The organism is Pseudomonas sp. D47 (assembly GCF_045447305.1).
Classification (GTDB): domain Bacteria; phylum Pseudomonadota; class Gammaproteobacteria; order Pseudomonadales; family Pseudomonadaceae; genus Aquipseudomonas.
The window spans coordinates 1-114036 of sequence record NZ_JBJGXU010000007.1 but is presented as its reverse complement, the minus strand read 5'-3'; the positions used below and the strand labels follow the sequence as shown (position 1 = coordinate 114036).

The following is a 114036-nucleotide window of genomic DNA, read 5'->3' as shown; positions in this document are numbered from 1 at the left end:
GTTGCCGTTGGTTACCGCGAGCATGACCTTGGATTACTTGGGGGCGGTGCAGGTCGGGGAATGGATCGTGGTGCGGTTGGAGCATCACAAGCGAGGGCGGCAGATGGCCTTTGCCACGGTGAGCTTGCAGGTGGGGGAGAAGGTGGTGGCGCGGGCGAATGCGGTGTTTGCGGTGCCTCGTACGGACTGATAATGCCGGTCATTGTGGGAGCAGCAAGCCAGCTCTCACAGTTGGACTGTGGTTTTTCAGGGGTACCGCGTAAAAAGAAAAGGCCCGATTTTTCGTGGAATCGGGCCTTTTCTCATGTTGCTCTTTGAATCAGCTGCGTTCGAGGGCGAGGGCTACACCCTGGCCGCCACCGATGCACAGTGTCGCCAGGCCTTTCTTGGCATCGCGCTTGATCATTTCATGCAGCAGGGTCACCAACACGCGGCAACCTGACGCGCCGATAGGGTGGCCGATGGCGATGGCACCGCCGTTGACGTTGACTTTGTCGGCGTCCCATTCCAGTTCTTTGCCCACCGCCAGCGATTGCGCTGCAAAGGCTTCGTTGGCTTCGATCAGGTCCAGGTCGCCCAGGTTCCAGCCGGCTTTGTCCAGGCAGCGGCGGGTGGCCGACACCGGGCCAATGCCCATGATCGCTGGGTCGACGCCGGCATTGGCGTAACTGGCGATACGCGCCAGAACACGCAGGCCGAGGGCCTTGGCCTTGTCGGCGCTCATCAGCAACACTGCGGCGGCGCCGTCGTTGAGGCTGGAAGCGTTGCCGGCGGTGACGCTGCCGTCTTTCTTGAATGCAGGTTTGAGCTTGGCCAGGGACTCGGCGGTGGTGCCGGCGCGCGGTTGTTCATCCACGGCGAAGGCCACCGGGTCGCCCTTGCGCTGAGGGATCAGGATCGGGGTAATTTCATCAACAAACCGGCCGGCTTCAATCGCCGCAGTGGCTTTCTGCTGGGAGGCGGCGGCGAAAGTGTCCTGGGCTTCACGGCTGATGCCGTACTTGTCCACCAGGTTCTCGGCGGTGATGCCCATGTGGTAGTCGTTGAACGCGTCCCACAGGCCGTCGGTGATCATACTGTCGATCATTTTGGCGTGGCCCATGCGCAAACCGGTGCGCGCGGCGGGCAATACGTACGGCGCCAGGCTCATGTTCTCCATGCCGCCAGCGATGATCACCTCAGCGTCGCCGCAACGGATCGCTTGGGCGCCCAGGTGCAGGGCCTTGAGGCCCGAGCCGCAAACTTTGTTGAGGGTCAAGGCCGGCACGGCGTGGGGCAGGCCGGCGAGAATCGATGCCTGGCGTGCAGGGTTCTGGCCGCTGCCAGCGGTGAGTACCTGGCCGAGGATGACTTCATCCACCTGTGCCGGGTCCAGGCCGGTTTGCTCCAGCAGGCGACGGATTACGGCGGCGCCCAATTGCGGCGCCGGAATGTTCGCCAACGAACCCTGGAAGCTGCCCACGGCGGTGCGGGTGGCAGCAACAATCACGACGTCTTGCATGGAATCTGTCCTCACTGGAAGTGCATTTCTGGAACGTGGTCCGGGACGATCAGTTTACCGGCGGTCTTGCTCACAATCTCTTCAACGCTGACGCCAGGTGCGCGTTCCTTGAGGACAAAAGCGCCATTTTCGATTTCAAGGTAAGCCAGGTCCGTCAATACACGCTTGATGCACTTGGCGCCGGTCAGCGGCAGGCTGCATTGGCTGAGCAACTTGGACTCACCGTCCTTGGACGCGTGGGTCATGATCACGATGATGTTTTCTGCACCGGCCACCAGGTCCATGGCGCCGCCCATGCCTTTGACCAATTTGCCAGGGATCATCCACGAGGCGATGTTGCCGTGTACGTCCACCTCAAACGCGCCGAGCACCGTGAGGTCAACGTGGCCGCCGCGAATCATCGCGAAAGACTCGGCGGAGGAAAAGATCGAGGCGCCAATGCGCGCAGTCACGGTCTGCTTGCCGGCGTTGATCATGTCGGCATCGATGGTGTCTTCAGTCGGAAACGGGCCCATGCCGAGCAGGCCGTTTTCCGATTGCAGCATCACTTCCATGCCTTCGGGAATGTAGTTGGCCACCAGGGTTGGAATGCCGATGCCCAGGTTGACGTAGAAACCGTCCTGCATTTCGCGGGCGACGCGTTGAGCCATTTGTTCGCGGGTAAGAGCCATTGTTTGTCTCCTTATTATTTGGGCTGGCGGATTATTTGCGGACAGTGCGCTGTTCGATGCGCTTCTCGAAGGTGCCGCAGATGATCCGGTCGACGTAGATGCCTGGGGTGTGGATCTGCGCCGGGTCCAGCTCGCCCGGTTCGACGATTTCCTCAACTTCGACCACGGTGATCTTGCCGGCGGTGGCCGCCAGCGGGTTGAAGTTCTGGGCGGTGTGGCGATAAATGACGTTGCCGAAATGGTCGGCTTTCCAGCCTTTGACGATGGCGAAGTCACCGGTGATGGACTCTTCCATCAGGTACGGGCGGCCATTGAATTCACGGGTTTCCTTGCCTTCGGCAACGGGGGTGCCGACGCCGGTGGCGGTGAAGAACGCCGGGATACCTGCGCCGCCTGCGCGCATTTTTTCCGCCAGGGTGCCTTGGGGCGTCAGTACCACTTCGATTTCGCCGCTGAGCAATTGCTTCTCGAACAAGGCGTTTTCACCGACGTAGGACGCGATTACTTTGCTGATCTGTTTTTGTTTCAGCAGCACGCCGAGGCCGAAACCGTCGACGCCGCAATTGTTGGAGACGACGGTCAGATCGCGGGTGCCTTTGCGCTTGATCTCGGCGATGAGGTTTTCCGGAATGCCGCACAGGCCAAAACCACCGGAAAGCACGGTCATGCCGTCTTCCAGGCCAGCCAGCGCTTCTTCATAGGACGCCACGCGTTTATCGAAACCTGCCATATGCACCTCTTTTATTGTTTGTGGGCCAGCCAATGACCTGAGTGTTGCGCCGACGGATTGATTTGTTAAGTTGTTTTTTAAGGTTGATTGATTTAGAAAACAGCATAGTCGACCCGCCGTCCGGAGCAGCCTCATGACAGTTAAACAGATGCGTGCCTTTCTCGCCGTGGCCCAGAGCCTGAGTTTTGCCGCCGCCTGCGAGCGCCTGCACCTTTCCCAATCGGCGCTGAGCCTGACCATCAAGGGGCTGGAGGAGGGCTTGGGCGGTCGTTTGTTCAGCCGCAATACGCGTAACGTTGCGCTGACGCCTGAAGGTGAGTCGTTGCTGCCCCTGGCGCGTCGCTTGATTGCGGATTGGGACAACGCCGAGGATGAACTACGCCAGCGTTTTACCTTGCAGCGCGGCCGGGTGACGGTGGCGGCGATGCCGTCGTTTGCGGGCAATTTACTGCCGCCGATCCTGAAGATATTTCGCGCACGTTACCCTCAGGTGAATGTGACGGTGCATGACCTGATCAACGAGCAGGTGCTGGAGATGGTCCGCGACCGTCAGGTGGAGCTGGGCGTGGCGTTCGAACCGTCCGAAGGTTCGTCATTGGCCTTCACGCCGTTGTACCTGGACCGGTTTATTGCGGTGGTGCCGGGGGATTTACCGTTGGCCCAGCGTGCCGAAATCGACTGGAAAACCTTGCTGGAACAGCCGTTCATTACCTTGCAGCGGCCTTCCACGGTAAGGGTAATGCTGGAGGAGCATCTGGGCGCGTTGCAGATGAAATTGCCGGTGGCGTTGGAAAGCCATCAACTGGCAACGGTGGGCAAGATGGTTGCCAATGGCCTGGGCGTCAGCGCGGTACCGGCATTGTGTGCACGGCAGATGGAGGAGGCGGGCGCCCATTGCATCACGTTGAGTGATCCGGTGATTGAGCGGCCGATTGGAGTGCTGACCAAACCTGGCCATGAGCTGTCGGCGGCGGCGCAGGTGTTGTTTGATATCTTTCGGGATGAAGCGGGGAAGGGCAGATTTCCAACCTTTTAAGCGCACCGCAAAACAACGGTGGGAGCTGGTAAACCAGCTCCCACCGTGAGTAAGTTGTACTTAGTAGTAACGGTCGATGACTTTAACTTGCGAGTTGTCTTTGAAAGACGACCAGGCATTGTTAAGTGTGTCGAATACTTGCTCGATAAAGTTCTGGTCGGCGGCTGCCTTCTTGCCGACATAACCTTGGCCGCGGCGGTACATCTTCAGGCGCGCCGCCAGTTCACGGTTGTTTTTATCGAACTCTTCCTCAAGGGTATGGGGCGCCACGCAGTCGATATGGACTTGACCCGATTTTTCGACCCACAAGATATGGTCGTCGAGTGTGTCTTTCTGCGCTGCGAACATCTCAGCCAATTCATCGATAGTGGGTTGGTTGTTCAGATTCATGTGTAAGCCCCTTGACCAGTTGGCGATCTATCAGTTGATTCCGTTAAAACTGCTTAGTTGTCTCCGGCGTGGAAAACCGGGCGTCAGTGAGGGTCTGCCGAATACGGGCAGGGTCTTGAACCTGATGCATGTAGTCTTGCTGATGAACTGCTACGCAATGGTTTCATAACGAAGACAAGCAGCGTTTGAGCTCCTTGTACCGATCCTTACAGGCCGGTCAGCTTCATCAATCTGCCTTGTGGGCAGTGCACATCCGGAAAAAACAGCTCGGCGGTCAGACGAGCTTGTTCAAAACGCTTGTTACCAACGCTCCCGATCCGGGAGACGTCTCGATAATGCAAGGACAAAAAGGTTACGTCAACGATTATGTAGTGATTTTTTTAGAGTACTACATAAATCGTAGTGGGGACGGGAGAATGCAGGAAAACGTGACTTGGGCGTCATTTTTTGTGCGGTTGGTCGAAGGGCCGGGGCGGTCGATTCAGCGATGGATTCCCTGTGGGAGCTGGCTTGCCTGCGATGGCCATAGGTATCGACACAACTTTTTTACGGGTTGAGTACTGTGGTTGACGCGGGGCCGCTGGGTACATATCCGTTATTTGGATCACGGCTGCTATGGGGGGCGCCCTTACGGCGGGTCACTTTTGGAAAAGAGCCCGGAATGCCGGCCCAGCCAAAAGTAACCAAAAGGGCTCTTGCCCCACCACTCGGCACCTCACCTAGGCTCGGTGTGCCCGCACGCAGGCTTGGTTAACGGGGCGCCTCAGATCAAGCTCAAAAGCAGATCAAAAGCAAAGCTGAGGCGGCCTGACAGCCAGCCTGATCTCTGAAGCTGAACTCAATCAAATGTGGGATCGGGCTTGCCCGCGAAGGTGTCGGCTCAGCAAACATTGATGTTGACTGACCCACCGCTTTCGCGGGGATGTGGCGGCCTTTCAACGTTGTGTCGATACCTATGCTGCGATGGCGGTGTATCAGTCAGCAAATGCTTGCCTGACACACCGCCATCGCAGGCAAGCCAGCTCCCATATTTTTGATTTGCGGCGTTCTTACAGTCCCAGTCGCTCGACCAGCAACGGCAACAGCCGCTCGCATGAGGCCTCGATCTTCACCTGCAACAGCTCATCCCCGCGCGTTTTGCCCAGGTTGATGGCAATGACCGGTTTGCCTTGCTCCACCATCGCCTTGCACAGGCGAAAAGCCGAATAGGCCATCAGCGAGGAGCCCACCACCAGTAAACCCTCAGCGTTCTGCACCGCAGCCATGGCCTTGGCCGCCGTCGCCTGGGCGACGTTTTCACCAAAAAACACCACGTCCGGTTTCAACCGTTGGCCGTTGCAGTGCGGGCAGTACGGGACTTGGAAGCGCTCCTCAAACGCGCGATCAAGCAGCGTATCGCCATCGGGTGCCTGCACGGCATCGACGCCGGCCAGGTACGGGTTCTGGTCTTCCATCACCCGTTGGATCACATCGCGCTCGCTGCGCTGCTGACAATCGAGGCACAGCACCCGGTGCAGGCTGCCGTGCAGTTCGATCACATCATGGCTGCCGGCCTGGTCATGCAAGGTATCGACGTTCTGCGTGATCAGCCCACTGATGCGCTCGCGTTGCTGCAGCGTTGCCAGCGCCAGATGCGCCTTGTTCGGCTGTGCAATGCGCACCCGTGGCCAACCCAGCATCGCCCTTGCCCAGTAACGACGCCGCGCGTGTGGGGTGGCCAGGAACTCCTGGTACATCATCGGCGCCTTGCCCCGGCGCACGCCTTCGCTGTCGCGATAATCCGGGATGCCCGAGGATGTGCTGATCCCCGCACCGGTCAAGACCAAAAAGCGCCGTTCAGCCATCGCCCGGTGCAGGGTGTCGAGGTGGTCCTCTTGGTGTTCCAGCGTGTCGAGCATGGGTTCCCCTATTCGCCGCGGATGTACTGCTCCAGTTGCTTGATCAGGTCAGCCTGTTCGGCAATGGCTTCTTTCACCAAGTCACCAATGGACAGCAGGCCGATCAGCTTGCCATCTTCGACCACGGGCAAGTGGCGCAGGTGACCGTCCGTCATGATGTTCATGCACTTTTCGACACTCTGGTGCTTGTCGACCGTGATGACCGGCGAACTCATGATTTCACTCACGGCCGTTGTCGCGGAAGAGCGGCCCTTGAGGATCAGCTTGCGCGCGTAGTCGCGCTCACTGATCACCCCCACGACCTTACCTTCGTCCACAACCGGCAAGGCCCCGACGTTTTTGGCTGCCATCTGGATCAATGCCTCCATCACCGTCTGGTGCGACTTGATGGTGTGGACCTCCTGGTTTTTCTGGTCTTTGGCTTTGAGCACTTGTGCGACGGTTTTCATGGCGGCCACTCCGGTGTTGTTGTTAGGTAGTCAGCAGGTCCTCTACAGAATCCTAGACGGCCCACGCCGGAACAAGGCCCAAAGCGGCATTAAACCCGTCGAAAAACGTCATTCTCTGGATTTATTCAACGTTTACCCGGCGTTTGTCGGTTTTTTTGCCCGCTTGGGCGTGCCAGTCGCCTTGCGGGGTGCGGCCTTGCGTTTGTTTTTCCACGGCGTGGCGCCTCGGACAGCGGGGCTGGCCGGGCCGGTGATGGTCATGCGCATGCCATTGCAGCGCGCCACTTGTTTACTCATCCACGCCGCCTGCTTGGCGACGAACTCCTCCAGGCTCATTTCACCGCTCTGCACCATGTCCAGCGCCTGTTCCCAGATCGCGGTGGTACCCGGGTCGGCGATGGCGCGTGGCACTGCGTCGATCAGGCTGAACGCCGCCGCAGTAGCTGACAGCGCCTTGCCGTTCTTCACCAGATAACCCCTGTCCAACAGGCCTTGGATGATACCGGCGCGCGTCGCTTCGGTACCGATGCCGGTGGTGTCCTTGAGTTTTTGCTTGAGCAGCGGGTCTTCCACCAGTTTGGCGACGTTTTTCATCGCCTTGATCAAGTCGCCTTCGGTGAACGGCTTAGGCGGCTGCGTCCACAGGTCCTTGAGGTTGACCTTGGCCACCGTGTAATCCTGGCCCTGAATCAGCGTCGGCAAGGCTTGCGGCGCGGGTGCCTCGCGCCCCTTTGCCGGTGCCAGCGCTTCGGGCAAGGCGCGTTTCCAGCCTGGTTCGATGATGACTTTGCCCACCGCACGCAAGGCTTGGCCGGCGCAGTCGAAATCCGCCTGGGTGCGATCGTATTCATGGTTGGGCAGGAACTGCGCCAGGTAGCGCGCGCGAATCAGGGTGTAGACCGCGCGATGTTTGCCGGTGAGCTGCCCGACGTCCTTGCCAGCGCCTGTAGGAATGATGCCGTGGTGCGCGCTGACTTTGGCGTCGTTCCACGCCCGCGAACGGCGCTGGGCATCAATATGCGGCATCAGCTCGTTCACCGCCGCATCCGCGCGGCCCAGCGCGGCGAGGATTTTCGGCGCGTCACTGTGCTGGCTTAACGGCAGGTAGCCGCAATCGCTGCGCGGGTAGGTGATGACCTTGTGGGTTTCATAGAGCGATTGGGCGATATCCAGGGTTTCTTGGGCGCCGAGCCCGAGTTTCTTGGAGCAGATTTCCTGCAGGGTGCCGAGGTCGAAGGGCAGGGGCGCCACCTCGCGCATGCGTTCGGTACGCAGCTTCACCAGCCGCGCGGTGGCAGCGTTGCGCATGGCGTCGGCAGCGTCGCGAGCCAGCTGCGGGTTAAGGCAGCGGCCCTGGTCGTCACAGGCATCCTCCATGGCGCGCCATTGGGCGGTGAAGGTCATACGCTCATGGCGCAGGTCCACATCGATGGCCCAGTAAGCCACCGGCACAAAGTCGGCGATGCTGCGGTCGCGGTCCACCACCAGGCGCAAGGTTGGGGTTTGCACCCGACCCACCGGCAGCACGCCTTGATAGCCGGATTGGCGCCCGAGCAGGGTGAACAGGCGGCTCATGTTCATGCCGATCAGCCAGTCGGCGCGGGAACGGCCCAGGGCCGAGTGGTACAGGCTGAAAGTTTCGGCGCCCGGTTTGAGCGCGGCCAGGGCCTTGCGGATGGACGCGTCATCCAGCGCCGACAGCCACAGCCGCTGGATCGGGCCGCGATAACGGCAATGCTCCACCAGCTCACGGGCGATCATCTCGCCCTCACGGTCGGCGTCGGTGGCGATCACCAGTTCCTGGGCTTCGCCCAGCAAACGCTTGACCGCCTTGAACTGGCTGGCGGTCTTGGGCTTGACCTGCATCTTCCATTTTTCCGGAACGATGGGCAGGTCGGCCAGCACCCAGCGTTTGTATTTGGCGTCGTACGCATCGGGCGGGGCGGTTTCCAGCAGGTGGCCGATGCACCAGGTGACTGTGACGCCATTACCCACCCAGCAACCGTCGCCGCGCCGGCTGGCGCCGAGCACGGCCGCGATATCTTTGGCCTGGGAGGGTTTTTCACAGAGGTACAGCCGCATGGTCATCACATCAGATCAGGTTGATGCCTTGCAGGATGCTGAGTCAGAAGGATTTGAGCAACCATTATCTGTATGGATGTACAGCTTTAAGTTTCAAGCTACAAGCTGCAAGTAGAGGCCGATCAGCTCCTACTTGCCGCTTGCAGCTTGCCCCTTGAAGCTGACTCAGTTGTTATCGATGTCCACATGCCGAGTTTCTTTGAGGCAGAACAACCCCACGATCAAACTCACCCCGGTCACCACCACCGGGTACCACAGGCCATAGAAAATATCGCCGGTGTACACCACCAAGGCAAACGACACAGTCGGCAGGAACCCGCCAAACCAACCGTTACCGATGTGGTAAGGCAGCGACATCGAGGTGTAGCGGATGCGCGTCGGGAACAGTTCCACCATCAGTGCCGCCAGTGGGCCGTAGCACATGGCGGCGATCAGGATCAGCACCACGATCAGTACCACCACCATCACCTTGTTGACCTGAGCCACATCCGCCGAAGTCGGGTAGCCGGCCAATGTCACTGCGCCGCGCAGGGCCGCTTCGTCGAAACCGTCGATGCGCACATCACCCACGCTCACCTGCACTGGGCTGCCCGCTGGCGCGGCGCTGCTGCTGTACGGCAGGCCTTGCTTGACCAGGAAGGTCTTGACCTTGTCGCAGGGGCTGTCAAACCGCGCCTTGCCCACCGGGTCGAACTGGAAGGTGCACGTGGCCGGGTCCGCCAGTACAGTTATCGGTGCCTGACGGCTGGCCTGGTCCATCGCCGGGTTGGTGTAGTGCGCCAGGCCCTTGAAGATCGGGAAGTACAGCGCGGTCGCCAGCAGCAGGCCGAGCATCAGCACCGGCTTGCGACCGACCTTGTCCGACAGCCAGCCAAACAGAATAAAGAACGGCGCGCCGATCACCACGCTGATGATCAACAGCATGTTGGCCAGGGCCGGGTCCATCCTCAGGAATTGGGTGAGGAAGAACAGCACATAGAACTGCGCCGCGTAGAAAGTCACCGCTTGCCCACCGTTGATGCTGAACAGCGCAATCAGCACCACCTTGAGGTTTTCCCATTTGCCGAAAGACTCGCGGATCGGCGACTTGCTGGCCTTGCCTTCCTCTTTCATTTTCAAGAAAGCCGGCGACTCATGCAGGCTCATGCGGATCCAGGTGGAAATGCCCAGCAGCACGATGGAAAACAGGAACGGAATGCGCCAGCCCCAGACTTCGAACTGGTCGCCGGTGAAGTAACGGCAGGCCAGCACCACCAGCAACGACAGCAACAGGCCGAGGGTGGCGGTGGATTGAATCCAGCTGGTGTGCAAGCCGCGTTTGCCGGCCGGCGCGTGTTCGGCCACGTAGGTGGCGGCGCCGCCGTATTCACCGCCCAACGCCAGGCCTTGCAGCATACGCAGCACGATCAGGATGACCGGCGCGGCAATGCCAATGCTGGCGTAGGTCGGCAACAGCCCGACACAGAACGTGGCCACGCCCATCAGGATGATGGTGACGAGAAAAGTGTACTTGCGCCCGATCATGTCGCCCAGGCGGCCGAACACCAGCGCGCCGAACGGGCGCACCACAAAGCCGGCCGCAAAGGCCATCAGGGCAAAGATAAACGCCGTGGTATCGTTGACCCCAGCAAAGAATTGCTTGCTGATCACCGCCGCCAGGGCGCCGTAGAGGAAAAAGTCATACCACTCGAACACCGTCCCCAGGGACGAGGCGAAGATGACTTTTCTTGATTCGCTGCCGGTGCTCGCGCTGACGGCCGAGCCCAGGGGTTGAGCATGTTCTGACATCGGGTAACCCTCACAGTGATTATTTATTGTTGTTCCACTGTCGGCGCCGGGTGCGGCGCCGCTATTCAGATTGCATGAACCGTTTCTTTCTGCGGGGCGAGGCTCCTTGTGTTCGGCGAAAGGATCAACTGCGCGGCTTTCTCCGCAATCATCAGTGTCGGTGAGCAGGTGTTGCCGGACGTGATGCGTGGCATCACCGAGGCATCGGCGATACGCAGGCCCGGCACGCCATGCACGCGCAGTTGGGCATCGACCACCGCGTCTTTGTCGCTGCCCATGCGGCAGGTGCCCACCGGATGGAAGATCGTCGTGCCGATACGCGCGGCGGCTTCGTGCAGTTGCTCTTCGGTTTGCAGTGAATCGCCCGGCAGGTATTCCACCGGTTTGAATTGGCTCAAGGCGGGTGCGGCCACGATGCGCCGAGTCAGGCGGATCGCATCGGCAGCGACTCGCAGATCTTCCGGATGGCTGAGGTAGTTGGGCCGAATCAACGGTGCATCCGCCGGGTTGGCGGAGCGAATATCGATACGGCCACGGCTTTGTGGGCGCAGGTCGCAGACCGAAGCGGTAAACGCCGGGAACGCGTGCAAAGGTTCGCCAAAGCGCTCCAGGGACAACGGCTGCACATGGTATTCAAGGTTGGCCGAGGTCTGTTCCGGGCCGGAGCGGGCAAACGCGCCGAGCTGGCTGGGCGCCATCGACAGCGGGCCGCTGCGGTCATACAGGTAGCGCAGGCCCATGCCCATCTTGCCCCACACGGTGCCCGCGATCTGGTTCAGGGTGCGCGCGTTTTCCAGTTTGTAGATCAGCCGCAATTGCAGGTGATCCTGCAGGTTGCCGCCCACGCCCGGCAGTTCGTGCAGCACGTCGATGCCCAACGGCTTGAGCACGTTGGAGGGGCCGATCCCTGAGCGTTGGAGGATGCCCGGCGAGCCCACGGAACCGGCGCACAGCACGATTTCCTTGCGCGCTTTCCAGCTCATCTGTTGGCCGTTTTGACGCCCGAGCACGGTGCAGGCGCGGCCGTTTTCCAGCGCCACGCGGTCCACTTCGACGTCGGTCAGCACGGTCAGGTTGGGCCGCTGGCGGATCGGCTTGAGAAACGCCTTGGCCGCGTTCCAACGCACTCCGGCCTTCTGGTTGACTTGGAAGTAGCCGCAGCCTTCGTTATCGCCCCTGTTGAAGTCGCTGATCGGCGCGATACCGCTTTGCGCCGCCGCGTCGCGAAAGGCATCCAGGATCGGCCAGTGCAGGCGCTGTTGCTCAACGCGCCACTCGCCGCCATCGCTGTGAAATTCCGAGCTGCCGGCAAAATGGTTTTCGCTCTGCTTGAACAACGGCAGCACATCGTTCCAGGCCCAGCCCGGGTTGCCCTGGGCCGCCCAACCGTCGTAATCCTGGGCCTGGCCGCGCATATAGATCATGCCGTTGATCGACGAACAGCCGCCCAGCACCTTGCCGCGTGGGTAACTCAGCGCACGGCCTTGCAGGCCTTCCTGGGCTTCGGTCTTGAAGCACCAGTCGGTGCGCGGGTTACCGATGCAGAACAGGTAGCCGACGGGGATATGGATCCAGGGGTAATTGTCGCGGCCACCGGCTTCGAGTAGCAGCACGCGATGGGCGGGGTTGGCGGACAGTCGATTGGCCAGCAAGCAGCCTGCGGGGCCGGCGCCTACTACCACGTAATCGTATTCAGCAGCTGCAATGGGCATCTGAGGTCTCGCTTGTTTTTCTTATTGGCCCCATCCTAGTTGTTAGTTTTCGTCTTAAAAATGTTAGTTTTTACCCAGCTGCTGTGCGTTTTTAAACAGCGCGGCTCAGGCTCTCGCATTGGAGGCGACATGTTCGACTGGAATGACCTGCGGTTTTTTCTCGAGTTGCAACGCAGCGGCCGCTTGATCACCGCCGCGCAGCGCCTGAAGACCACCCACGCCACTGTGGCCAGGCATATCGAGGCCATCGAGAAGAGCCTCGGCACTGCGCTGTTCGTGCAGCACGCTCAGGGCTATGAGCTGACGCCCTCTGGCGAAGCCCTGCTCAAGCACGCCGAAGCCATGGAAAACGTCGCGCTGCTGGCTGAAGACGAACTCACCCATTCCGCTGCGCCGCTGGGCAAGATTCGCCTCGGTGTGGCCGAAGGTTTGGGTGTGATGTTCCTCGCCGGTCGCATGGGCGGGTTGTTCGACCGTTACCCGGGCTTGGAAGTGGAACTGGTGGCTGTGCCGCGCTTTGTCAGCATCCTCAACCGCGAAGCGGAAATCAGCATCCACCTGGAACGGCCCAGCGTCGATCAGTTGGTCACGCGCAAACTCACCGATTACCGCCTGGCGCTCTACGCCAGCCGCGCCTATCTGGAGCGCAACCCGCCCATCGAGAAACGTGAAGACCTCGCCGTGCATGCGTGGATCGATTATGTGGATGACTTGCTGTTCAGCCAGGAATTGAAGTTCCTTAGCAGCTTCTGCCGCAACCCCAAGGTGGTGTTTCACAGCACTAGCGTGATTGCCCAGCACCAGGCGGCGCGTTCGGGTTTGGGCATCGCTGTGTTGCCGTGCTTTATGGCGGCGGGTGACCCGGATTTGGTGGCATTGCTGCCGGGGGAGGGGATTGAGCGTAGCTACTGGATCAGCTCGCGCCGGGAGCTGCACAAGTCGGTGCGGTTGCGGGTGTTGTGGGATTACGTGGTGGAGTTGTGCGCGCGCGAGCAGGGGTTGCTGCTGGGCGAGTCTCACTGAGTAGGCCGGATCAAAAATGTGGGAGCGGGCTTGCTCCCACAATTTTGACCGAGTTCAACTGCCAGCGCCGCAGTGCTCTGCTTTTCTGTAGGAGCTGGCTTGCCTGCGATGGCATCAACGGTGTGTCACTGATAGACCGAGGTGCCTGTATCGCAGGCAAGCCAGCTCCCACATGGGCTCTGCGTTTACAGGACCTTACCTTAAAGCTTTACCACCTGATGCACCTGCTCGGCACACGCCCGGGCTTCGTCAATCATCTTGCCAAACGCCGCACTGGCGAGTTCAGCATGGGTCAGCCAGCGCTTCTTCTGGCTTAGGCGATAGTGATAGCGCAGCCCGTCATCGGTAAGTTTTCCGTCCAGGTCCAGGTCATACCACGGTGAGCGCACCTGGCAGCCTTGGATCGCCTTGTCCATCTTCCCGCCGGTCAGCGTGAGGGTGAAGTCGATGGTTTCGGGATTGCCCAGGTACAGGTCCGCCTGCTGCCCGTGGCGGCGGTAGTTGATGAAACCGTCCCATCGGCCTTTCAACGACTGGTCGGTATAGACGTAGTTGTTCCCCAGTTTTTCCAGGGCGCGCTGGTCGTTCATTTTTGCGCTGATGGTGTAGCCGTCGTGCATCACAAACGTGGTGGGTTGGCGGGTGACGTGGCAGTCGCTGATTTCGTTACCGAAGTTGGCGCAGATATCTTGGTCGGTGGCGGTGCTGCCTTGTTGGCGGTCGGCGACGCTCAGTTGCATCATTGGGAAGCGGCTGAAGGTGATGCTGGCCTGTGTAGCGCCATTGCCTTGTTTGTCGTAATGCACCTGCTTGTTCATGCGCTGGGTGATTTCGGGCCGTTCCAGTGGGATGTGTTCTTCACGTACCTGGCTTTGGGGGTCATTGACCAGCACCCAGCGGTCCTGGATGTCGGGCAAGGTCTGGCCGGGGGCGAAGACTGGGTTGGTCGGGTCGAGCCACCAGACCTCGCCACCGACTTCGGCGCGCACAATCGCGTGATTCGGCGCGTTGGTGCCGGGGATCAACAATGCATCGACCCTCTCGCCGCGACTGACCCAGGCTGTTTCGGCCTTGATGCCGCTGGCCTTGAGCATCGCGGTCAGCAAGATCGCCAGGTCTTTGCAGTCGCCATAACCATGCTGCTCGATTTCGTCCAGGTTAAACGGCACATAGCCGCGCTCGGTGGCGCGCCAGTCGCCTAGGTAGCGGTAGTGATCGTTGATGTGCTGCATCATCGCGGCGACCTGTTCCGTCGGCGCCAGGCTGCGTGCGGCGACCACTGCGGCGGCTGCTTGCGCAGGCAGGTTGGCAGCGAGGATCTGGTTGTAGCGCTGGGCAAAATCACCGAAATACGCCTGGCGATCGAGGGCGCTGCCCACTTCCAGACGCGGGATGCGCAACAGCGTGGCGTTGGAGGCTTCGTTGGTGTAGTTGAGGTAGGCCGGGGCTTTTTGCACCACGTCGAGGGTCTTGCCGTTGGCCGACGCGGTTACCGTGAAATCGTCGAACAGTTCGCTGCGCCACTGGATCGGCCGTTCGGCGGTAAAGCGTGCCTTGACGTGGTCGCGACGGACGACGCTGGGGCCAAACGAGAGGGCATAGTGAAACTGAGTCATCAGCGGCTTGGCGGCGCGATGTTCGCGCACGGTGTACCGAATCTGTGTGCCCACGCGCAGGTTCGGGAAGGCCAGGGAGGTCTGCTTGTCGCGGCGAAAGCCCTGGTCGGGATTGGGCGCCGTGCGCGTGTCGATTTGCTTGGCGTCCAGGTTTACCGGCTTGGCACCGGGCTGGGTGGACTGCGCGCTGATCACTTCAAAGGTATCGCCTTCGGAGTAATCGAAATCGATGCGTGAGAGCATTTCGCGGCCGGTGGGCGCGAGGATTGTGTAGTGATAGGTGGTGGTGCAGTCGGTGCTTGCGTCCCGGTTGAAGTGGCAGTGCAGCTCAGTGTCGCTGGCCAGCGGGGCTTCGGCCATGGGTTGCAAAGCAGCGGATGCGCAATGGGTAGCAAGCCCAAGACTGATGGCAATCAAAGGGCGGTAAGACGAAAAGCGGTACATTCGGGCCTCGCAGGATGCATTGAAATAACCGTCCGGCGGGTAGTAGAAGCGCCGGACGTTATGGATCATAACGACTAAGGACAGGGTTGCTTTAGAAGTTAATTTGTCCAAATGCACCGAGCTAGAGGCATTCTCCTAAGTTTTTGCGCTCAAATTCGCAGTTCGAACTCGGCGCTGGCGAGCTTCTCGCCGTTGACCAACACATGCACCCAATGCGTGCCGGGGTAGTGCTTGCGGGTGGTCAGTTCACGAATGTGTTGTTCGCGGCGAATGCTCTGATGCTCGCCCGCGCCGAGGGTAAATGCCTTGAGTTTGAACACTTTGGCCGCGCTATGACCGGCGCTTTTTACGTAGTCGACGGCGTAGTCCACCACCAGTTTTTGCGCGGTGGCAGCGGTGGATTCGAGGCTGAACGAGAGGCTGATGCGCTCGCCCAGGTTGATCACCGCCGGGGTGACGGCCAGGTGATGAATCTTCACCTCGGCCTTGGCCCCGGCGCCCATGAGCGTCAACGCGCGGGTGTTGCCTTGTTTGATCAGGCTGCGCAGCGCATGGCGGGCAATCCACGCAGTGTGCGGGTTATCCAGGTGCCAGCCTTCGATCAGGCTGAGCACCCAGCCTGGGTCATCCTTGGTGATGTCGTTGAGGTGGTTGGCCACCGACTTGCGTACGTACAGGCTGCTGTCAGCCTTGAGGTTATTCAGGATCGACGCGCACAGCGCGGGGTTGGCCTGCACTTGGGCCAGGCGAAAGGACCACGGCAGGCGAGGGCGCGAGCCTTCACTGGCCAGGCGGCGCACGTGATCGTTGGCATCCAGCGACCATTCCTGCATCACCGCCAAGGTGCGCTCGAAGTCGTGCAGCAAGAAGTGGCGGATGGCAAATTCGGCAGAGCCAAACGTGGTGAAGTACTTGAGCGCGGCCATGGAGCGCTTGAAGTCACCCAGGCCGTAACTCGCCACGTAGTGCGGCAGGAACAGATAGACAAAGGCGCTGTTCAGGCGCGGCGCCAGGGCGTAAAGCAGCTTGAGGGTTTGCGCGTAGCCCAGTGGGATCACCGCATGCAGGCTTTCGCTGACCCGCGCCATGCGCTGCATCACCGACAACTCGGCAAGCCCCACCTTCGCGTGCTTGAGAAAGCCCTTGGCATCGAACGCCGGGTATACCGCCGACATCTCGACGGCGATGTGTTGCAGGCGTTCGACGTTGAAGATTTCCTTGAGGGCTGGGGCGCTCTGCTCGGTCATGGGTGGGGCTCGGTCATCGGTGGTTCCAGGGGTTAGAGAAACCAGCGGTATTCCCGCGCGTTGATCTCTTGTTGAAAGGCCAGGTGGTCCTGGCGTTTGTTCTCGCAATACACGTCGACAAATTCTGCGCCCAGCTTATCGCGCAATATCGGTTGATGTTGCATGGCGCGCACGGCCTCGAGCATTTCCACGGGGAAATCGGTGCCGCTGAGGCGGTCTTCGTTCAGGGGGGCGATAGGTTCTTGCTTGGCTTCAAGGCCATGCTCAAGCCCTGCCAGAATCGCCGCCAGTACCAGATACGGATTGGCATCGGCACTGGCCAGGCGGTGCTCGATGCGCAGGTTGCGCGGGTCGGACTCAGGGATGCGCACGCACGCATCGCGGTCTTCAAAGCCCCAGCTGGCGCGGGTTGCGGCGTTGACCGTGCCACCCAGACGGCGGAAGGCGTTGTGGTTGGGCGAGAAGATCGGCATGCAATGCGCCAGCAATTCCAGGCAGCCGGCCACCGCGTGGCGCAGCGGTTGCTGCTGGTGCGCGGCGAGCAAATTATTACCCGCCGCGTCGTAGAGGCTGACATGCACATGCATGCCGCTGCCGGGGTATTGCAGGTAGGGTTTGGCCATGAAGCTGGCGCGGTAACCGTGCTTGAGTGCAACGCCACGGGTGCTGCGGCAGAACAGGGCGGCCCAGTCGGCGGCGCGCAGGCCGTCTTCGAGGTGGCCGAAGTTGATTTCGAACTGGCCGGGACCGATTTCGGCAGTGATCACCGTGATGTCGATGCCCTGGTCCTTGGCGGTTTGTGCCATGTCGTCGAGCACCTCGCTGAAGCGCGACAACCGTTCGATGTGCAGGTTGGGTTGGTCGTCGGCGTCATCGCTCAGCGGGTCGCGGGCGAATTGCGGCAGGCCGTTGTCGAGCTTCTTATCGAACAGGTAAAACTCCAGCTCAAAGGCCACCACCGGATGAATGCCTTTGTGCTGCAAGCGCTCCAGCACCTTGGCCAGCACTTCGCGAGGTTCGAATTCGATCGGCGCTTCGGTGCCATCCGAGGTGATCAACATCTGCCCCAGCGGCTGCGACTCCCAGCTCACAGGCTTGAGCGTGCCCGGCACCAAGCGCCGGTTGGCATCCGGGTCGCCGTCGTGAAAGCAATAGTCACCAATCTTGAACAGCCCACCCTGCGCCCCGAGCAGCACGGCGTTTTGCGGCAGCTTCAGCGGGCTGCCGGCGGCGACCTTTTCGAGCATGTCCACCGGGTAGCGCTTGCCGTAGAAATGCCCGGGAATGTCCAGGGCGATCAGGTCGACGTAACGCACGTCGGGGTGGTTCTGGCGAAAGGTCCGTACTTCGGCCAGCAACGTGGAAGACTGGTTTTTCACGGGGGTTGCTCCTAGTTGTAAACCCACAGTACGCGGGCGGGCAGATCAGTCAGGTTGGCGTAGCGGCAATGCGCGAAACTGGCCAGGTGGAAGCTGTCGCCAGGGCCGAGGGTGACCGAATCCGGCTCGCCTTCCACCCACAGCGTCAACTCGCCCTCCAGCACAAAACCGGCCTGCTCGGCGCGGTCGCTCATGGTGTGTTCACCACTGTTGGCACCGGGCGCGAGCAAGCTGTCGAGCATCGAAAAGGCGCCGTTCATGCTGGGCGAGACGAGGATGTCGGTGATGCCATTGGCGTAATACACCGTGCGCCGTTCGTTGGGGCGGGTGACCCAATCCACCGCCTTGGGTTTGGGCAGGCTGTAGAAGTAGGTGGTGGGCACATCGAGGGCGTGGCTGATGGCGGTCAGGTCGGCCACGGTGGGGCGCGACAGGCCGCGTTCGACCTGGGACAGGAAACCCACCGAGCGCTCGATTTTTTGCGCGAGTTGCGCCAGGGTGAGTCTCTTGTGCTTGCGCAGGTCGTGGATCAGCACGGCCAGGGCGTCAAGTTCTTGTTGTTGGTTCATGAAATTTATATCAAGAAATTTCATGAAAAATTACAGGATTAATTTCATGGGGGCAATGGGCATGCAGTTGGAGCAGCATTTATTCGCCTTGGAACAGGCGCTGCAGCAATGCACCACCCGCTCGGATACGGAGCGATTGGCGCAGTTGCTGGCACACGATTTCGTTGAGTTTGGCGCCAGTGGCAATGTCTGGGGCAGCAAGGCCGAGGTGATTGCCGGGTTGAAGGACGAGGTGTTTTCGGCACGGCGCATGACTGAGTTCGCCGTGAAGTTGCTCGGGCAGGGACTGGCGCTGGTGACTTATCGCTGCCATCGCGAAGGCGTAGGGGACTCGTTGCGCAGTTCAGTGTGGCGCGAGGAGGAGGGGCAGTGGCGGATGGTGTTCCACCAAGGCACACCAGCGGCAGCTCCCTCGCCACAGGGGGGGCGATGAAAATCTTGAAAGGAGTTGGCTGAATGATTCCGTGCGCCCGCGGTCGGAACCTGGGTACGCACCATTCATTGAAGGAGCACCCATGAAGTCTAAAACCCTAGCCGCTTGCCTGCTGATCACCGCCGGCCTGTCCACCGCCAGCTTTGTCGTGCAGGCCGGTGATACCCCGCAAGAAACCGTGCCGCCTTCAAGCATCAACGCCCGTGATTTGAAAGAAGGCGACCGTGCCCCGGATATGCTGATGCGCAAGGAGTCGGCGGTCAGCGATTGGAAAAAGCGCGGTTTGAAGCAGCCTGAAGCAGACAGCCAATGGGCCCGTGTGGGTGACAAGTTTGTGCTGCTCAAGACCACCAACGGCACCATTCTCGAGATCACCCCCGTCAAGAAATGACCGGTCTTTTTTCCTGGCGCTTGCGTTAAGGTAACGCGCAACACTGGTCGCGTTACCTTCAAAGAGCGAGAGCAGGATGCTTGCCACAATAAGAAGTTACCCTCGCACCGTGAACCTGTTGCTGTGCGCCACGTTGCTGCTGACGCTGGCCAAGGCGATTACCTTTCCGTACCTGGTGATTTACCTCACCCGTCACTTCAACCTCGACATTACCCAAGTTGGCCTGGTGATCGGCAGTTCATTGATCGTCGGCTCATTGCTCAGCGTGTACGGCGGTTTCCTGGTCGACCGCGTCAACAGTTACCGGCTGCTGCTCGGCTTGAGTGCGCTGTTTGTACTGGGGTTTGTCGGCACGCTAGTGGCCGATGATATCTGGCTGTTCTACAGCTGCCTGATCCTGATCAACCTGGCTTATGCCGTTATCGACATTGCCGTCAAAGCCGGCTTTGCCAGCTTGCTGGCGGAAGACTCGCGCAGCGAAGTGTTTTCCATCAAGTACACCCTGACCAATATCGGCTATGCCGTCGGCCCGTTTTTTGGCGCGATGGTGGCCAAGCTCGATATCAGCCTGCCGTTCATGCTCTCGGCGCTGCTGGGGGCGGGTTTTTTCCTGCTGTACTGGCGTTGGGGCGATCGCACGCTGGCTACCGTCGATGCCACGCAAAAAACGCTGGCGTTTCTCGCCGTCGGCCGCGTGCTGCTGCGGGACCATCGGCTGGTGTGCTTCACGCTTGGCGGCTTGCTCAGTGCCGTGGTGTTCGGCCAGTTCACTGCCTACCTGTCGCAGTACCTGGTGACGACCACCACCGCGGAATATACCTACACCGTGATCAGCGCCGTGCTCACCACCAACGCCGCGCTGGTGATTGCCTTGCAGTACGTGATTGGCCGGCGCATCTCGCACCGTTATCTGAGCCAATGGCTGATCGCCGGCCTGGGCATGTTCATGTTGGGGGTGATCGGGTTTGCCCTGGCCACCAGCGTGCTGTGGTGGGTGCTGGCGATGGCGGTGTTTACAGTGGGGGAGATCATCGTGTTCCCAGCTGAGTACATGTTTATCGACCGAATCGCCCCGGACCACCTGCGGGGCATGTATTACGGCGCGCAGAACCTGTCCAACCTAGGGGCAGCGTTGGGGCCGGTGTTGTGTGGGCTGGTGCTGGCCAGCCTGCCGGCCCACTCCATGTTCTACATGTTGGGGGCGTTTATCGTCGGGGGCGGGGTGTTTTACTTCATTGGAGCGTCGTTGAAACCACGACCAACGCGGTCATGACGCCGAAGGCGACATTGGCAGGTCTTCCAGGGTCAGATGCCCCATGGTGTTGCTCTGTAGCTCATAGCGCAGTTCTTCCACCATCTTTTCCACTGCGTGGGTGGACTGCAACTTGTTCACGCTGATGCCCGTCACCACCAAGTCGACCCGGCCGCTCTGGGCATCGAACACCTTCAACGTCAACGAGGCGTCACGGCACAGGGTGAATTCACAGGTCAGGGGCAACAGCGCTTCTTCGATGCAGTTGCGCAGTTGGGAGAGGGTAAACATGTGCCCAGCCTCCTCAACGACGACGCAGCAACAAGCCTACCAACAGGCCGATACCGGCGACGACGGCCACGGTAGCCAGTGGTTTGTGCTTGGCAAAATCACTCACAGTGTCGAGCGCGTCGCCGTAGGTTTGCTGCAACTGGCCGGCGGCCTGGCGGGCAACCCCTTCGGCTTGCAACTGCTCATCACCGGTCAGGTCGCCGAGAAAACCCTGGGCCTTGCCCGTGACTTTCTCCACGGCGCCTTTGACTTGTTCGCTTTTCATGGTGCATTCCTTCAAGAGGTCAAATCATCACGGCACAGGGCCCAAGGCCCTGTGCCCACTCTTCAAGGTTAAGCACCGCGTCATGCGCAAATAAGGCGAATTTGCACTGGTTGCACTAGTGCATTTGCACTCTATTTCTTGCTTTTGACCCGCAATTCACCGGCAAACAACCCGCGTTCACGGGCCCAAACGATGGCTGCGCTGCGGCTGTGCACCCCCAGCTTGGAGTACACCGTGGCCACATGGTTACGCACGGTGTTGGGCGCCAGTTTCAGGCGCGAGGCGATCTCCTTGTCGGCCAGGCCTTCGCAGATCAAACCCAGCACATCGCGCTCACGGGCGGTCAGGTCGGTGAAGGCCACGTTCGGCAGGTTGGGGCTGTTGTTGACGCTCTTGGCGTTGGCCAATTTCTCGATCAGGGTCTGGCTGAACCACGAGGCGTCCTGCATCACTTCCTCAATGGCCGCCACCAGTTCCAGCTCCGAGCGTTTGCGTTCGGTGATGTTCATCATCACCAGCAGGTAACAGGGCACATCCTCGATCAGCACCGTGTCGGCCCAGACCACGCAGTCGATCACCTCGTTGCCTTTCTTACGCACCTTGAGGTCCTGGCCGTCGAGGTTGCCGGCTTTTTCCAGGGTGGCGAACAGCTGCGCAAAGGCCTGGGCGCTGTCGATGAAGTTGATGTCCTCGACGGCTTTGCCGATCAGCTCTTCGCTGATAAAACCGGTGATGTTCATGAACGCTTCGTTGATATCCACCACCTGCCGGTTGGCCGCGCTGCACACCAAGGTTGGCACCGGCGTCAGGCGGAAAGATTTGGCGAAGCGTTCCTCACTTTGGCGCAAGGCAATTTCCGCTTTGCGCCGCGGTTCCAGGTCGGTGAAGGAAAACAGCATGCAATCTTCCTCGTTCATGTCCAACGGTTGGCCCGCGACGATCACCAGTTTGCTGCCGCCTTCGGGCAGGCGCAGCTCGGCCTGCATCTGCGGGATGGTCGCGCCTTCGCTCAGGCGCTGGATGGCCAGGTCCTTACGCTCGGCCTGTTCCAGTACATCCAGTTCATACACCGAGCGGCCGATGACCTGATCGCGGTTGTAGCCGGTCATCTCTAAAAAACCCTGGTTGACCTTGATGTAGCGCAGGTCGCTCAAGCGGCAGATCACGGCGGGCGCCGGGTTGGCATTGAAGGTTTTCTCGAAGCGCTGCTCGGCGCTGGCCCATTCGGTGGCGTCGCTGAGGATCAGCACCAACAGTTCCGGCTCACCGTGAGCGTCGGTCAGCACCAGGCTGCGCAAGCGGTGGACCCAGCTGCGGTCTTCGCCGGTGGTGGGGGTGACTTCAACCACCACATCGCTGAATTCTTCACCGGCCGCCACCCGGCTGAGCGGGTAGCTGTCCAGCGCTAAAGGATGGTTGTTGCGGTAACGCAGGGCGAAACGCTTGGCATATTCCGCAGTATTGGCACCGAGCGCCTCGACGTCGCTGATCCCGTGCATGGTCAACGCGGCTTCATTGGCCCAGAGGATGGTCTGGTCGACTTCGGCCAGTATCACGCCGTCGGACAGCCCGGAGATGATCTGCTGCAATTGGCGGCGGTTGGTTTCTTTGGCGAGGACATCCTGGCTCATGGTTTCTCCCGGTAGACGGCACATGGGGGTACGACACCCGGGGTTGAGGATAGTGCAGAGAATGTGCGCATGAGGAAGTGCGAATGCACCAGTTGAGCTGGTGCATTTGGGCCACGACTGAACGTATGTCCTTTCGCCACACTCCCAACCATCAAGGCATTTTGCCTTGCTCTCATAACGTGTGAAGGACCTCTGTATGACTACTGTCTATGAAACCAATCGTTCGCTGTTTCGTGTGTCCTGGAGTTCGGTACTGGCCGGTAGTGCAATTGCACTGGTGACCTACCTGGTGCTGAGTGTGCTGGGTACGGCCATCGGCGCGAGTGCCGTCGACCCGATGAAAGCGGGTAACCCGCTGAGCGGTTTCGGCACCGGCGCCGGGATCTGGTTGTTTGTGTCGACGCTGATCGCCATCGGCGTGGGTGCCTTCGTGGCCGGGCGCACCGCACCTGACCGCGGCGGCCTGCACGGCGTATTGACCTGGACCGTCACCACCTTGCTCACCACCTGGCTGCTGGCGGGTTTGGCCGCCAGCGTGGTCGGTACCGCCGGCAACGTGGTGGGCAAAGGTTTGTCCGCTGCCGGTAGCGGCATCGCGGCGGCTGCGCCGGGCATTGGTAACAGCGTCAAACAACAGTTGAACGAGCAAGGCATCCAGCTGGACTGGAACAGCCTGCAAGGTGAACTGGATACCCTGCTCAAGCAAAGCGGCAAGCCTGAGTTGGACCCGGCCAACGTTGAACAGAAGGCTGACCAGGCGGGCGCCGAGGGCAAGCAAGCGGCTACTGCTGCGGCGACCGATCCTGCCCAGGCCGGCGATGCGTTGAAGCAATGGTTCGAGCGCGTCAAAGCGTCCGGTGAGCCAGCGCTGAATGCCGCTGACAAAGACGCACTGGTCAACATCGTTGCCGCCCGCACCGGCAAGAGCAAGGAGGAGGCCACTCAGATCGTTGACAACTATGCCCAAGCTTATGAGCAGGCCATGCAAAAAGTGGCTGAGCTGAAACAACAGGCTGAACAGAAAGCCCGTGAAGCCGGTGAAGTGGCGGCCAAGCAACTGTCCCGTGCTGCCTGGAGCACCCTGGCGATGTTGTTGTTGGGCGCAGCGCTGAGCTTCTTTGTCGGTCGTATGGCACTGACTAACCGTCGCGTGCCGTTGGCTTGATAAGTCTGGTTTGATAAACCGGGAGGGGCGGCAAGGAGGCCGCTTTTCCTTTTCTCCACCTGCCTCAATGAATGCGTAAAATGTCGGCTTTTTACGCGAATCACGCAAAGGTGCCCCTTGAGCGCAGGCAAAGCCGTCGGATTGTTATTACTCACCTCCATGCTGGCGGCGTGCGGTACTTCGCCGCCACGCACGCCTAATGACATCTGCGGCATCTTCCGCGAAAAGGACGACTGGTACGACGCCGCCAAGGTCACGCAAAAGCGTTGGGGCGTGCCGATCCAAGTGCCGTTCGCCATCATGTATCAGGAGTCCGGCTTCCGTCAGGATGCCTTGGCGCCACGCAAATACCTGCTATGGATCATCCCCTGGGGCCGCGTTTCTACCGCTGCCGGCTACGCCCAGGCCAAGGATGAAGTGTGGAACGACTACCGCAAAAGCACCGGCCGCAGCGGCGCCAGCCGCCAGGACTTCGACGACGCCATCGACTTTGTCGGCTGGTACATGGACAAGACCTACACCGTCAACGGCGTGTACAAATACGATGCCTACGGCCAGTACTTGAACTACCACGAAGGTTGGGGCGGCTACCGCCAGCGCACCTATGCGGCTAAAGCCTGGCTGCCGCCGGTGGCGAGCAAAGTGCAGGCGCGGTCGCAGCTGTATGCAGCGCAATATGCGCGGTGCAAGGATGATTTGGGGCGCGGGTTTTGGAGCCGGTTCTGGCGTTGGTTATAAAGGGTTGCCCCGCCCCCTGTGGCGAGCCCGCTCGCCACAGGAGGGGTGTTTTTTGATCGCTCCCGCACTTGCCAAACCTACCCAATTCTGGGAAAAACCCAGCCTTTACGCATTCAAAGAGCCCCCTATGAGCAACGACGAACTGCAGGTCACCGACCTGCGCCAGGGCACCGGCAAAACCGTGGTCAAAGGCGCGCTGATCACCACCCAATACACCGGCACTCTGGAAGACGGCACAGTGTTCGATTCTTCCTGGGAACGCGGCAAGCCGTTCCAATGTGTGATCGGCACCGGGCGGGTGATCAAGGGGTGGGACCAGGGGCTGATGGGCATGCAGGTCGGCGGCGTACGCACGCTGTTTGTGCCTGCGCACCTGGCCTACGGTGAGCGCTCGATGGGCGCGCATATCAAGCCCAACAGCAATTTGCGCTTTGAAATTGAGTTGTTGGAAGTGCTGACGCGGGACGACTGACGTGCTTCGGCGCAAGGAGGCTGTATGGACGTGATTCAAGCGATACGCGACAGCTGGAGCTGGGTGGGTATCGACCCCGTCGAGGTGGTGGGCACCACAGCCTTTGGCAGCGTGATGCTTAAGGATACGCAGGGCCGCTATTGGCGGCTGTGCCCAGAAGGGCTTTATTGCGAGGTGATCGCGCAGACGCGTGCGGCCTTGGATGAGGTCTCCAAGGATCAGACCTTTCTGCACGACTGGTATTTGCAGCCGATGGTGGCGCAGGCCGAAGAAGTGCTGGGGCCGTTGGCGTCTGGCCAGGTTTACCACTTCGTTATTTCGCCGGTATTGGGCGGCGAGTACGCCATCGACAATGTGCGTCAACTGGATCATGTCGAGCAGGTTCGGTTCTGTGGTGATCTTGCGCTTGAGATCAAGGATTTGCCTGACGGCGCGCACGTGACGCTCAGGATTGTTGACTAGTCATTCGAAAGGACATCACCTCATGGATGTGGTTTGTGACCCTGAACTTCCTCTAAGCGCCGCGCCGGATATCCGGGTGGTGCCGCTCACTCTGGCCGATGAGGCCGAGTTGCAGCACTTCTTCGAGCAGGCCCCCGACTACTTCATCGCGGTCAACGGCGAACCCGCGACGCCTACTGAAGCGCGTGAAGAGTTGCAGGGTGACCTGCCCGCAGGCTGGAGCTGCAGTCGCCTGTACTGGCTGGGTTACCGCGATGCTGCGGGTCAATTGGTCGCCGTGGTAAATATCGCCGCCGACTTGCTTGCAGCCGGGGTGTGGCATATCGGGCTGTTGCTGGTGCATACGCGCTTGCATGGCAGCGGGCTGGCGCGGCGGCTGCATACCGAACTTGAGGCGTGGGCCCTGGGCAAAGGCGCCCAGTGGTTGCGGCTGACGGTGGTGGTCGGCAATGCCAAGGCGGAGCGTTTCTGGCCCAAACTTGGGTATGTGCAGGTGCGTACGCGGGAGGGGATTACGATGGGGCGGCAGGTCAATACGGTGTCGATTCAGGTCAAGGCGTTGGCAGGTGGCCGGATTGATGAATACCTGGAAAGGGTCGAGCGGGTACGCCGTAACCGCGGATGTACACCGCTTACTGTGGGAGCTGGCTTGTCGGGTCGCCGCACCGCTGCGATGCAGACACCTCGGTGTGTCAGGCATAACCAGTTGATGCCATCGCCGCGATGCGGCGACCCGACGTGCCTGCTCCCAGATTGTTTCTTTGGTGTTTCCAGAAAAACAGTTCCTGAACTTACCCTGAAGAACCTTCCTAATCTCCATCGGTAAACTTTCCTACGGTTTACTCCCGCGGCATCGGCGCGTAAACTCCGCGCGTTTTCATCAATAGCGGAGACCCTCAGTGGGTACTTGTTCGAGTGACAGTCGTCGGCCGGTTTCGGTAACCGGCACCTACTTGGCAAGGTAACGCGCATTGTTTCTATGCCGTTGTCTCGCCTCAAAAAGCGAGAAGCGGCATCCCGGCAGCGCCTGTCCTGGCGCCTGCCCGAACCCCTCTCATCGACGCTGACCAGCACCTGAAATCATTCAGGCTGCGACGGACACGCCTACCTTTTACGGTGGGCGGGCCAAGCTGACTGTGCCTTTAACACCGGCGCGGTGTGCACGGTTGTACCTGCACGAAGGTTTCCGGGTCGGCGGTGGCTTAAATTAGGCTGCTGCGTTCAGGGAGATTTCTTATGCAAGCAATCAACAACATCAACCTCAATTCCTTGGTCGATACCGTGGTCAGCCTCACTGCGGCGTTTATCCTGGGTGGCTTGATCGGCTTTGAGCGCCAGTACCGCCAGCGCACGGCGGGTTTGCGCACCAATGTGCTGGTGGCGGTGGGTGCGGCGATTTTTGTCGACATGGCCAGCCGCCTGGGCGGCGCGGAAGGCGCGGTACGTGTGGTTGCGTATGTGGTCTCGGGCATAGGCTTTCTGGGGGCCGGCGTGATCATGCGCGAAGAGGGCAACGTGCGTGGGCTCAACACGGCTGCCACGCTCTGGGCCTCGGCGGCCGTCGGTGCGTGTGCCGGTGCCGACCTGATCCTGGAAGCGTTGCTAGGCACGCTGTTTGTGCTGGCGGCCAACACCTTGCTGCGCCCGATCGTCAATAACATCAACCGCCAGCCGATGGACGTGGTGTCGGCAGAGGTCACCAACATCCTCTATGTCATCGCGCGGCGTAGCCAGCAGCAGGCGGTGATGGTCTTGCTGGAAGCCGAACTGGCGCGCTGCAACTACCCGGCCAGTGACGTCGACGTGCGGCCCTTTGGCAGCGAAGAAGTGGAGATCGAGGCCACCCTGGCCGCGACATCGGTCGATGGCGACGAACTGGATGCGCTGGTGGCGCGTATTTCCACGTCGACCTTGGTGGTGCAGGCCTTCTGGAGCCCGAGTACCACCGACTAGCGTGGTCGTAGTAAGCCTTGCCAAGTGCCGGATTGGCGGCACTTTACTCGGATAAGTCCTACATGTGGGTGGGATTATCCCTTCGGGTGAAACGTCATTTCGTTGCTAAGGTTGCGTACTTGCAGCTAGCAGGCGACGTCGGTTTGGTTGTACGTGTTCGCCGCGTTTTCAACCGAAGGGACCAGGCACAACCTGGCTATCGTCCCGGGTGAGGGCAGTGCCGTTGGTCGGCACTGTCATTTCTCACAGGTACCTGTGTTCCTAGTGATGTGTAAGGCTACTTACACCAAGGCATATTTATGAACAACAAAGCATTAATAGTCGATGACCACCCGTTTATCCGCCAGACCGTTCGGTTCTTGCTTAAGCAAGAAGGTTTCACCGACATCGATGAGGCGGGTAATGGCGCGGATGCCGTGCAGAAGGCCAGAGAGGGGCGCCCAGACCTGATTATTCTTGATTTGGCAATCCCGAAGCTGGGTGGGCTTGAGGTCATCGCCCGGGTCAAGGCGCTGGGCGTGCCGTGCAAGATGCTGGTACTGACGGCGGCGATTCCTGAGTATTTTTCCTCTCGCTGCATGCGTGCCGGTGCTATGGGGTTCGTCTCCAAGACCGGGGAGTTGGACGAGTTGCAAAAGGCGATCAAGGCAGTGATGTCCAACTACAGTTGTTTTCCCAGCTTACCGACCAGTTCGGTGCGCCGTGACGATTTGCAGTCCACGGAGATGCAGCTGGTAGAGTCGCTTTCGGACCGTGAGGTGGAGGTGTTGCGCATGCTGGCTCTGGGCCTGGGTAACAACCAGATTGCCGATCAAATGCTACTCAGCCACAAGACCGTCAGTACCTATAAAACGAGGCTCAAAGACAAGCTGTGCATGTCATCCGTGGTGCACATGGCCAAGTTCGCCCAGCGTAATCATCTGATCTGATTTGAAATGACCCCAACCCACATTCGAAGGTTGATGATTGCCCTGTTGATAGGGCTGCTGCCGATGGCGGCGGTCGCCCTTGATGAGCCTCAAGCCCTGCGTTTGCTGGGGCACGCCAGCCTGGATAGCCGTGGCCCATCCATGGAGCAAGGGGAGGCTGACTGGCACTGGCTGCGCGAGCGTCGTACGTTGCTCCTGGGGGTTTCCGCACCGGATTACGGGCCTTTCGAACTGACGAATAATAACGACGAGCTTGAGGGGATCACGGCCGACTATGCCGGGTTGCTCGCCCAGGCGCTGAATGTCAGCGTGGAGGTTCGGCGCTACGACACTCGCGATGAGGTGATCGAAGCGCTCAAGAAAGGCGCCATTGACTTGCTTGGGACGGCCAACGGTTTTGAAGCGGGCGACTCGGAGTTGGTCTTGTCTCGCTCCTACGCTAACGATCAACCGGTCCTGGTAACCCGCACCGGAGACGCCCAGGCCTTGACTGTCGATTTGGCAGGCAAGCGCGTGGCGATGCTCTATCACTATATGCCGCCCGACGCCGTACAGGCCTTCTATCCCAAGGCCCGTGTGGAACTGTTTCCGTCTATTTTCGAAGCCATCGGCGCCGTGGCGTTCGGTCGCGCCGATGTCTATCTCGGAGACGCCATCACCGCCAATTACCAGATCAGCCGCAACCACCTGAACAATGTGCAAATGGCAGACTTTTCCACGTTGGAATCCAACTCCTTTGCCTTCGCTGTTTCCCGCGATAACACTCGGCTGCTGCGCATCGTCAATACGGCGTTGCGGGCGATCCCGGCTAACGAGCAGATGGAAATATTACGGCGTTGGAGTGGCGGTAATCTTGGCCTGCTCGGTGCTGAGCGATTGCACTTGAGCACGGGCGAGCAGCGTTGGCTGGAGAAACATCCCCGGGTCAGAGTGGTAGCGTCCGACCAGATGCTGCCTTTGGCCTCCTTTACCGCGCAAGGGCAATTGGACGGATTGAGTGCCGACGTGTTGTCCCGGATCAGCCTGCGTACCGGTTTGAAGTTCGACGTTGTCCCTGGCGGGTCGATGCCCCAGCAGATTGACGCGGTCAGCACTGGCAGGGCGGATATGATGGCGGTGATTACCCCCAGTATCGAAGGCTCTGATCAGTTGCGCTTTACTCGGCCGTACCTGACCAACCCTCTGGTGCTGGTCACCCGCAACGACGACCCGGCGACGATGACCTTGGAGGACATGCCTGGAAAACGCCTGGCGATTACCAAGGGCAGTGCGCTGCGTGAGGTCATCAATCGCGATTACCCCGGTATCCACTTCGTGGAGGCCAAGAACCCCACACAAGCCATGGCGCTGTTGGGCAGTGGCGCCGCCGAGGGGGCCGTCAATTCATTAATCAATGCGCGCTACCTGATCGCCCTTCAGTACCGTGACACGTTGCGCGTGACCAGCACAGTCGGCTCTGACCCAGCACGCATGACATTTGGGGTCAACCGCGGCCAGTTGGAGTTGTATTCGATTCTGGACAAGGCGTTGCTGAGCATCCCGCCTCAGGAAATGGATGAGCTGATCAGCCAGTGGCGCACTGACGTTATCGTCGAAGACCATTGGCTACGCCATCGCAGCGCGATCATTCAAGGTTTTGGCCTGGCGGCGCTATTGCTGCTGATAACCCTGGGGTGGGCGTTTTACCTGCGCAGCCTGATACGCAAACGTGCCCAGGCCGAACGCGCCTTGAGCGACCAGATGCGCTTTATGGGGGTGTTGATCGACGGCACACCGCATCCGATTTATGTGCGTGATCGCCAAGGGCGGCTGATGGCCTGCAACAGTGCTTACCTGGACGTGTTCGGCTACAAGCTCGAAACGGTGATCGGCAAGACAGTGATAGAAAACGACAGCACTAACCTCCCGCAGGCTCAGTCTTTTCATGGCGATTACCTGCGGCTGATGGAGCGTGGCGAGCCGCAGATTCATGATCGGGTACTCAGGTTGCCCAGTGGCAAGGCGCTAACCATTTACCACTGGATGCTGCCGTACCGTGATGGCGACGATAACGTCGTGGGCATGATTGCCGGTTGGGTGGACGTGAGTGAGCGTCAGCGCCTATTGGGCCAGTTGCAGGAGGCCAAGGAGGATGCCGACGCCGCCAACCGCGCTAAGACTACGTTCCTGGCCACCATGAGTCATGAGATCCGCACCCCTATGAATGCGGTGATCGGCATGATCGAACTGGCCCTTGCCAATGCCGAGCAGGGCCACGCCGACCGCGATGCGTTGGAGGTGGCTTCGGTTGCGTCTCACGGTATGCTGGAGTTGATTGGCGATATTCTGGATATTGCCCGGATCGAGTCTGGCCACCTGTCCCTGGCCCTGGAGCCGGCCAACCTGCATGAACTGCTGATGTCGGTGGTGCGGGTGTTCGAGGGGCTGGCGCGGGCCAAGGGCTTGGCGCTGCAGGTAGAGCTTGATCCGTTGATTGATTGCCAGGTGCTGGCTGACCCTATGCGGTTCAAGCAGGTGGTGTCCAATCTGCTGAGCAATGCCATCAAGTTCACCGCTGCAGGCCAGGTGCGGTTGGGCGCGCGCAGTTCGCCGGCGTCCGACACGTGCCAGCTGAGCCTCAGGCTATGGGTGGAAGACTCCGGCATTGGCATCAGTGCGCAAGACCAGCAACGGCTGTTCAACCCGTTTATTCAGGGAAGCAATACCGAGCAATCGGCGCGTAGCGGGTCGGGGTTGGGGCTGGTGATCAGCCGTAACCTGTGTGAAATGATGGAGGGTGAGCTGCACTTGAGCAGTGTGCTCGGCCAAGGAACGCGGGTGGACGTGACGCTGGCGTTGGCCAGGACGGCTACTTTGCCGGCTGAGGTATCAGCCCCCCAACCTGCCGTCCAGCCGGCGCGGGCATTGGACATTCTGGTGGTGGATGACTACCCGGCCAACCGTTTGCTGCTGGCGCGGCAATTGAGCTTCCTGGGGCATCGCATCATTACTGCCGAAGAAGGTATACAGGGGCTTGAGCTCTGGAGAACCGAGAAGCCGGATGCGGTGATCACCGATTGCAACATGCCCCTCAAGGATGGCTACACCTTGGCCCGTGATATACGCACGCATGAGCGAGAGTTCGGCCTGGAGCCGTGCCTGTTATTGGGCTTTACTGCCAACGCACAACCGGAAGAAACCGAGCGTTGTCGGCAAGCGGGTATGGATGGATGCCTGTTCAAACCTGCCGGGCTTGAGGACTTGCGCTCGGCCCTGGCCTCGCTCACGGCCCTTCCTCGTCCAGATGCAACTGAAGTGGCGTTCGATTTGAGCACGTTAATCTCGTTGACGGGGGACGATCACGCCGCGCTGAAGGAGCTGCTGGAGCCGTTGCTCGATAGCTTGGAAACTGACCGCGCGCTGCTCCCGTCGCTGCAACACACAACGAATTTTCACGCGCTGCATGACCTTGCCCACCGCGCCAAGGGCGGGGCACGAATGGTCAAGGCCTTGGCGCTGATTGCCTGTTGTGAAACGCTCGAGTCGGTTTGTCAACGACAGGAACGTAAGGCTTTGGGCTCGGCGGTTGACGCCGTCGGTGAGGCCATCGGCGAGCTGCATCATTACCTGAGTGCTTATTGCAATCGGCATTGACGATGGTTGATGGTCATCTGGCGGATTTGGGAAAATTCCTACAATAAGTGGGAATAAGCCTGATTTTGTCTTCGAGATATGTCTGGAGAATGGGCGATGCTCACTGACGAGCACAGCCTGCCCAGGGATTTGCCATGCCGAACAAAGCACTGACCATCCTGATTGCCGATGAACAGCACCTGCACCGGCTGTACATCGAAAAAATGCTCAACCAGTTGGGGTATCACCGGATTGTCCCGGTGCAAACCTTCGAAGAGCTGCAGATTCTCACCGCCATCCCGGCCGAACCCTTTGACGTGCTGATCATTAATGCGGGGTTGATGGCCCATGCCGTCGGGCCGCAGCCGCAGGTACGCCATGCGCTGGTCTACGATCACCAGGACCTGGGCCAATCCGATGTAACACCCAGCGTGTTGGTACGGCTGCCCGGCGCGCCAGACACCGTTAACCTTGAACACTTCATGGACATCATCGACCCCCCGCAGGCCACCGGTGGCCTGCGAGTGTTGCCGTGGCTGAGGGAATTATCCCGCGAGCCCGCCAGCAGGGTTTAGTCCCACTTCGGTGCGATGCCTTTGGGGCTGGTCAGGCGGTGGCCACGTTCCAGGCTGGCAATCTGCGCCATGTCGGCCGCGCTCAAGGTCAGTTGCAGGGCCTTGAGGTTACTCTCAAGGTTCGCGCGCTTGGTCGATGACGGGATCACCGCGTAACCCAATTGCATGGCCCAGGTCAGGGTCACTTGCGCCGGGGTGGCGTGATGGCGTTCGGCGATTTGCTGGATGATCGGGTCTTTGAGCACTTCGCCGTAGGCCAGGGTCATGTACGAGGTGATCTGGATACCGTTGGCGGTAGCGAAATCCACCACCTTCTGGTTTTGCAGGTAGGGGTGCAGTTCGATCTGGTTAGTGGCGATGTTCTCGGCACCTACCGCCGCAATCGCCTGTTTCATCAGGTCAATCGTGAAGTTGGAAATACCGATTTGGCGCGTGAGGCCCAGGCGCTTGGCTTCCAGCAACTGGCCCATGAATTCGGCGACAGGCACCTGGTCTTCCGGCGATGGCCAGTGGATCAAGGTCAGGTCCAGGTAGTCGGTTTTCAGTTTGCGCAGGCTCTCGCGCAGGCTGGGAATCAACTGGCCCTCGGCGAAGTTGGCGATCCAGATCTTGCTGGTGATGAACAGTTCGTCACGCGGTACGCCGCTGTCGGCAATGGCTTGGCCGACATCCGCTTCGTTCTCGTAGATCTGCGCGGTGTCGATGACGCGGTAGCCCAGTTCCAGGCCGGTGCTCACGGAGTCGATCACCACTTGGCCTTGCAGGCGGAAGGTGCCGAGGCCGAAGGCGGGGACGTTTTGGGTCGGGATAGACATCAGTAACTCCTGAAGAGGTGTGAACAATGGAGTCGAGTATCCGCCCGTCGTTCCTTCGGAAAAACCGTCGAATCCGAAAAGGACTCTTTACCGCAAATCACGAATCCTGTGGCAAGCCTGCCAGCCACGACAAGCCTGCCGGTCACAGACCGTTCGTCAACTTTCTTACAGCGCACTGAACAGCTTCACTTGCCAGCAGAGGGCTCCGCGCGGTATTCCACAACGCTCTCTCAACGCCTTGGAAGTACCATGACTCAACACCTCACCGAATACGCCGATGCCAGCCCTGAAGTGCGTGCGGTTTATGACGACATCATGCAGACCCGCAAGGTCGATCATGTGAATAACTTCTGGAAATGCCTGGCCGCCCACCCGCCGACGCTGCGCCGTACCTGGGAAAACCTAAAGGAAATCATGGCACCGGGGGCGCTCGACCCGCTGACCAAGGAATTGCTCTATGTGGCCGTCAGCGTGACCAACAATTGCCCGTATTGCATCGCTTCTCACACAGCGGCTGCGCGCAAGGCCGGGATGACCGACGCTATGTTTGGCGAGTTACAGGCCGTGGTCGGCATGGCCAATGAAACCAACCGTTTGGCAGTCGGCTACCGCGTGCCGGTGGACGAGGTGTTCAAGTGGCCGTGAGGGCGGCGTTCATCGGTCGAACCGCGCACGCGCGTGAGGTGTTTACTGGTCGAGCAGGGCGGTGTTGGTAGAACTGGCCCTGTCGCGTCGTGCGGTTTTTGCGCGATTGGAAAGTGTTCCAGGTGGTGAAGTCGAAGCGAGTACCAGAGACCACGTTTTCTTGGGCCAGCATGATGGGCAGGGGCGGGGTCGTTTGGGGGTAGTGCGTGTTGAACGTAACGTCCAGCGTGTCCTTATCCCGGTATCCGCTGAGTAGGGGAATCAAGGTAAACCTATGGTCCACACCTTCGGACTCTGTCGGTGTTCCGGCGAACTGTACGATCCCAACATAGACCTTGCGATCACTCAAGCTGAACAGGCAAGGCACACATTTAAAGGAAGAATGATCAGCAGGCCCATGAATGATCGGCCTCCATATTGCGCACCTGGCGCACCGCTTCTTGGTAGTGCGGCGATGCCATGTTTTCGACAGCATCGACGCCAATGCCGCCACGTACGACCTTCCAGGTTTTAAGGGATTTGACGTCCCTTACTCGATCCCAATCATCTTGCGTTGGCTTTCCAAACAGCAACTGCAGTAAAGACATGGCGACAACCTCGAAAAGAAGTAGCCCGATTTATAACAAGCGACCTGCCTGCCTAACACTGATGGCATGCCGCGCCACCGTCGCCGGTTCCTGTAGGAAGCGTCTCCATTTGTGCCAGCGGCCTAAAACGTCGGCGGCGTAATCACCCAGATCACCACGGTCTGCACCTTGCCCGGGTTGCCATACCGATGCGGTTCGCTGCTGGCGAAGCTGAAGCTGTCGCCTTCATCCAGCAAAAAATGCCGCTCTCCCACCCACAGCTCAAACCGCCCACTCAACACGTAGCCGGCTTCTTCGCCTGCGTGGCTATAGCTCTGTTGGCTATAGGCGCCGGGAGGAAAGCTCGATTGCAGCATTTCCAGTTGATGGTTGGGCAACGGCGTCAGCAGTTGGTCGACGATGCCATCTTCATAACGGATGCTCTGCCGGTTGCCCTGACGCACCACATAACCTTCATCCGCCTCGGCGGGAATGGTCTCACTGGCGAAAAACCACTGGATAGTCACTTCCAGGCTGCGTGCAATATTGAACAGCGCCGGGATCGATGGATATGCCAGATTGCGCTCCAACTGGCTGAGATAGCCGGCGGTCAGCTCGCTGAGCTGCGCCAGCTCGGTCAGCGTCATGCCGCGCGCTTTGCGCAGGCCGCGAATGCGTGTGCCGAGGAACAGTTGCTGGGGGTCGTCGTTCAAAGGTGCCATGCGGCCTTGAGTCCTTCGTAAATCGCCTCTTCGGCGGTACGCGGGGCCAGGCAGTCGCCGATGCGATCAAAGGGCACCAGACCCGCCAGTTCCGCGCCCAGAGTGTCCACCGGCTGATGGCCCTGGCACAACACCAGGGTGTCGATATTTTCCAGCAGCATCGGCTCGCCGCTGGCGGTGTGTTGCAGGTAGACGGTGCTGTCATCGCAGCCGTAGAGGCGCGCATAGGGGATGATCGGGATGCGCAGCCGGTGCAGCTCGCCGGCCAGTTGATCGCGCACGTAAAGGGGCAGGTTCTCGCCGCAGTGGGTGCCATTCACCGCCAATTGCACCTGATGGCCGGCGCGTACCAGGCGTTCGGCGATGCCGGGGCCGATCCAGTCGCAACGCCAGTCGACCACCACCACTGAGCGGCCCAACGTGACTTGATCGCGCAGCACCTGCCAGGCGTCCACCACCTGCAGTTCGCCACCTTGCTCGAAGGCCGGCCAATAGGGCTCGGCGCCGGTGGCGATGATGACGTGATCGGGTTGCGCCTGTTCCACCAGCGCACGGTCGACGCGGGTGTTGCGCACCACGCGAACACCCGCCAGCGCCATCTCACGTTGCAGGTTGGTGCTGGCGCCGCCGAACTCACTGCGCCGAGGCAGCAATTGCGCCAACAACACTTGCCCACCCAACTGCCCGCTGGCCTCGTACAGCGTTACGTCATGCCCGCGTTGCGCCGCCACGGCGGCGGCCTTCATACCGGCCGGCCCACCGCCCACCACCATGATGCGGCGGCGCTTTAACGCCGGTTGCAGGTTGCCGAAGACCAACTCGCGACCGGTCTCGGGATGCTGGATGCAGGAGATCGGCAAGCCCTTATGAAAGTGACCGATACACGCCTGATTGCAGGCAATGCACGCGCGCACGTCTTCGGCACGGCCATCGAGGGTTTTGGCAGGCATCAGCGGGTCGCAAATCAGCGCACGGGTCATGCCGCACACATCGGCCTGGCCTCGCGCCAGGATCAACTCGGCTTCCTGAGGCTGATTGATCCGTCCGGTCACAAACAGTGGAATCGACAGGCTGGCCTTGAACGTCGCCGCCTCATCCGCCAAGTACGCGGCAGCGATGGCCATGGGCGGCACGATATGGATCGCGCCGCCCAGAGACGCTGAAGTACCGGCGACGATGTGTACATAGTCCAACTGCGTTTGCAGGTTTTGCACGGCCTCCAGGGATTCACTTTCGGTAAGCCCTTCGGCATCGCGTTCGTCAGCAGAAATACGCAGGCCGATGATGAAATGCGCATCGGTCGCCGCCCGCACCGCCGCGATGATTTCCCTCAAGAACCTCAAGCGTTGCTCCAGCGAACCGTTGTAGTCATCAGTGCGCCGGTTAACTCGCGGGTTGAGAAACTGCGCCGGCAGGTAACCATGGCTGGCAACCACTTCCACCCCGTCGATACCCGCCTGATGCAAGCGCCTCGCTGCCGCCGCGTAACCGGCGACGATCTCATCGATCATCGCCTGCTCCAGCGCCCGAGGCATCACTCGAAACCGTTCGTTGGGCACCCCTGAAGCCGAGTACGCCACGGCCAGCAAACCGTCTGCCGACTCCATGATTTCCCGCCCTGGATGAAAGATCTGCGACAGCACCACGGTACCGTGGGCATGGCAGGTCTGGGCCAATTCGCGGTAGCCGTCGATGCACGCATCGTCAGTGGCCATCAGCACATGCGAGGTGTACCGCGCACTGTCATGCACCCCGGCCACCTGCAGCACGATCAGCCCCACACCGCCTTCGGCGCGTGCGCGGTGGTAGGCGATCAACTGCGCGTTAACCTGGTTGTCGGTAGGCATCGAGGTGTCATGCCCGCTGGACATGATGCGGTTTTTCAGGCGTTTGCCGCGCAGTTGCAGCGGCTGGAACAGGTGAGCAAAGGCGGGGTGCGACATGGTGCGGATACTCCAGGCGCTGTTATTGTTATTTTTCTATAGGAGGCGAGCGCCAGTAAAAAATCAACTTGTTTTTTTACTGGCGTCTGGCTTAGCGTCGCCCTCACCAACCCCGTGCCTGGAGAATAAAAATGACTCACTCCACCGAGCCATCCCAAGAACAGCAACTGCGTGAAGAGCTCGCCGCGTGCTATCGACTGATCGCGCACTACCGCATGAGCGACCTGATCTTCACCCACATCTCGGTGCGCATTCCCGGGCCTGAGCACCACTTTCTGATCAACCCCTACGGGCTGATGTTCGATGAAATTACCGCCTCCAGCCTGGTGAAGATCGGCCTGGATGGCCGCGCGGTCGAGCCTTCGCCTTACGCCGTCAACCCTGCCGGTTTTGTCATCCACAGCGCCATCCACGGTGCGCGCGAAGACGCCCAGTGCGTGCTGCACACCCATACCCGTGCGGGCTGTGCGGTGGCGGCGCTGGCGTGCGGCTTGTTGCCGGTCAACCAGATCTCGATGGAGTTCTACGGCAAGGTCGGCTATCACGATTACGAAGGTGTCGCCCTGGACATGGCTGAGCAACGCCGCTTGGTCGATGACCTGGGCGACAAGCCGGTGCTGATGCTGCGCAATCACGGTTTGTTGACCGTGGGCGAGACGGTCAGCCAAGCGTTCCTGCGCATGTACTACCTGGACAAGGCCTGCGAAATCCAGATTGCCGCCCAGGCTTGCGGCGCATTAATCCTGCCGCCCGCCGAGGTTTGCGCCTACACCGAGCAGCAATTCAACAACCCTGGACGCGCGCTGGAGGAGGGCGAGCTGACCGACCCGGACGCCATGCAGTTGGCGTGGGCGGCATTGCTGCGGATGCTGGATCGGGTGTCGCCGGGGTTCCGTGACTGATGTAGAGTCGTGCAGCCGACTCAACCAGGACACTGCCCCATGACCCAGGAATCCCGCTTCTCCCGCATGGAGCCGCAATTGCGCAAGGCCAATCTGGTCCAGGCCACGCTCACGTGCCTCAAGCGCGATGGTTTCCAGGGCGCCTCGATCCGCAAGATCAGTGCCGAGGCCGGGGTGTCGGTCGGGTTGATCAGCCACCACTACTCCGGCAAGGACGAATTGGTGGCCGAGGCTTACCGCACGATCACCGGTCAAGTCATGAGCCTGCTGCGCGAGACCATGGCCAAGGCGCCGCCGGACCCTCGCGAGCGGCTCTCGGCGTTGTTCCGGGGTTCGTTTTCGGCTGAATTGCTCGACCCGCAACTGCTCGATGCCTGGCTGGTGTTCTGGGGCGCGGTGAAAACGGCGCCCGCTATCAACCAGGCTCACGAACATTCCTACGGTGAGTACCGCACCATCATGCGCTCCGCCCTGACCGACATGGCCAAGGAGGAAGGCTGGCAGCAGTTCGACGCCGATCTCGCCGCCATCGCCCTCAGCGCCTTGCTTGACGGGCTGTGGCTGGAGTCCGGGCTCAACCCCGGCACCTTTACCCCGGAGCAGGGCATCCAGATCTGCGAGGCGTGGGTCGACGGCCTGCAGAGCGGCGGGCGCCAGCGTTACCTGCTCAAACCCTGAGCCTTTCTCGCCGCCTGAACGCACTGTTCAGGCCGGTATTTGCCCTCTGAAAAAATTTGCTGTTTGCCGATTGCCTCCTTACTGAACACTCGTTTAGTATCTCGTCATGTCGCACCCCTCACGCCAATTAAAATAATTCGAGGAAGCCATGCCTACCGATTCGTCCGTGCTCACCTATGTGCAAGCAGGCGTTGCCTGGATCACCCTCAACCGTGGCCCACAGCGCAATGCATTGGACATTCCGACCCTCAAGCACCTGCATACCTTGCTCGATGCGTTCAACAGCGACCCCGCCGTGCGCGTGGTGGTATTGACCGGCAGCGGCCGCAGCTTCTGCGCTGGCGCCGACCTGGCTGAGTGGGCCGAAGCCGAATCGTGTGGCGCCCTGGAAACCTACGGCTGGACCGAAACCGCCCACGCCCTGATGACCCGCCTGCACACCCTCGACAAACCCACGATTGCCGCGATCAACGGCACCGCCGTCGGCGCCGGCATGGACCTGACGCTGTGCTGCGACCTGCGCATCGCCGCCCAGTCGGCGCGCTTCAAGGCCGGCTACACCAGCATGGCCTACTCGCCGGATGCCGGCGCCAGCTGGCACTTGCCACGGCTGATCGGCAGCGAACACGCCAAGCGCCTGCTGTTCCTCGACGAGCTGTGGAGCGCTGATCGCGCACTGGCTGCCGGGCTGGTGGGCGAAGTGGTTGCCGACGAGCAACTGCACACCCACACCACGCAGCTGGCCACCCGCCTGGCCAACGGCCCGACGTTCGCCTTCACCCAGACCAAGACGCTGATCCGCGAAGGCGCCGCCCGCAGCCTGCCCGAGCAATTGCAGGCCGAACTGGCCGCCGGGCTGTTGTGCGGGCGCAGTGCCGATGGCGCCGAAGCCCTGCGCGCGGCCATGGACAAGCGCCCACCGAATTTCTGCGGCCAATAACAACAACACCCCCGAGCAGGTAGCGCCATGAATTTCCAACTCAGCCAAGAACAAGACATGTTGGTGGACGCGGTACGCAGTTTTGTCGCCAAGGAATTGCTGCCCCATGAAGCGGCGGTGGACCGCGCCGATGAGGTGTCGCCCGAGCTTGCCGCACAGATTCGCGACAAGGCGATTGCCGCCGGTTTCTATGCCTTCAACATGCCCGAAGAAGTCGGCGGTGGTGGCCTGGATTACCTGTCCCAGGCGCTGATCGAACGGGAGTTGTCCAAGGTCTCGTGGGCACTGCACGTGTTCGTCGCGCGACCGTCAAAAATCCTAATGGCCTGCACCGGCGCACAGATTGACGACTACCTGTTGCCCTGCGTGCAGGGCCAGAAAATCGACTGTTTCGCCCTGACCGAACCGGGCGCCGGTTCTGACGCCAACGCCATCAAGACCCGCGCCGTGCGCAGCGGCGATGACTTCGTGATCAATGGCAGCAAGCACTTCATCAGCCATGCCGGCCACGCTGATTTTGCCATCGTCTTTGCCGTGACCGACACCTATGAACACAACGGCCGCCAGCGCAACGCGGTGACCTCGTTTCTGGTTGATCGGGGCACGCCCGGCATGACGATCCGCCGTGGCCCCAAGTGCGTGAGCAACCGTGGCTATCACACCTATGAAATGTTCTTCGACGACTGTCGCGTGCCCGCGTCCAAGGTGCTCGGCGAGGTCGGCAAAGGCTGGGATGTCGCTAACGCCTGGCTCACCGCCGGGCGCGTGATGGTCGCCGCCAACTGCGTCGGCCAGGCCCAGCGCGCGTTGGATGTGTCACTGCAATGGGCGGCAGACCGCAAGCAATTTGGCCAGCCCATCGGTACCTACCAAGGCGTGAGCTTCAAACTGGCCGACATGGCCACGCAGATTCGCGCGGCCGAACTGCTGACCCTGCACACCGCTTGGAAGATGGACCAAGGCAGCATGACCGACGGCGAGGCTGGCATGGCCAAGCTGTTTGCCAGTGAAACCCTGGGCAAAGTCGCCGATGAAGCCGTGCAGATTTTCGGTGGCATGGGCTTGATGGACGAGGGGCCAGTGGAGCGCATCTGGCGTAACGCACGGATCGAGCGGATCTGGGAAGGCACCTCGGAAATCCAGCGCCACATCATTGCCCGTGAACTGTTGCGGCCGCTGTTGCGCTGATCGGCGCGGAGAACGCTTATGTCCCAGGCTATTCGCGACAACCTCAAACGCCTGCTGGCGCCCCGGCACTTGGCCTTCGTCGGCGGGCGCAGCATGGCACGCGCGCTCAAGCGCTGCGCCGACGGCGGTTTTACCGGGCAACTGTGGCTGGTCAACCCGCAGCACGACAGCCTCGACGGTATCCCGTGTGTGCGCCGCATCGCCGATTTACCGTGCGGCCCGGATGCGGTGTTTATCGCCACCAACCGTGAGCTGACGCTGACCTGCGTGGCGGAACTCGCCGCCATCGGCACCGGCGGCGCAATTTGCTACGCCTCGGGGTTTGCCGAAACCGGTGCTGGCGGCGCGGCTTTGCAACAGCAGTTACTGAAGGCGGCAGGCGACATGGCGTTGCTCGGCCCCAACTGCTACGGCCTGCTCGATTACCTTCACAGTTCGGCGCTATGGCCGGTGGCCCACGGCGGCAAAGCGGTGGAGAAGGGCGTGGCAGTGCTGACCCAGAGCGGCAACTTCGCCTACAACCTGTCGATGAGCGACCGCTCGTTGCCGGTGGCCTACATGGCGTCGGTGGGCAACCAGGCGCAACTGGGCGTTGCCGAATTGATGGATGTGTTGCTCGATGAGCCGCGCGTCACCGCCATCGGCCTGCACTTGGAAGGCCTGAAGAATGTGCCGGGGTTTGCTCGCGCGGCGCACAAGGCTTTGGAAAAGGGCATCCCGATCATCGCGCTGAAAACCGGCGTGTCGCAGATCGGTGCCGAGCTGGCGTTGAGTCACACCAGTTCGCTCTCGGGCTCCGATGCGCTCTACGACAGCCTGTTTGCGCGCTTGGGGGTAATCCGCGTCAGCGGCCCGGTGAGTTTTGTCGAAACCCTGAAAGCGGCCGCGTGCGGCAATCTGCCGGCGGGCAATCGCCTCATGGCGTTGGCCTGCTCCGGTGGTGACGCGGGGCTGATTGCTGACTACGCCGAGCGCAACCGTCTGGCCCTGCCAAAGCTGGGTGAAGACCAGCGCGGCGAGCTGGCGCAGGTGCTGCCCAGCTACGCCAACTTGGTCAACCCGCTCGACTTCACCACCGCCATCTGGGGCGACCGCGAAGCGCTCAACCGCATGCTCGACACGGCCCTGCGCACTGACGCGGACGCGGCCATGCTGGTGCTCGATTACCCGGCTGAATTTACCGGCGAGCGCAAGGAATGCGACGTGCTGCTGGAGCTGTTCTGCAGCGCACTCAGCCGCCATGGCAAGACCGGCTTTGTCACCTCGGCCTTTCCCGAGTTACTGCCGCGCCACGCCCGCGAACATCTGCACGCCCACGGCATTGCCGCGCTGCAAGGCGTGGAGGATGCGCTGGCGGCGTGGGGGCGGATTGCCGATTACCAAAACAATCGTCGCGTATTGCTCGAGCGCGGCGAGTCGGTCCTTGAGCCGTTCTGCCCCAAGACCCTTGGGGGCCAAGCCCAGGCTCTGGATGAGTGGGCGTCCAAACAAGCCTTGCGCGCCTTTGGCCTGAGCACCCCAGCCGGCGTCTTGAGTACGCCGGGGCGGGCGATTGCGGATGCCAAGCTGTTGGGCTACCCGTTAGTGCTCAAGGCTGTCAGCGCCGACTTGCCGCATAAAACCGAAGCCGGTGCCGTCGCGTTGAACCTGCAAGATGGCTTCGCCCTGACGGCCGCGCTCGAGCAAATGCGGCGCAAAATTGCGGTGCACGCGCCGGGTGTGGTCTTCGATCAATTGTTGCTGGAGTCCATGGCGGCGCCACCTTTGGCCGAGTTGATCGTGGGCATCAAGCGTGAGAACGACTTCGGCCTGGCGTTGGTGATGGGCGCTGGCGGCATCCTCGTGGAATTGCTCAAGGACAGCCGCAGCCTGTTGCTACCCACCACCGACGGTGCGATTCGCAACGCCTTGCTCAGCCTGCGCAGCGCCGCCTTGCTGCAAGGCTTTCGCGGGCGTGAAGTGGCGGATATGGACGCCTTGGTCGCGGCGATCCGCGCCGTGGCCGACTACGCGTGCGCCAACGCTGAGCAGTTGCTGGAACTGGATGTGAACCCATTGTTGGTCAATGCCCGCGGCGCCACGGCGGTCGATGCGTTGATTCGTTTAGGAGAGGGTTATGCAGGATAAAACGATGACGGGCGGCCAGGCCTTGGTGCGCTTACTGGCTAACTATGGGGTCGACACGGTGTTCGGCATTCCCGGCGTGCATACCCTGGAGCTGTATCGCGGCTTGCCCGGCAGCGGCATTCGCCATGTGCTCACACGCCACGAACAGGGCGCCGGGTTTATGGCCGACGGCTATGCGCGGGTCAGCGGCAAACCGGGCGTGTGCTTTGTGATCACCGGCCCCGGTGTGACCAACGCCGCCACCGCCATTGGCCAGGCGTATGCCGACTCGATCCCGATGCTGGTGATCTCCAGTGTCAACCACATTGCCAGCCTCGGAATGGGTTGGGGCATCCTGCATGAGACTCAGGATCAGCGCTCGATCACTGCGCCCATCACTGCGTTTTCGGCCGTGGCCTTAAGTACCGAGGATTTACCCGAGCTGGTCGCCCGTGCCTACGCGGTGTTCGACAGCGAGCGGCCACGGCCGGTGCATATTTCGGTGCCGCTGGATGTGTTGGCGGCACCGATCGAAAGGGACTGGAGTAATGAAGTGGTACGCGGTGCTGGGCGTGGTTTGCCAGCGGCCGAGGTGCTGGATCAGGCGGCGGCGAAACTCGCCTCGGCCAAGCGCCCGATGATCATTGCCGGCGGTGGTGCGCTGGCGGCGGGGGAGGCCTTGCAGTGTTTGAGCAGGCAACTGGCGGCGCCGTTTTTCACCAGCGTCGCGGGCAAGGGTTTACTGGCGATGGATGACCCGCTGAACGCCGGTGCAACCCTCTGCGTCGAGCCCGGCTGGCAGTTGATCAGCGAGGCAGATGTGGTGCTGGCGGTGGGGACGGAAATGGCCGACACCGATTATTGGCGCGAGCGCCTGCCGATTAACGGCGAACTGCTGCGAGTGGATATCGACCCACGCAAATTCAATGATTTTTACCCCTGCACGGTGGCGCTGCACGGTGATGCCGTTCACACCGTGCTGGCGTTGCTTGCACGCTTGCCAACGACGCCGCGCAACCCTGAAGCCGCGAGCGAAAAAGTCGCCGCGCTGCTGCAGGCCGTTGAGCAGGGGCACGGCCCATTGCAGTCGATCCACCAAGCCATTCTCGACCGCATCCAGGCCGAACTGCCGGCCAACGCCTTCATCAGCAGCGACATGACCCAGCTGGCCTACACCGGCAACTACGCCTACCCAAGCCGCGCCCCGCGCAGCTGGCTGCACCCCACCGGCTACGGCACCTTGGGTTACGGCCTGCCCGCCGGCATTGGCGCCAAGTTCGGCGCACCGCAGCGCCCGGGCCTGGTGCTGGTGGGCGACGGCGGGTTCCTCTACACCGCCCAGGAACTGGCCACCGCCGTGGAGGAGCTGGACAGCCCGTTGGTGGTGCTGCTGTGGAACAACGACGCCCTCGGCCAGATCCGCGACGACATGCTCAGCCTGGACATCGAGCCTATCGGCGTGCTGCCGCGCAACCCGGACTTCGCGCTGTTGGCCCAGGCGTTCGGGTGCACCGTGAACCAGCCAAAGAACCTGGATGAATTGCAGACGGACTTGCGCAACGGCTTCAAACGCAATGGCGTGACCTTGATCGAGCTGAAACATGCCTGTGCCTGTTGATCTTTAGAGGAGCAAGACCATGAGCGAAAACAACAACAAAATGACTCAAGCGATGCACCGACGGGACTTCCTCAAACACAGCGCCGTGGCCGGCGCGGTGGCGGCAGCGTTTTCCATGGGCTTGCCTATGCACGCTTTCGCCGCAGACGCGGCGCCCAAGCCGGGTGGCGTGCTGCGCCTGGGCCTGGCCGGCGGCAGCACCACCGACTCACGCGACCCAGGTTCCTGGGTCGACACCTTCACCTTCGTCGGCTTCTCGGCGGTGTACAACACGCTGACGGAAATCGCCGTGGACGGCAGCGCGATCCCCGAACTGGCCGAACGCTTTGAATCCACCCCGGACGCGCGCGTGTGGACCTTTCATCTGCGCCAGGGCGTGACGTTCCACAACGGCAAAAGCCTGACGGCTGATGACGTGGTGGTGTCGATCAATCACCACCTGAGCAAGGACTCCACCTCAGCGGCCAAGACCGTGCTCGGCGATGTCGCCAGCGTCAGCGCCAAGGGCAATGATGCGGTGGTGTTCGAGCTGCATTCAGGCAATGCGGATTTTGCCTATGTGGTCGCCGATTATCATTTGGTGATCATGCCCGCCAAAGACGGCGCCGCCGATTGGCAGGCCGGCGTGGGCACCAGTGGCTATCGCCTGAAAAGCTTCGAACCCGGCGTGCGCATGGACCTGGAGCGCAACCCCGATTACTGGAAACCCGGCCGCGCGCACTTTGCCAGTGCCGAGTTGCTCGCCATCGCCGATGGCGCCGCGCGGGTCAATGCGCTGGTCACCGGGCAAGTCGATGTGATCAACAAAGTCGACCTGAAAACCGTGGCCTTGCTCAAGCGCAATCCAGGCTTGGTGATTGAAGAAACCAAGGGCGCCCAGCACTACACCTTCCCGATGCTGTGCGACAGCAACGAATTCAAGAACAACGACATTCGCATGGCGATGAAGCACGCCGTCAATCGCGAAACCCTGCTGGCGTCGGTGCTGTACGGCTATGGCCTGGTGGGCAACGACCACCCGATCCAGCCGGGCAGCCGCTTTATCAACGCCGCGCTGGAGCAGCGCAGCTACGACCCGGACAAGTCGCGCTTCTACCTGCGCAAGGCAGGGGTGGAGTCGCTCAAGGTGCGCCTGCAAGCCTCCGACGCCGCCTACACCGGCGCGGTGGACGCCTCGGTACTGTTCAAGGAACAGGCTCGCCAGGCCGGTATCGACATCGACGTGGTGCGCGAACCGGCCGACGGCTACTTCTCCAATGTGTGGATGAAGCAGCCGTTCACCACCTCGTTCTGGTACAGCAGCCTGACGGCCGACCGAATGTTCAGCATCGGCTACGCCAAAGGCGCGGCCTGGAACGAAACCCATTGGGACAACGCACGCTTCAACCAACTGCTCACCGCCGCCCGTGGCGAGATGAACGCGCCGCTGCGCCAAGAGATGTACAACGAAATGCAGGCGCTGTGCCGGGACGATGGCGGCGCGATTGTGCCGTTGTTTGCCAGCTCCGTGGCGGCGCGTTCGAACCGCGTCAACCATGGGCCGCTGACGGCGCCGTATGGTGAGTTGGATGGGTTGCGGTTGATCGAGCGGTGGTGGCAGGCCTAGAGATCGCCCAGCCAATGAACATCCAATGTGGGCGCTGGCTTGCCTGCGATGAGGCCCGTCCCATCACGGCAGATCTCCAGGCCGCCATCGCAGGCAAGCCAGCTCCCACATCAGATAAGTGCAGTCTCAAGGAGCGTATCCACCGCATGAGAATCGTCCATGAATAGTCTGCTCAAACTAATCCTCCAACGTCTGGCCCTCGGCGTGTTGTCGTTGCTCGCGGTCTCGGTGATCATCTTCCTCGCCGTGGGCATGCTGCCGGGCGATATCGCCCAGGCCATGCTCGGCCAGTCGGCCACGCCGGAAACCGTGGCGGCGTTTCGCGCGCAGCTGGGCCTGGATTTGCCGCCGCTCACGCGCTTTGCGCAATGGCTGCTGCGCCTGCTGCACGGCGACCTGGGCGCTTCACTGGCCAACCAGCGGCCTATCGCCGAGCTGATCGGTGCGCGGTTGGGCAATACGCTGAGCCTGGCTGCGCTGGCGGCACTGGTTTCAGTGCCCACCGCGCTGGTGCTGGGCATGCTCGCGGCGTTGTACCGCAACAGCTGGTTTGATCGCCTGCTCAACACCACGGCCTTGAGCGCCGTGTCGTTCCCGGAGTTCTTTGTTGCCTACCTGCTGATCCTGGTGTTTTCGGTGAAGCTCGGCTGGTTTCCCAGCCTGTCCAACCTGGCGCCGGATGCGTCGTTCGGCACGGTCCTTGTGCGCTCGGTATTGCCGGTCGCGACGCTGAGCCTGGTGGTGATCGCGCAGATGATGCGCATGACTCGCGCCTCGCTGATCAACCTGCTGGCCAGCCCCTACATCGAGATGGCCCGGCTCAAGGGCATCAGCCAGTCGCGGATTATCTGGCGGCACGCGTTACCCAATGCGCTGGCGCCGATTGTCAACGTGGTTGCACTGAACCTGGCGTACCTGGTGGTGGGCGTGGTGGTGGTTGAAGTGGTGTTTGTCTATCCAGGGCTGGGGCAATTGTTGGTGGACTCGGTGTCCAAGCGTGACATCCCGGTGGTGCAGGCGTGCAGCCTGATTTTTGCCGCCACTTACATCCTGCTCAATACCACCGCGGACGTGCTGTCCATCGCCAGCAACCCACGCCTGATGCATCCCAAGGGGTAGACCATGAGCCTGTTGAGCCACGTGGCCAAGGCGCCGTTGAGCGCCAAGTTCGGCCTGCTGATCATTGTGTTGTACATCGCGGTGGCGCTGTTCGCGCCGCTGCTGGCGCCGTATGGCGAAACCCAGGTGGTGGGCGAAGGTTTCGCGCCTTGGAGCAGCCAGTTTTTGTTGGGCACCGATAACCTGGGCCGCGATATGTTCAGTCGCCTGGTGTACGGCGCACGCAACACGCTGGGGATCGCTTTCCTGACCACCACGCTGGCGTTTCTGCTCGGCGGCTTGAGCGGCTTGGTCGCGGCAATCAAGGGCGGCTGGATCGACCAGGGTTTGTCGCGGGTGGTGGATATTCTGATGGCGATCCCGCAGCTGATTTTTGCCCTGCTGATCCTCAGCGTGGTGGGCACCAACGCCACCTCATTGGTATTGGTGATTGCGCTGCTGGATTCGACGCGGGTGTTTCGCCTGTCCCGCGCCGTGGCGATGACCGTGGTGGTGCAGGACTTTGTCGAGGCGGCGCGCTTGCGTGGCGAAGGTTTGTGGTGGTTGGTCAGCCGTGAAGTACTGCCCAACGCTGCCGCGCCGTTGATTGCTGAATTTGGCCTACGTTTCTGCTTTGTGTTCCTGTTTATCAGCGCATTGTCGTTCCTGGGCCTGGGCATTCAACCGCCCACCGCCGACTGGGGCAGCATGGTGCGCGACAACGCGGTGTTGATCACCTTCGGCGATATCAGCCCGTTGCTGCCGGCGCTGGCGGTGGCGTTGATTACGGTCAGCGTGAATTTTGTCGTCGACTGGATGCTGCATAAATCCAGCGGCCTGAAGGAGTGTTGAGGATGGACAAGCCCTTGCTGGAAATCCGCAACCTGCAGGTCGAAGGGCATTACGAAGACGCCTGGCACCCGCTGATCAAGGGCATCGACCTGACCTTGCAGCGCGGCGAGGTGCTGGGGCTGATCGGCGAGTCGGGCGCGGGTAAATCCACCCTCGGCCTGGCGGCGATGGGCTATGCGCGCGATGGCTGCCGCATTGTCGGGGGCTCGGTGTGTTTTGACGGCATTCAGTTGTTGCAGGCCAAGCCCGAGGCCCTGCGTAAATTGCGTGGCCTGCGCATTGCCTATGTGGCGCAAAGCGCGGCGGCGTCCTTCAACCCGGCGCATCGGCTGATCGACCAGCATGTGGAAACGGCGGTGATCAACGGCGGTATCAGCCGCGCCCAGGCCGAGCGCGAAGCGGTGGAGTTGTACCGCGTGCTGCGCCTGCCCAATCCCGAAACCATTGGCCAACGCTATCCCCATCAAGTTTCAGGCGGGCAATTACAGCGAGTGATGACGGCGATGACGATGGCCTGTCACCCGGACCTGATCATCTTCGATGAGCCCACCACCGCCCTCGACGTGACCACCCAGATTGAAGTGCTGGCAGCCATTCGCGACGCGGTGAAAACCTTCGGCAGCGCCGCGCTGTATATCAGCCACGATTTGGCGGTGGTCGCGCAGATGGCCGACCGCATCATGGTGCTGCGCCACGGCAAGCGGGTCGAAGAGGCTGACACCCGCAGCATGCTCAGCCAGCCGCAGCAGGACTACACCAAATCGCTGTGGGCGGTGCGTAGCTTCCGTACTGAGCCCAAGGCGTGCCCGACCCAGGACGTGCCGCTGCTGGAAGTGCGCCAAGTGTGTGCCAGTTATGGGCATCAACCGGTGCTGCATGACGTGTCGATGCAGCTGTATCGCGGCCAAACCCTGGCGGTGATTGGCGAATCCGGCAGCGGCAAAAGCTCTACCGCGCGCCTGATTACCGGGTTGTTGCCGGCGACGGCGGGGCAGGTGTTGTATGACGGCGAAGCGCTGCCAGTGGACTTTCGACGGCGCAGCAAGGAGCAGTTGCGGCGCATCCAGATGATCTACCAGATCCCCGACACGGCGCTGAACCCGCGCCAGCGCATCGTCGACATCATCGGCCGGCCGCTGACGTTTTACCTGGGCCTCAAGGGTAAGGCGATGCGCGCGCGGGTTGCCGAATTGCTGGAGATGATCGAGCTGGACCCGGCGGTTTTCATGGAGCGCCAACCTCGCGAGTTGTCTGGCGGGCAGAAGCAGCGCATCTGCATCGCCCGCGCGCTGGCGGCCGACCCGCAGTTGATCATCTGCGACGAAGTCACCTCGGCCCTCGATCAACTGGTGGCCGAAGGCGTGCTGAAGTTGCTCAACCGCCTCCAGCAGCAACTGGGCGTGGCCTACCTGTTTATCACCCACGACGTCGCCACCGTGCGCGCGATTGCCGATGAGGTGGTGGTGATGCAGCGGGGCAGGGTGGTCGACCAGGGCAGCCGCAGCGCGATTTTTACCCCGCCGTACCAGGATTACACCGGCCTGCTGTTTTCATCGGAGCCGGAAATGGACCCGGACTGGCTCGATCACTTGCTGGCCCAACGGGCCGCGCCCACTGTTTGAGGAGTTCACATGAAGGTTTTGATTGTTCACGCTCACCCTGAGCCGCAGTCGTTTACCGCCGCCTTGCGCGACCAGGCTATCGCCACGTTGCAAGGGCAGGGGCACGAAGTGCAAGTCAGCGATTTGTACGCCATGCAGTGGAACCCAGTGGCGTCGGCGGCGGATTTTTCCACGCGGGAGAATCCCGACTATCTGGTGTATGCCCTGGAGCAGCGGCTGGGTGTGAAGAAGCAGTCGATTGCGGCGGATATCCAGGGCGAGTTGGACAAGTTGCTGTGGGCCGATTTGCTGATCCTCAACTTCCCGATTTTCTGGTTCTCGGCGCCGGCGATGCTTAAGGGCTGGATCGACCGGGTGCTGGTGTCGGGCGTGTGTTACGGCGGCAAGCGTTTCTACGATCAGGGCGGGCTGGCGGGCAAGCGCGCGTTGGTTACGGTGACCTTGGGCGGGCGTGAGCACATGTTCGGCGAGGGCGCGATTCATGGGCCGTTGGAGGACATGTTGCGGCCGATTCTGCGCGGTACGCTGGCGTATGTCGGGTATGAAGTGCTGGCGCCGTTTGTGGCGTGGCATGTGCCGTATATCAGTGATCAAGCCCGGCGCGATTTTTTGCTGGGGTACGGGGGGCGGTTACAAGGGCTGGCGGAGGAGCAGCCCTTGGTGTTTCCGAGGTTGGAGCAGTTTGATGAGGCGTTGTATCCGCCTTCCTGAGTCCGGTGATGTTCAGGTGTGGGGGGGGCTTGCCTGTGATGGCGGTCTTTGGGCTTGCGCTTCTGAGTGCATATCCGTTGCTGCGGTAACGGCGGCTATTGGTTCCGCCCTTACGGCGGGTCACTTTTGGAAAAGAGCCCGGAATGCCGGCCCAGCCAAAAGTAACCAAAAGGGCTCTTGCCCCACCACTCGGCGCCTCGCCTAGGCTCGGCATGCCAGAACGAAGGCTTGAATCCGTGGGCCGCCGCCATGGGCCATCCTTGGCCCATCGCGGCTAACCCGGCGTCCTGCCGGGTTAGCCGCGGATTCAAGCCTGCGTTCGGCCATCGTGGTTAACGGGGCGCCTCAGATCAAGGTGGTAGAAGCAAAAGCAGAGCATCACCACATCTAGCTGATGTACCGAGATCCAACTGTGGGAGCGGGCTTGCTCGCGAATGCGGTGGTTCAGTTGCAAATAAGCTGACTGACCCACCGCATTCGCGAGCAAGCCCGCTCTCACAATTTTGACCGAGTTCAGCTGCCAGCACCGCAGTGCTCGGCTTTTCTGTGGGAGTTGGCTTGTCGGATCGCCGCACCGCTGCGATGCAGACACCTCGGTCCATCAAGTACGCCGAGTTGATGCCATCGCAGCGGTGCGGCGATCCGACAAGCGCGCTCCCACATTTGATCTCAAGCAGTCAGTTAGCGCTGCGGTGTTCCCGCAACCGCTCGGCCGCGCTGCGCAGCAGCTGCTCGGTACCGTCCCAGCCCAGACAGCCATCTGTCACCGACACGCCGTATTTCATCGACGCGCTCAGCGGCTGGCAACCTTCGAACAGATGACTTTCGAGCATCATGCCGATCAGCGAGGTGTCGCCTTGCAGGCGTTGTTCCAGCACGTTGTTGAACACGGCCGGTTGACGCAATGGGTCCTTGCCGCTGTTGGCGTGGCTGCAATCGACCATGATCCGTGGCGCGACTTTGGACTTGGCCAAATCGTGCTTCACCTGCGCCACGCTTTGCGCATCGTAGTTCGGCCCACGGTGACCGCCGCGCAGCACCAGGTGCGTGTCGGGGTTGCCCGGGGTCTGGATGATCGCCGGGTGGCCCTGGCTGTCGACGCCGAAGTGGCGGTGCGGGTGCGAGGCCGAGCGCATCGCGTCACAGGCAATCGCCACGCCGCCGTCGGTGCCGTTCTTGAAGCCGACGGGCATGCCCAGGCCGCTGGCCATTTCGCGGTGGATCTGCGACTCGGTGGTGCGTGCGCCGATGGCGACCCAACTGAGCAGGTCATCGAAGTAGCCGGCGGCCATGGGTTGCAGCAGCTCAGTGGCGACCGGCAGCCCCAGGCGCAGCATTTCGCGCATCAGCTCGCGCGACAGCGTGAGGCCTGCGGCCATGTCATCGCTGCCATCCAGGTGCGGGTCGTAGGCCAGGCCTTTCCAACCGATGGTGGTGCGTGGTTTTTCAACGTAGGCGCGGATCACCAGCAGCATCTGGTCGCTGACTTCCAGCGCCAGCTTCTTCAGGTTGCGCGCGTATTCCATGGCCGATTCCGGGTCGTGGATCGAGCACGGGCCGACAATCACCAACAAGCGTGAATCTTCACCCTTGAGAATGGCGTGCACGGCTTGGCGATGAGCGTGGATCTGTTCGTTGAGGAACGGGCTGAGGGGCAACTGGTGCTTGAGCTCAAGGGAGCTGGGCAGGCGCTGGGTCAGGGCTTCATTGGCGCTGGCAAGGGTGCAAACAGGCAAAGCGGCGACGGAGGAGTTCATATTCAAGGCTTCCTGGGCAAGCGGCGGGCTGTTCCCGCACGCTCTGCCCTACTGGGGTGTTCGACAATTGGCCGTATTGGCTGCGTGTGTTGGCTTGCCACCAATAGGTGACCGATCGGAGGCGGCAGGCTGTCCCGAACGGAGCTTGCTAAATCGCCATGCAGTGCAAGTGTCGTAACGGTAATAGGTGGCGTAGTTCATGTCGTGAGTCCTTTTAGTAGTCGGTGTGAAGCAAAATGATTAAGGCCTGAAAAAACAAAACCCCCGGTCGGGGAGCCGACCGGGGGTTAGATTTCTCTGGTAGGCGACCCCTTGAGTAGTGGGCGCCGATTTCAGGTATCAGGCGCGCCAGTGGCTAAACCAATACCCAAAATAAAAGCTGACCAGTGCGCTCGAACCGTTCACGCGGGTAGCCGACACCGAGCGCGAGGCGCTGGCAGCAGGGCAAACCTGAGTGGGGGTGAGTGGCAACATGGTATTTCTCCAAATGATGGGCGGAGCTTACTAGAGGCACACGGGTGGGTTCAATCAGTAATTTCTATCGCGTGAGGTACTTACGGCTATGGGGCGAGTGCCGATATGCTGGTAACACTTAGATAATGATTGCTGGGACGCGACCATGACTGCCTTGACCCTTGCTGCTGCTCAAACCACTTCCGTCGCCGGCGACGTGCCGGCCAATATCCTGCGGCACCTGGCGTTTATGCACGCGGCGGCGGAGCACGGCGTGCAGTTGCTGGTGTTTCCAGAACTGTCGCTGACCGGCTATGAGCCGACGCTGGCGGCCGGGTTGGCGATTGCCCCCGAGGATGCACTGCTCGCCCCCCTGCGCGACATGGCGCGGGCGCTGCGGCTGACGGCAGTGGTGGGGATGCCGATTCGTTTGGCGCCGCAGACGGGCGTGTTGATCGGCGCACTGGTGTTGGGCGCGGACGGTTCGCTGGCGGTCTATACCAAGCAGCATTTGCACCCGGGCGAAGACGCGGCGTTTATCGCGGGGCAGGGCGGCGCAGCCCTCGAATACGGGGATAACCGCATCGCGCTGGCAGTCTGTGCCGACTTTTCCCACGCCAGCCATCCGCGTCAGGCGGTTGAAGCGGGCGCCAATGTGTACGCGGCCGGTGTGCTGATCAGCGAGGGCGGTTACGCCACCGACAGTGCGCTGCTTCAAGGCTATGCCGCCGAGCACGGCTTGCTGGTGCTGATGGCCAATCATGGCGGCCCATCGGGTGGCTGGGCCTGCGCGGGGCGCAGCGCCATTTGGGCTGCCGACGGCGGTTTACTTGCCGCCGCGCCGGGTATCGGCGACGCGTTAGTCATTGCCCGCCGCGATGGCGGGCATTGGGCTGGCCACGTGGTGGCGTTGTAAATGACATTCCACCTGCGCGCAGCGACAAGCGAGGATCTGCCATTTGCGCGAACGCTGACCCTCGAGGCCATGGGCCGTTATTACCAGCAGTACGGGTTGTTCTGGTCTGACCGAGGCTTCGACGCCGGCTGGGCGGGACGGGAAAGTTGGCTGATCTGCAAGGATGAGAGCGTGATGGGGTTTGTCAGCGTGAACCGCGACAGCGAGGCGCTCTATATTCGCGAGTTGCACCTGCTGGAAAGCTGCCGTAAGCAAGGCGCAGGCAGTTGGGTACTGGAGCAGATGGTCATCAAGGCGCGCGCGCAGGGGCTGGGCCTTTTACGCTTGACCGTGTTCAAGACTAATCCGGCGAGAAGGCTGTATCAGCGCCAGGGTTTGAGCATCGTTGGGGAGGAAGGTTGCTTCTGGCGCATGGAGCGCGAGTGTCACGCAACCCCATCGGACTAAAACAGGCACGCTGTATGAATAAGCGCATACTGCCGTCAGGTAACCGCTTGCGCGTCGCGGTGTTGAGCAACAGGCTCATCCACGATAATCCCTTCTTTCATGCCCAGCAGGACTGCCACCTTATGGGCTTCCCCGCGCCGTCCCTTTTTACGCCCAGCGAGCACTTGATACGTCGTGGCGGGATCGACGCCGTGCTCACGAGCGAACGCTTGAACTGACTTTCCTTGATGGTCCAACCAAGCCTTGGCTTGTGCAGCAGTGCGAATACCGGGCATAGTTCAAAACCGTTCAAGTTTGTTTAAAAACGAGATGAGTGTGTCACCTCTTGGGGTGTGCCAGACAGGATCATACATCCAAATGAGTGGAATCGGTTCGCGCTTAAGGCAGGAAAGAGAACGTCTTGGCCTGTCACAGAAAGTTTTTGGTGAAATCGGCGGCGTTGAAGCAAACGCCCAAGGCAAGTATGAGAGCGGTGGCCGCGCACCCAAGGCGGACTACTTGTCACGCGTGGCCCAGCGTGGTGTAGATGTTTTATATGTACTGACGGGAAGCCCAACGCCGATCCAGCTGGAAAACCTGAGCCAGCTTGAAGAGAAAATCCTGGAAAACTACCGGGCGATGTTCAAGGAAGATCAGGACGCTATCCGCCGATTGACCTCCACACTGGCGGAACACTCCGTGTCGCAGAACGGAAAATACAAGTTGGCTCTCACGCAAAGCTGACCTTTTGCTCAGTAAAATCGGCTGTCTGGCGCAAGCCAGGCACCGATAGCGTGCGCAAACTCTATATATATGACGCTTGCAGCTAGGTCTGCGCCTTGGTTTTTTGCTAAGGTGTTCAGCAACCTATAAGACCATATCGCGAGGTGTCTGCTTGATTAGGGTGCTAGTAGTCGATGACCATGATCTCGTTCGTACAGGCATTACACGAATGCTGGCTGACATCGATGGCCTGCAAGTAGTCGGTCAGGCCGAGTCGGGGGAGGAATCCCTGATCAAGGCCCGGGAGTTGAAACCCGATGTGGTTTTGATGGACGTCAAGATGCCTGGGATCGGCGGTCTTGGTGCCACTACCAAATTACTGCGCAGCCATCCGGACATTAAAGTCGTGGTGGTGACCGTGTGCGAGGAAGACCCGTTTCCCACGCGCTTGTTGCAGGCCGGGGCGGCGGGTTACCTGACCAAGGGCGCAGGCCTGGCGGAGATGGTGCAAGCCATTCGCCTGGTGTTTGCCGGCCAGCGTTATATCAGCCCGCAGATTGCCCAGCAGTTGGCTATCAAGTCGTTCCAGCCCACCAGTGACTCGCCGTTTGATGCGCTGTCGGAGCGGGAAATCCAGATCGCCTTGATGATCGTCGGTTGCCAGAAGGTACAGACGATCTCCGACAAGCTGTGCCTGTCGCCAAAAACCGTGAACACCTACCGCTATCGCATTTTCGAGAAGCTCGCCATCAGCAGTGATGTTGAATTGACCCTGCTCGCGGTGCGCCACGGCATGGTGGACGCCAGCGCCTGACATGACCACACCGTTTGATCCGAGTGCCTTTCTCTCAACCTGCAGTGGCCGCCCCGGCGTGTACCGCATGTTCGACAGCGAGGCACGCCTGCTTTACGTGGGCAAAGCCAAGAACCTGAAGAACCGTCTGGCGAGCTACTTTCGCAAGACCGGCCTGGCGCCGAAAACGGCCGCGCTGGTGGTGCGTATCGCCCAAGTCGAAACCACCATCACCGCCAATGAAACCGAGGCGCTGCTGCTTGAGCAGACGCTGATCAAGGAATGGCGACCGCCGTATAACATCCTGCTGCGCGACGATAAATCCTACCCTTACGTGTTTTTATCCGATGGCAACTTCCCGCGCCTGAGCATTCACCGTGGCGCGAAGAAGCAGAAAGGCAAGTATTTCGGGCCTTATCCCAGTGCCGGCGCGATCCGGGAGAGTTTGAGCCTGCTGCAAAAGACCTTTTTTGTGCGCCAGTGCGAAGACAGCTTCTACAAGAACCGTACGCGCCCGTGCCTGCAATACCAGATCAAGCGCTGCAAGGCGCCGTGCGTGGGCCTGGTTGAACCGGCGGAGTACGCCGAGGATGTGCGCCATTCGGTGATGTTCCTCGAAGGGCGCAGCAATGCGCTCACCGACGAACTCTCCGGCGCCATGGAGCAGGCCGCCAGCACCTTGGATTTTGAGCGGGCCGCCGAGTTGCGTGACCAGATCTCCCTGCTGCGCCGCGTACAGGACCAGCAGAGCATGGAAGGCGGTACCGGCGATGTCGATGTGATCGCCGCGTTCGTCAACCCGGGCGGCGCCTGTGTGCACCTGATCAGCGTGCGTGGCGGCCGGGTGCTGGGCAGCAAGAACTTCTTCCCACAGACGGGCATCGATGAGGAGGTGGCTGAAGTCATGGCGGCCTTTCTGGGCCAGTACTATGTCAGCAGCCCCGAGCGCGACTTGCCCTCTGAGCTGATCGTCAACGTGGTGCACGAAGACTTCCCCACGCTGATCGAGGCCATCCACGAGCTGCGCGGCCGCGAGCTGGACATCAGCCACCGCGTACGCGGCACCCGTGCCCGCTGGCAGCAACTGGCGGTGACGAATGCCGAACAGGCCCTGAGCGCGCGTCTGGCGAATCGACAGCACGTGGCTGCACGCTTCGACGCCTTGGCCGAAGTCCTCAACCTGGACGAGCCACCTCAGCGTCTGGAGTGCTACGACATCAGCCACTCCAGCGGTGAAGCCACGGTGGCCTCCTGCGTGGTGTTCGGGCCAGAAGGGCCGATCAAATCCGATTACCGGCGCTACAACATCGAAGGCGTGACCGCCGGCGATGACTACGCCGCCATGCACCAGGCCCTCACACGGCGCTTTAGCAAATTGAAGGACGGGGAGGGCAAGCTGCCGGATATCCTGCTGGTGGACGGCGGCAAGGGCCAGCTGTCCATGGCCCGTGACGTGCTTAACGAGCTGGCGGTGCCCGACCTGATCCTGCTCGGCGTGGCCAAGGGCGCCACGCGCAAGGCCGGTTTCGAGACGTTGTACTTGAATGATGCCGCCCATGAGTTCACTTTAAAGGGCGACTCACCTGCACTGCACCTGATTCAACAGATCCGCGACGAGGCCCACCGCTTTGCCATTACCGGCCACCGCGCCCGTCGCGGTAAAACCCGGCGAACCTCAACCCTGGAAGGGGTGGCAGGCGTTGGTCCGACCCGTCGTCGCGACCTACTTAAACATTTTGGTGGCTTGCAGGAGCTATCCCGTGCCAGCATTGACGAAATAGCCAAAGCACCCGGTATCAGTAAAAAACTCGCTGAGTTGATTTATGCAAATCTGCACAGCGAATAGAATGCCTTCTCACCTCGTAGCCAGTTGTGCCGATGAATATCCCTAATCTGATCACCGTTCTACGCGTCCTGCTTATCCCGATTTTCATTTTGTTGTTCTATTTGCCGTACGAATGGAGCTATGCCGCCTCCAGTTCAGTGTTTGCCTTCGCCGCCGCAACCGACTGGCTCGACGGCTACTTGGCCCGCCGTCTGGAGCAGAGCACGCCATTCGGCGCGTTCCTGGACCCGGTGGCCGACAAACTGATGGTAGCGGTCGCCCTGGTCCTGCTGGTGCAGGAGCATGGCAACCTGTGGCTGACCCTACCGGCCGCCGTGATCATCGGCCGCGAGATCGTCGTCTCGGCCCTGCGCGAATGGATGGCGGAAATTGGCGCCCGCGCCCACGTGGCCGTCTCCAACATGGGCAAATGGAAAACCGCTGCGCAAATGCTCGCGCTGGTGATCCTGCTGGCGAACCCGTCGGACTTCTCCTTCTGGGTACTCACGGGATACGCCTTGCTGCTGATCGCCGCCGGCCTGACGTTGTGGTCCATGCTCCAGTATTTGCGTGCCGCCTGGCCTCACCTGCGCACCACTGTGGAAAAGAAATAAAACTTTTTTGAATCAAGGGGTTGACGGGTTCTGATAATTCTATAGAATGCGCACCACCAAGACGCGGGAATAGCTCAGTTGGTAGAGCACGACCTTGCCAAGGTCGGGGTCGCGAGTTCGAGTCTCGTTTCCCGCTCCAAACATTGCGCTGCAGAGTTCCACTGAATTCTGTAAGCGATTGAAATAAGGACCTTCGGGTCCTTTTTTCGTTCCGGCGGGAACCACTGGAATCCAGCACCATCCAGTGTTTTTAAGTCCTGAATTGAGTCCAGAATGAGAGTCTTGAATTCGGACGTTCACTGAATCGGTTTATTGCTGGACCAGCTTGGATAGCGAGATGAGCATCTGGCCCGGACTCTGCTCAGGAGCTCGCTATGGCACTCTCGGATACCACCGTTCGGCAAGCCAGAATCACCGGCAACGATTACTCCCTCGGCGACGCGGATGGGCTTGCGCTCAACGTGGCGGCCCGTGGGGGAGAGATCTGGTATTTCAGGTACTACTGAGCACCGTAAACAGCAGCGGCGCTCTGTGCGTCATGCCGCAGAGCACACCTTGAAGCGGTGTTTGATCAATGTGTTGCGTTCCGTGGGCTGAGCCTGAAGGAGGGGCGCCAGAGCACGCTCTCGCAGATCTTGAGAATCCTCAAAAAAGACATCCTGCCAACGCTTGGTCGGCGGTCCATCTACGACATCAGTCGCCACGACTTGATGCACCTCCTGAGCGGAATCGAACAACGCAAAGCGTTAACGACAGCGGAAAAATGTCGGGCCTGGTTTAAGCAATTGTTCCGCTATGCCCTGGTAAAGGTGGAGGGGCTTGACCAGAATCCCGCGTCGGACCTTGATGTGGTAGCGCCTCCCAGACCCCTGTCACACAATCCCTTTCTTCGTACGGACGAGCTGCCTGCATTGTTGGCCGCGCTTCGAGATTACGGTGATGCGAACCAAACACGCCTAGGTCTTCGCTTGTTGCTGATAACGGGGGGGACGTAGCGGCGAGCTGCGCTTGTCGACGCCCGACCAGTTTGATCTAGAGCAGCGGTTGTGGATCATCCCGCCGGAAGTGGTGAAACAGCTTCAGATTGCTCAAGGGTATGCAAGGCGTGAAAACCCAGCGCATCGGATGCCATATTCAACAGTGACAGGCCCAAGGCAATGCCCATCACACCGATGGCGGATGGCAGGCCTACGTAACGCCGATTGAGATAGGCGAGTACTGCTGTGATGCAAAGGAAGATCGCAATAATGTCCAGCATTGACCGGCTCCAAAAACGCAGGATGAGGAAAGAACCCTCGGCAATGCTGATCGCAAATACCTTTGAGCGTTCAGAAATAACCGCCGCCTGTGCTGTGCATTCAGTGAATGCCGCGCCTGCCGGTATTGCAAATATGACGGCCAGCCGTTGCGCAGCAGTTGTTGCAACCCATAGCGTAGATCAGACGTGGCGCTTGATCCTCGTATCGGGATGTGATGTGGTGGGCCACACAGAAAGACGACTGCCCTTTGCCATGCGGGGCGCTCGCAACTTTAATTCTTTTCAGCATTTCGAGGTTTCATGCAAATCGAGTTACAGGAGATTAGCGACCACCTCTATCGTTTCGCTCCATTTGATACGCTGCCAAAGGAATCGGTAGACGCCATCGCTCGGCGGGTAGAAGTGAGTTATTTCAAGGCCGGCAGTGACATCCTTGAAGCGGGTGCGATCATTCATGACTTGCACTATGTACGTAGCGGTGCGGTGGAGATTTACCGGCGCAATGGCGAACTCTACAACCGACTTGTCGAAGGCGACCTCTTCGGTCAGGCCGGTTTGTTGCGCAGTAACAAGGTGCGCTTTCCCGCCAGAGCCTTGGAAGATAGCCTGATTTATTACATACCCGCCGACGTCTTCGCCGACCTGTGCGCGCAGCATGATGCGTTTGCCGACTTCGTTGAAGCTGAGGGGCACTCCAGGCTCAAGACTGCCGTTGAGGCGCAGGGGCGTGCCAGTGAGCTTATTCAGCTCAAATGCCGAGGCCTTATCTCCCGGCCCTTGGTGTGGGTCACGTCGGATACCTGCGTCGGCGACGCCGCAAAAATCATGACAGAGCAAAGCGTTTCTTGCGTTCTGGTGATGTCATCAGCGGGCTTACAGGCGGCTGAAATAGAAGGGATTGTGACCGATAGGGACCTTCGCACCCGCGTTGTTGCGGCAGGCCGAAACGCTGACGAAACGTTTGCTCGAGACATCATGACGGCCGAGCCGGTAGCGATAGGCGCAGACGACTCAGTGTTTGAAGCGATGCTGGTGATGTTGCGCCGTAATATCCACCATCTGCCGGTGGTCCATCATGGCCATCCGATCGGGCTGATCAACCTGTCGGATATCATCCGCTACGAGTCACACAGCAGTTTGTACCTGGTAAACCGAATCTCTAACCAGACTTCGGTCGACGGTCTGAAATCGCTTTTGCGTGACCTGCGCGGAACCTACATCCGTATGGTGCGTGATGGCGCGACGGCGCACATGATTGGCAGCGCGATTTCGGGTATTGGCCGAGCCTTTACCCAGCGTTTGCTGGAGCTCGCAGAGAAAAAACTGGGGCCGCCTCCGGTGCCTTACTGCTTCATGGTGCTGGGTTCCATGGCGCGTGATGAGCAGTTGTTGGTGACGGACCAGGATAATGCCCTGGTGCTCGACGACCGCTTCGATCCGCTCCAGCACGATGCTTACTTCCGAGCGTTGGCGACGTTTGTGAGTGATGGCCTGGCCGCGTGCGGTTACAGCTATTGCAAGGGCGGGATCATGGCGACGAACGACCAGTGGCGTCAGCCGTTGAAGGTATGGCGAAGTTATTTTGATCAGTGGATCGAAAAGCCTAACCCGACGACGTTGCTCAATAGTTGTATTTTTTTCGATCTGGATGGCGTGTTTGGCGAGCTCGAGCTTGTTCAGGAACTGAAGGTTCTGTGTGCTCGAAAATCCAGCGCACATCCTGTTTTTCTAAGTGCCATGGCGCGAATTGCCCTTAACCGGACACCGCCATTGGGCTTTTTCCGGACCTTTGTGGTGGAGACAGACGGGCAGCACAAACGGATTATCAACCTCAAGGGGCGAGGCACCGCACCGCTGACGGACCTGATCCGCATCCATGCGCTCGCGTGTGGCAGTACCGCGCAGAATTCATTTGATCGCATGGATGCCATCGCGAACAGCAACGTCATTCCGCCTGAAGCATTAAAGCAACTGCGATACGCGCTGGAGTTCCTGTCGATGGTGCGAATTCGACACCAGGTTGACGCACTGGAGCAGGGAGCGGCGCTCAATAATTACGTGGAACCGGAACGCTTTTCCAACAGTGAGCGACATAATCTCAAAGAGGCGTTTCAGGTCTTGAGTAATGGCCAGAATTTCTTGCGCTTCCGTTATCCGTCAAAGGGTCGCCTGTCGTCATGAAACACGTGAAAGCGCAGCCCAATCATAAAATGCTGGAGTGGTCTTCCAGGTTCGAGACCCTGGCAGACAATGCCGTTAACAGCCGCTTGCGACAGTTCTATCAAGCCGGCGCGGTCTCGGCACAGGCATCCATTGACAGCGTGCAACTGCTGGCCATGGACGTGGAAACCACCGGCCTTGATGCACAGGCTGACAGCATTGTGAGCATCGGGCTAATGCCGTTCACGCTGCAGCGCATTTATTGTGGGAGCTCGCTTTACTGGGTAATAAAACCAGCGTCCGAGCTGAATGAAAAGTCAGTGACGTTTCATCACATAACCCATGCTGAAATTTCAGATGCGCCCACCTTTGAGCAGGTGCTGGCCCCGTTGCTGGAGGCCATGGCAGGCAAGGTGATGGTCGTCCATTATCGGAACATTGAGCGAGCCTTTTTGGATCAGGCAGTGCGTAGGTGTTTAGGGGAGGGGTTTGAGTTCCCTGTCATCGATACGATGCAGTTAGAAGCCCGACTACACCGGCAAAAGCGCGGGTGGTTCGCCCGACTGATGGGGCGCTCACAACAGTCCATAAGGCTGGCGGATAGCCGAGCGCGCCTTGGCCTTCCGGCTTATCACGCGCACCATGCATTAACCGATGCCCTGGCGACCGCAGAACTGTTGCAGGCGCAGGTAGCGACTCATTACTCAACGTCCACGCCTATTGGTGAATTATGGAACTGAGTCACCGCTAGATAGTGAAACGCTTGCGGCTGTCTGACGGACATTCCTGAGGCCTACGCTTAGCCCGATGGAGCTCGCTCTTGAGATGCATTCGGGCGTTGGGTCTGCCGTCACCCTCCGCCTTGAGCAAATGGGCATTGACTCGCTAGCGGTACTCAGGCTGACGCCATCTGCGCAGGCGATGGCGTCACGGGTGTGTTTGCCGTGCGCTGACAGCGCCAGCCCTATTTGCTAACGAGGCTCAGACATCAGTCCTTTCACGAGGGATATGCATCCCAGCATTAGAACGATTGCGAAAGGCAACCCTGTGGACACTGCCATTGCCTGCAGTGCTACAAGACCGCCGCCCAACAGGAGAGCAATAGCAATCACCCCCTCGATCACCGCCCAGAACACACGTTGAGGCACCGGCGCATCCACCTTGCCACCGGCGGTGATCGTGTCGATTACCAAAGAGCCTGAGTCCGAGGAGGTAATAAAAAACACAATGACCAGAACGATGCCCAGCAATGAGGTGATCTCTTTAAGCGGCAACTCCCCCAGCATGGCGAACAACTTCAGTTCCAGCACAGCATCCTTGACGCCCGTCAGGCCCTGTAAGGTCGCTTGGTCAATGGCCGTTCCGCCGAACGTTGTCATCCACAGCACAGACACCACTGAGGGGACGAGCAAGACCGAGATCAGAAACTCTCTGACCGTTCGACCACGACTGACGCGCGCGATAAACATCCCTACAAACGGCGACCAACTGATCCACCACGCCCAGTAGAAGGCCGTCCAGCCTTGGGTGAATTGAGTGTCAGTGCGGCCGAATGGATTTGACAGCGCCGGCAGGTATTCAACATACGTCACCAGGTTCTTGAAGAACCCTGTGAAGATGGCCAGGGTCGGCCCCACTACGATGATAAACACCAATAAGAGCAATGCGAGTCCCATATTGATCTGGGAAAGCATTTTGACGCCCTTGTCCAAACCGGAAAGGACGGACCACAGCGCGATCAAGGTGATGCCAACGATCAGCACGACTTTGCTGAGATTCGTCGATTGTATCCCGAAGAGATATTCAATCCCCGCAGCAGCCTGCTCTGCGCCAATGCCCAGAGAAGTCGCCAACCCAAATAGTGTGGCGAATACCGCGAGAATATCAATGATATGCCCTGGCCACCCCCAAACGCGCTCACCCAGTAACGGATAGAAAATTGAGCGTATCGAAAGCGGTAAGCCCTTGTTATAAGAAAACAATGCCAGGGACAACGCCACAATCGCATAGATCGCCCAGGGATGAAGTCCCCAGTGAAAGATCGTAGCGGCCATTGCCAAGTCGGCGGATGCTTTCATATCGCCTGCTGCACCGCCCAACGGCGCCCAGTCCGTACGCACTCCGCTCGCATCGACTGTCACGCCTCCCATGGACGCCGCGTAATGCGACATGGGTTCGGCTACGCCATAGAACATCAACCCAATGCCCATGCCCGCGGCAAACAGCATTGAAAACCATCCGACGTAGGAGTGGTCTGGTTTCGCATCTCTGCCGCCCAAACGCACCTTCCCCAGCGGGGAGAAAATCAGCGCAATGCACAGCACCACAAAAACATTCGCAATGCTCATGAAGAGCCAGGCGAGGTGGCTAGTTAACCAGTTCCGGATAGCGCTGAAGAGGGGTTCTACTTCATTCTGCAGTGCCAATGTCAAAATGACGAACAGTAAAATTGTGGCGGCTGAAATGATGAATACTTTGCCGTGGATATCGAGCGAGAACGAAAACTCTCCCTTGATATTGTCTTGACCGATGACATAGTCAGTGTCGATCAGATTGGCAGCCCCACTAGGAGCAGGAATACCGTCCTCACTGGGGACGTGAGGGGTGTTAGGCCGATCATCCGTAGGCTTTTCAACCATGAGAATCTCCTTCTTGTTGGCACGTCTTAACGTGCGGTTGTCATTTTCCCCGCTGTTCCTATGGTAAAACGAGATGTTAGCGCCTTTATCCTAACAAGCTTTGAGGGCAAAACCGGCAAAACCTGCTTATTGCAACGCCGCGCGGTCGAAAATGTCACCGCTATATGCTTGTTGAGGTCATCAGCTCGGCTGTTCGATAGCTAAACGGCGTTGATCGTTCCAAGCATTTATTCAACCATGGCGGGCATCATGTAGAATGTGACAAGGGGTGTCACCGCAAACCGCGGGAGGGCAGGTTTAATTCAGCGCAGGTCGGGCCGCCGCGCGGAGTGACTGTGCCTATGAGCTTGAAATCTTCACGTCCGGATAAACCCCACGGCCATCGTGAATCACCCGCCACGCGTGCTTTTTTCTCCCGATTCCTGGCCGCGGAATCAGCGGGTGGCCTGATACTCATGGCTGCTGCTTTGATAGCACTCCTCGTCGCCAACTCCCCGTTGGCAGACATTTACTTCTCGTCACTGCACGTAAAAGTCGTTGGCCTCTCGATTGAGCACTGGATCAATGATGGCCTGATGGCGGTGTTTTTCATGCTGGTGGGGTTGGAGATCAAGCGTGAAATGTTGGTCGGCCAGTTATCGAGCTGGAGCCAGCGCGCTCTTCCAGGGTTCGCCGCGTTAGGCGGTATGCTGGTACCTGCTTTGATCTATATTGCGGTCAACTGGGGTAACGCCGAAACCTTGGGAGGGTGGGCTATTCCGGCTGCGACCGATATTGCGTTTGCCTTGGGCGTACTGTCGCTGCTCGGTAAACGTGTGCCCATCTCGTTGAAAATCTTTCTGTCTGCGCTGGCGATTCTTGATGACCTGGGTGCCGTGCTCATCATCGCGCTGTTTTACACCAGCGGCTTGTCCGTCAGCATGCTACTGGCCTCACTGGCCGTTATTGTGTTCCTGGTCATGCTTAACCGATGCGGTGTGACCAGGCTTTCGCCTTACCTGATAGCGGGCGGTCTGCTGTGGTTCTTTATGCTTCAGTCGGGTATCCACGCGACCTTGGCCGGTGTCATTCTCGCACTGTGCATTCCGATGCGAGCGGCGAGCAGCGAGCGCAAATCACCGCTCATCCACCTGGAAGGAAAGCTGCACCCGTGGGTCGCTTTCGCCGTTGTGCCCATCTTCGGCTTTGCCAATGCGGGTGTGTCTCTTGCCGGTATCTCGCCCAACAACCTGATCGACCCAGTACCTCTGGGGGTAACGCTTGGGCTATTGCTAGGCAAGCAAATTGGTGTGTTTGGTTTGGCTGCGCTGGCTATTCGCACAGGGCTGGCCAAGCTGCCTGAGCAATGTGATTGGTCTCAGCTGTACGGTGTAGCGCTGCTGTGCGGCATTGGTTTCACCATGAGCCTCTTCATCGGGGCGCTGGCCTTCCCGGGTAACCCGCATTTGGTCGATGAGGTGAAGGTTGGAGTGCTGATGGGCTCTATTCTTTCCGCTGTCCTCGGTGTTGCTGTTCTTTTGAAGGTTAAACGTTAATCCTGGGCTTATCTGCCCGCTGATAAATGCATGAGGGATGAGCATCCAGTCGCGTAGGCGGGTTCAAGCATCATGAATGCCGCTGACCGATCTGGATGTAAGTCGGTTTTTTGGACTGGAGATTCTCCGAAAACAAGTCCAGAGTTAAGTTTTTTCCTGCTTTGGCAAAAAATAAACCCCTTAATTTTCAAAGGGGCGGACGCTAGATGCGAGTCTCGTTTCCCGCTCCAAATACAAAGAAAAAGCCATTCTAACGAGTGGCTTTTTCTTTGTCTGAAATTTGACGCAGCATCGTGCATTGATGTGCAGGCTTTCACCCGAAATGAGTCATGTGCGGTATCCCGATAGTGCATAGCTGCGCGTCGTTGATGAAAAGATACGGCGACGAGACATTCACTGAAGGCGTGCAGATATGAGTTGCGAAGGACCGATTATTGATGAAAACGCACGGGGTATCGACGTGTCGCGCTGGCAGGGCAACATCGACTGGGCACGTGTGGCAGGCGCGGGTGTCACCCATGCGATAGCGAAGATGACGGAGGGCGGCGACTACACCGACCCCAAGTTCGTCGAGAACTTCCAGGGCATGAAGGCGAACGGCCTGAAGGCTGGGGTTTACCACTATTTCCGTGCGTTGAGCAGCACACCGTGCGAGCAATTGGCCAATATCAAGGCCCGGCTCGCTGAGGTGGGGTTCAAGGTCGGGCAGGACATCCTGGCCATCGATGTCGAGACCAACCGTAACGAAGCAGCCACTGCGGATCAGATGGCCGATGCGCTGTTCCAACTGGTAACGCTTGTCAGGGTTTCGCTGCTGGAAGGCGCTTATCCGCATATTTATGCCTCGCCCAGCGTCTGGAGCAACAGCGTGGCCTGGCGCAAGCATGACTTCAGTGAATGCCCATTGTGGATTGCCCATTGGGACGCCGCCCAGCCCACCGTGCCAGAAACCTGGAGCTCGCGGGGCAAGAGCTGGCAGTGGTGGCAGCACAGCAGCAAGGGGCGGGTCGAGGGTATTCAGGGTGCGGTAGACCTGGATTGGGTCAAGCCCTGATGCCTACAGCGCAACGGCTTCGATAGAGGCCGTTGCACCTTTTTCTGCTAAGCCTCGCGATTGTTGGTCTTTCGGTAGGGGGTGGGGGCCGAGCGCGGTGAAGGCCAGCCGGTGGACTACGTCAAGGCCCGCGCGTTCTATCGTCTCTCGGGCAAGAACGCCAAGTTGCCACCGGGGCGCCTTATGGAAGAGGGCAAGGGCCGCCCGCAGGATCTACCCGGCGCGCTGGCCGTGTATCTGGACGCAGCCGAATACTGCCGCGACGATGCCTGGGAGGCGATGAGCCGTTTGCGCCGAGCAGGGCAGCCGCTTAATGAAACCCAATCCCGGCGTTATCAGCCGCTCTGGCTGGAAGGCTTTGTCGGCCTGCAGCCACGCCGTATGGCGGTGGGGAAGTGTTCGAGGCCGTCAATGCCACGGGTGAACGCAAGCGCGTGACGTTGTCGTACCGCTTCAAGGCGGACAGCGGCGCCGCTGCCTGACAGTTCCGGCGAGATGGAGATCAAGGCACCGCTGGTGTTCCCAGCGCAAGCCCCCCAACACAAGCCTTACCTGAACGGGCTATGCGCCAGAAAACCCTGTGCTTGATTGCGCCGTCGCTACCGTGAACCCGTGACTTCGGCAGGCCTGCCTCAGCGAACGAATTTGACGTACACCCGTTCCGGGTCGCCATCGTCCAGGTTCTCGATGTGCCCGCTCGGTACAAATCCAGCCTTGGCGAGCATCGCCTGCGCAGCGGTGTTGGAGGCATTGGTTGAAGCAAACAGCTTTGGCGTTCTGCACAGCGCTTGCGCGGCAGCCAGTAACCGCAGCGCCACGCCCTGGCGCTGGTAGGCCGGTGACACAACCACCAGCGCTACAAAGTCGTGGTTGAAAAAATCATAGGTGAGCACCAGGTAGCCCGCACACTGCTCTGCGTCAACGGCGACCAGGCATTGCTGGCGAGCGACGGCATCATGGATAAAGACGCGACGGCTGGTGTGGGCGGTTGCATAGGTATCCAGTGCGATCAGTGCCTGTACATCGTGGGGTAGCGCCTGGCGGATGTGCCGGGTCGTGTTCATTGGGTTGATCATCTTATTTCCAGCCAGTGGTAACGCTTATCCTCACATTGAAACAATTGTGCTGGTTTAATGCGTATGTCGACTCGCGAAGGAATCGCAACCGTCGATTTGCCATTTATTGCTGTCACCTCAAGGAGCTACACCATGCAAGGACGTATGAAGTTAAAGCACCTGGCGTATCTATTGATCCCGTTGCTTGCCGCCTGTACCACGCCCGATAGAACCCGCGAACCTCTTGTCACTGTTCAGCCCCCACTAGAGCCGGTGCTGCCGTTTGATAACTGCTCGGTGGGTTGCCCCAGCGGCGGCAGCCCGCTGACGTTGAACCGCCAGGCGTACACGCTGAACAACAATGGCTCGACCAAGTTTGCCAACTGGGTGGCGTACAGAATTACCAAGGACACACCGGCCAGCGGTCGCCCCCGTGACTGGAAGACCGACCCGGATATCCCGCATGGCGAAACCCTCGACCCAGTGGATTACAACGGCGCGAATGTCGCGCTCAAAGTCGACCGCGGCCATCAGACCAACCTCGCGTCGATGGCGGGCGTTGCTGATTGGCACACGCTCAACTACCTGTCGAACATCACCCCGCAGAAGGCCGATCTCAACCAGGGGCCTTGGGCGCACCTTGAAGATCAGGAGCGCAACCTGAGCAAAGCTGCCGGCATTGACCAGGTGTACGTCACCACCGGGCCGCTGTATGAACATTTTGTCGGCACGCTGCCGGGTACTAACAAGGTGCACACCATTCCCAGCGGTTACTGGAAAATCATCTTTGTCGGCAGTTCACCTGAAAACGGGATTTACGCCGCGTTTGTGATGAACCAGGAGACGCCCAAGGACGCGAATTTTTGCGACTACCAAGTGACGGTGAACCAGATCGAGGCGCGCTCAGGGCTGACGTTTTGGAGCAACTTGCCGCAACCGGTGCAGGCCGCGTTGAAGTCGAAGCAGGGCCAGTTGCCGAGCCGGATCGGCTGTCAGTAGTCGTAACCTGTGGCGAGGGCGCTTGCTCACGTTGGACTGCGTAGCAGGCCCATTTTTTGGGGCCGCTGTGCGCCCCAATGGGAGCAAGCTCCCTCGCCACAAAGTGAATGCCTGCTAACCCCGCAAAGACCTTTGGATTTGATGATCAAAGGTCTCTAGAAAACCCTTCATCCTGACGTCTCCCAGGTCGACCGCTTTAACGTCGAACGTCGCGATAAACGTGACGTCGGTGATACCCAGGACGTTCAGGGTCAGTTTCAAAGAGTGAATCGCAATGTCACGGCCTCTGATCGTCGCCTAGGCTCGGTGTGCCCGCACGCAGGCTTGAAACCGTGGGCCGCCTGGGCCTGTCAGATCAAGATCAACAGCAGAGCACGGCGGCCTGAAAGCCGACCTGAATGGTTGAAGCAGAAACAAAGCAAAAGCACAGCAGCACTTCTCTGTCTGATGTACTGAGATCCAAATGTGGGAGCTAGCTCGGCTGCCAAGATCAGCTTGGCTGCCAGCACCGCAATGCTCTGCTTTTCTGGGGGAGCTGGCTTGTCGGATCGCCGCACCGCTGCGATGCAGAGACCTCGGTCTATCAGTGCCACACAGTCGATGCCATCGCAGCGGTGCGGCGCCCCGTTAAGCCCCGCTGGCCACCCACGGTCCAAAGCCTGCGGGTGGTGCCGAGTGGTGGGGCAAGAGCTCTTTTAGTGACGTTTGGGGCTCTTTGCCGCTGATCAGGCAGAAATACACCAGCGAGCACAGATCACTGTGTTTGCCGGGTGCCTAGCTTCGCGGGTCAGGTAGCAACGTCAGGCCTGCGAGAGGAGGCGGGTGTAGCGACTAAAAATCTTTCCTGATCAGTGTTTTTCCAACGTTTCGGAGGATCTCTCGGTACTGTCTTTTCCAGTTGTTTTTCCAGAACAGCATCGTGGACCCTGAGCTGATATCGCTCGGGTTGATTTCTTCTGGTTGTTGTTGGCAGATCATCGGGAATGCGCAGTAGGCTTTGAAGTGCTTGGAGTAGAGCCTGTCTATCGGCTGTTCAGCATACTCAAACGTCAGCAGTTTTCTGCACGCTGAATCAGACATGATGTAAGCGTGAGTCCCTTTGGCGCGGCATCGGGCGACGTTCCAACTCCACGTGAGCCACAGCGTGCCCAGGGTCACACCGAGGAAAAAAATATCAGGCTGCCTTGAGCGCAAGAAGTGATTGATGCGCTGGATAGTCGAGCCTTTCACGCCGACCAGCGTGGCGTCATCTTCCAGGATCAGGACGTTTTTATACCCGCGTTCAAGGGCCAGCGCCGCGCAGGCCTGATGGGAAGTAAAACACCCGCGTTCAGGGTTGGTATCGCGTTTGGCAAGGTAAAATTCAATGTTCAAGTCAGCGTCTGCGAATTCCCTTAGAAGCAACGTACGGCGGTCCTCACGCTCTTCAAGGCTGATGCAAAACACACCGTCCACTTGTAATGCTCCTAAAGATGACATGGTCGCGATCACTGCCTTTAAACGTCTAAGTAGGTCAGTGAGCGAGGCTATGTTTCGAGGCGGTCATCGTCTGTAGGAGAGTTCGTAAAGGCGTTGCGGAAAACGGCAATTTACTCCGCTAATACAGACAGCTTTCCCGCGCCTCTTTGAGCAAGTCACGGGTGGCATCCGCACGCAGCAGTAGTGTCATTTGCGTTTCGTCGATGATGATTTCCGCCACGATCAGCCCACAAATCATCGGGGCGGTCACCAGCCAGTGGCAGTAGCACTGGGTCGCTACGGACACGCAGACGCCCACCACCCACAACGCCAACACCCATTTGGGCGCGCGTTGCTGCAGCGGGATCCAGAAGCGCTGTAGTTTCTTGAGGCGCAAGGTGTGCAGTCTCAGTGCGTCTTCAAGGGTTGATAAGTACGCGTTAGCGAAGTGTTGCTGTGCAGTTGACATAGTCTAGGCCACCTAGAGTGCTAAACGATCCGGGCGCGGTTGGGCAGCGTGCTTCCCAGCCAGGCCAAGTTCACGTGTTCAACTTCTACCCAGTGCTCACCGGCAGGTTTTTCACCACAGCTCTTGAACGCCCTGCAAACGCCGTGGGTATCCAACAAGGCAAAGTGTCGATAGCGGGCGGTTCGCGTGAACCCCCAGGAAAAAATACGCATCGCAGTCCCTGGTTAAATCAAGCGTGCCAGCTGAGTTCGAACAGCGTTCCGCCGTTTTCCATCCGTCGGCAGGTCACGGCCCCACCATGGGCGAGGGCAATCGCGCGTACCACCGCCAGGCCCAGGCCGCTGCCACCCTGGGCACGGGAGCGGGAGTGTTCACCGCGTTGGAAGGCCTCGAATATGTGCTTGGCGAAACCCTCGTCAATGCCGGGGCCGTCATCGCGCACGCGCAGGTAATTGATTGCATCGCGGGTACTCAAATGCACGACGACGTTGCCCGGTGTCGCGTGCCGGCGGATATTGTCCAGCAGCGCCAACAAGGCCTGGCGGATCCTGGCCGGGTCGCAGCGCATCGTGCGGCGTTGCATGTCCAGCTGCAGCACAAACCCTGCGTCCGCCAGGCTCGGTTCGAACAGCCGCACATCTTCTTCAATCCCCGTGGCCAGGTCGGCTTCCTGCAGGTTGAGTTCCAGGTAGCCACTGTCGGCCAGGCCGACGACGCGCAAATCCTCGATCACGCGGGTCAAGCCTTCCACTTGGCCCAGCAGGCTGTAGAACTGCGCGGTGTCGGGCTCGAACACGCCTTCGGCCAAGCCCTGCAGGCGTCCGCGCAGGATGGTCAGGGGCGTGCGCAGTTCGTGGGCAATCGCTGCATTCCAGAACGCCTGCTCCTGTGCCATACGCTGCAAACGTTTGGCCATGCTATTGAAGTCATCCACCAGAATGGCCGCCTCACCAATGGATTGGTCGCCGGCCACGGCTTGCACATCCAAGTCGCCGTCCGCCAGTTTGCGCAGGTTCTCGGCCACCGAGTTCAAGGGCATCAGGATCCGCCGAGATAACTTCAGCGCCACGATCGAACCCACCGCCAAGCTCACGCACGTGGTCAAGCCCATCCATATCCACTCGGCACTGGCCGGCAGCCACTGATCCACTTCGTCATCGGTGAGCGGCCAGTACGTCCAAAGCAACGCGTAGAAAATGTATGAGCCAATCACCGCCAACGCGATCACGCACAACACCACAACGGACATCGACAGGATGATCTGACGGCTCAAGCCGTTAAACATTTTCACGAGGCACTTCCAAAACGGTAGCCGACGCCCCGAATGCTGGTGGGCACGCCCTGCAACCCGAGGTCTTCGATCTTGCGGCGCAGTTTGCTGATGTGGCTGTCGACCGTGCGTTCCAGGCTGTCACTTTCCGGGGAGCATTGGGCCAGCAGTTCGGCGCGGGTAAACACCCGTTTCGGCGCCTTGGCCAACTGGGCCAGCAAGCGGAACTCGGTGACGGTCAAGGCCAGCGGCACTTTTTTACCGGCGGCAGTCACCGTGACTTCATAGCTTTCCAGGTCGATATCAAACGCATCCACCCGCAACACTGTGGGGCAGGCGCGGTAGCTGTAATCGAGGGAGCGGCGCAGCACCGCCTGGGTGCGGGCCACCACCTCTGCCGGGTTGAACGGTTTGACGATGTAGTCGTCGGCCCCGATGCGCAGGCCCATCAGCTTGTCCATGTCCTGATCCTGCGCCGTCAGCATGATCACCGGCGTATTGCCGCGATGGCGCACTTCGGCGAGTACCTGCCAGCCATCCACGTGAGGCATCAACACGTCCAGCAACAGCAGGTCCGGCTTGAGTGCCAGGTGCATTTCTAAGGCGTGCCGGCCATCGAGTGCGTGGGCGGTGCGAAAACCGCTGCGTTTGAGATAAGCAATCAGGATGTCGGCGATCTCGGGCTCGTCTTCCGCAATCAGCACCAGCGCCTGAGTTTCGCGGGCGTTGTCCGGTCGGGGCATCGATGCAACGGGAAAATCATTCATGGTCTGCTCGGTGAATTGGTCGCGCGCCGTCCCATCCCTGTGCTCGCGGTAATCTGCCGTGTCTTGGCTGCCGTCCGTTGCCGTGTTCGAATGTTGATCATAGCCTTTGGGTGATGCCATTCGACCGTGGTCGGTGCATTGTGCGCAACAAACGTGCGCTTTTATGGGAGGTTTTGTGGAGGGACGATGGAGATGGGCAATAATTTTGCCCGCCGCACTCATTTCAGCTCAGGCTCGATCAGGCCGGCCACGCCACGCACGATGACCTCTGGGTAGCTGTATTCGGCATTGAGGTTGGTCAACACCACCACGGTCAGTTTGTCGTCGCTAAACCGAGAGAGGTGCGACGTGAAGCCTGCCAAGAGCCACCGTGCTCGACCACCCGGTGGCCGTTGATCGAGCGGATTTCCCAGCCAAAACCATAGCCCTTGGCGAGCACGACCCGGCCGTTTCGATAAATCCCCAAGGGCCGCCCCGGCAAGCCCTGCCGGGCCATTTCGGCGGCTACATAGCGGTCGATTGCCATGCTTTGTTCGCGGCTTAGGGCGTCTGCATCCACCGCCGCAGCCAAGCAAGAGGACATCATCAGGATGCTCGCCGTTATGGTTCGAAACATAAAACCTCAAGCCTTTAACGCCGTCTATGGGCGCCCAGTCTGGCCAACAGGTATGGAGCTTCATGGGAGGTTTTATGGCGCTGGCGTGGATGAATCAGGCGGATTGACGAGCAATACACAAAAGTCCAATATGGAATTATAAGTACATAAAATCTTCCGCCGGCTCCTTTCTTTCTTCACTTCTTGCCAAACCAACAACAACTTGCGAGACAACGATCATGAAGAAACGCACGCTTATCACCGCTCTGGCCCTGAGCCTGATTGCTTCCAGCCATGTGCTGGCAGCCGACAAACCCCTGCGTATCGGCATCGAGGCGGCGTACCCGCCGTTCGCGTCCAAGACGCAAGAGGGCAAGATCGAGGGGTTCGACTACGACATCGGCAACGCCCTGTGCGCGCAGATGAAAGCCAAGTGCGTGTGGGTGGAAGGTGAGTTCGACGGCCTGATTCCTTCCCTCAAGGTGAAGAAAATCGACATGGCCCTGTCGTCCATGACCATCAACGAAGACCGCAAGAAGTCGGTGGACTTCAGCCACAAGTATTACTTCACCTCCTCGCGCTTGGTGATGAAGGACGGTGCGGTGGTGGATGACCAGTACGCCAGCCTCAAAGGCAAAACCATCGGCGTGCAACGGGCCACGACCACCGACCGTTATGCCACCGAGGTGTTCGAGCCCAAGGGCATCAAGGTCAAGCGCTACAGCAACAACGAAGAGATCTACATGGACCTGGCGTCGGGGCGCCTGGACGCGATCTTTGCCGACACCATCCCGCTGAGTGACTTCCTGAACATGCCACGCGGCAAGGGCTACGCCTTCGTCGGCCCGGAACTCAAGGACCCCAAATACGTGGGCGAAGGCGCTGGGATTGCGGTGCGCAAAGGCAATACCGCGTTGGTCAGCGAGTTGAATGCCGCCATCGACGGCATCCGCGCCAGTGGTGAGTACCAGAAGATTTCACAGAAGTACTTCAAGTCGGATATCTACGGCGACTGACTGTGAATACGGTTTTGAACCTAGCCTAGGTCTATGTGAGAGCTGGCTTGCCTGCGATAGCTGTCTGTCAGTCAATTCTTCATTGGCTGATGCACCGCTATCGCAGCATAGGTATCTACACATCTTTTTTACGGGTTGAGTACTGTGGTTGACGAGGGGCCGCTGGGTACATATCCGTTATTTGGATCACGGCTGCTATGGGTTCCGCCCTTACGGCGGCTCACTTTTGAACAGCGCAAAAGTAAGCAAAACGCTCTTGCCCCACCACTCGGCACCTCGCTTAGGCTCGGCGTGCGGCCAGCGTGGTTAACGGGGCGCCTGAGATCAAAAACAGATCAAGATCAAAAGCGAAGCCGAGGCGGCCTGATCTTTGAAGCTGAACTCAGCCAAGTGTGGGAGCGGCGGTGCGACGATTCGACTTGCCCGCGAAGGCGTCGGCTCAGCAAACATTGATGTTGACTGACCCACCGCTTTCGCGGGGATGTGGTGGCCTTTGAAAGTTGTGTAGATACCTATGGCTATCGCAGGCAAGCCAGCTCCCACAGTTGACCGGTGGTGTTTCGAAGATTATCTGCTCAGCCCTTCAATTCCTTAAGGTGCTTGTAAACCGTCGCCCGCCCCATCCCCAGCACATTCGCCACATAGTTCGAAGCGCTCTTGCCCTTGAACGCGCCTTCGGCATGCAACGCCAACACCAGTTCGCGCTTATGGTCACGGGTCAGCAGGTTCAGGCTCAACTGACGCTCACGCATCCACGCATGCAAGAAGGTGTTGATCCGTTCCTGCCAGTCATCACGAAACAGCGAGTCCGGTTGCGGGATCAGCTTGCTTGGCGACAGGAACAGATCCAACGCCGCCTTGGCATTTTCGAACAGCGAGATATTCAGGTTGATGCACAGCACCGCCAGCCGGTGACCTTTGTGGTCGTGGAGCACGGTGCTCAGGCTGCGAATTTTCTGACCGTCCCAATTGAGCTTTTCGTACGGGCCGATATTCACTTCGCTGACGTCATCGCTGAGCATGTCCTCCAACGATGAGTCGTCACCGAGGGCGCGTTTGGACAGGTTATTGGCGATGTAATCGACTTTTTGCGTGCGCAGGTCATGCAGCACCACTTCCGCGTGGGGAAAGAACAACGTGGCGATCGCATCGGCAATCGCGCGGAAGTTCTGCATGACCTTGTCGTGTTCGGCGGTGTTCATTAATGCGGCTCCAGGCGGACGGGCGAGAGCATACCAGCGTCCAGGCCGAATCGCGTCAACGGCTCCGGCAGCGGCGCGCCGCGCACCAGGGCTGCGCTCGCCTGGCCCATGGCCGGTGATGTCTGGATGCCATAGCCGCCTTGTGCCGCCACCCAGAACAACCCGGGCACCTGCGGATCGAAGCCCGAGAGCAAATCACCGTCGTGCACAAAACTGCGCAGGCCGGCCCAGGTCCGCGTCGGGCGGCGGATGGTCAAGGTGGTGGCTTCTTCGATCTGATAGATGCCCATGGCGATGTCGAGTTCTTCGGGCTGCACATCTTGCGGTTCAACCGGGTCGGCGTTGGCCGGTGAGCCCAGGAACATGCCCGCGTCGGGCTTCATGTAGAAGGCTTCGTCGAGGGCCACCAGCATCGGCCAATGATGGGTATCCACGCCTTCGGGCCCGGCGAAGATAAACGCCGAACGGCGCTTGGGTTGCAGGCCGATGGACGCCGCGCCAGCCAGCCCGCCGATATGGTCGGCCCACGCGCCGGTGGCGTTGATGATGATCGGCGCGGTGTACGTCGCATCCTGGCAGCTCACATGCCACAGGCCGTCGGCGTCACGGTTCAAACCGAGCACGTGGCTGTCGGTGCGCACTTCGCTTTGGTTACGCCGGATACCGCGTAAATAACCCTGGTGCAGAGCGTCGGTGTCGATGTCGCTGGCGGTGGGGTCGAAGATTGCGCCATGGACTTTTTCACGGCGCAGGATCGGCAACCGCGCGCAGGCCTCGTCGGCACTCAGCCGCTCGACCTGCGACACGGTGGCCTTGGCGCTCAGGTATTGGCTCTCCAACTCCGCTGGGTCGCCGCTGAAATCCACGGTCATTTCGCCGCGCGGCGTCAGCAGCGGGTGCTCACAGAAGCCTGCGGGTGGGTTGTCGAAGAACTCGCGGCTGGCCAGGGTCAGCGCGCGCACTTGCGGGGTGCCATAAGCTGCCGTATAGAGCGCCGCCGAACGCCCGGTGGAGTGATAGGCCGGGTGGTTTTCGCGCTCCAGCACCAGCACTTTGCCATGCTGCGAGAGCCAGAAACCTGTGGACGCGCCAGCAATGCCGCCGCCGATGATGATGAAATCTGCATGGCTCATAAACGTCTCCTTAAAGCGCTTAGCGCTGGATTTGGTACAGGGCATTGGCCAGCGCAATGTCTTCCAGGCCCAGGCCGATCGAGCGGAAAAACACATGGCGGTCGTAGTCCGGGCGCTGCGCCATGTCGCTGAGTAATTCGGGCAGGTCGCCGACGATGGCGCGCTTGTCCCAGCCGTGGCGTTCACTGGCGATCAGCATCTCACCGGCCGCGCCCGGGGTGGTCTGGCGATAGTCGCAGAACACGTGCATGTGCTCGAGGCTCGCAGGCGGCACTTCATGGGCGCGCGGGGCATTGGTGCTGATGGAGGTGATCAGTGCGGGTTTGCGCAAGCGTGTCGGGTCGATCACCGGGCCTGCCGAGGAGGTGCAGAGCAGGATGACGTCAGCGTCGTCCAGGGCGGCATCACAGGTCTGGGCGAGGGTCAGGCGTGGGTCCAGGCCTTTGAGGTGGGCGAGGGTCTCGGCATTTGCTCGGCTCAGGCTGGGCGAATACAGGCTGATGTGCTGCCAGTCGCGCAGGTTCTGCACATAACGCAGATGCGCCTGGGCAACCTTGCCGCTGCCGATAATCGCCAGGCGCCGTGCTGCCACCGGTGCCAGGGCGTCCACCGCCAATGCTGTGGTGGCGGCGGTGCGCGCGGTGGTCAACTCAGCCGCATCGCAGAGCAACAAGGGCTGGCCGGTGCGCATCGACATCAACAGCGTCCATGCCGTCACCAGCGGGCCTTGCTCGCGCACGATGTACGGCGAGGTCTTGACCCCGTAAACCCCGTCTTCGGCCAGCACGCCCAGGTAGTTGATAAAGTCGCCGGCGCCCTGCGGGAACGCCACCCACTGTTGCGCCGGTTGCACTGCAAGCCCTGCGGCCAGGTCGCGAAACAGCTTGCGCAGGATGTGAGGCACATCGATCTGGGCGAGTAATTCGCGAGCCTGGGCTTGGTTGATCACGTGGGGCGTGCTGGACATGGCGATCTCTGCAAATAAACTAATTTGTCCATTATGGACTTTTAGTTCTTCTGGGCAATATCCGTATTAAAAAAAGCTACGTCGCCGCCTTCCGATCAAAGTGATGCGCACCGTACCAAGGCAGAGACCGGCGCGGGCAGCGGCCACTCCACCGCCATTTCCATCAACGCGCAACTGCGACCGGACCTGGCGCAACGGCAAGTCAACCCAGTAAGCCTGCCAGGCTTCACCTTGCCTACCGGTCAGAACGGCTTGTTCCGCCTGAGCGGGCAGGGCGCCACCCAAGGGCAAGCGGCCCAAGGCAATACCGGCGCGCAGAGCTGGACACTCGGCGGCGCGAGCGTCGACCTGGCGCAACGTCAACACACCCTTCCAGCGAACTCGGCACGCACGCTTCAACTGGGCGACGTCGCCCAGGTGTCCGAAAGCACCCACGCACTGAGCGTCGCGGCCCGTACCGCAGGCAGCATTGATGCCAGTGCAAGCGCGGTCAACGCTGCCGGCGTCGGCAGTGCCGATGCTGTCGTGCAACAGCCCGGCCGCACGACAGCTGGCGGTATCGCGCATGTCGACGGTATCGCGGCGTTGAACCCAAGTGGCAGCGCCCAACCCGGCGCCGACCTTTCCCCGACCCTGGTTGAGCGAGATGCCCGGGTTGTGGTCACCGCACCTGAGGGCCCGGCTTCGCTCCCAGGCCCAGCACCGCATGACGCCCCGGCCACCGTTGCGATTCAAGCCAGTGCACCACCGAGCGCGGTAGGCGCCCAAGCCATCAGCCGCGTGCAAGGCCTGCCCGATAGAAGCGGCGTGTCGCAAGCGCACAAATACCTGATCGAAACCAACCCCGTGCTCACCGACATGAAGCAATTCATGAGCTCGGACTACCTGCTCTCTGGCCTGGGCTACAACCCGGACGAGAGCGCCAAGCGCCTGGGCGATGGTTTTTACGAACAGCGCCTGGTCCAACAAGCCGTCGTGGCTCGCACCGGCCAACGTTTTATCGATGGGCAAACCACCGACGAAAAACTCTTCAAACACCTGATGGACAACGCCATCGCCAGCAAGCAAACGCTGAATCTGGCCGTGGGGGTAAACCTGACTTCCGAGCAAGCGGCAGCGTTGACCCACGACATCGTCTGGCTGGAAAAGAGCGTGGTCAACGGCGAAGAAGTGCTGGTGCCGGTGCTGTACCTGGCCAACGCCAACAACCGCCTGGCGCCGACCGGTGCGCTGATTGCCGGCAACGACGTCAGCCTGATCGCCGGGCAAGACCTCAACAACGTCGGCACCCTGCGCGCCAGCAACAACCTGTCGGCCAAGGCCGGCAATGACCTGGTGAACAGCGGCTTGATTGAAGCGGGCAACCGCCTGGACCTGCTGGCCGGCAACAACATCGTCAACAAGGCCGGCGGCATCATTGCGGGCCGCGACGTCACCCTGACCGCCGTGAACGGCGACGTCATCAACGAACGCACCGTCACCCGTCACGACAGCAGCGACGGCGTCTCCAGCGAACACCGCGAGTTCCTCAGCAGCGCAGCCCGTATCGAAGCGGCCAACGACCTGAGCATCCAGGCCGGGCGCGACGTCTCCAACCAGGGCAGCGTGCTCGACAGCGGGCGCGACACCACGATTCAGGCCGGGCGCGACCTGAGCTTTGGGTCGGTGGAGCAGGTCAACAACAACGCCAACACCCAAACGCGCTCCAATAGCAGCTCCGTCACGCAGAACGGCTCGTCGGTGACGGCGGGTCGCGACCTGTCGGCAAAGGCCGGTAGGGATTTGACTGCGATTGCCAGCCAGATTGAAGCCAAGCGGGATGTGGCGATGGCGGCGAGTGGGGACCTGATCTTGGCTTCGGCGGCGGATGAGCAGCATGCGGCGTTGAACCTGAAGAAGGTTAAGGCGCAGGAAGACCATGTGAGCCAGGTGGCGACTTCGGTTAAGGCTGGGGGGGATGTGGTGCTCAGCGCTGGGAAGGACTTAGCGCTGATTGCCAGCCGTGTCAGTGCTGGGGATGAGGCGTATCTAGTGGCGGGTGGCAACTTGGCGTTGCTGTCGGCGCAAGACAGTGATTACTCGCTGTATGACATGAAGAAGAAGGGCAGTTGGGGCAGCAAGGAAACCCAGCGTGATGAAGTCACTCAGGTCACGAACATCGGCAGCCAGATCACCAGTGGCGGCAATCAGACCCTGCAAAGCGGTGGGGACCAGCTGTACCAGGGCGCCAAGCTTGAAAGTGGCGGCGATATAGCGATTGTCAGTGGTGGGTCGGTGACGTTTGAGGCGGTCAAGGACCTGCATCAGGAGAGTCACGAGAAGAGCAAGAGTGACCTGGCGTGGAACAGTGCCAAGGGGAAGGGTAATACCGACGAGACGCTACGCCAGACTCAAATGCTGGCGCAGGGGAAGGTAGCCATTCAGGCAGTGGATGGCCTGAAGATCGATATCAAGAAAATCGACCAGCACTCCGTCAGCGAGACCATCGACGTGATGGTCAAGGCGGACCCGCAACTCGCTTGGCTGAAAGACGCTGAGAGGCGCGGCGATGTTGACTGGCGGCAAGTGCAAGAAATGCATGATTCGTTCAAGTACAGCCATTCCGGCCTTGGGCAAGGGGCGATGCTGGCGATCATTATTATTGTATCGGTGCTGACGGCCGGAGCAGCTAGCGGTCCGCTCGGTACGGCGTTTGCGGGTGTGGGGTCTGCGGGTTCTGGCACTGCGATGGCCGCCGCTGGCAGTTCGGCGATGGTGTCAGCAGGTACGGCAGCCGGTACAGCGGCCGCAGGATGGGGCAATGTCATGGCCACCGCTGCACTGTCGTCAGTTGCTAGCAACAGCGCGGTTAGCTTTATCAACAACGGTGGCAACATCGGCGCAACGTTCAAGGATATTACTTCAAGCAAAAGCATTCGTAATTATGTCACTGGGGCGTTGACCGCAGGTTTCACTGCGGGGGTATTGGACCCAGCGTTTGGAGTTACGGGTGATAACGTCAATAAGGTCACCAAAGGCTTCAATCTTAGTTCTGCATCGGATATCGGCAAGTTTGCGGCTTATTCAGGAGCGCAGGGGGCTGTACAGGCAGGTTTCGGGACGGCGTTGCAGGGGGGCAGTCTTGGCGACAACCTCAAGCAATCGTTGGTGTCGCAGGCACAGGGTGTGCTGCGAGGTGTGGCCTTTAATGCGGTTGGTGATTTTGCTGACCATAAGAAGTGGGACAACGCTAGCATCGAGAAGACAGCTCTCCATGCGCTGGTCGGTGGTTTGCTCAGTGAGGCGGCAGGCGAAGGCTTTGTCACCGGAGCGATGGCCGCGGGAGCAAACGAGGCGTTAAGTAACCGTTTAAGCGCGTTGGTGAAGGGCGATAAGCAGCTTGAATTGGCGGCGTCTCAGTTAGTGGGCCTTACAGCGGCAGCGATGGTGGGTGGTGATCTGCAAACCGGGATCGACATCGCCAAAGATGCGACGGCCTATAACCGTCAGTTGCATCCCGAAGAAAAGCGTCTGCTTAAAGAAAAAGCGGCTCAACTAACCCGCGATCATGTGCAGCAAAATCAGTCAGGGTTCAGTTGGGAGGAATTGTTGACATTGGCTAGTGACAGCCAGTTGGACAACAGCACCGCCCGAAAATACGAAGCTTTGCGTGCTCAGTTGGACTCACCCACTCAGCGAGGAAATCCGCAGGTTGAGCTTTTTTACAGGGCTATGGAAGTTGCCCAAGCGGTTGTGAACCAGATGAGTGCTCAGGGCACGCCGCTTCGTTGGAGAGACGGCTCGGTTGTTACCGCACATGGCGAAGCGGTGCTGGCTTTCCAGGCTACCGCCGAGCAAAAAGCAGACAGCGGCCTATTTGGAGGCAACGGGGCCGGCTCTTATGGACCAACAGGCGGCACGCTCCAGGCGGATGCCAATCGGTTTGGCGTTAAAACAGCGCTAAACCGACATCCCGAGATCAGCCTGTTCGACGGATCTAGCGATGTTTCTGACACCATCATCGAAGGCGTTAAGTACAAGGCTGAGATCAGTGGCTTAAAGGATTTTACCTTGCTCGACGTCTTGCCAATTGGGCGAGCCGCTGCGGTCGGGCGCAAGGTCGCGACTACGGTTGAAGCTGAATTCGTCGAGCAAGCGAGTGAGGCAGTACTGCGTGGTAGTGCCACTTTTGTTGAGAGCAAGGTCATCCAGGCCAATACAACGGTGCAACTGAGCGAAGCGGTGACACTCGCAGGTGGCAAGATCTTGCCGAAGGGCAGCGTTGTTACGGTTTCTGATGACGCGATGAAGGTTGTTTACCCGAATGGGGTTAGTGAAGTAGGCTCCTATAGCAAGGCGATTTCTCAACCTCTGCTGCTGCCAGGTGCAAAAGAAATACCTAAGGAATTAGGTAAAGTGTCTTTTGATGCAGCTAATGGTGTGGGAACCATCTACTCTCCAAGAGTCACCATGAGCGGAAGTGAAATAACATTTGATGAGTTTGCGATAGGTACTTCGAAAGGATTCATTGGCGTTGGTGCTGATGGGGCCGCTGAATTAGCAGGACCATTGAAGAAAATGCTTGCTTATGCTCAGTCCCAAGGTGCAGGAAAAATTACTCTGACAGGTCGCTATGCATCCCCAGAAGGCTCTAAGCTTGGGACAGGTAGTTTTGATAATGTAAATCAGAATTTTTCCTTTAGCTTTCCCGCGACTAAGGAAGGCTTGAGGGATTTTTTAAAAGGCGTTGGACAATGAAGGTTCGTCGAACACTTGAAAAAAGGATGAAAGATGTTGAAGCCTTAGGTCGTGGGTTCTTTCATGAGGAAGCTGAAGATGGTGACATTTTATTTTCTACTGGGATAGAGGGTGGAAGGTTAGATGTATATGTTGATGGTTTTTTCTTTGGAAATAATGAAGTTGCGAATAAGGTGTTGTTTGCTGATATTTCTAGTATTGAAAGTCACCTGAATGTAGAACTTTTTTCGAATTCGAGTCGCTCGGGGGATGTTGATTTTTACGTTCCCTTAGATGTGAAATGTGGCTTGTCCAATTTTGCGTTATTTTTACCATTCTTGACTTACTCTAATGTTATGAATATTTTGGTTGGGCTTAGAGAGGATTGGGTGAGGCAGATATCTCCTAAAGGATAGTTGGTGCAAAAGAGGCAGTAATTCCTAGTGGTTTTTCAAGCGCAGATGACTTTGCACGTTTTGGTACGGATATGCGGGATGGCTTATCCCGCGCGGGTTATGGAGATGTAGAGCCCATTCTTCAAGGAAGCGCCGTAACAGGGCAAAGTTTTAAAACAGGACAAGCATTTGATGCAGGAAGGGTTAGCGATTTCGATGTGGCACTGGCAAGTCCAGAGTTGTTACAGCGTGCTCAATCTTTAGGTATCGGGGTTAGAAGTGGCGGAACGCGCACTGGCCCATTGAGTGCAAGAGATTTGCAAGCTCTTGGATTGCAGGACCTAGCTAGCGAGTTAAGCTCACAAGCAGGTCGTGAAGTTAACTTTATGATTTATGACTCTTCGGCCGCAGCTACAAGCCGAGCACCAAGCGTAGTGCTACCAAAATGAAGACTTATGATTTGTATGGAACGAAATGTTTGAACCTTGTTTTGGCAAGGGCACAGGTAGAAAAACTTGCAGGAATTTCACTTGAAGAAAGAGACAGTACTTATCATGGAGGCATTTATTATCTTCATGGTGACAATAGTTCGGAGCACTTCGTTCTGAAAAAAAATATTGACCCTTTTGATGGCGAGCCTGTAGAGCAAGCATTTTCGGATTACCCGATTCTGTTTTATGTAAACGCAACAAATCGTTCTCTTGAGTTAATGGATGCACTAAAAGTAGAGGGGGGATTTAGTTTGCTTAGGCACGAGATTTTTTGATGTCGATGGAGGGGCTTTTTGTCGTCGGTTGGTTTGGGTGATCCTGGGTGTGCTGTGGCGGGCCGAAACCCGCGTCGGGGTGGTTTTATTCAGTGAGCGCGTATCAGATGCGTCGACCGGCTCGCAGGCCGCGCCCCGTCTGGCGTAGCGCGGGTAGACAACGAAATTCGCGTCGGGTGATACTGTTAGTGCAAAAGAGGCTGCCGCCGCCAATGAATTAGCAAGATTATCTGAACGGGCGGTGCAAGTTCGCTCGGAGCTAAATATTGGTAGCGGTAGGAATATTGCTGTTGCTGAGTATTCAATTGATGGACAAAGCGCTGAGCTTGTAGGGGTAAGCGGGCTAGCGAAGCGCCCTGGAACGGACGATGTCCCTGAAAAACAGGTCTTCGACACAGTACAAACTGGTAACAATCCAAGGACAATGGACTCAGAGTATAAAATATTGTCGAGTTTGGCAGATAAGCTAACCCCCTCGTCACAAGGGGTCGTGAATATTTACTCAGAGCTCCCAGTTTGCGTTTCATGCAGCGGGGTTATAAGTCAGTTTCAACAAAGGTTTCCCGGTGTGATTGTTAACGTAGAAACAGGAAAGCCAAGATGAAAAACGTTCGGGATATTTTTCATGAGTTAGTGCTGCGGGGAGTAATTTTAGATTCTACTCTTGTTGGTTGCTCCGAAGTGGAGATTGCATCAATCGAGCAACATTTTGGTTGTAAAGTTCCTTTGGCATATCGTGAGTTTTTGACGATTGCGGGGCGTTCGGCTGGTAAGATTTTTTGTGGTGTTGATATATTTTATCCGAGATTACTTAGCCTAAAGGTTGAGGCGGATGAGTTGCTTGATGAGTTAGGTCTCTCCGATTTGCTGCCTACGGATGCTAAGGTATTCTGCATGCATCAAGGATATGAAATTAATTATTTCCTACCGATTTCTGACGATCCGCCAGTATTTCAGTTTTTTGAAGGTCAGAGTTCGATGACTAAAACTTGGGATAGCTTTTCAAGCTTCTTAATTGCATCAATAGGCAATCATCTTTTACGATGGCCGGACTTGAATTAACAGGGTTCAAGGTGTTATTTCGAATGCGATAAGGTGCAAAAGCGACTGCGACCGTGATTGACACTGCTCCGATGGCCCAACGGGTCATGGACGTTCGAGCTGGGTTGCCGTCTGGCTTACGGCGAAGTGGTAACGTAGCTGTCGCGGAAATAGATATTCCCGGAATACCTAAGCAGATGGCCGCACACAGCCAAGTCTCTGATGCTGGTAAGGGGCTTGTCCGCTCCGGAAATGGGAATTTTGTCGCTTAATCTGTACCCAATAAGGCTGGAGACTTGGTTTATCGGGGAATAGATACGGAATACAAAATTCTAGATAATATCGCTGACCAGTTGGGGAGAAATACCTCCGCAAGAGGAACAGTAAATATCCTTACGGAGAAAGCGGCTTGTGCCAGCTGTCTGAATGTGGCTGAGCAGTTCAAGGCGAAGTACCCCAATATTACCGTTAATATTCTTGATAATCAGGGTGTTATGCTGCGCCCTCCGAGGAAGACGCCGTAATGGAAGACAGAGTGACTTATGGTGAAATCCGGGCTTGGTTTCTGGGTAGCTATTATAGCTATTGCAAGGTCAAGCTCAGCCACCAAAGCTCATGGGCTGAAGGTGAAAGTGAAGTGGGTTATGCCTATGGCGAGCTTGAAAACTCATTTGAATTGCCTATTGAAAAGTTAATGCTCGAAGTTATAGCACTTATTCTTTCAGCAGGGCGATCTCCGGAAAAGGTCCAGAAGTATCATCTGGATACCATCTCTAAATTGTTAGAGGAGTTTGAACTCTCCTCTATCTTGGAAGATCTGCCTTCTGATGAAGTCGTGGAGCTTAAAGATGACCTTAGATTATTAGGTGTATGTTAATAGGGTAAAGCAGATATAGTCCGAAATATTTGTTGGTGCAAAAGCAACTACTAACGCTCCAAATACACCCAGGTTCATTACGGACTCTGCCGGTAATACTATTGATTTAGGTTATACCAAGGGACTCAGGGAAACGAATGTGACGGTCACGGGAACGCGTGGTGGTGTTCAGTATCCGTTGCAAGGGCAAACTCCCGATTCTTATGCAAATCTTGGAAAAGGGCATGTTATTGTCTACGGTCCTGAGGGGCGTGCATTATATGATGTGTCTAGCTCTCGGATTAAGGTGGTCGAATGGAACCAAGCTCCGAATGGAACATATTTCCCCAAGAAGGGAAGTGATACAAAAGTTTTTGAGGGGAATGTTCCTCAGTCGGTTCTTGATAGCTTGGGGTTGAAATGATGAAAATTTATCAGGGTAATATTTCTAAAGAGTCGTTGAGTCTGTTTGTTTCAGATATTGGCTCCGGGGAGTTTTTTTCATATGTAGGGAACTTGGTTTCATTAGAACAGGCAATTTCTGTTCTGGGTTTGCTCTCTCCTGATTTTATTGAGGTCAATGGTCACATTTTCTGGCTGCCTAACGCTCAGCAATACGATCCGCAAAAATTTCATTTGAACGGGCTGGTTGAGACCGAATCTAGTGTGTTGGAACAAAGTACATCGCGTAGAGACGTTGAACGATACAGAAATATTTTTTCAATAAATCAGTTCTTTTCAAAGTGGGAGGATGCACAGGGTCGACCCGTATTTAAAGTGGGCCTGTCGGAAGAAGATTATCGTCTTTGTCATTTATTTGCTGAACAGATCACTAGATATTGGAGGCGCGCGTTATCCGATGCCTTTCCAGAGAAGGTATTTCAGTTTGAAATTGCTGACGATCTTCTCGATGAATATGGTGTCTGTCTGACATTCTGGCAGTCGTAGTTTAAAGAGCGCACAGGATGTGTCCGCGCCATTAAAACCACTGCCAGAGGCTAAATAATAATTATGCGTTTAGAAATGGTTGAGGAAAGCCTTGTAGAAAAACTTAAGGTAGTCAGTGAGGAACAACGAAGACATGCTGTAAAAGTGGCTTGCGAACTTGCTTTACAGGCCTGCCTAGTAGAAGTGTCTATTGTTGCCGAGTCTCTTAGGTATCTACAATCTGGTAATAAACTCACGACTGATCAGGTTTCTGGGCTAGATGCTTTAGCTGCACGGTTAGATGAGAAGTATTTTGACTTGCAAGACAGCCTGGACGAAGGGCAAAGCTTAAATGTAGAAGGCCTTCAGCTGTTTAGCCAAGCTCGCGCTGTATCGGCGCTGTCCTTAGCTGGTGGAGAGGATTCGCTTATGGCAGCGACCGCAGCAATATATGAGGCATCATCAGCCGTTGATGATGGAACTAATATTTTTAAAGCAGCACTTTCGGTTTTGCCAAAGTCTTAATCAGCAGGCGTTTTGCTTTGGCTGATATCCGGCGCACTCTTGTGCCGGTATTTTCAGTTGCTGTTGCACCCTACATGCACCCTGATTGCACTCTTTCTGCACTCAAGTCGCACCCGTTCTGTAGTCTTTGTGCACCCCAGCCTGACGACCTTCGGTCTAGCTGGTCAATACGCCCTTTTTGAGCATGATTTTCGCTCCTTAACAGGAGCAAAATCTCAATACACAACACGCACCTCTTGCGAGGTGGGTATTTTTTATATGTATCAATTAGTTATCCGGTTTCTGTCTTCTGGGTGCTGTTATACATTTGTAATACAAAACGAGTGTTTCACCCAGCAAGCACTGACGTGAGTTGTATAGCATTTGTTATACACAGCGGCAGCCCCACAGAACTGGTCCTTTTTTCAAGGTTGGCCCGTTTTATTGGCCCGGCAAGCTGTCTCTTTTAGTCGCAGCTTGTGTCCAGCGCTTGGCGTCGTGCATGTGCAATACGCTACTGATCACTGTCTCCAGGGCTTCGCGCTCTTTGTCATCCAGCTTGGAAATGGCCTCAAACTGAAGTTTCAGGCGGTCATCCGGCCCACGTTCTCCCTCATCAAATAGCAGCATATCGGCGCTGACACTCAGAGCCAGAACGGTCCTTCGAAAGACTTCGATGGTCGGTTGTGTTGTGCCTGCTTCATAGAGCCGTAGCTGCGAAATATGCACAATGGGGATCCGGAGACAAGATTGAGAGGGTGGTTGGCTAATCGTTCGATAAGCCAATCTGTTCCCGCGTTGGCTACAGCATTGGAGTCCGCGTTGCAAAGCAGTAGAGTCAAAGTCCAAGGCGTTACCGTTAAAATTGGTTTGCCAGCACCCGGTAAAACAGGTCAAGCAGAAATTAAGGTGGAACCATGGCCCAAGAAATAAATAAATTTGAACGCGTGGGTGTGAACCCAAGGTGGCCTTCTTACAAATCAGTACTCGCTCGCATCGCCAGAGGGCCGTATGTTGAGGACGCGTTTTATGTCAACGCGATACGCAAATACGTCACCAGGGAGGATGCAAGGCCCACTGATCCAATGATGGTTCCAAATAAAAATAATGCGACAGATAGCATCCCAGAAGAAATGGCGCGGGTAAGACTTTATAAAGTACTTGCCACTGCCCCAGACAACCCGCAATGGTTGCAAGAATTGGCTCACTGGATGCGTTACTACCAGGTAGGTGTTTGGCAATTGTACTTTTGGGCGCACCAGTACGATCAACGCCCCGGCAACCATATTCGCCAACAAAACTACAGCTTCCAAACCGGTGCCAACATGATGGCCGCGATGGCGATCCTGGGTTGGAAGGATGCCGTCATCCATCAGGGCTATCTCACTCATGCGGCGCTTAATCGCGAACATCAGTTGGTGATCGAGTATGAAGAGCAGCACCGCCGCGCCCAAGCCTTTATGCTTCGCGTGTTTGCCGATTGGGTGGGCGATTTATCGCATCTTTGGCCGGCCTATGCATATGATGAGCCTATCTACGAAGCTCTACTGGCCAACTGGCGCACCGCCAACCCCGACGACTTGTTGCCCTGCCTGCTGGCCGCATGTGACCGCCACACCTGGCAAACCGGCAAAGACAGCCAAAAGAATTCGTACGATTTCGATCAGGAATGCCACATGGAGCGCGTGCCGGTGGAAATCCTCTACATATTGCGTCTACGCCAATGGGAAGGCTTGCCCAATCCTCAGCAGATTGATCATCCGCTGATGGCCGCGCCCTTTGACCAATTGCCGCCCGAGCAGCCAGTGCCTGAGTTGGACGAATTGATGCAAGGTGTGCTCAAGCGCGCAAGGGAAGACTGGCCACAGTACGATGAAGTGCTGTCTTTGCCAGCATTGAAGAGTTGAATAGGTGCAAAAGGACCAGGGCAGGTTATTCCTGATGCAATCAGCCCACCTAAGTTCAGCCGGGTTGAAGACCTGTTTGGGCAGACATTTGAAAGTATCCCGCTGTCGCACCTTCCCAATTGGAAAACCGGTTCGCTTGTAAATGATGGGGGTGTTGGGCGAGCAACTGGCCCTTCAAACCCTCAACGGAAAAACCGGCCTCAATTTCAAGCCATTGCAGAACGGTAGCAACCACGGCTGTGATGGCTGCGCGGTGGCGATCAATGGCGATACGATTACCGTGGTGGTGATGGATGCGAAGTCTTCGGTAATGGCGTGAATAAGGCCGGTACGCCGCACGGAGATCCGGCGACGAGGTTGAGAGGGTGGTTGGGTAATAGCTCAATTGCCGACTCTGATCCTGCTTTACGCGATGCTTTGCAAGCGGCGTTGGATTCAGGAAAAGCCAAGGTTCAAGGTGTAACAGTCAAAGTCGGTGTTCCCGCCCCCGGTAAAACAGGTGTAGCAGAGTTTAAGGTGGAACCATGGTCCAAGAAATAATTCAGTGCGAGCGCTCGGGCGTAAACCCGAAATGGCCTTCTTACAAAAGTGTGCTGGGGCGCATAGCCAAGGGGCCACACGCCTCAGATGAATACGAGTTGAATGGCATCCGTGAATATGTTGAGCGCGGCGATGCATTTGCGAAGCCATCAATGCCTGTACCGAATAGTGACAACGTTACGCGTAGTAGCTCCGAATGGATGGCCGTCACACGAGCCCACAAGGTATTGGCAACCGCACCAGATAACCCGCAATGGCTTCTGGAATTGGCCCATTGGCTGCGCTATTACCAAGTAGGAATTTGGCAGTTGTTCTTCTGGGCGGGTCAGTTCGACATTATTGCCAAAGCGGCAGGCAATGATCGACGCCGCCAAAACTACAGCATCCAAACCGCCACCAATATGATGGCCGCCATGGCGATCCTAGGCTGGAAGGATGCCGTCATCCATCAGGGCTATCTCACCCATGCGGCTCTCAACCGTGGGCATCAATTAGTGATTGAGTACGAAGAGCAACACCGCCGCGCCCAAGCCTTTATGCTGCGTGTGTTTGCCGATTGGGTGGGCGATGTCTCGCATCAATGGCCTGCTTATGCTTATGACGAACCCATCTACGAAGCCTTGTTGGCCAAGTGGCGCACTCCCAGCCCCGACGACCTGATGCCCTGTCTGTTGGCCGCGTGTGACCGCCACACTTGGCAAACCGGCAAAGAGAGCCAGAAGAATTCTTACGACTTCAATCAGGACTGGCACTTGGAGCGCGTGCCGGTGGAAATTCTCTATATCCTGCGCCTGCGCCAGTGGGAAGGTTTAGCCAATCCGCAGAAGATTGATCATCCGCTGCTGGCCGTGCCCTTTGACCAATTGCCGCCCGAGCAGCCAGTGCTTGAGTTGGACGAGTTGATGCAAGGTGTGCTAAAGCGCGCAAGGGAAGACTGGCCACAGTACGATGAAGTGTTGTCGTTGCCAGCATTGAAGAGTTGAATAGGTGCAAAAGTAGCAGGCGAAGTCGGCCCAAGTACTGTTAAAGATGTAGATGTTGTTGCTAACGAAGGATCTAAAGAACTTCAGTTATTACTTGGCTTTTCAAATGGGCGAAACCATTTGAGCATTATGCCAAACATTCTCAAGGGGTCATATTGGGCGGCAAGGGTAAAGCAACAGCGAAGCCAGATGGTGCGGATGTACGAGAATTTACTTCGTTAGACTCTTACGTTAGTGTCGCACGATCTTTTTGGTCTCCCGCTGCTCGGGGAGGAGTACTGTAAGGAACTCGAGCAGATGGCTCCATACTTAGATTTGAACCGTCGACTGGATACTTTGGTGTTATGAGAGGAGGAAAAATAAATGCCTTCTTTAGGCCAAGCGGTGATGCTGCCGCACAGCTAAAATACTTTAAGGATCAGCTATGAAAGATGAAAGTGTATTTGAACTATGTTCGAGTGTTTTAACGCGCGTTGGGTTTGGTGGTGAAAGTCTAATATCTTTAATTCAGAAGTGGAGGTTTTTTATTGAGGAGTGCAAGGGTGGATATCGTTGGGATTATTCTGAATACCTTAATGATATTAGGTTTAGGTCCTTGCTGCAGCGTTTGCTAGAAGAGCCAAAAATTGCTAGCGCAGATGAGTTTAGAGAGCTTTTTGATGAGTTGGCTTGCCTTGATGATATGTTTAAGAGTCTGCTGCAGCCCGACCTTTTTATAGGTGCGGGTGAGAGATGGTGGGAGAGAGGTGTATTGATTCGTGCTGGAGAAGAATATTGCTTTTATATGAAGGCGGCTCACGGAATTGTGGTTGAAAATATGGATTGTTGAACACAAAGGAAACTGGGAGTAAAAAGGGGACAGATTCTGAGGGATCCCCACAAATCCACTCCAAGCTCATATTGAAGAGGCCTGCATGAGTCGGCAACTTGGTTTGCACCACACAAAAACAAGAGCCCGAACCCATGCAGGCCATCCGATTTTTACACAGAGCGTTCGCTCAAGCACTGCCTTCAATCCATTCTCGCCGTCTAACCACGCTGATGAGTTGTGTCAGTTCGTTACTGCAAGGCCGTCGCCTGACGCTGACAGCGCTGGGGCGTTTCATGCCAGGTCAGGCGTATCCCAAACATGCGATCAAGCGAGTGGACCGATTGTTGGGTAATCAACACCTAAGAGCAGAGCGGCCACTGTTTTACTGGGTGATGCTGCGGGCATTGTTGGGCTCCTTGAAGCATCCTTTAATTTTGGTCGATTGGTCTCGAATTGATGCGCCTGGCGATGCCTTCTTGTTGAGAGCCGCAGTCCCGTTTGCGGGACGCTCGTTTCCTATTTATGAAAGCGTTCATGAGCGCGAGAGTTGCCCAAAATACCAAAGCCGGCGGCTCAAAATGTTAGCCGAATTACTGCCTGATGGATGCGTTTCAGTCCTGGTCACTGATGCAGGCTTCCGGCGCCCCTGGATGCAGGCCGTAGCGGCGCAGGGCTGGTATTACGTGGCTCGCATACGAAATCGGGAGCTTTATCGTCGCGAAGAAAATGACTGGCAACGGGTAAAGAATTTGTACGCTCTGGCCACCTCATCACCTAAGTCGTTAGGTCGTGTAGAGATGACACGTAGCGCCCCTCACTTCGTCGATTTGTACTGCGTCCGTCACTCAGCTAAGGGCCGCAAACACCAACGCTTTACAGGCTCAATCGCCAGAAGCAAGCTAAGTCGGCAGTCCGCCATACGTGAGCGCGAGCCGTGGTTGCTTGCGAGCAACTTGCCGCAAAGCGAGTGGAACCCAGCAAAAATCGTGGCGATTTATAAGCGGCGTATGCAGATCGAAGAAGGCTTCCGAGATGTGAAAAGCGAGCACTTGGGATGGGGCCTGAATCTGCATCGAAGCCAATGTCCAAAGCGCATTGAAGTGCTGCTGTTGATTGCCGCCTTGGCCAACTACCTCATCTTCTTAACAGGGTTGCAGGCACGGGAGAACCAATTGGAACGGCGCTATCAAAGCAATAGCCTCAAAGAGAGGCGAGTACTTTCATTGTGGCGTTTAGGCCGGAATATTGGCGCAGTTGCACAGGTTTCGGTGACCGAGAGCATTTGGAAATATTGGAGCATGCTCTGCGCGATGAGATGCATCATCAGGCGCAGAGTTTGGAGTAGATTTGTGGGGATCCCTCAGGGTCTGCCCCGACTTTCCCTCACCATCATGTTAGAGATCGCAGATCGTTCCCACGCTCTGCGTGGGAATGCCGCCTGGGACGCTCCGCGTCCCGCCAGCCCACGCATGTCTCGAATGCTGCGTACGGGTGACGCAGAGCGTCACGGGATGCATTCCCACGCGGGAGCGTGGGAACGATCTATATAAGATTCCAGAGGTTATATAGTGATTACTCAAGACCTACAGTTAGCGAAGCAGATTTTTGAGTTGCTAGATGCTGGCATCGTGGATGGCTACGACTCGTTTTGTTATGAGGTAGTAGTAAGCGTGGGGTATATGGAAACTGTTCTTACTGTCGAGAAGGAAGGGGGTCAGGTGACGGATGCAGAAACGGATTACAATGGCGCAATCCTCTATCGTTTGGTGAAGGAATTGAGGGCGTGCGCCATCAGACGTGGTGAAAATTGGAATTCGTTTGTGATGACTTATACGCGTGGTGGACAAGTTAAAACCAAGCTCAATGTTTGATTGATAAAAAGTCTTATATCAAAAAGTATCTGTGAAAGCGGACTAGAAAGGGCGAGGCTATCTGTTTGGCTTTGCTCGGTTATTCAGGCGGGGAAAAAGGGACAAATTCATTTGGTTTTTTGATTGTGTTCGGCCAAATAAATGTGTTCCCTTTCTGCTATGCATCTAAGTGGTGTTTATGGATATTTTGAGTAAAGAGAGCATTGCCAGCGTCACGCTGTTTGATGTGAGGGTGTCGGAGAGCGAACTGATGGTGTTTGCCGACTGCATGAGAATTGTGATGGAGCACTACACCGATTCTCAGATTGCCGAGATGACTGTGTGTGAATCTAAGCAAGAGCTGTCTTACTTTCTGTCCGGGGTGACGGATGTCGTGAGAGAGATGGAGAGGCAGGAATATTTGCCTGATCGGTTTAAAGCCTAGCGGCTGGGTGGGAGGGCTATTCGCTCCGGTGTTCAGGCACGAAATAGGGGGCAGACTACGGTTTTGTAAAGGTAATCAAAATTGCTCTTTGAAACATGTGAATGGTAGTCTGACTCCTATTTCCACTCTAACGGTATTCCTATTGAGGTTATGAATTTCCCCGGGGCCAAGTGATGAAAGAAAAAGATGTTGTTGCAATTTTGAAGGAGCAGGGCTGGACCTGTGGCAAGGATGAGGTTGGTGATTATTTTTGCGTCACCGATATCGGAGGGGTTCAACTTCAGATTATTCCATCGGTGGGTAAGCGCTCGGACCATTTTCGGGTTTTGCTTATGTCCTCCGTGTCGTCCACAGAATTTTCGGATGCTGTTTCCTTTATATCGGGTGATAGGGGCAGTCATGCGCCGATTATCGTTAGCAATGAAGCACCGGAGAAGTTGTCTGTTTTTTCTACTGATGATGTCGTTAGGCTTTCTGAAAAGGCTGCATCTTGGGCTCGCTCTCAGAATGTTGACGAGGGGTTGAAGATTTATAGAGAGCTGCCAAGCAATGTTAAGGGTGCAATGCCCCTCCAGCATCTGGCAGCTCTGGCAATAGCCGGTGATAGTGGACGTTTGGACGAATACAAGAAGAGTTTTGAGAAGGGCGATAGGCTCGGGTTCGTGCCTTACATTACCTCCGATATGATTGGTAGAGCACTGATGATAGCGCAAGGAAGTAAGTAATCATTCTGTAAGAAACCCAGCCAGCAGCTGGGTTTCTTATAGTGGAAAAGTAGAAGAGAAAAGGAAAAGAAAAAGGGACGGATTTATTTGATTTTTTGATTATGTTCGACCCGATAAATTTGTTCCTTTTCTGCTATGAATCTAAGTGGTGTTTATGGATATTTTGAGTAAAGAGTGTATTGCCACTGTCACGCTGTTTGACTTGAAAGTGTCAGAAGGTGAACTGATGGTGTTTGCTGATTGCCTAAAAATTGTTATGGAGAACTATAGCGATTCTGAGATTGCCGATATGACAGTTTGCGAGTCGAAGGAGGAGCTTTCTTACTTTCTTGCAGGTGTCACTGAGGTATTGAAAGAGATGGTGAGGCAGGATTACTTACCTGATCGGTTCAAATCCTAGCCTGTGCGTGAGAGGGCAATACCCAAGTAAAGTTTAACGTGGACTCATGTGGGAGCAGGCAAGCCAGCCCCCACAGTTTTTGCCGTGTTCAGGCAGGCGTTTTTGCGGGGTTCAGGCACTCAATAGAGCGGTCCACGGTGGTCTTGGCCATTTCCAGCAAATGCCACACCGCCAGAATCTTCGCCCGCTCGGGGTTAGGCAGTTGCTCACTGCAGTTGAGTGTCGTGGCCGAAGCGCTGTCGAGCAAGCTGGAAGTGTAGAGCAGGGCGTCTTCGAAGCTCAGGTCTTCGATTTGAACACCTTGGGTCGGCAGGTAATGGTCGATGGCGCGGTTGAAAGCGGCGCGGTCTTTGGTGGCATTGCGGGGTGGATCGGGGACGATTTTTTTCATTGTTTAGTACCTGTCTGATCAAGGAGCCGAAACTCTTCGCGACTAAACGAGGGTGGCGGCTGTACGCAGGTTAGTCGACCGGTCAGAACAGGAACCCGGCGCGCCCGAAGACGCCCTGCGCACAGCCACCATAACTTCTGGGGGACCATGCGCCTGTTCTGAAACCGAGCGACTAAACCCGATCACTGATGAGCAGTGACGGATCGCAGACTAGCCATCGATTCCAACAGGCACAAGGCGGCAGAGATTGTCTAGGAAACGTCCTGCAATTTAAAGCGACACGCCCTGCTGGCCCTTTACAAACCATGACCCAATACCACTAATCAGATCGTTCCTACGCTCTGCGTGGGAATGCCTCCTGGGACGCTCCGCGTCCCGCCAGCCCACGCACGTTTTGAATTCGGCGTATGGGTGACGCAGAGCGTCACGGGCGCCATTCCCACGCGGAGCGTGGGAACGATCTGCGATCCAGGCCTTAACGCATATGCAGAATAATCGGGCTGCTGCTCGCCGGGTCGGTGTGCCCGCGCAGCGTGTTCACCGCCGCTGCATCGACCGCACCGCCGTTGTTGCCCCACGTACCACGCACGTAAGTCAGCACCTGCGCGATTTCCGCATCCGACAATTGCTCCCGAAACGCCGGCATACGGTAGGCGTCCGGCACACCGGCGGTCACGATACGTTGTGAACCATTAAGCGTGATGTTGATCGCCGAGGCGCTTTCCTTGGCCAGTGCTGAGGTGGCGCCCGCCAGCGGTGGCATCCACTCCGGCTGGCCCTTGCCGTCCAGGCCATGGCAGGACGCGCAGCGGGTTGCGTAGGTGTGGGCACCAGGGGCGTCCGCGCGCGCGGTGGCCGCCTGATACTGCCACGGCGAACCGTCGCGCTGCGGGTCGCCGGGCAGGGACTTGAGGTAGCGGGCGATGGCGTTCAAATCCTCATCGCTCATGAACTGCGTGGAGTTATTGAACGCCTCGGTCATCGAGCCATACACCACCGCATGCTGGTTGCGCCCGGTCTTGAGGAACCGCACGATCTCGTCCTCGCTCCAGCGCCCCAACCCGGTGTTGTGGTCCTGGCGCAAGCTCGGTGCATACCAGCCATCGAGCAGAGCGCCAGCCAGGTAGGGCGCGCCGGACTCGTCCAGTGCCTTCTCGTTGAAGGCCAGGCCGCGCGGCGTGTGGCAACTGCCGCAGTGGCCGGGGCCTTGGACGATATAGGCGCCACGGTTCCACAGCGCGTCCTGGGCGGGGTTGGCCGCGTAGGTGGCGTTGGGTGCGAACACGCCGTTCCACAGGGCGATGGGCCAGCGCATGTTCAGCGGCCAGGGAATGCTGCTTTCGATGTTGGGCTGATTGGCCGGCTCCACGCCCTGCATGAAAAACGCGTACAGCGCACGCATGTCGTCATCGCTGAGCTTGGCGTAAGACGGGTAGGGCATGGCCGGGTAAAGCCTGCGCCCGCCCGGCGCGACGCCGTGGCGCACCGCACGGTCGAAGTCGGCCGCGGTGTAGGCGCCGATGCCGGTGTTGCGGTCGGGCGTGATGTTGGTGGCGTGAATCGCGCCCAACGGCGTGGCCATTTCCAGGCCGCCAGCGAACGGCGTCTTGCCCGGCAAACTGTGGCAGGCCACGCAGTCGCTGACTCGGGCGACGTACTCGCCACGACTGACCAAGGCAGGGTCAAAACTGGCGGCGGGGGCTTGTTCTAAAGGCGAAGCGGGCTGGCGGGTGACGTACCAGGCCAGTACGCCTGCTGCGACCGCGCCGGCCAGCACCAGCCAGCCTGCGGTTCTTGCGAATCGGCGGTTGTTCATGCGCGTTCCTTGTCGGTCAGGCGAAAGTGTATCGGCTCAAAGGCAGGCTGCGGATGCGCTGGCCCGTCAGGTGCGCCACCGCATTGGCCACGGCCGGCGCCACGGCAGGCAGTGGTGGTTCACCGATACCGCCCATTTTTTCGCCACTCTCGACGATCTTCACGTGCACCTGCGCCATTCGCGACATAGGCAGGATCGGGTACAGGTCGTAGTTGCGCGCCCGTGGTTTGCCGTCGACGTACACCGCTTCCTCCAGCAAGGTTTGCGACAGGCCCAGGGCCACCGCGCCATTAACCTGCGCTTCGATGATCGCCGGGTTGACGATGCTGCCCGGGTCGATGGCTTCCCAGATGTGGTGCACCTTGACCTGGCCGTTTTCGATCGACACTTCGGCAACCACGGCAGCGTGGGAGCCGAACGGTGACGCCATGGCCACGCCACGCGCGCGGCGGCTGCCGTCTTCTGCGGTGTAGGGGCCACGCTTCCAGCCGCCGGACAACTCGCCCACCGCTTGCAGCAGGGTGGTCAGCCGCTTGTTGTCGCGTAGCAAGTGCAGGCGTAGCTCGTACGGGTCGTGCCCACCTTTGTCGGCCAGTTCATCGAGGAACGCTTCGTAGAAGAAGTCATTCAGCGAATTGCCCACCGAGCGCCAGTAGCCGAGCATGGTCGGGCCTTTGACGTAGATCTGCGCGATACGCTTGTTGGGGATCGCGTAGCTTTTGCCCGACAGCCCTTCGAGGGCCGTGGGGTCGATTTTGTCGCCCTGTTTGCCGGCAATGGCTTCGCTGGGGCCTTCGGTGGCGCTCACGGCTTCAATCGCCAGCGGGAACCCTTGGGCGTCCAGCGCCGCGCGGAACTTGACCACGGCGACCGGGCGGAGCACGTCGCGCAGGAACTCTTCCTCACGGCTCCAGATCAGCTTGACCGGGCGGCCGACGGCCTTGGCCAGCGCGATGGCCTGCGGGTAAGGGTTGGCCGAGTCATACAAAAAGTGTCGGCCGAAAAAGCCGCCCAGCAGAGGTGAATGCAGGGTGATCTTCGCCGGGTCGAGGCCGGTGCGCTTGGCCATGTCGGCGCGGAACATATCCGGCGCTTGGTTGGGCAGCCAGACTTCCAGCGTGTCGTCGGGGTTGAAGCGTGCCAATGCCGACGGCGGCTCCAACTGGGCGTGGTTGACGTACTGGTTATGGTAGGTTGCTTCGACCTTGGTTTTGGCGTTTGCCAGCGCACCGGCTACATCGCCTTCGTTTTCATCGTCGCGGGCCGGGCCTTGCTGGGCGGCGAGGAAGTCGCGGTATTTGTCGCTGGAAAAATCCGCCGGCATCGCGCGTAGGGTCGAGTCCGCAGCGGCTTCCAGCCATTCCACTTGTAGGGCTTCCACCGCGCGCTTGGCGTGCCACCAGCGTTCGGCCACCACGGCCACGGCGCCGGGCAGTTGATGCACCGAGTGCACGCCTTTCATGGCTTCGACCTGCGCCTGGTTACGCAGGCTGCCCACGGTCATGCCCAGGCGTGGCGCATGCTGGACGGCGGCGTGGAGCATGCCGTCGACTTTGATGTCGATGCTGTATTGCGCCTTGCCGGTGGATTTGTCGTAGGCATCCAGGCGTTTCACCGGCTTGCCGATCCAGCGGAACTGGCTCGGGTCGCGCAGCGTGATAGTGGCCGGATCGGGCACTGGCATGTCCAAGGCGCGCCCGGCCAGTTCACCGTAGCCCAGCGAGCGACCGGACGCGGCATGCACCACGCGGCCGGGTTGGGTGGTCAACTGCGCCACCGGTACACCGAGCTGCTCGGCGCCGGCTTGCAGCAGCATCGCGCGGGCCAGGGCGCCGAGGCGGCGCATGGTCGGGTAGCTCATGCGCACCGACATGCTGCCGCCGGTGATGCGCATACCGTTTTCCATCACCACATACGCCTCGCCGGGCGGCGCGGCCTCGACGATGAAGGTGGCGGGGTCGGCGTCCAGTTCTTCACCGACAATCTGCGCCATCGCGGTGTGGGTGCCTTGCCCGCCTTCCATGAAGGGGCTGAGCAGGCGCACGCTGCCGTCGGGGCGGATCTCCAGAAATGCCGGCACCTGGGTGCCGCGTTCTGCCGGGTTGGCCGTGGCGGCGTAAACCCTGGCCGAGCCCAGTGGCAGGCCAAAGCCGATCACCAGCGCGCCCACGGCGGTACTGGCCAGGAAGTGTCGGCGCGACAGGTTGACCGGTTCGCTCAGGGGCGCGTCGAAGAATGCCTTGGGCGTGCTCATCAGACGCGCTCCTTGGCCAAATCATGCACGGCGGTGCGGATCGCGTTGTAGGTGCCGCAGCGGCACAGGTTGATCATCGCCGCTTCAATCTGCGCATCGCTGGGCGCCGGGGTGTGCTTGAGCAGCGCGGTGGCGGCCATCACCTGGCCGGACTGGCAGTAACCGCACTGCGCCACTTGATGCTCGACCCAGGCCGCGACCACGCGCTTGCCCACGTCATCGGCTTCAATCGCCTCGATGGTAGTGATCTCGCGGCCGACCACGCCTGCCACCGGCGTCACGCAGGAGCGCACCACGTTGCCGTCCACCAGCACCGAGCAGGCGCCGCATTGGGCCAGGCCGCACCCGTATTTAGTGCCGGTCAGCCCCAGATCATCGCGGATTACCCAGAGTAACGGTGTGTCCGCGTCGGCATCGACCTCGTAGGCCTTTTGGTTGATACGTAATTGCATGGTTCACCTGCTGATCAACGGTTGGTGTGGCTTTTCTTATAAGTGCCAGGCGATTGGTCGCCCATCGTTGAACTCTAGACCACGCGGCAAGGCCTATCTATCCAATCGCCGGAAAGTCCGGAGGATTAGGCAAGTATTCAACAGGATTGCACCACAGCTTCTGGCCTACGGACTTGTAGTCCTTTACTGATCTACGCCCGCGCGCTGCACTTTTTTTCATTCTTCTGATCTATCCCTGTCACGACCACGCCCATTCTGCGCGTGGACAGCAGCCAGACCCGGTGCCGATGGATCGAACGTTAATTGCTTTTATCACCCGATGGCCGCTGCTGATGGCGGCGGTGTTTGTGCTCTGTGCGAGCGGCTGCAGCCAGCAGGCAGGCCGCGATATCGCCAAGCAGTTCAGCGAGGGCAAACCCGACGAATTTTTTCAAACCAGCGTCGATCGCATGGCGACCTTAAGCATGCGCGCCAACCTGCAAAGCCTGTACCTGCTGATGAACAAGCTCTACTTGCGCAACCCCAGCCAGTGGCGGCAATCGGGTTACACGGATGCGGTGAGTGCTGCGCGGGAGATTCGCCAGGCCATCGAAAACCGTCAACCCTTGCCTGCGCTGGGGGACCGGCGTGACCTGGCGGCATTGAGCTATTCGTTGAGCCCGGAGTTTCGCGGCGACCGGGTCGGCGCGTTTATCTATGCCATCGGCAGCATGCTCGTGACGGCCCACGGTGGCCGCACCCAGTTTTATATCACCGACTCGATCAACCCGCAGTTTGTCAGCAACGCCGCGCGCAATATCGAGAAAGCCACCTGGCTGCTCAGCCAACGCCAGGACGCTAATGGCGTATTGCTGCTGTTTTCCAATGAGATCTCGGAGGAGGGCAGCAACTTAAGTTTTGCCGTTGAGTTCGGCAAAGTGGTCGCGCGCCTGGACCTGCTCGCGCAGATGCTTGATGAGCGTTACCGGCGTGTCGCACTGAATTACGCGCAGAGCTTGCTGCTGATGAATTTCCTGCCGGTGCAGTAAGCGTTTATGCCGGTTGGCGCCAGCCGACAGCCAGCACGCCGCCGATAAACAGCGGCGAGGCACCGTAGGCTTTGTAGTACAGCTGCACATCAAATGGCGCAAAAAAGGCAATCAGCGCGTTGACGATGGCCAGGCCGATAAACAGCAGTGAAAGGTGCAGGGTGAAGGTTCGCCATTGCGCCGGTGAGCGTTGCAACTGCCCGCCGAACACGCCGCGCAGCAGATTGACGCGGCATCCCACTTCCAGGGCCACGAGCAGCAGCGCGAATAAGCCGTACACGACTGTCGGTTGGACCCGCAGGAAACCTTCGCTGGGAAACACGAATAGACGCAGCGCCAGGCCGAGCAGCACGGCAAACAGCGAATACACAACAAGCGTGCGCCATAGAAGGCTGAAGGCCAGGGAAATTCGCTGCTTTGTCGTCGTCATGCGGTACATCCTGGTGGTCAAAAAGCCGCAAGTGTAACCCTTCGAGCGCGCGCCATGCCCCGACTGATCTGAATGGGCAAAACACATTGTGTTTAAGCCAGTACGGCGTTTCTCTCTCTTATGTAGGAAGTGGCCTATCTTGCCTTCCTCTGCTTGAAACACCTCCCGGTCGGCCATAGCCTCGGACTTTTCCTAATGATGAGTGCCTGACTTGGGTAAGCAAAAAACGGTTTGGCCTACTGAACGCGAAATTCGCCTGCGATTTATCCTGTTTGCCGTGATCGACGTGGCGAGTGCTCAAGGCGTCCCCGCCGAGGTGCTATTGCCCGCACACAAACTGCTACGCGACGCGCCCACCGAGGCGCAGCTGCTTGAAACGCTCGCCGATATTCTGGCGTGCGATGAGATGCTTGGGTTCAGGTTCCCAGCGGGAACGGAGGCGGATGATTTAATGTGCGCGTTGGAACGTGGGGCCGATACGACGAAGGGCGTGGTTTTTTAAACACTGTTTAGATCGTTTATTTCCTTACGGTTGGTCTCAAGACCTGAATCGCATATCCACAGCGACGTTTATCGGCATAAACAAGAGTGTTTAGACGTCGTAGCAACGCTCCGTCCGTCATCACAGCCTGCGCAGCTGTTCTGATTAACTAAGCTTGCCCCCGAACAGCCATTTTTGCTGCTCTGCCGCCGTCTTGCGCCGCTGCCCGGCGTCTCTAGAATCGGCGCCAGACCTTAGCCATTTGCTGTCGATTACGGAGTTTCGAACATGATGAATGCAATGCAGATGCCGATGAACACCTCCATGCCAATGATGCCGATGATGGGCATGCCGATGATGATGGCCACCCTGCAATGTGAAATGGCCGGCGGCGCCATGATGTGCACCATGAAGCCTGCGGCCGGGATGGACATGGCTCAGTTCAAGACCAACGCCGAAATGATGGCGATGATGATGAACTGCGGTATGCCGATGATGATGCAGTGCGCCAACATGACCATGATGTGCATGTCGGCCGACGCCATGAAAATGATGACTGACATGAACATGCCGATGATGGCCATGGGCATGTCGATGCCGATGATGAAGTGCATGATGGAATGCATCCTGATGGGCGACAGCCTGCAGTGCAAAATGATGCCGATGCCTGGCATGAGCATGGCCATGATGGAAAACTGCTGCATGCTGATGAACAAGCTGATGAACGACTGCGCGATGCCGATGATGATGAGCTGCAACGGCATGCCGATGATGTGCTGCACTTGCTGATAGATCCCGCAGCATAAAAAACGCCCCGATGATTCGGGGCGTTTTGCATTCAGTCCAGACGTTCCGGGTAGGTGATCACCAAGAACGCCACCGCCTCACTGTCTGCCGGGTTGCGGTAGCGGTGGGGCTGGTCGGCGTAGAACAGAATCGAGTCGCCGGTGGACAGCAGGTAGCGCTCATCGTTGACGCTGACTTCCAGCACACCTTGGGCCACCACCAGGTTTTCCTGGATGCCGGGGCCATGGCCTTCGGACACTTCTTCGCCGAGGGCCCGCAGGCGTATTTCATAGAATTCAGATTGGCGTGCCGTGTCGTAGGGAAACAACGCACGGCTGACGAACGTGCCGTCGGCACTCACCAGGCGTTTGCTCTGTTGCGCCGGCAACACCTCGACACCTTCAAAGGCACGGTCTTCCAGAAAGGCCGCCACCGACACCTTCAAACCCTTGGCGATTTTGCACAGCACCTTGATCGACGGCACGCTGCGGCCGGATTCGATCTGCGCCAGCATCGCCCGGCTGTCGCCGCAGGCACGCGCCAGGCCGTCCAAGGAGAGGTGGCGTTTGCTGCGTAGGCGTTGCAGGTTCTGCGCGACACACAGGCTGGTGTCGTCATCATCAAGGCCGGGCTTTGGAAGGGGTTCGGGCGGTTCGGCAAGCACGTGTAGGAAATTCATCGGCGTTACGCCCGGCGCGTATCACTGGACGGCGCCGCCTGTACGGTAAACACCGCAAGCCCGGCACGCGCCGCGTACATCGCCCACATCAACTCGGCCGCTGCACGTGCCTGGCGGCGTTTACGGTGGAGGGTGAAGTCGATGACGGTGGCGGATGTTTGCATGGGGGCGATCTCTTGGGGCCTGGTTGGCCCACGTAAATGACTCAATGGCTCCACAGTAATGTGTAGCGGTTATTTCTTTAAATACTGAGTTTGCATGTGTTAATTCGTTTTTGGACTTAAAAAAACGCGTCGGACGCTGTTGTGGGAAGGGGCTGGTCCGTTAATCAGGCGTGACCTGGCAGGCCTGCCTGGCTTCCCATCACTGTTCGTGTGATGGCCGCCCACTTGGTCTGTGCCTGTCACGCCCCCGAATTCGAAGGACTTGCCCATGTTGTTGCGTCAACCTCCGCTGCTTTTTGCCACCCTGACCTTGAGTTCGCTGGTGCACGCCGACGCACTGCAACTGGCGCCGGTCGAGGTCACCGGCAGCGAAGCCAGCGCAGGTGAAGTGGCCCAGGCGCAACTCAAGAGCGTGCCCGGCGGCACTCACTACATCGACATGAACAGCGTGCAGCAGGGCCGGGTCAGCACCAACGAGGATGTGTTCAAGTACCAGGCCGGGGTGTACGCCAAGGCGGCCAACAATGAAGGCGTGAAACTCTCGATCCGCGGTTCGGGCTTGAACCGCAGCCCGGGTTCCCACGCCTCTGGCTTGTATGAAATGTTCGACGGTTTGCCGCTCACCGGCCCCGGCGGTACGCCGTATGAACTCAAAGACCCGCTGTGGCAAAGCCGCGTCGAGGTGCTGCGCGGCGCCAACGGCTTTGATCAGGGCGCGCTGGCCTTGGGTGGCGCGGTCAACTACGTGACGCGCACCGGCTATGACGCGCCCACGCTGCAAGTACGTTACGAAGTGGGCAGTCGCGGTTATGCCCAGCGCGAGATCAGCTCCGGGCAGGTGCTGGGCGATGCCGACTACTACATCAGCCTCACCGACTCGGAGTCCGACGGCTACCAGCACCAGAGCGCCGGCACGGGCAAGGGCGTGGCGGCCAACTTCGGCTACCGTTTCAACCCGGACCTGGAGACGCGGTTCTATTTGCGTTACCGCGAAACCACCAACGACACGCCCGGCAAGCTGACGCGTTACCAGATCAGCCACACGCCAACGGCCGCCAACAGCCTTAACGCCGCCCGTGATTCCAAACGCCTGCAGCCAGGCTCCACGTGGATCGCCAACAAGACCACCTTGCAGTTGGATGACAATGCCCGCGTCGAGGTCGGGCTGGCCTATCACGACTACCCGATGGACCTGCGCGAGGGCACCAACCGCCTGAAAGTCGCCTACACCGATATCAGCGGCACCCTGAATTACATCCGCCAGGACACCGTGTTCGGCCACGACAGTAAAACCACGGTTGGCCTGCGCACCACCCAGGCGATGCCGAATAACGGTGCCTCGGAATATGTGCGTACGCCTGCCGGTAACACCGCCATTTACGCGCCCGGCACCAAGACGCGCGATTACAGCTATCTCGGCTCGGACACCGTGCTGCATATCGGCAACGATCTGGAGTTGGTACCGGACCTATGGCTGACCACCGGCCTGGCCGCGATCTACACCCGCCGCGAAACCCAGGTCACTTACCCCGAAGGGCAGGCGCCGCTCAGCCAACATGATTGGGACTACGCCCCGCGTATCGGCCTGCGCTATGACTTCACCCCGCAATTGCAGGTGTACGGCAACCTCAGCCGCTCGGTCGAGCCGCCGCATGCGTGGTCGATGATTTGGGGTTCGAATAAATACTTTCCCAAAGGCAGCGGTCCGGCCACTGGGTTGCAACGTGAAGGCGTCAGCTTGCGCAACCAAACCGCTACCACCCTGGAGTTCGGCGGGCGAGGCGAGCAGTGGTTCGGCCAGTGGGACCTGGCGCTGTACCGCTCCGAAGTGCGCCACGAATTGCTCACGGTGGAAACCCAGGCAGCAACGATCAATAGCAGCGCGATCATCGCCGAAGCCAACGCCAGCCCCACGGTGCACCAAGGCTTAGAATTGAGCGTGCTCAGCCCACTCTGGGACGGCGGTCGCAACGGTCAGTTGGCCCTGCGCCAGGCCTACACCTACAGCGATTTCCACTATCGCGACGACGAGCGTTTCGGCGACAACACCTTGCCGGGCATCCCCAAGCACTACTACCAGGCGCAACTGCGCTACAGCCACCCGACGGGTTTCTACACCAGCCTCAACACCGAGCATTCATCCCGCGTGGCGGTGGACTACGCCAACACCTACTACGCGGCGGCCTACACCACCCTCGGCGCCACCTTTGGCTACGACGCGCCCAAGCAGGACTGGCAAGCCTGGGTCGACGTGCGCAACCTCACCAACCGTCGCTACGCCAACACCGTCACACCGGGTTACGACGACAAGGGCCTGGATATGGCGCGGTCCACACCGGCAGACGGGCGGGGCATCTACACCGGCGTGTCGTGGCGCTGGCGTTAAGCAACACCTGTATGACCCGCTCGCCACAGGAAGCCCGCTCGGAACAGGAGGCCCACTTGCCACAACAGCTCCCACTCGCCACAACCACTGGCATGTAACGCCCAAAAAAACACCACGGGTGCAGACCTGCCGCGCTAAGTCAGCTTTCGTGCTGCCGCAGGCGCTTGTACAGCGTATTGCGGCTGACGCCCAGTTCCCGCGCCAAGTGGGAAATGTTCCCGCCCGCCGCCTTCAGGCGTTGCGTCAGGTCGATGCCATCCTCGAGAAACTCGCTGGCAGGTAATGGCGCCGTCACCTTCAAGTCCACGAAAAAATCATCCGGCAAATGCTCCGGGCGCACCGGCTGCTCCTCGGCCATCGCCAGCGCCACCTGCAACACGCTGCTTACCTGGCGCAAATTCCCCGGCCACGGGTGCTGCTCGAACAACGCCAGCACCTCGCTGCTCAGCCCGGCCCATTGGGTCGGTTCGCGGTGCTGCTGCCACAACTGCTGGAACAGCGCCTGTTTGTCGGTACGTTCACGCAGCGGCGGCAGCTCCAGGGTCAGGCCGCCGATGCGGTAATACAAATCCTCGCGAAAGCGCCCGGCCTGTACCCATTCGCGTAGCGCGCGGTTGGTGGCGGAGATGATCCGCAAGTCCACCGGGAACAGCTCGCTGCTGCCCACCGGTTGCACGCAGCGTTCCTGCAGCACGCGCAGCAGGCGGGCCTGGGTCGGCAGCGGCATATCGCCGATCTCATCCAGGAACAGCGTGCCTTTGTCTGCCTTGCGGATCAGGCCGATGCTGCCTTTCTGATTGGCGCCGGTGAAGGCGCCTTTTTCATAGCCGAACAGTTCCGATTCGACCAATTCCGCCGGAATCGCCGCACAGTTCACCGCGATAAACGCCTGCGCGCTGCGCGAGCTGGCCTGGTGCAGGGCTTTGACAAACACCTCTTTGCCGACGCCGGTCTCCCCGTGAATCAGCAGCGGAATGTCCTTTTCCAGCAGGCGCACGGCCTGACGCACGGCTTTTTCCACGCGCACATCGCCAAAATGCAGGGTGTTGAGGCCGATCGACGTCGGTTTTGCGGGGGCCGTTTTGCTGAGCTTGGGCTCACTGAACACGCGCGCCTGCACCGGCATTTTCTTCGGCCGCTTCAATAAACACTGAAACCGATTGCGTCCCGCCGCTTGCAGCGAGAACGGCATGCCTTCCGGCTGATTCAACAGCTCCAGCAGCGACACCTTGAACAAACTGTCGATCAGCACCCGCGACAGGCTAATGCCCAGCAAATTATCCGCGCGACGGTTGGCCGACAGCACTTGGCCGCTCTCGTCAAAAATCAGCAAGCCCGCCCATTGGCTGTCGAGGTTGTTCAGGCCGGTGTTGAAGGTCAGTTGGAAGTGCTCGCCGCGAAACAGGTTGAGGATCAGCCGGTTTTCCACGGTCTGGCTCATCATCTTGACCATGCCCAAGGTGTGGGAGGGCGGCAGGTAGCTGTCGCTGGACACGTCCAGCACCGCGATGATTTCGCGCTGGGCATCGAAGATCGGCGCCGCCGAGCCGGTCATGAAGCGGTTGGCCTTGAGGAAGTGTTCGTCATGCTCGATATGCACCGCCTGCGCGCAGGCGAGCGCGGTGCCGATCGCGTTGGTGCCGCTGCTGCGCTCCTGCCAACTGGCGCCGGCACTGAAACCGCGCGCCAGTTTCGGCTCGATAAACCGCTGGGTGCCCCACGAAGTCAGGACCTGGCCCTGGTTGTCGGCCAGCATGATCAGGCAGTTGGAATTGCTCAGGATGTTTTCGTAGTAGGGCAGCACTTCCTGATGGGTGGTCTGCACCAGCGAATGCTGGCTTTCCAATAACTGGCTGATGCCCTCGGCGGGCAGTTGGTCGAAGCTGGGCGTGCTCTGGTGGTCCAGGCCAAATGCGCGGCAACGCCGCCAGGACTCCTGGATAAGGGTGTCGTGAGCCAAGGGTTCGGCCATGGGGCGACCTTCATTTTTATTGTTGTGGGGTCAATCTGCTGGAGGAGCAGTTTTAAACAGGTGGGAGCGGGCAAGCCCGCTCCCACCTTTAGATCTGTGTCGCCCATCAATTGTTGTTCACAACTGTTCATTGTCAACCCCGCGCCTGTTCAGTTGTTCAGCCAGGGGTGTTCACTCGTGTTCATGCCTGAACAGCGTATTTGACCCATCTCCTTACAGATCAACCACCTGCCAGTTCTGGCACGAAACTCGCTCTGCAGGGTTGCCAGATTCATTCCAATAATAAAAAGGGCGTGTCATGTCATTGACCCTGGAACATGTCTCCCGCGTCGTCGAAGGCCAAACCTGGATCGACGACGCCAACCTGCGTTTCGAAGCCGGTTCCTTCAACGTGTTGCTCGGCCGCACCCTGTCCGGCAAGACCAGCCTGATGCGCCTGATGGCTGGCCTGGACAAGCCCGACAGCGGCCGCATCCTGATGAACGGCGTGGACGTCACGCAAAAGCCGGTACGCCTGCGCAATGTGTCGATGGTCTACCAGCAGTTCATCAACTACCCGACCATGACCGTGTTCGAGAACATCGCCTCGCCGTTGCGCCAGGCCGGTGTGTCCAACGAGCTGATCCAGAGCAAAGTGCTGGAAACCGCGAAGATGCTGCGCATCGAGAAGTTCCTGCAGCGCCACCCGCTGGAGCTGTCGGGCGGCCAGCAGCAACGCACGGCCATGGCTCGTGCGCTGGTCAAAGACGCCGAACTGATCCTGTTCGACGAGCCGCTGGTGAACCTGGACTACAAACTGCGCGAAGAACTGCGTCAGGAAATGCGCGAACTGTTCAAGGCGCGCCATACCATTGCCATCTACGCCACCACCGAACCCAACGAAGCCCTGGCCCTGGGCGGCACCACCACCATCCTGCATGAAGGCCGTGTCATCCAGAGCGGCAAGGCTGCCGAGGTGTACCACCAGCCACAGACGGTGCTGGCGGCCGAGCTGTTTTCCGAGCCGCCGATTAACCTGATGCCCGGACGTATCAGCGGCAATGAAGTGAGTTTCGCCAACTTTGTGCACTTCCCGCTCAACGTCGACCTGCGACCCATCGGCGAGGGCGAGTTCCGCTTTGGCGTGCGCCCCAGCCATATCAGCCTGGTGCCGAGCAACGACGATGACCTGGAGCTGGCCGTCACCGTGGAGGTGGCTGAGATCAGCGGCTCGGAAACTTTCCTGCACGTGCGCAGCGAGCATTTCCTGCTGGTGCTGCACCTGCCGGGCGTACACGAGTACGACGTCGACGCGCCGATCCGCGTGTATATCCCCACCCATAAACTCTTTGTGTTCGATGGCCAGGGCCGCTTGGTCCAGGCCCCTGGGCGCCGTGTTGCGAGGGTTGCCTGATGGCCGAGATCCATTTGCAGAACCTTGCCCACAGCTACAGCCCTACGCCGGCTGGCCCTGAGGACTACGCGATTCGGGAAATGAACCATGTGTGGGAGCAGGGCGGCGCCTACGCCTTGCTCGGGCCGTCGGGGTGCGGCAAGTCGACCTTGCTGAACATCATCTCCGGCCTGCTCAGCCCGTCGGAAGGCCAGGTGCTGTTCGACCATAAAGTGGTCAACGACCTGACCCCGGAAAAACGCAACATCGCCCAGGTGTTCCAGTTCCCGGTGGTGTACGACACCATGACCGTGTTCGATAACCTGGCCTTTCCGCTGCGCAACCAAGGCATGCCCGAGGCGAAAATTCACAGCAAGGTGCAGGAAATTGCCGAGGTCCTCGACCTGCAAAACCTGCTGAGCAAAAAGGCGCGCAACCTCACGGCCGATGAAAAACAGAAAGTCTCCATGGGCCGTGGCCTGGTACGCGACGACGTGTCGGCGATCCTGTTCGATGAACCGCTGACGGTGATCGACCCGCACCTGAAGTGGAAGCTGCGGCGCAAGCTCAAACAGATCCACGAGCAGTTCAATATCACCATGGTCTACGTGACCCACGACCAGCTCGAAGCCTCGACCTTTGCCGACAAAATCGCGGTGATGTACGGCGGGCAGATCGTGCAGTTCGGTACGCCGCGCGAGTTGTTCGAGCGGCCCAGCCACACGTTTGTCGGCTATTTCATCGGCAGCCCGGGGATGAACCTGATCCAGGTGCAGGCCGAGGCGGGCGGGGTGCGTTTTGCCGGGACGCTGTTGCCCTTGTCCGAGGCGTTGCAGCAGCGCATCCGCGACACCGGCTACAAGAAACTGCAGGTGGGCATCCGCCCGGAATTTATCCACGTGTGGGACGAGTACAACCCTGACGCGCTGCAGGCCGACGTCACTCACGTCGAAGACCTTGGCACCTACAAGATCATGACCCTCAACCTCGACGGCGCGCCGTTGAAAGTGCGCCTGGCCGAAGACAAGCCGGTGCCCGAAGGCAAAGCCTCGATCAGCTTCCCCGCGCAATGGCTGATGGTCTACGCCGATGACTATCTGCTGGAGGTGCAGCCATGAACAAGGTGCAGAACAACAAGGCCTGGTGGCTGGTGTTGCCGGTGTTCCTGCTGGTGGCGTTCAGTGCGGTGATCCCGATGATGACCGTGGTCAACTACTCGGTGCAGGACATCTTCGACCAGTCCAGCCGCTACTTTGTCGGTGCCGACTGGTACAAGCAGGTCTTGCTCGACCCGCGTTTGCACGACTCCTTGCTGCGCCAGTTCATCTACTCGGCCTGCGTGCTGTTGATCGAAATCCCGCTGGGTATCGCCATCGCCCTGACCATGCCGACCAAGGGCCGCTGGTCGTCGCTGGTGCTGATTATTCTGGCGATTCCGCTGCTGATTCCGTGGAACGTGGTGGGCACCATCTGGCAGATCTTCGGCCGCGCCGACATTGGCTTGCTGGGTTACAGCCTCAACGCTTTGGGCATCAGCTACAACTACGCGGCCAACACCATGGACGCGTGGGTCACGGTGCTGGTGATGGACGTGTGGCACTGGACCTCGCTCGTGGCGCTGCTGTGCTACTCGGGGCTGCGGGCGATTCCGGATGTGTACTACCAGGCCGCGCGGATTGATCGTGCGTCCGCCTGGGCGGTGTTCCGACATATCCAGTTGCCGAAGATGAAAAGCGTGCTGCTGATCGCGGTGATGCTGCGCTTCATGGACAGTTTCATGATCTACACCGAGCCCTTCGTGCTCACCGGTGGCGGGCCGGGTAACGCCACTACCTTTCTGAGTCAGACGCTGACCCAGATGGCTGTCGGCCAATTCGACCTGGGCCCAGCGGCGGCGTTTTCCCTGGTGTACTTCCTGATCATCCTGTTGGTGTCCTGGCTGTTCTACACCGCCATGACCCATTCCGACGCCAACCGCTGAGGCCGCCAACATGAGCAAACGCAAGCTAATACCCTTACTCATCTACATCCTGTTCCTGCTGGTGCCTATCTACTGGCTGTTGAACATGTCCTTCAAGAGCAACACCGAAATCCTCGGCGGGCTGACGTTGTTTCCGCAGGATTTCACCTTGGCCAACTACAAGGTGATCTTTACCGACCCGAGCTGGTACACCGGCTACCTCAACTCGCTGTACTACGTCAGCCTGAACACCGTGATTTCCCTGAGCGTGGCGCTGCCGGCGGCGTATGCCTTCTCGCGCTACCGTTTCCTGGGTGACAAGCACTTGTTCTTCTGGCTGCTGACCAACCGCATGGCGCCGCCGGCGGTATTCCTGCTGCCGTTTTTCCAGCTGTATTCGTCCATCGGGTTGTTTGATACCCACATCGCCGTGGCCCTGGCCCATTGCCTGTTCAACGTGCCGTTGGCGGTGTGGATCCTTGAAGGCTTCATGTCCGGGGTGCCCAAGGAAATCGACGAAACCGCCTACATCGACGGCTACTCGTTTCCCAAGTTTTTCGTGAAGATTTTTATTCCGCTGATCGGCTCCGGCATCGGTGTGACGGCGTTTTTCTGCTTCATGTTTTCCTGGGTCGAGCTGCTGCTGGCGCGCACCCTGACCTCGGTCAACGCCAAGCCCATCGCGGCGGTGATGACCCGCACGGTGTCAGCCTCAGGGATTGATTGGGGCGTGCTGGCGGCGGCGGGGGTGTTGACCATCCTGCCGGGCATGCTGGTGATCTGGTTTGTTCGCAACCACGTGGCCAAGGGCTTTGCCCTCGGCCGGGTCTGAGGAGTCGATGATGGAATGGATGGCCTGGACCACCCCCACCGCGTTGTTCTTTGGCGGTATTGCCCTGTTGCTGGTGGGCATGACCACGTGGGAATTGCGCTCGCCGAGCATCCCGCGGCGCGGCGTGTTGCCGATCAGCACCACCCGTGGTGATCGTTTGTTTATCGGTCTTCTCGGCAGCGCTTACCTGCATTTATTGGTGATCGGCGTTACCGACTGGAGCATCTGGGCGGCGTCCGCGCTGTCTGTGGTGTGGCTGTTGAGTGTGATGCGTTGGGGCTAGACATGTTCTGTGCAGGCCCGAGCGTGTTGTGGCGAGGGAGCAAGCTGCCTCGCCACAACACGCTCGGGCCTGCACAGACTCAGGGGCGCGTCGCGTCTGTAGTCCCGTTTGAAATTAACCAGGAGGTCTCTATGTTGAATAAAAACAATAAGCTGCGACATAGCATTTCATTGGCCGCCGTACTGGCCCTCAGCGGTTTGAGCGCCACGGCCTGGGCCGATGCGTATGAAGATGCGGCGAAAAAATGGATCGGCAGCGAGTTCAAACCGTCCACCCTCACCGAAGCCCAACAGCTCGAAGAGTTGAAGTGGTTTATCAAGGCGGCCGAGCCGTTCCGTGGGATGAAGATCAACGTGGTGTCGGAAACCCTCACCACCCACGAGTACGAGTCCAAGGTGCTGGCCAAGGCCTTCAGCGAAATCACTGGGATCAAGCTGACCCACGACCTGCTGCAGGAAGGCGACGTGGTGGAAAAGCTGCAAACCCAGATGCAGTCCGACAAGAACATTTATGACGGCTGGGTCAACGATTCCGACTTGATCGGTACGCACTTTCGCTATGGCAAGACCGAGTCGATTACCGACCTGATGGCCAACGAAGGCAAAGACTTCACCTCGCCGACCCTGGATATCAAAGACTTTATCGGCATCTCCTTCACCACCGCGCCGGACGGCAAGATCTACCAGCTGCCCGACCAGCAATTTGCCAACCTCTATTGGTTCCGCGCCGATTGGTTTGAGCGCCCGGAGCTGAAAGCCAAGTTCAAGGAAAAATACGGTTACGAACTCGGCGTCCCGGTGAACTGGTCGGCCTATGAAGACATTGCCAAATTCTTCAGCGAAGACGTCAAGGAAATCGACGGCAAACGCATCTACGGGCACATGGACTACGGCAAAAAAGACCCGTCCCTGGGCTGGCGCTTCACCGATGCCTGGTTCTCCATGGCCGGTGGCGGCGACAAAGGCCTGCCCAACGGCTTGCCGGTGGACGAGTGGGGCATTCGTGTGGAGGACTGCCACCCGGTGGGCTCCAGCGTGACCCGTGGCGGCGACACCAACGGCCCGGCCGCCGTATTCGCTACGCAGAAATACGTGGACTGGATGAAAGCCTACGCACCACCGGAGGCGGCGGGCATGACCTTCTCCGAATCCGGCCCGGTGCCGTCCCAGGGCAACATCGCCCAGCAGATCTTCTGGTACACCGCGTTTACCGCCGACATGACCAAGCCGGGCCTGCCGGTGGTGAACGCGGACGGCACGCCGAAATGGCGCATGGCCCCCTCGCCGGTCGGGCCTTATTGGGAAAAGGGCATGAAGAAGGGCTATCAGGACGTGGGTTCCTGGACTTTCCTCAAATCCACCCCCGAGAAGCAGAAACTCGCGGCCTGGCTTTACGCACAGTTCGTGACCTCGAAAACCGTGTCGCTGAAGAAAACCATCGTTGGCCTCACGCCGATTCGTGAGTCCGACATCAACTCCCAGGCCATGACCGACCTGGCGCCCAAACTTGGTGGCTTGGTGGAGTTCTACCGCAGCCCGGCGCGGGTCGAGTGGACGCCGACCGGCACCAACGTGCCGGACTATCCACGCCTGGCGCAGCTGTGGTGGAGCAACATCGCGGCGGCTGCCAGCGGTGAGAAAACCCCGCAGCAGGCGTTGGATAACCTGGCCAAGGAACAGGACGCGATCATGACGCGCCTGGAGCGCTCTAAAGTGCAGCCGGTGTGTGGCCCGAAAATGAACCCCGAGCGTGATGCTCAGTACTGGTTCGACCAGCCGGGCGCGCCGAAGCCGAAACTGGCCAATGAGAAGCCTAAAGGCGAGACCGTGGCTTACAGCGATTTGCTCAAGTCGTGGGAGGCGGCGCGTAAGTAAGCGCGTTGGGCGGTAGTACAAAGCGGTACTTAGGTGCCGCTTCGAATGTGGGGAGCTGGCTTGCCTGAGATGGCAATCTGTCAGTCAGTAGAGTGTTGACTGATCCGCCGCTATCGCAGCATGGGTATCTACACATCTTTTTATGGGTTGAATTCTTTGGTTGTCGCGGGGGGCTGGGTACATATCCGTTATTTGGGTAACGGCTGCTGT

107 protein-coding genes, 1 tRNA gene and 5 pseudogenes (1 of these 113 only partly in view) are annotated in these 114036 nt (G+C 58.9%); 71 read left to right on the top strand and 42 right to left on the bottom strand.

Annotated elements, in window-relative coordinates; translation table 11 throughout:
• A protein-coding gene (locus ACI77I_RS07890) for a PaaI family thioesterase (RefSeq protein ID WP_406997288.1) crosses the window boundary here: on the top strand, nt 1-190 show its final stretch. 227 nt of this gene lie to the left of the window's left edge; 190 of the gene's 417 nt are visible here — the last part of the coding sequence; its start codon lies beyond the left edge, outside the window; the stop codon is at nt 188-190.
• Nucleotides 191-319: 129 nt separating this feature from the next.
• Here ACI77I_RS07890 and ACI77I_RS07885 read toward each other — a convergent pair whose 3' ends face one another.
• The 3 genes from ACI77I_RS07885 to ACI77I_RS07875 are packed head-to-tail and all read right to left on the bottom strand — an operon-like array spanning nt 320 to nt 2902.
• Complete coding sequence (locus ACI77I_RS07885; RefSeq protein ID WP_406997273.1) at nt 320-1501, bottom strand: acetyl-CoA C-acetyltransferase; 1182 nt, start codon at nt 1499-1501, stop codon at nt 320-322.
• 11 nt (nt 1502-1512) lie between these two features.
• On the bottom strand, nt 1513-2172 hold the full coding sequence (locus ACI77I_RS07880) for a CoA transferase subunit B (RefSeq protein ID WP_094952386.1): 660 nt from the start codon (nt 2170-2172) through the stop codon (nt 1513-1515).
• 31 nt (nt 2173-2203) lie between these two features.
• Nucleotides 2204-2902, bottom strand: coding sequence for a CoA transferase subunit A (locus ACI77I_RS07875; protein WP_406997272.1), 699 nt, complete (start codon nt 2900-2902; stop codon nt 2204-2206).
• Nucleotides 2903-3035: 133 nt separating this feature from the next.
• Here ACI77I_RS07875 and ACI77I_RS07870 point away from each other — a divergent pair, with 133 nt between their 5' ends.
• Entirely contained in the window at nt 3036-3938 is a 903-nt protein-coding gene (locus tag ACI77I_RS07870) for a LysR substrate-binding domain-containing protein (protein WP_406997271.1), read from the top strand.
• Between the two features lie 60 nt (nt 3939-3998).
• Here ACI77I_RS07870 and ACI77I_RS07865 read toward each other — a convergent pair whose 3' ends face one another.
• The 6 genes from ACI77I_RS07865 to ACI77I_RS07840 form a co-directional block, all read right to left on the bottom strand.
• Nucleotides 3999-4328: a hypothetical protein gene (locus tag ACI77I_RS07865; RefSeq protein ID WP_406997270.1), complete on the bottom strand. Its 330-nt coding sequence runs from the start codon at nt 4326-4328 to the stop codon at nt 3999-4001.
• 1049 nt (nt 4329-5377) lie between these two features.
• Nucleotides 5378-6226: an NAD-dependent protein deacetylase gene (locus ACI77I_RS07860; protein ID WP_406997269.1), complete on the bottom strand. Its 849-nt coding sequence runs from the start codon at nt 6224-6226 to the stop codon at nt 5378-5380.
• 8 nt (nt 6227-6234) lie between these two features.
• Nucleotides 6235-6675 carry a CBS domain-containing protein gene (locus tag ACI77I_RS07855; protein WP_094952389.1) on the bottom strand — a complete coding sequence of 147 codons (441 nt, stop codon included), beginning with the start codon at nt 6673-6675 and terminating at the stop codon, nt 6235-6237.
• Nucleotides 6676-6807: 132 nt separating this feature from the next.
• Nucleotides 6808-8757: a DNA topoisomerase III gene (locus tag ACI77I_RS07850; RefSeq protein ID WP_094952406.1), complete on the bottom strand. Its 1950-nt coding sequence runs from the start codon at nt 8755-8757 to the stop codon at nt 6808-6810.
• A 165-nt stretch (nt 8758-8922) separates the two neighbouring features.
• Complete coding sequence (locus ACI77I_RS07845; protein WP_094952390.1) at nt 8923-10545, bottom strand: MFS transporter; 1623 nt, start codon at nt 10543-10545, stop codon at nt 8923-8925.
• 65 nt (nt 10546-10610) lie between these two features.
• On the bottom strand, nt 10611-12257 hold the full coding sequence (locus ACI77I_RS07840) for a GMC family oxidoreductase (protein ID WP_406997268.1): 1647 nt from the start codon (nt 12255-12257) through the stop codon (nt 10611-10613).
• Between the two features lie 129 nt (nt 12258-12386).
• Between ACI77I_RS07840 and ACI77I_RS07835 the strand changes: the two genes are divergently transcribed.
• Nucleotides 12387-13280, top strand: coding sequence for a LysR family transcriptional regulator (locus ACI77I_RS07835; RefSeq protein ID WP_094952392.1), 894 nt, complete (start codon nt 12387-12389; stop codon nt 13278-13280).
• Between the two features lie 200 nt (nt 13281-13480).
• Here the strand turns inward: ACI77I_RS07835 and ACI77I_RS07830 are convergent, their stop codons facing one another.
• From ACI77I_RS07830 to ACI77I_RS07815, 4 genes are all read right to left on the bottom strand, one after another.
• Nucleotides 13481-15340, bottom strand: a complete 1860-nt coding sequence (locus ACI77I_RS07830; protein ID WP_406997287.1) for a DUF3857 domain-containing transglutaminase family protein — start codon at nt 15338-15340, stop codon at nt 13481-13483.
• A 149-nt stretch (nt 15341-15489) separates the two neighbouring features.
• A complete protein-coding gene (locus tag ACI77I_RS07825) occupies nt 15490-16587 on the bottom strand; it encodes a DNA alkylation repair protein (protein WP_406997267.1) in 1098 nt (365 codons plus the stop codon).
• Between the two features lie 32 nt (nt 16588-16619).
• Entirely contained in the window at nt 16620-17966 is a 1347-nt protein-coding gene (locus tag ACI77I_RS07820; protein WP_094952394.1) for a glutamine synthetase family protein, read from the bottom strand.
• An 11-nt stretch (nt 17967-17977) separates the two neighbouring features.
• Nucleotides 17978-18535 (bottom strand): helix-turn-helix domain-containing protein, encoded by a 558-nt coding sequence (locus tag ACI77I_RS07815; protein WP_242155461.1) that lies wholly within the window; start codon nt 18533-18535, stop codon nt 17978-17980.
• Nucleotides 18536-18557: 22 nt separating this feature from the next.
• Here ACI77I_RS07815 and ACI77I_RS07810 point away from each other — a divergent pair, with 22 nt between their 5' ends.
• From ACI77I_RS07810 to ACI77I_RS07800, 3 genes are all read left to right on the top strand, one after another.
• Complete coding sequence (locus tag ACI77I_RS07810) at nt 18558-18968, top strand: DUF4440 domain-containing protein (RefSeq protein WP_406997266.1); 411 nt, start codon at nt 18558-18560, stop codon at nt 18966-18968.
• Between the two features lie 82 nt (nt 18969-19050).
• A complete protein-coding gene (locus ACI77I_RS07805) occupies nt 19051-19359 on the top strand; it encodes an RcnB family protein (protein ID WP_406997265.1) in 309 nt (102 codons plus the stop codon).
• Nucleotides 19360-19435: 76 nt separating this feature from the next.
• Nucleotides 19436-20632 carry an MFS transporter gene (locus ACI77I_RS07800; RefSeq protein ID WP_406997264.1) on the top strand — a complete coding sequence of 399 codons (1197 nt, stop codon included), beginning with the start codon at nt 19436-19438 and terminating at the stop codon, nt 20630-20632.
• Here the strand turns inward: ACI77I_RS07800 and ACI77I_RS07795 are convergent.
• From ACI77I_RS07795 to ACI77I_RS07785, 3 genes are all read right to left on the bottom strand, one after another.
• Nucleotides 20627-20902, bottom strand: coding sequence for a DUF1652 domain-containing protein (locus ACI77I_RS07795; protein WP_094952398.1), 276 nt, complete (start codon nt 20900-20902; stop codon nt 20627-20629). The genes ACI77I_RS07800 and ACI77I_RS07795 overlap by 6 nt on opposite strands.
• Before the next feature lie 13 nt (nt 20903-20915).
• Entirely contained in the window at nt 20916-21167 is a 252-nt protein-coding gene (locus tag ACI77I_RS07790; RefSeq protein WP_094952399.1) for a CsbD family protein, read from the bottom strand.
• A gap of 131 nt (nt 21168-21298) precedes the next feature.
• Complete coding sequence (locus ACI77I_RS07785; protein WP_094952400.1) at nt 21299-22798, bottom strand: PAS domain S-box protein; 1500 nt, start codon at nt 22796-22798, stop codon at nt 21299-21301.
• A 196-nt stretch (nt 22799-22994) separates the two neighbouring features.
• On the opposite strand from ACI77I_RS07785, the gene ACI77I_RS07780 reads away from it, so the two are divergent.
• From ACI77I_RS07780 to ACI77I_RS07740, 9 genes and pseudogenes are all read left to right on the top strand, one after another.
• Nucleotides 22995-23963, top strand: coding sequence for a hypothetical protein (locus tag ACI77I_RS07780; protein WP_094952401.1), 969 nt, complete (start codon nt 22995-22997; stop codon nt 23961-23963).
• Between the two features lie 117 nt (nt 23964-24080).
• Entirely contained in the window at nt 24081-24701 is a 621-nt protein-coding gene (locus ACI77I_RS07775; protein WP_242155468.1) for a hypothetical protein, read from the top strand.
• Between the two features lie 127 nt (nt 24702-24828).
• On the top strand, nt 24829-25173 hold the full coding sequence (locus ACI77I_RS07770; RefSeq protein WP_263274858.1) for an FKBP-type peptidyl-prolyl cis-trans isomerase: 345 nt from the start codon (nt 24829-24831) through the stop codon (nt 25171-25173).
• 24 nt (nt 25174-25197) lie between these two features.
• Complete coding sequence (locus tag ACI77I_RS07765) at nt 25198-25635, top strand: T6SS immunity protein Tdi1 domain-containing protein (protein ID WP_406997263.1); 438 nt, start codon at nt 25198-25200, stop codon at nt 25633-25635.
• A gap of 22 nt (nt 25636-25657) precedes the next feature.
• Nucleotides 25658-26245 (top strand): annotated as a pseudogene (locus tag ACI77I_RS07760) (GNAT family N-acetyltransferase); the annotation flags it as partial.
• A 626-nt stretch (nt 26246-26871) separates the two neighbouring features.
• On the top strand, nt 26872-27588 hold the full coding sequence (locus ACI77I_RS07755) for an MgtC/SapB family protein (RefSeq protein ID WP_094952804.1): 717 nt from the start codon (nt 26872-26874) through the stop codon (nt 27586-27588).
• Nucleotides 27589-27887: 299 nt separating this feature from the next.
• Nucleotides 27888-28517, top strand: a complete 630-nt coding sequence (locus ACI77I_RS07750) for a response regulator transcription factor (protein ID WP_094952805.1) — start codon at nt 27888-27890, stop codon at nt 28515-28517.
• Nucleotides 28518-28523: 6 nt separating this feature from the next.
• Nucleotides 28524-32150, top strand: coding sequence for a transporter substrate-binding domain-containing protein (locus tag ACI77I_RS07745; RefSeq protein WP_406997262.1), 3627 nt, complete (start codon nt 28524-28526; stop codon nt 32148-32150).
• Nucleotides 32151-32284: 134 nt separating this feature from the next.
• Entirely contained in the window at nt 32285-32704 is a 420-nt protein-coding gene (locus tag ACI77I_RS07740) for a chemotaxis protein CheY (RefSeq protein WP_094952807.1), read from the top strand.
• Here the strand turns inward: ACI77I_RS07740 and dkgB are convergent.
• Complete coding sequence (gene dkgB, locus ACI77I_RS07735; RefSeq protein ID WP_094952808.1) at nt 32701-33519, bottom strand: 2,5-didehydrogluconate reductase DkgB; 819 nt, start codon at nt 33517-33519, stop codon at nt 32701-32703. The two genes, ACI77I_RS07740 and dkgB, sit on opposite strands and share 4 nt — an antisense overlap.
• Before the next feature lie 249 nt (nt 33520-33768).
• Between dkgB and ACI77I_RS07730 the strand changes: the two genes are divergently transcribed.
• A complete protein-coding gene (locus ACI77I_RS07730; protein ID WP_094952809.1) occupies nt 33769-34164 on the top strand; it encodes a carboxymuconolactone decarboxylase family protein in 396 nt (131 codons plus the stop codon).
• Between the two features lie 386 nt (nt 34165-34550).
• On the opposite strand, the gene ACI77I_RS07725 is transcribed toward ACI77I_RS07730, so the two are convergent.
• The 3 genes from ACI77I_RS07725 to ACI77I_RS07715 all read right to left on the bottom strand — a co-directional run bounded on the left by ACI77I_RS07725 (nt 34551) and on the right by ACI77I_RS07715 (nt 37395).
• Complete coding sequence (locus ACI77I_RS07725; protein ID WP_406997261.1) at nt 34551-34751, bottom strand: hypothetical protein; 201 nt, start codon at nt 34749-34751, stop codon at nt 34551-34553.
• Nucleotides 34752-34873: 122 nt separating this feature from the next.
• Nucleotides 34874-35452 (bottom strand): cupin domain-containing protein, encoded by a 579-nt coding sequence (locus ACI77I_RS07720; protein WP_094952811.1) that lies wholly within the window; start codon nt 35450-35452, stop codon nt 34874-34876.
• On the bottom strand, nt 35440-37395 hold the full coding sequence (locus ACI77I_RS07715; protein WP_263274863.1) for an FAD-dependent oxidoreductase: 1956 nt from the start codon (nt 37393-37395) through the stop codon (nt 35440-35442). Before ACI77I_RS07715 ends, ACI77I_RS07720 begins: the two co-directional genes overlap by 13 nt.
• Nucleotides 37396-37526: 131 nt before the next feature.
• Between ACI77I_RS07715 and ACI77I_RS07710 the strand changes: the two genes are divergently transcribed.
• From ACI77I_RS07710 to ACI77I_RS07660, 11 genes are all read left to right on the top strand, one after another.
• Nucleotides 37527-38297 carry a class II aldolase/adducin family protein gene (locus ACI77I_RS07710; RefSeq protein WP_094952813.1) on the top strand — a complete coding sequence of 257 codons (771 nt, stop codon included), beginning with the start codon at nt 37527-37529 and terminating at the stop codon, nt 38295-38297.
• Nucleotides 38298-38336: 39 nt separating this feature from the next.
• Nucleotides 38337-38975, top strand: a complete 639-nt coding sequence (locus tag ACI77I_RS07705; RefSeq protein ID WP_242155479.1) for a TetR family transcriptional regulator C-terminal domain-containing protein — start codon at nt 38337-38339, stop codon at nt 38973-38975.
• A gap of 148 nt (nt 38976-39123) precedes the next feature.
• Complete coding sequence (locus tag ACI77I_RS07700) at nt 39124-39915, top strand: enoyl-CoA hydratase/isomerase family protein (RefSeq protein WP_406997260.1); 792 nt, start codon at nt 39124-39126, stop codon at nt 39913-39915.
• A gap of 27 nt (nt 39916-39942) precedes the next feature.
• Complete coding sequence (locus ACI77I_RS07695; RefSeq protein WP_406997259.1) at nt 39943-41103, top strand: acyl-CoA dehydrogenase family protein; 1161 nt, start codon at nt 39943-39945, stop codon at nt 41101-41103.
• An 18-nt stretch (nt 41104-41121) separates the two neighbouring features.
• Nucleotides 41122-43230: an acetate--CoA ligase family protein gene (locus ACI77I_RS07690; protein ID WP_406997258.1), complete on the top strand. Its 2109-nt coding sequence runs from the start codon at nt 41122-41124 to the stop codon at nt 43228-43230.
• On the top strand, nt 43220-44827 hold the full coding sequence (locus ACI77I_RS07685; RefSeq protein WP_094952818.1) for a 5-guanidino-2-oxopentanoate decarboxylase: 1608 nt from the start codon (nt 43220-43222) through the stop codon (nt 44825-44827). Before ACI77I_RS07690 ends, ACI77I_RS07685 begins: the two co-directional genes overlap by 11 nt.
• A gap of 19 nt (nt 44828-44846) precedes the next feature.
• On the top strand, nt 44847-46433 hold the full coding sequence (locus ACI77I_RS07680; RefSeq protein ID WP_406997257.1) for an ABC transporter substrate-binding protein: 1587 nt from the start codon (nt 44847-44849) through the stop codon (nt 46431-46433).
• Nucleotides 46434-46592: 159 nt separating this feature from the next.
• Complete coding sequence (locus ACI77I_RS07675; RefSeq protein WP_263274865.1) at nt 46593-47552, top strand: ABC transporter permease; 960 nt, start codon at nt 46593-46595, stop codon at nt 47550-47552.
• A 3-nt stretch (nt 47553-47555) separates the two neighbouring features.
• The gene (locus ACI77I_RS07670; protein ID WP_406997256.1) at nt 47556-48383 is read left to right on the top strand and encodes an ABC transporter permease; all 828 of its coding nucleotides are present in this window, start codon (nt 47556-47558) and stop codon (nt 48381-48383) included.
• Nucleotides 48384-48385: 2 nt separating this feature from the next.
• On the top strand, nt 48386-50005 hold the full coding sequence (locus ACI77I_RS07665) for an ABC transporter ATP-binding protein (protein ID WP_406997255.1): 1620 nt from the start codon (nt 48386-48388) through the stop codon (nt 50003-50005).
• Nucleotides 50006-50014: 9 nt separating this feature from the next.
• On the top strand, nt 50015-50716 hold the full coding sequence (locus tag ACI77I_RS07660) for an NAD(P)H-dependent oxidoreductase (RefSeq protein ID WP_406997254.1): 702 nt from the start codon (nt 50015-50017) through the stop codon (nt 50714-50716).
• A gap of 677 nt (nt 50717-51393) precedes the next feature.
• Here the strand turns inward: ACI77I_RS07660 and ACI77I_RS07655 are convergent.
• Nucleotides 51394-52473 (bottom strand): 3-deoxy-7-phosphoheptulonate synthase, encoded by a 1080-nt coding sequence (locus tag ACI77I_RS07655; RefSeq protein ID WP_406997253.1) that lies wholly within the window; start codon nt 52471-52473, stop codon nt 51394-51396.
• A 619-nt stretch (nt 52474-53092) separates the two neighbouring features.
• Between ACI77I_RS07655 and ACI77I_RS07650 the strand changes: the two genes are divergently transcribed.
• Entirely contained in the window at nt 53093-53842 is a 750-nt protein-coding gene (locus ACI77I_RS07650) for a carbon-nitrogen hydrolase family protein (protein WP_406997252.1), read from the top strand.
• Nucleotides 53843-54289, top strand: coding sequence for a GNAT family N-acetyltransferase (locus tag ACI77I_RS07645; protein WP_406997251.1), 447 nt, complete (start codon nt 53843-53845; stop codon nt 54287-54289).
• Between the two features lie 35 nt (nt 54290-54324).
• Here ACI77I_RS07645 and ACI77I_RS07640 read toward each other — a convergent pair whose 3' ends face one another.
• Nucleotides 54325-54564: a DNA-binding protein gene (locus ACI77I_RS07640; RefSeq protein WP_094953693.1), complete on the bottom strand. Its 240-nt coding sequence runs from the start codon at nt 54562-54564 to the stop codon at nt 54325-54327.
• A gap of 82 nt (nt 54565-54646) precedes the next feature.
• Between ACI77I_RS07640 and ACI77I_RS07635 the strand changes: the two genes are divergently transcribed.
• The 6 genes and pseudogenes from ACI77I_RS07635 to ACI77I_RS07610 form a co-directional block, all read left to right on the top strand.
• Complete coding sequence (locus tag ACI77I_RS07635; protein ID WP_094953694.1) at nt 54647-55012, top strand: helix-turn-helix domain-containing protein; 366 nt, start codon at nt 54647-54649, stop codon at nt 55010-55012.
• 151 nt (nt 55013-55163) lie between these two features.
• Nucleotides 55164-55805 (top strand): UvrY/SirA/GacA family response regulator transcription factor, encoded by a 642-nt coding sequence (uvrY, locus tag ACI77I_RS07630; protein ID WP_003190387.1) that lies wholly within the window; start codon nt 55164-55166, stop codon nt 55803-55805.
• A 1-nt stretch (nt 55806) separates the two neighbouring features.
• Nucleotides 55807-57630, top strand: a complete 1824-nt coding sequence (uvrC, locus tag ACI77I_RS07625) for an excinuclease ABC subunit UvrC (protein ID WP_406997250.1) — start codon at nt 55807-55809, stop codon at nt 57628-57630.
• Nucleotides 57631-57662: 32 nt separating this feature from the next.
• Nucleotides 57663-58223: a CDP-diacylglycerol--glycerol-3-phosphate 3-phosphatidyltransferase gene (pgsA, locus tag ACI77I_RS07620; RefSeq protein ID WP_003232771.1), complete on the top strand. Its 561-nt coding sequence runs from the start codon at nt 57663-57665 to the stop codon at nt 58221-58223.
• Nucleotides 58224-58286: 63 nt separating this feature from the next.
• A tRNA-Gly gene (locus ACI77I_RS07615) sits at nt 58287-58362 on the top strand.
• Between the two features lie 235 nt (nt 58363-58597).
• Nucleotides 58598-59360, top strand: a pseudogene (locus ACI77I_RS07610) (tyrosine-type recombinase/integrase); the annotation flags it as partial.
• On the opposite strand, the gene ACI77I_RS07605 reads toward ACI77I_RS07610, so the two are convergent.
• The gene (locus ACI77I_RS07605; protein WP_406997292.1) at nt 59275-59481 is read right to left on the bottom strand and encodes a hypothetical protein; all 207 of its coding nucleotides are present in this window, start codon (nt 59479-59481) and stop codon (nt 59275-59277) included. The pseudogene ACI77I_RS07610 and the gene ACI77I_RS07605 overlap by 86 nt on opposite strands.
• A gap of 300 nt (nt 59482-59781) precedes the next feature.
• Between ACI77I_RS07605 and ACI77I_RS07600 the strand changes: the two genes are divergently transcribed.
• Nucleotides 59782-61662, top strand: a complete 1881-nt coding sequence (locus ACI77I_RS07600) for a DUF294 nucleotidyltransferase-like domain-containing protein (RefSeq protein ID WP_406997249.1) — start codon at nt 59782-59784, stop codon at nt 61660-61662.
• On the top strand, nt 61659-62381 hold the full coding sequence (locus tag ACI77I_RS07595) for a 3'-5' exonuclease (RefSeq protein ID WP_406997248.1): 723 nt from the start codon (nt 61659-61661) through the stop codon (nt 62379-62381). The genes ACI77I_RS07600 and ACI77I_RS07595 overlap by 4 nt, the downstream gene beginning before the upstream one ends.
• A 231-nt stretch (nt 62382-62612) precedes the next feature.
• Here ACI77I_RS07595 and ACI77I_RS07590 read toward each other — a convergent pair whose 3' ends face one another.
• On the bottom strand, nt 62613-64280 hold the full coding sequence (locus tag ACI77I_RS07590; protein ID WP_406997247.1) for a BCCT family transporter: 1668 nt from the start codon (nt 64278-64280) through the stop codon (nt 62613-62615).
• A gap of 341 nt (nt 64281-64621) precedes the next feature.
• On the opposite strand from ACI77I_RS07590, the gene nhaA reads away from it, so the two are divergent.
• From nhaA to ACI77I_RS07575, 3 genes are all read left to right on the top strand, one after another.
• Nucleotides 64622-65815 carry a Na+/H+ antiporter NhaA gene (nhaA, locus tag ACI77I_RS07585; RefSeq protein WP_094952078.1) on the top strand — a complete coding sequence of 398 codons (1194 nt, stop codon included), beginning with the start codon at nt 64622-64624 and terminating at the stop codon, nt 65813-65815.
• Between the two features lie 412 nt (nt 65816-66227).
• Nucleotides 66228-66869 carry a glycoside hydrolase family 25 protein gene (locus ACI77I_RS07580; protein WP_406997246.1) on the top strand — a complete coding sequence of 214 codons (642 nt, stop codon included), beginning with the start codon at nt 66228-66230 and terminating at the stop codon, nt 66867-66869.
• Nucleotides 66870-66950: 81 nt separating this feature from the next.
• Nucleotides 66951-67307 (top strand): hypothetical protein, encoded by a 357-nt coding sequence (locus tag ACI77I_RS07575; protein WP_176462969.1) that lies wholly within the window; start codon nt 66951-66953, stop codon nt 67305-67307.
• A 194-nt stretch (nt 67308-67501) separates the two neighbouring features.
• On the opposite strand, the gene ACI77I_RS07570 is transcribed toward ACI77I_RS07575, so the two are convergent.
• A complete protein-coding gene (locus ACI77I_RS07570) occupies nt 67502-67945 on the bottom strand; it encodes an N-acetyltransferase family protein (RefSeq protein WP_406997245.1) in 444 nt (147 codons plus the stop codon).
• Between the two features lie 132 nt (nt 67946-68077).
• Here ACI77I_RS07570 and ACI77I_RS07565 point away from each other — a divergent pair, with 132 nt between their 5' ends.
• The gene (locus ACI77I_RS07565) at nt 68078-68923 is read left to right on the top strand and encodes a DNA/RNA non-specific endonuclease (protein ID WP_406997244.1); all 846 of its coding nucleotides are present in this window, start codon (nt 68078-68080) and stop codon (nt 68921-68923) included.
• 831 nt (nt 68924-69754) lie between these two features.
• Here the strand turns inward: ACI77I_RS07565 and ACI77I_RS07560 are convergent.
• The 5 genes from ACI77I_RS07560 to ACI77I_RS07540 form a co-directional block, all read right to left on the bottom strand.
• Nucleotides 69755-70402, bottom strand: coding sequence for a glycosyltransferase family 25 protein (locus tag ACI77I_RS07560; protein ID WP_141240582.1), 648 nt, complete (start codon nt 70400-70402; stop codon nt 69755-69757).
• Nucleotides 70403-70520: 118 nt separating this feature from the next.
• The gene (locus ACI77I_RS07555) at nt 70521-70850 is read right to left on the bottom strand and encodes a hypothetical protein (RefSeq protein WP_242155506.1); all 330 of its coding nucleotides are present in this window, start codon (nt 70848-70850) and stop codon (nt 70521-70523) included.
• Between the two features lie 229 nt (nt 70851-71079).
• Complete coding sequence (locus ACI77I_RS07550; protein ID WP_242155508.1) at nt 71080-72141, bottom strand: ATP-binding protein; 1062 nt, start codon at nt 72139-72141, stop codon at nt 71080-71082.
• Nucleotides 72138-72887, bottom strand: a complete 750-nt coding sequence (locus tag ACI77I_RS07545) for a response regulator (protein ID WP_242155510.1) — start codon at nt 72885-72887, stop codon at nt 72138-72140. The genes ACI77I_RS07550 and ACI77I_RS07545 overlap by 4 nt, the downstream gene beginning before the upstream one ends.
• Nucleotides 72888-73200: 313 nt before the next feature.
• Complete coding sequence (locus tag ACI77I_RS07540) at nt 73201-73503, bottom strand: hypothetical protein (RefSeq protein WP_176462971.1); 303 nt, start codon at nt 73501-73503, stop codon at nt 73201-73203.
• Nucleotides 73504-73721: 218 nt separating this feature from the next.
• Between ACI77I_RS07540 and ACI77I_RS07535 the strand changes: the two genes are divergently transcribed.
• Entirely contained in the window at nt 73722-74498 is a 777-nt protein-coding gene (locus tag ACI77I_RS07535; RefSeq protein WP_094952086.1) for an ABC transporter substrate-binding protein, read from the top strand.
• Nucleotides 74499-75073: 575 nt separating this feature from the next.
• On the opposite strand, the gene ACI77I_RS07530 is transcribed toward ACI77I_RS07535, so the two are convergent.
• Genes ACI77I_RS07530 through ACI77I_RS07520 form a run of 3 tightly spaced genes read right to left on the bottom strand, consistent with a single transcriptional unit; the run spans nt 75074 to nt 77800 of the window.
• Nucleotides 75074-75700: a transcriptional regulator gene (locus ACI77I_RS07530; protein WP_094952087.1), complete on the bottom strand. Its 627-nt coding sequence runs from the start codon at nt 75698-75700 to the stop codon at nt 75074-75076.
• On the bottom strand, nt 75700-76833 hold the full coding sequence (locus ACI77I_RS07525) for an NAD(P)/FAD-dependent oxidoreductase (protein ID WP_406997243.1): 1134 nt from the start codon (nt 76831-76833) through the stop codon (nt 75700-75702). Before ACI77I_RS07525 ends, ACI77I_RS07530 begins: the two co-directional genes overlap by 1 nt.
• Nucleotides 76834-76852: 19 nt before the next feature.
• Nucleotides 76853-77800, bottom strand: a complete 948-nt coding sequence (locus tag ACI77I_RS07520; RefSeq protein WP_406997242.1) for an ornithine cyclodeaminase family protein — start codon at nt 77798-77800, stop codon at nt 76853-76855.
• A gap of 231 nt (nt 77801-78031) precedes the next feature.
• On the opposite strand from ACI77I_RS07520, the pseudogene ACI77I_RS07515 reads away from it, so the two are divergent.
• The 10 genes and pseudogenes from ACI77I_RS07515 to ACI77I_RS07470 all read left to right on the top strand — a co-directional run.
• A pseudogene (locus ACI77I_RS07515) lies at nt 78032-82537 on the top strand (DUF637 domain-containing protein); the annotation flags it as partial.
• Complete coding sequence (locus ACI77I_RS07510) at nt 82534-82932, top strand: hypothetical protein (RefSeq protein ID WP_226501951.1); 399 nt, start codon at nt 82534-82536, stop codon at nt 82930-82932. The pseudogene ACI77I_RS07515 and the gene ACI77I_RS07510, both read left to right, overlap by 4 nt.
• Nucleotides 82933-83389: 457 nt before the next feature.
• Entirely contained in the window at nt 83390-83677 is a 288-nt protein-coding gene (locus ACI77I_RS07505; RefSeq protein WP_201255774.1) for a hypothetical protein, read from the top strand.
• A 241-nt stretch (nt 83678-83918) separates the two neighbouring features.
• Entirely contained in the window at nt 83919-84281 is a 363-nt protein-coding gene (locus ACI77I_RS07500) for a deaminase domain-containing protein (RefSeq protein WP_406997241.1), read from the top strand.
• A complete protein-coding gene (locus tag ACI77I_RS07495; protein WP_406997240.1) occupies nt 84278-84739 on the top strand; it encodes an SMI1/KNR4 family protein in 462 nt (153 codons plus the stop codon). Before ACI77I_RS07500 ends, ACI77I_RS07495 begins: the two co-directional genes overlap by 4 nt.
• Before the next feature lie 71 nt (nt 84740-84810).
• Nucleotides 84811-85242, top strand: a pseudogene (locus ACI77I_RS07490) (deaminase domain-containing protein).
• The gene (gene imm2 / locus ACI77I_RS07485) at nt 85242-85595 is read left to right on the top strand and encodes an Imm2 family immunity protein (RefSeq protein WP_024672729.1); all 354 of its coding nucleotides are present in this window, start codon (nt 85242-85244) and stop codon (nt 85593-85595) included. Before ACI77I_RS07490 ends, imm2 begins: the two are co-directional and overlap by 1 nt.
• A 139-nt stretch (nt 85596-85734) precedes the next feature.
• Nucleotides 85735-85998: a hypothetical protein gene (locus ACI77I_RS07480; RefSeq protein WP_406997239.1), complete on the top strand. Its 264-nt coding sequence runs from the start codon at nt 85735-85737 to the stop codon at nt 85996-85998.
• Nucleotides 85995-86522 (top strand): hypothetical protein, encoded by a 528-nt coding sequence (locus ACI77I_RS07475; protein ID WP_406997238.1) that lies wholly within the window; start codon nt 85995-85997, stop codon nt 86520-86522. The genes ACI77I_RS07480 and ACI77I_RS07475 overlap by 4 nt, the downstream gene beginning before the upstream one ends.
• 63 nt (nt 86523-86585) lie before the next feature.
• Nucleotides 86586-87026: a hypothetical protein gene (locus ACI77I_RS07470; protein ID WP_406997237.1), complete on the top strand. Its 441-nt coding sequence runs from the start codon at nt 86586-86588 to the stop codon at nt 87024-87026.
• A 420-nt stretch (nt 87027-87446) separates the two neighbouring features.
• On the opposite strand, the gene ACI77I_RS07465 is transcribed toward ACI77I_RS07470, so the two are convergent.
• Nucleotides 87447-87734 (bottom strand): RstR family transcriptional repressor, encoded by a 288-nt coding sequence (locus ACI77I_RS07465; protein WP_242155519.1) that lies wholly within the window; start codon nt 87732-87734, stop codon nt 87447-87449.
• Between the two features lie 512 nt (nt 87735-88246).
• Here ACI77I_RS07465 and ACI77I_RS07460 point away from each other — a divergent pair.
• From ACI77I_RS07460 to ACI77I_RS07420, 9 genes and pseudogenes are all read left to right on the top strand, one after another.
• The gene (locus ACI77I_RS07460; protein WP_406997286.1) at nt 88247-88912 is read left to right on the top strand and encodes a hypothetical protein; all 666 of its coding nucleotides are present in this window, start codon (nt 88247-88249) and stop codon (nt 88910-88912) included.
• 142 nt (nt 88913-89054) lie between these two features.
• Nucleotides 89055-89231: a hypothetical protein gene (locus ACI77I_RS07455; RefSeq protein WP_406997236.1), complete on the top strand. Its 177-nt coding sequence runs from the start codon at nt 89055-89057 to the stop codon at nt 89229-89231.
• Nucleotides 89232-89760: 529 nt separating this feature from the next.
• The gene (locus tag ACI77I_RS07450; RefSeq protein WP_406997285.1) at nt 89761-90435 is read left to right on the top strand and encodes a hypothetical protein; all 675 of its coding nucleotides are present in this window, start codon (nt 89761-89763) and stop codon (nt 90433-90435) included.
• Between the two features lie 424 nt (nt 90436-90859).
• Nucleotides 90860-91264, top strand: a complete 405-nt coding sequence (locus ACI77I_RS07445; RefSeq protein ID WP_263274878.1) for a hypothetical protein — start codon at nt 90860-90862, stop codon at nt 91262-91264.
• A gap of 134 nt (nt 91265-91398) precedes the next feature.
• Nucleotides 91399-92591, top strand: a pseudogene (locus ACI77I_RS07440) (IS4 family transposase).
• 223 nt (nt 92592-92814) lie between these two features.
• On the top strand, nt 92815-93117 hold the full coding sequence (locus ACI77I_RS07435; protein ID WP_406997235.1) for a hypothetical protein: 303 nt from the start codon (nt 92815-92817) through the stop codon (nt 93115-93117).
• Between the two features lie 178 nt (nt 93118-93295).
• Nucleotides 93296-93541, top strand: a complete 246-nt coding sequence (locus ACI77I_RS07430) for a hypothetical protein (protein ID WP_263274880.1) — start codon at nt 93296-93298, stop codon at nt 93539-93541.
• 173 nt (nt 93542-93714) lie between these two features.
• Complete coding sequence (locus ACI77I_RS07425) at nt 93715-94266, top strand: DUF6990 domain-containing protein (RefSeq protein ID WP_406997234.1); 552 nt, start codon at nt 93715-93717, stop codon at nt 94264-94266.
• A gap of 154 nt (nt 94267-94420) precedes the next feature.
• Nucleotides 94421-94666 (top strand): hypothetical protein, encoded by a 246-nt coding sequence (locus tag ACI77I_RS07420; protein ID WP_083359004.1) that lies wholly within the window; start codon nt 94421-94423, stop codon nt 94664-94666.
• An 88-nt stretch (nt 94667-94754) separates the two neighbouring features.
• Here ACI77I_RS07420 and ACI77I_RS07415 read toward each other — a convergent pair whose 3' ends face one another.
• The 4 genes from ACI77I_RS07415 to ACI77I_RS07400 form a co-directional block, all read right to left on the bottom strand.
• On the bottom strand, nt 94755-95057 hold the full coding sequence (locus tag ACI77I_RS07415; protein WP_242155542.1) for a DUF6124 family protein: 303 nt from the start codon (nt 95055-95057) through the stop codon (nt 94755-94757).
• A 475-nt stretch (nt 95058-95532) separates the two neighbouring features.
• The gene (locus ACI77I_RS07410) at nt 95533-96873 is read right to left on the bottom strand and encodes a c-type cytochrome (RefSeq protein ID WP_406997233.1); all 1341 of its coding nucleotides are present in this window, start codon (nt 96871-96873) and stop codon (nt 95533-95535) included.
• Between the two features lie 16 nt (nt 96874-96889).
• On the bottom strand, nt 96890-99127 hold the full coding sequence (locus tag ACI77I_RS07405) for a molybdopterin cofactor-binding domain-containing protein (RefSeq protein WP_406997232.1): 2238 nt from the start codon (nt 99125-99127) through the stop codon (nt 96890-96892).
• A complete protein-coding gene (locus tag ACI77I_RS07400) occupies nt 99127-99579 on the bottom strand; it encodes a (2Fe-2S)-binding protein (RefSeq protein WP_094951512.1) in 453 nt (150 codons plus the stop codon). Before ACI77I_RS07400 ends, ACI77I_RS07405 begins: the two co-directional genes overlap by 1 nt.
• Before the next feature lie 287 nt (nt 99580-99866).
• Between ACI77I_RS07400 and ACI77I_RS07395 the strand changes: the two genes are divergently transcribed.
• Nucleotides 99867-100607 carry a hypothetical protein gene (locus ACI77I_RS07395; protein WP_094951511.1) on the top strand — a complete coding sequence of 247 codons (741 nt, stop codon included), beginning with the start codon at nt 99867-99869 and terminating at the stop codon, nt 100605-100607.
• Nucleotides 100608-100611: 4 nt separating this feature from the next.
• Here the strand turns inward: ACI77I_RS07395 and ACI77I_RS07390 are convergent, their stop codons facing one another.
• Nucleotides 100612-101037, bottom strand: coding sequence for a septation protein IspZ (locus ACI77I_RS07390; RefSeq protein ID WP_176462954.1), 426 nt, complete (start codon nt 101035-101037; stop codon nt 100612-100614).
• Between the two features lie 211 nt (nt 101038-101248).
• Between ACI77I_RS07390 and ACI77I_RS07385 the strand changes: the two genes are divergently transcribed.
• Together ACI77I_RS07385 and ACI77I_RS07380 are read left to right on the top strand one after the other, a co-directional pair.
• On the top strand, nt 101249-101539 hold the full coding sequence (locus tag ACI77I_RS07385; RefSeq protein ID WP_094951509.1) for a hypothetical protein: 291 nt from the start codon (nt 101249-101251) through the stop codon (nt 101537-101539).
• Nucleotides 101540-101806: 267 nt separating this feature from the next.
• Nucleotides 101807-102307: a hypothetical protein gene (locus ACI77I_RS07380; RefSeq protein ID WP_406997231.1), complete on the top strand. Its 501-nt coding sequence runs from the start codon at nt 101807-101809 to the stop codon at nt 102305-102307.
• Between the two features lie 49 nt (nt 102308-102356).
• Here ACI77I_RS07380 and ACI77I_RS07375 read toward each other — a convergent pair whose 3' ends face one another.
• Together ACI77I_RS07375 and ACI77I_RS07370 are read right to left on the bottom strand one after the other, a co-directional pair.
• Nucleotides 102357-102983 carry a helix-turn-helix domain-containing protein gene (locus tag ACI77I_RS07375; RefSeq protein WP_406997230.1) on the bottom strand — a complete coding sequence of 209 codons (627 nt, stop codon included), beginning with the start codon at nt 102981-102983 and terminating at the stop codon, nt 102357-102359.
• Nucleotides 102984-102988: 5 nt separating this feature from the next.
• The gene (locus ACI77I_RS07370; RefSeq protein WP_176462952.1) at nt 102989-103147 is read right to left on the bottom strand and encodes a hypothetical protein; all 159 of its coding nucleotides are present in this window, start codon (nt 103145-103147) and stop codon (nt 102989-102991) included.
• 268 nt (nt 103148-103415) lie between these two features.
• Between ACI77I_RS07370 and ACI77I_RS07365 the strand changes: the two genes are divergently transcribed.
• The gene (locus ACI77I_RS07365; RefSeq protein ID WP_406997229.1) at nt 103416-105533 is read left to right on the top strand and encodes a TonB-dependent receptor family protein; all 2118 of its coding nucleotides are present in this window, start codon (nt 103416-103418) and stop codon (nt 105531-105533) included.
• 139 nt (nt 105534-105672) lie between these two features.
• Here ACI77I_RS07365 and ACI77I_RS07360 read toward each other — a convergent pair whose 3' ends face one another.
• Nucleotides 105673-107505, bottom strand: coding sequence for a sigma-54-dependent Fis family transcriptional regulator (locus tag ACI77I_RS07360; RefSeq protein WP_094951506.1), 1833 nt, complete (start codon nt 107503-107505; stop codon nt 105673-105675).
• A 298-nt stretch (nt 107506-107803) separates the two neighbouring features.
• On the opposite strand from ACI77I_RS07360, the gene ACI77I_RS07355 reads away from it, so the two are divergent.
• The 6 genes from ACI77I_RS07355 to ACI77I_RS07330 all read left to right on the top strand — a co-directional run bounded on the left by ACI77I_RS07355 (nt 107804) and on the right by ACI77I_RS07330 (nt 113826).
• Nucleotides 107804-108898: an ABC transporter ATP-binding protein gene (locus ACI77I_RS07355; protein WP_090402916.1), complete on the top strand. Its 1095-nt coding sequence runs from the start codon at nt 107804-107806 to the stop codon at nt 108896-108898.
• Entirely contained in the window at nt 108898-109995 is a 1098-nt protein-coding gene (locus ACI77I_RS07350) for an ABC transporter ATP-binding protein (protein WP_094951504.1), read from the top strand. The genes ACI77I_RS07355 and ACI77I_RS07350 overlap by 1 nt, the downstream gene beginning before the upstream one ends.
• On the top strand, nt 109992-110858 hold the full coding sequence (locus ACI77I_RS07345; RefSeq protein WP_025858174.1) for a carbohydrate ABC transporter permease: 867 nt from the start codon (nt 109992-109994) through the stop codon (nt 110856-110858). The genes ACI77I_RS07350 and ACI77I_RS07345 overlap by 4 nt, the downstream gene beginning before the upstream one ends.
• A gap of 10 nt (nt 110859-110868) precedes the next feature.
• A complete protein-coding gene (locus ACI77I_RS07340) occupies nt 110869-111669 on the top strand; it encodes a carbohydrate ABC transporter permease (protein ID WP_003232361.1) in 801 nt (266 codons plus the stop codon).
• A gap of 10 nt (nt 111670-111679) precedes the next feature.
• Entirely contained in the window at nt 111680-111952 is a 273-nt protein-coding gene (locus tag ACI77I_RS07335) for a DUF2160 domain-containing protein (RefSeq protein WP_094951503.1), read from the top strand.
• 131 nt (nt 111953-112083) lie between these two features.
• A complete protein-coding gene (locus tag ACI77I_RS07330; RefSeq protein ID WP_263274884.1) occupies nt 112084-113826 on the top strand; it encodes an ABC transporter substrate-binding protein in 1743 nt (580 codons plus the stop codon).
• Nucleotides 113827-114036: the final 210 nt, after the last annotated feature.

Coding starts and splice junctions, on each gene's coding strand:
- ACI77I_RS07530 (WP_094952087.1), bottom strand. CDS start 75,700: ATGAACACCGCCGAACACGACAAGGTCATGCAGAACTTCCGCGCGATT.
- ACI77I_RS07835 (WP_094952392.1), top strand. CDS start 12,387: ATGTTCGACTGGAATGACCTGCGGTTTTTTCTCGAGTTGCAACGCAGC.
- ACI77I_RS07360 (WP_094951506.1), bottom strand. CDS start 107,505: ATGGCCGAACCCTTGGCTCACGACACCCTTATCCAGGAGTCCTGGCGG.
- ACI77I_RS07715 (WP_263274863.1), bottom strand. CDS start 37,395: ATGTCGCACCCCGCCTTTGCTCACCTGTTCCAGCCGCTGCAACTGCGC.
- ACI77I_RS07375 (WP_406997230.1), bottom strand. CDS start 102,983: ATGAATTTCCTACACGTGCTTGCCGAACCGCCCGAACCCCTTCCAAAG.
- dkgB (WP_094952808.1), bottom strand. CDS start 33,519: ATGTCTATCCCGACCCAAAACGTCCCCGCCTTCGGCCTCGGCACCTTC.
- ACI77I_RS07745 (WP_406997262.1), top strand. CDS start 28,524: ATGACCCCAACCCACATTCGAAGGTTGATGATTGCCCTGTTGATAGGG.
- ACI77I_RS07355 (WP_090402916.1), top strand. CDS start 107,804: ATGTCATTGACCCTGGAACATGTCTCCCGCGTCGTCGAAGGCCAAACC.
- ACI77I_RS07570 (WP_406997245.1), bottom strand. CDS start 67,945: ATGATCAACCCAATGAACACGACCCGGCACATCCGCCAGGCGCTACCC.
- ACI77I_RS07560 (WP_141240582.1), bottom strand. CDS start 70,402: ATGTCATCTTTAGGAGCATTACAAGTGGACGGTGTGTTTTGCATCAGC.
- ACI77I_RS07590 (WP_406997247.1), bottom strand. CDS start 64,280: ATGGTTGAAAAGCCTACGGATGATCGGCCTAACACCCCTCACGTCCCC.
- ACI77I_RS07725 (WP_406997261.1), bottom strand. CDS start 34,751: ATGTCTTTACTGCAGTTGCTGTTTGGAAAGCCAACGCAAGATGATTGG.
- ACI77I_RS07830 (WP_406997287.1), bottom strand. CDS start 15,340: ATGTACCGCTTTTCGTCTTACCGCCCTTTGATTGCCATCAGTCTTGGG.
- ACI77I_RS07670 (WP_406997256.1), top strand. CDS start 47,556: ATGAGCCTGTTGAGCCACGTGGCCAAGGCGCCGTTGAGCGCCAAGTTC.
- ACI77I_RS07380 (WP_406997231.1), top strand. CDS start 101,807: ATGATGAATGCAATGCAGATGCCGATGAACACCTCCATGCCAATGATG.
- ACI77I_RS07850 (WP_094952406.1), bottom strand. CDS start 8,757: ATGCGGCTGTACCTCTGTGAAAAACCCTCCCAGGCCAAAGATATCGCG.
- ACI77I_RS07665 (WP_406997255.1), top strand. CDS start 48,386: ATGGACAAGCCCTTGCTGGAAATCCGCAACCTGCAGGTCGAAGGGCAT.
- ACI77I_RS07510 (WP_226501951.1), top strand. CDS start 82,534: ATGAAGGTTCGTCGAACACTTGAAAAAAGGATGAAAGATGTTGAAGCC.
- ACI77I_RS07335 (WP_094951503.1), top strand. CDS start 111,680: ATGGAATGGATGGCCTGGACCACCCCCACCGCGTTGTTCTTTGGCGGT.
- ACI77I_RS07540 (WP_176462971.1), bottom strand. CDS start 73,503: ATGTTTCGAACCATAACGGCGAGCATCCTGATGATGTCCTCTTGCTTG.
- ACI77I_RS07410 (WP_406997233.1), bottom strand. CDS start 96,873: ATGAACAACCGCCGATTCGCAAGAACCGCAGGCTGGCTGGTGCTGGCC.
- ACI77I_RS07675 (WP_263274865.1), top strand. CDS start 46,593: ATGAATAGTCTGCTCAAACTAATCCTCCAACGTCTGGCCCTCGGCGTG.
- ACI77I_RS07815 (WP_242155461.1), bottom strand. CDS start 18,535: ATGAACCAACAACAAGAACTTGACGCCCTGGCCGTGCTGATCCACGAC.
- ACI77I_RS07755 (WP_094952804.1), top strand. CDS start 26,872: ATGCAAGCAATCAACAACATCAACCTCAATTCCTTGGTCGATACCGTG.
- ACI77I_RS07840 (WP_406997268.1), bottom strand. CDS start 12,257: ATGCCCATTGCAGCTGCTGAATACGATTACGTGGTAGTAGGCGCCGGC.
- ACI77I_RS07870 (WP_406997271.1), top strand. CDS start 3,036: ATGACAGTTAAACAGATGCGTGCCTTTCTCGCCGTGGCCCAGAGCCTG.
- ACI77I_RS07340 (WP_003232361.1), top strand. CDS start 110,869: ATGAGCAAACGCAAGCTAATACCCTTACTCATCTACATCCTGTTCCTG.
- ACI77I_RS07395 (WP_094951511.1), top strand. CDS start 99,867: ATGGATCGAACGTTAATTGCTTTTATCACCCGATGGCCGCTGCTGATG.
- ACI77I_RS07525 (WP_406997243.1), bottom strand. CDS start 76,833: ATGAGCCATGCAGATTTCATCATCATCGGCGGCGGCATTGCTGGCGCG.
- ACI77I_RS07555 (WP_242155506.1), bottom strand. CDS start 70,850: ATGTCAACTGCACAGCAACACTTCGCTAACGCGTACTTATCAACCCTT.
- ACI77I_RS07565 (WP_406997244.1), top strand. CDS start 68,078: ATGCAAGGACGTATGAAGTTAAAGCACCTGGCGTATCTATTGATCCCG.
- ACI77I_RS07535 (WP_094952086.1), top strand. CDS start 73,722: ATGAAGAAACGCACGCTTATCACCGCTCTGGCCCTGAGCCTGATTGCT.
- ACI77I_RS07405 (WP_406997232.1), bottom strand. CDS start 99,127: ATGAGCACGCCCAAGGCATTCTTCGACGCGCCCCTGAGCGAACCGGTC.
- ACI77I_RS07605 (WP_406997292.1), bottom strand. CDS start 59,481: ATGCTGGACATTATTGCGATCTTCCTTTGCATCACAGCAGTACTCGCC.
- ACI77I_RS07400 (WP_094951512.1), bottom strand. CDS start 99,579: ATGCAATTACGTATCAACCAAAAGGCCTACGAGGTCGATGCCGACGCG.
- ACI77I_RS07430 (WP_263274880.1), top strand. CDS start 93,296: ATGGATATTTTGAGTAAAGAGAGCATTGCCAGCGTCACGCTGTTTGAT.
- ACI77I_RS07330 (WP_263274884.1), top strand. CDS start 112,084: ATGTTGAATAAAAACAATAAGCTGCGACATAGCATTTCATTGGCCGCC.
- ACI77I_RS07765 (WP_406997263.1), top strand. CDS start 25,198: ATGGACGTGATTCAAGCGATACGCGACAGCTGGAGCTGGGTGGGTATC.
- ACI77I_RS07825 (WP_406997267.1), bottom strand. CDS start 16,587: ATGACCGAGCAGAGCGCCCCAGCCCTCAAGGAAATCTTCAACGTCGAA.
- ACI77I_RS07390 (WP_176462954.1), bottom strand. CDS start 101,037: ATGACGACGACAAAGCAGCGAATTTCCCTGGCCTTCAGCCTTCTATGG.
- ACI77I_RS07425 (WP_406997234.1), top strand. CDS start 93,715: ATGAAAGAAAAAGATGTTGTTGCAATTTTGAAGGAGCAGGGCTGGACC.
- ACI77I_RS07445 (WP_263274878.1), top strand. CDS start 90,860: ATGAAAGATGAAAGTGTATTTGAACTATGTTCGAGTGTTTTAACGCGC.
- ACI77I_RS07855 (WP_094952389.1), bottom strand. CDS start 6,675: ATGAAAACCGTCGCACAAGTGCTCAAAGCCAAAGACCAGAAAAACCAG.
- uvrC (WP_406997250.1), top strand. CDS start 55,807: ATGACCACACCGTTTGATCCGAGTGCCTTTCTCTCAACCTGCAGTGGC.
- ACI77I_RS07805 (WP_406997265.1), top strand. CDS start 19,051: ATGAAGTCTAAAACCCTAGCCGCTTGCCTGCTGATCACCGCCGGCCTG.
- ACI77I_RS07350 (WP_094951504.1), top strand. CDS start 108,898: ATGGCCGAGATCCATTTGCAGAACCTTGCCCACAGCTACAGCCCTACG.
- ACI77I_RS07750 (WP_094952805.1), top strand. CDS start 27,888: ATGAACAACAAAGCATTAATAGTCGATGACCACCCGTTTATCCGCCAG.
- ACI77I_RS07790 (WP_094952399.1), bottom strand. CDS start 21,167: ATGAAAAGCGAACAAGTCAAAGGCGCCGTGGAGAAAGTCACGGGCAAG.
- ACI77I_RS07880 (WP_094952386.1), bottom strand. CDS start 2,172: ATGGCTCTTACCCGCGAACAAATGGCTCAACGCGTCGCCCGCGAAATG.
- ACI77I_RS07865 (WP_406997270.1), bottom strand. CDS start 4,328: ATGAATCTGAACAACCAACCCACTATCGATGAATTGGCTGAGATGTTC.
- ACI77I_RS07645 (WP_406997251.1), top strand. CDS start 53,843: ATGACATTCCACCTGCGCGCAGCGACAAGCGAGGATCTGCCATTTGCG.
- ACI77I_RS07800 (WP_406997264.1), top strand. CDS start 19,436: ATGCTTGCCACAATAAGAAGTTACCCTCGCACCGTGAACCTGTTGCTG.
- ACI77I_RS07595 (WP_406997248.1), top strand. CDS start 61,659: ATGAAACACGTGAAAGCGCAGCCCAATCATAAAATGCTGGAGTGGTCT.
- ACI77I_RS07770 (WP_263274858.1), top strand. CDS start 24,829: ATGAGCAACGACGAACTGCAGGTCACCGACCTGCGCCAGGGCACCGGC.
- ACI77I_RS07655 (WP_406997253.1), bottom strand. CDS start 52,473: ATGAACTCCTCCGTCGCCGCTTTGCCTGTTTGCACCCTTGCCAGCGCC.
- ACI77I_RS07415 (WP_242155542.1), bottom strand. CDS start 95,057: ATGAAAAAAATCGTCCCCGATCCACCCCGCAATGCCACCAAAGACCGC.
- ACI77I_RS07710 (WP_094952813.1), top strand. CDS start 37,527: ATGACTCACTCCACCGAGCCATCCCAAGAACAGCAACTGCGTGAAGAG.
- imm2 (WP_024672729.1), top strand. CDS start 85,242: ATGGAAGACAGAGTGACTTATGGTGAAATCCGGGCTTGGTTTCTGGGT.
- ACI77I_RS07600 (WP_406997249.1), top strand. CDS start 59,782: ATGCAAATCGAGTTACAGGAGATTAGCGACCACCTCTATCGTTTCGCT.
- ACI77I_RS07810 (WP_406997266.1), top strand. CDS start 18,558: ATGAAAAATTACAGGATTAATTTCATGGGGGCAATGGGCATGCAGTTG.
- ACI77I_RS07780 (WP_094952401.1), top strand. CDS start 22,995: ATGACTACTGTCTATGAAACCAATCGTTCGCTGTTTCGTGTGTCCTGG.
- ACI77I_RS07730 (WP_094952809.1), top strand. CDS start 33,769: ATGACTCAACACCTCACCGAATACGCCGATGCCAGCCCTGAAGTGCGT.
- ACI77I_RS07495 (WP_406997240.1), top strand. CDS start 84,278: ATGAAAAACGTTCGGGATATTTTTCATGAGTTAGTGCTGCGGGGAGTA.
- ACI77I_RS07685 (WP_094952818.1), top strand. CDS start 43,220: ATGCAGGATAAAACGATGACGGGCGGCCAGGCCTTGGTGCGCTTACTG.
- ACI77I_RS07635 (WP_094953694.1), top strand. CDS start 54,647: ATGAGTGGAATCGGTTCGCGCTTAAGGCAGGAAAGAGAACGTCTTGGC.
- ACI77I_RS07795 (WP_094952398.1), bottom strand. CDS start 20,902: ATGTTTACCCTCTCCCAACTGCGCAACTGCATCGAAGAAGCGCTGTTG.
- ACI77I_RS07785 (WP_094952400.1), bottom strand. CDS start 22,798: ATGAGCCAGGATGTCCTCGCCAAAGAAACCAACCGCCGCCAATTGCAG.
- ACI77I_RS07720 (WP_094952811.1), bottom strand. CDS start 35,452: ATGGCACCTTTGAACGACGACCCCCAGCAACTGTTCCTCGGCACACGC.
- ACI77I_RS07690 (WP_406997258.1), top strand. CDS start 41,122: ATGTCCCAGGCTATTCGCGACAACCTCAAACGCCTGCTGGCGCCCCGG.
- ACI77I_RS07545 (WP_242155510.1), bottom strand. CDS start 72,887: ATGAATGATTTTCCCGTTGCATCGATGCCCCGACCGGACAACGCCCGC.
- ACI77I_RS07455 (WP_406997236.1), top strand. CDS start 89,055: ATGATGGGGGTGTTGGGCGAGCAACTGGCCCTTCAAACCCTCAACGGA.
- ACI77I_RS07420 (WP_083359004.1), top strand. CDS start 94,421: ATGGATATTTTGAGTAAAGAGTGTATTGCCACTGTCACGCTGTTTGAC.
- ACI77I_RS07885 (WP_406997273.1), bottom strand. CDS start 1,501: ATGCAAGACGTCGTGATTGTTGCTGCCACCCGCACCGCCGTGGGCAGC.
- ACI77I_RS07520 (WP_406997242.1), bottom strand. CDS start 77,800: ATGTCCAGCACGCCCCACGTGATCAACCAAGCCCAGGCTCGCGAATTA.
- ACI77I_RS07860 (WP_406997269.1), bottom strand. CDS start 6,226: ATGCTCGACACGCTGGAACACCAAGAGGACCACCTCGACACCCTGCAC.
- ACI77I_RS07650 (WP_406997252.1), top strand. CDS start 53,093: ATGACTGCCTTGACCCTTGCTGCTGCTCAAACCACTTCCGTCGCCGGC.
- ACI77I_RS07475 (WP_406997238.1), top strand. CDS start 85,995: ATGATGAAAATTTATCAGGGTAATATTTCTAAAGAGTCGTTGAGTCTG.
- ACI77I_RS07365 (WP_406997229.1), top strand. CDS start 103,416: ATGTTGTTGCGTCAACCTCCGCTGCTTTTTGCCACCCTGACCTTGAGT.
- ACI77I_RS07705 (WP_242155479.1), top strand. CDS start 38,337: ATGACCCAGGAATCCCGCTTCTCCCGCATGGAGCCGCAATTGCGCAAG.
- ACI77I_RS07580 (WP_406997246.1), top strand. CDS start 66,228: ATGAGTTGCGAAGGACCGATTATTGATGAAAACGCACGGGGTATCGAC.
- ACI77I_RS07345 (WP_025858174.1), top strand. CDS start 109,992: ATGAACAAGGTGCAGAACAACAAGGCCTGGTGGCTGGTGTTGCCGGTG.
- ACI77I_RS07470 (WP_406997237.1), top strand. CDS start 86,586: ATGCGTTTAGAAATGGTTGAGGAAAGCCTTGTAGAAAAACTTAAGGTA.
- ACI77I_RS07700 (WP_406997260.1), top strand. CDS start 39,124: ATGCCTACCGATTCGTCCGTGCTCACCTATGTGCAAGCAGGCGTTGCC.
- ACI77I_RS07660 (WP_406997254.1), top strand. CDS start 50,015: ATGAAGGTTTTGATTGTTCACGCTCACCCTGAGCCGCAGTCGTTTACC.
- ACI77I_RS07875 (WP_406997272.1), bottom strand. CDS start 2,902: ATGGCAGGTTTCGATAAACGCGTGGCGTCCTATGAAGAAGCGCTGGCT.
- pgsA (WP_003232771.1), top strand. CDS start 57,663: ATGAATATCCCTAATCTGATCACCGTTCTACGCGTCCTGCTTATCCCG.
- ACI77I_RS07680 (WP_406997257.1), top strand. CDS start 44,847: ATGAGCGAAAACAACAACAAAATGACTCAAGCGATGCACCGACGGGAC.
- ACI77I_RS07370 (WP_176462952.1), bottom strand. CDS start 103,147: ATGCAAACATCCGCCACCGTCATCGACTTCACCCTCCACCGTAAACGC.
- ACI77I_RS07695 (WP_406997259.1), top strand. CDS start 39,943: ATGAATTTCCAACTCAGCCAAGAACAAGACATGTTGGTGGACGCGGTA.
- nhaA (WP_094952078.1), top strand. CDS start 64,622: ATGAGCTTGAAATCTTCACGTCCGGATAAACCCCACGGCCATCGTGAA.
- ACI77I_RS07740 (WP_094952807.1), top strand. CDS start 32,285: ATGCCGAACAAAGCACTGACCATCCTGATTGCCGATGAACAGCACCTG.
- ACI77I_RS07640 (WP_094953693.1), bottom strand. CDS start 54,564: ATGCCCGGTATTCGCACTGCTGCACAAGCCAAGGCTTGGTTGGACCAT.
- ACI77I_RS07845 (WP_094952390.1), bottom strand. CDS start 10,545: ATGTCAGAACATGCTCAACCCCTGGGCTCGGCCGTCAGCGCGAGCACC.